Origin of the sequence: Gracilimonas mengyeensis, assembly GCF_900182705.1 — a bacterium.
In the GTDB taxonomy this organism is placed as follows: Bacteria; Bacteroidota; Rhodothermia; order Balneolales; family Balneolaceae; genus Gracilimonas; species Gracilimonas mengyeensis.
In genome coordinates this window covers 1-115,343 of the sequence record NZ_FXTP01000016.1, presented here as the reverse complement: position 1 = coordinate 115,343, position 115,343 = coordinate 1, and the positions used below count along the sequence as shown (strand labels likewise).

General features: G+C 45.1%; 91 protein-coding genes (1 of these 91 running past the window's edge). 39 read left to right on the top strand and 52 right to left on the bottom strand.

Translation table 11 applies throughout. The annotated features are described in order from the left end of the window. The 8 genes from FN815_RS16560 to FN815_RS16525 form a co-directional block, all read left to right on the top strand. Positions 1-536, top strand: partial view of a hypothetical protein gene (locus FN815_RS16560; RefSeq protein WP_142455808.1) — the final stretch only. 640 nt of this gene lie to the left of the window's left edge; the window shows 536 of its 1,176 coding nt (coding positions 641-1,176); its start codon lies beyond the left edge, outside the window; its stop codon occupies positions 534-536. Positions 537-548: 12 nt separating this feature from the next. Beyond that, complete coding sequence (locus tag FN815_RS16555) at positions 549-1,292, top strand: FecR family protein (RefSeq protein WP_142455806.1); 744 nt, start codon at positions 549-551, stop codon at positions 1,290-1,292. Positions 1,293-1,353: 61 nt separating this feature from the next. Further along, positions 1,354-4,095: a hypothetical protein gene (locus FN815_RS16550; protein ID WP_246075337.1), complete on the top strand. Its 2,742-nt coding sequence runs from the start codon at positions 1,354-1,356 to the stop codon at positions 4,093-4,095. A gap of 3 nt (positions 4,096-4,098) precedes the next feature. Next, positions 4,099-6,285 carry a CHASE2 domain-containing protein gene (locus FN815_RS16545; protein WP_142455804.1) on the top strand — a complete coding sequence of 729 codons (2,187 nt, stop codon included), beginning with the start codon at positions 4,099-4,101 and terminating at the stop codon, positions 6,283-6,285. Positions 6,286-6,929: 644 nt separating this feature from the next. Then, on the top strand, positions 6,930-7,916 hold the full coding sequence (locus tag FN815_RS16540) for an aldo/keto reductase (RefSeq protein WP_142455803.1): 987 nt from the start codon (positions 6,930-6,932) through the stop codon (positions 7,914-7,916). Positions 7,917-8,020: 104 nt separating this feature from the next. Beyond that, on the top strand, positions 8,021-9,247 hold the full coding sequence (locus tag FN815_RS16535) for an alkaline phosphatase family protein (RefSeq protein ID WP_142455801.1): 1,227 nt from the start codon (positions 8,021-8,023) through the stop codon (positions 9,245-9,247). 532 nt (positions 9,248-9,779) lie between these two features. Continuing rightward, on the top strand, positions 9,780-11,861 hold the full coding sequence (locus FN815_RS16530) for a S9 family peptidase (protein WP_142455799.1): 2,082 nt from the start codon (positions 9,780-9,782) through the stop codon (positions 11,859-11,861). 171 nt (positions 11,862-12,032) lie between these two features. After that, on the top strand, positions 12,033-12,488 hold the full coding sequence (locus FN815_RS16525; protein WP_142455798.1) for a TonB-dependent receptor plug domain-containing protein: 456 nt from the start codon (positions 12,033-12,035) through the stop codon (positions 12,486-12,488). A 203-nt stretch (positions 12,489-12,691) separates the two neighbouring features. On the opposite strand, the gene FN815_RS16520 is transcribed toward FN815_RS16525, so the two are convergent. Genes FN815_RS16520 through hutH form a run of 4 tightly spaced genes read right to left on the bottom strand, consistent with a single transcriptional unit; the run spans position 12,692 to position 15,608 of the window. After that, entirely contained in the window at positions 12,692-13,162 is a 471-nt protein-coding gene (locus FN815_RS16520; RefSeq protein ID WP_142455796.1) for a DUF456 domain-containing protein, read from the bottom strand. A 32-nt stretch (positions 13,163-13,194) separates the two neighbouring features. After that, positions 13,195-13,512 carry a hypothetical protein gene (locus FN815_RS16515; protein ID WP_142455794.1) on the bottom strand — a complete coding sequence of 106 codons (318 nt, stop codon included), beginning with the start codon at positions 13,510-13,512 and terminating at the stop codon, positions 13,195-13,197. A 16-nt stretch (positions 13,513-13,528) separates the two neighbouring features. Then, positions 13,529-14,116, bottom strand: a complete 588-nt coding sequence (locus tag FN815_RS16510) for an adenylate/guanylate cyclase domain-containing protein (RefSeq protein WP_142455792.1) — start codon at positions 14,114-14,116, stop codon at positions 13,529-13,531. 4 nt (positions 14,117-14,120) lie between these two features. Then, positions 14,121-15,608, bottom strand: coding sequence for a histidine ammonia-lyase (gene hutH / locus FN815_RS16505; RefSeq protein WP_142455791.1), 1,488 nt, complete (start codon positions 15,606-15,608; stop codon positions 14,121-14,123). Between the two features lie 196 nt (positions 15,609-15,804). Here hutH and FN815_RS16500 point away from each other — a divergent pair, with 196 nt between their 5' ends. The 4 genes from FN815_RS16500 (at position 15,805) to FN815_RS16485 (ending at position 21,759) form a co-directional block, all read left to right on the top strand. Further along, complete coding sequence (locus FN815_RS16500) at positions 15,805-16,263, top strand: thioredoxin family protein (protein WP_142455789.1); 459 nt, start codon at positions 15,805-15,807, stop codon at positions 16,261-16,263. A 19-nt stretch (positions 16,264-16,282) separates the two neighbouring features. Further along, positions 16,283-17,437, top strand: a complete 1,155-nt coding sequence (locus FN815_RS16495) for a PQQ-dependent sugar dehydrogenase (RefSeq protein ID WP_221930342.1) — start codon at positions 16,283-16,285, stop codon at positions 17,435-17,437. A gap of 311 nt (positions 17,438-17,748) precedes the next feature. Continuing rightward, positions 17,749-20,157, top strand: coding sequence for a DNA internalization-related competence protein ComEC/Rec2 (locus FN815_RS16490; protein ID WP_142455787.1), 2,409 nt, complete (start codon positions 17,749-17,751; stop codon positions 20,155-20,157). A 366-nt stretch (positions 20,158-20,523) separates the two neighbouring features. Further along, positions 20,524-21,759 (top strand): amidohydrolase family protein, encoded by a 1,236-nt coding sequence (locus tag FN815_RS16485; RefSeq protein ID WP_142455786.1) that lies wholly within the window; start codon positions 20,524-20,526, stop codon positions 21,757-21,759. A 450-nt stretch (positions 21,760-22,209) separates the two neighbouring features. On the opposite strand, the gene FN815_RS16480 is transcribed toward FN815_RS16485, so the two are convergent. Continuing rightward, positions 22,210-25,317 (bottom strand): DUF5060 domain-containing protein, encoded by a 3,108-nt coding sequence (locus tag FN815_RS16480; protein WP_142455785.1) that lies wholly within the window; start codon positions 25,315-25,317, stop codon positions 22,210-22,212. Positions 25,318-25,765: 448 nt separating this feature from the next. Here FN815_RS16480 and FN815_RS16475 point away from each other — a divergent pair, with 448 nt between their 5' ends. Further along, positions 25,766-28,624, top strand: coding sequence for an FAD-binding and (Fe-S)-binding domain-containing protein (locus FN815_RS16475; protein WP_246075336.1), 2,859 nt, complete (start codon positions 25,766-25,768; stop codon positions 28,622-28,624). Between the two features lie 494 nt (positions 28,625-29,118). Here the strand turns inward: FN815_RS16475 and ruvA are convergent, their stop codons facing one another. The 4 genes from ruvA to miaA form a co-directional block, all read right to left on the bottom strand. Next, a complete protein-coding gene (gene ruvA, locus FN815_RS16470; RefSeq protein ID WP_142455783.1) occupies positions 29,119-29,715 on the bottom strand; it encodes a Holliday junction branch migration protein RuvA in 597 nt (198 codons plus the stop codon). Positions 29,716-30,070: 355 nt separating this feature from the next. Then, complete coding sequence (ruvC, locus tag FN815_RS16465) at positions 30,071-30,649, bottom strand: crossover junction endodeoxyribonuclease RuvC (RefSeq protein ID WP_142455782.1); 579 nt, start codon at positions 30,647-30,649, stop codon at positions 30,071-30,073. A 7-nt stretch (positions 30,650-30,656) separates the two neighbouring features. Next, positions 30,657-31,493, bottom strand: a complete 837-nt coding sequence (locus tag FN815_RS16460; RefSeq protein ID WP_142455780.1) for an enoyl-ACP reductase FabI — start codon at positions 31,491-31,493, stop codon at positions 30,657-30,659. A gap of 158 nt (positions 31,494-31,651) precedes the next feature. Next, positions 31,652-32,554, bottom strand: a complete 903-nt coding sequence (miaA, locus tag FN815_RS16455; protein WP_142455778.1) for a tRNA (adenosine(37)-N6)-dimethylallyltransferase MiaA — start codon at positions 32,552-32,554, stop codon at positions 31,652-31,654. A gap of 469 nt (positions 32,555-33,023) precedes the next feature. On the opposite strand from miaA, the gene FN815_RS16450 reads away from it, so the two are divergent. Beyond that, positions 33,024-33,596: an AraC family transcriptional regulator gene (locus tag FN815_RS16450; RefSeq protein ID WP_221930341.1), complete on the top strand. Its 573-nt coding sequence runs from the start codon at positions 33,024-33,026 to the stop codon at positions 33,594-33,596. Between the two features lie 463 nt (positions 33,597-34,059). Here FN815_RS16450 and FN815_RS16445 read toward each other — a convergent pair whose 3' ends face one another. The 4 genes from FN815_RS16445 to FN815_RS16430 form a co-directional block, all read right to left on the bottom strand. Next, positions 34,060-34,461: a putative toxin-antitoxin system toxin component, PIN family gene (locus FN815_RS16445; protein WP_142455776.1), complete on the bottom strand. Its 402-nt coding sequence runs from the start codon at positions 34,459-34,461 to the stop codon at positions 34,060-34,062. Next, positions 34,458-34,676: a YlcI/YnfO family protein gene (locus FN815_RS16440; protein ID WP_142455774.1), complete on the bottom strand. Its 219-nt coding sequence runs from the start codon at positions 34,674-34,676 to the stop codon at positions 34,458-34,460. The genes FN815_RS16445 and FN815_RS16440 overlap by 4 nt, the downstream gene beginning before the upstream one ends. 75 nt (positions 34,677-34,751) lie before the next feature. Then, positions 34,752-35,654, bottom strand: a complete 903-nt coding sequence (locus tag FN815_RS16435) for a YihY/virulence factor BrkB family protein (protein ID WP_142455772.1) — start codon at positions 35,652-35,654, stop codon at positions 34,752-34,754. A gap of 150 nt (positions 35,655-35,804) precedes the next feature. Further along, on the bottom strand, positions 35,805-37,271 hold the full coding sequence (locus FN815_RS16430) for an ATP-binding protein (protein ID WP_142455770.1): 1,467 nt from the start codon (positions 37,269-37,271) through the stop codon (positions 35,805-35,807). 158 nt (positions 37,272-37,429) lie between these two features. On the opposite strand from FN815_RS16430, the gene FN815_RS16425 reads away from it, so the two are divergent. From FN815_RS16425 to FN815_RS16410, 4 genes are all read left to right on the top strand, one after another. Continuing rightward, positions 37,430-42,127 carry a T9SS type A sorting domain-containing protein gene (locus FN815_RS16425; protein WP_142455768.1) on the top strand — a complete coding sequence of 1,566 codons (4,698 nt, stop codon included), beginning with the start codon at positions 37,430-37,432 and terminating at the stop codon, positions 42,125-42,127. Positions 42,128-42,287: 160 nt separating this feature from the next. Further along, complete coding sequence (locus tag FN815_RS16420; RefSeq protein ID WP_142455766.1) at positions 42,288-43,838, top strand: hypothetical protein; 1,551 nt, start codon at positions 42,288-42,290, stop codon at positions 43,836-43,838. Next, positions 43,823-44,581: an ABC transporter ATP-binding protein gene (locus FN815_RS16415; RefSeq protein WP_142455764.1), complete on the top strand. Its 759-nt coding sequence runs from the start codon at positions 43,823-43,825 to the stop codon at positions 44,579-44,581. The genes FN815_RS16420 and FN815_RS16415 overlap by 16 nt, the downstream gene beginning before the upstream one ends. Before the next feature lie 227 nt (positions 44,582-44,808). Then, positions 44,809-45,684 (top strand): mechanosensitive ion channel family protein, encoded by an 876-nt coding sequence (locus FN815_RS16410; RefSeq protein ID WP_142455762.1) that lies wholly within the window; start codon positions 44,809-44,811, stop codon positions 45,682-45,684. 208 nt (positions 45,685-45,892) lie between these two features. On the opposite strand, the gene FN815_RS16405 is transcribed toward FN815_RS16410, so the two are convergent. Continuing rightward, positions 45,893-46,606 (bottom strand): cytidylate kinase-like family protein, encoded by a 714-nt coding sequence (locus FN815_RS16405; protein ID WP_142455760.1) that lies wholly within the window; start codon positions 46,604-46,606, stop codon positions 45,893-45,895. A gap of 142 nt (positions 46,607-46,748) precedes the next feature. Between FN815_RS16405 and FN815_RS16400 the strand changes: the two genes are divergently transcribed. Further along, complete coding sequence (locus FN815_RS16400; protein ID WP_142455758.1) at positions 46,749-47,177, top strand: hypothetical protein; 429 nt, start codon at positions 46,749-46,751, stop codon at positions 47,175-47,177. 98 nt (positions 47,178-47,275) lie between these two features. On the opposite strand, the gene era is transcribed toward FN815_RS16400, so the two are convergent. The 3 genes from era to FN815_RS16385 form a co-directional block, all read right to left on the bottom strand. After that, a complete protein-coding gene (era, locus tag FN815_RS16395) occupies positions 47,276-48,166 on the bottom strand; it encodes a GTPase Era (protein ID WP_142455757.1) in 891 nt (296 codons plus the stop codon). 196 nt (positions 48,167-48,362) lie between these two features. Beyond that, positions 48,363-49,235 (bottom strand): GntR family transcriptional regulator, encoded by an 873-nt coding sequence (locus FN815_RS16390; protein ID WP_281286810.1) that lies wholly within the window; start codon positions 49,233-49,235, stop codon positions 48,363-48,365. A gap of 105 nt (positions 49,236-49,340) precedes the next feature. Continuing rightward, positions 49,341-50,066 (bottom strand): pyridoxine 5'-phosphate synthase, encoded by a 726-nt coding sequence (locus FN815_RS16385; RefSeq protein WP_142455815.1) that lies wholly within the window; start codon positions 50,064-50,066, stop codon positions 49,341-49,343. A gap of 78 nt (positions 50,067-50,144) precedes the next feature. On the opposite strand from FN815_RS16385, the gene FN815_RS16380 reads away from it, so the two are divergent. After that, the gene (locus tag FN815_RS16380; protein WP_142455753.1) at positions 50,145-50,690 is read left to right on the top strand and encodes an NlpC/P60 family protein; all 546 of its coding nucleotides are present in this window, start codon (positions 50,145-50,147) and stop codon (positions 50,688-50,690) included. Here FN815_RS16380 and FN815_RS16375 read toward each other — a convergent pair. After that, positions 50,677-51,891, bottom strand: a complete 1,215-nt coding sequence (locus FN815_RS16375) for a putative sugar nucleotidyl transferase (RefSeq protein ID WP_142455751.1) — start codon at positions 51,889-51,891, stop codon at positions 50,677-50,679. The two genes, FN815_RS16380 and FN815_RS16375, sit on opposite strands and share 14 nt — an antisense overlap. A 93-nt stretch (positions 51,892-51,984) precedes the next feature. Between FN815_RS16375 and glmS the strand changes: the two genes are divergently transcribed. Continuing rightward, the gene (glmS, locus tag FN815_RS16370; protein WP_142455749.1) at positions 51,985-53,817 is read left to right on the top strand and encodes a glutamine--fructose-6-phosphate transaminase (isomerizing); all 1,833 of its coding nucleotides are present in this window, start codon (positions 51,985-51,987) and stop codon (positions 53,815-53,817) included. A gap of 406 nt (positions 53,818-54,223) precedes the next feature. Further along, positions 54,224-54,586: an Hpt domain-containing protein gene (locus tag FN815_RS16365; protein WP_142455747.1), complete on the top strand. Its 363-nt coding sequence runs from the start codon at positions 54,224-54,226 to the stop codon at positions 54,584-54,586. 1 nt (position 54,587) lies between these two features. On the opposite strand, the gene FN815_RS16360 is transcribed toward FN815_RS16365, so the two are convergent. Next, the gene (locus FN815_RS16360) at positions 54,588-55,022 is read right to left on the bottom strand and encodes a GNAT family N-acetyltransferase (RefSeq protein WP_142455745.1); all 435 of its coding nucleotides are present in this window, start codon (positions 55,020-55,022) and stop codon (positions 54,588-54,590) included. Between the two features lie 73 nt (positions 55,023-55,095). Between FN815_RS16360 and FN815_RS16355 the strand changes: the two genes are divergently transcribed. Continuing rightward, positions 55,096-55,425 (top strand): phage holin family protein, encoded by a 330-nt coding sequence (locus tag FN815_RS16355; protein ID WP_142455743.1) that lies wholly within the window; start codon positions 55,096-55,098, stop codon positions 55,423-55,425. A 75-nt stretch (positions 55,426-55,500) separates the two neighbouring features. Here FN815_RS16355 and FN815_RS16350 read toward each other — a convergent pair whose 3' ends face one another. Next, positions 55,501-56,511, bottom strand: coding sequence for an isocitrate/isopropylmalate dehydrogenase family protein (locus FN815_RS16350; protein WP_142455741.1), 1,011 nt, complete (start codon positions 56,509-56,511; stop codon positions 55,501-55,503). A gap of 181 nt (positions 56,512-56,692) precedes the next feature. On the opposite strand from FN815_RS16350, the gene FN815_RS16345 reads away from it, so the two are divergent. From FN815_RS16345 to FN815_RS19295, 3 genes are read left to right on the top strand one after another with little or no spacing between them, the layout of a single operon-like run. Next, complete coding sequence (locus FN815_RS16345) at positions 56,693-58,117, top strand: DASH family cryptochrome (protein WP_142455739.1); 1,425 nt, start codon at positions 56,693-56,695, stop codon at positions 58,115-58,117. Beyond that, positions 58,092-58,352, top strand: a complete 261-nt coding sequence (locus FN815_RS16340; RefSeq protein WP_185957340.1) for a DUF3253 domain-containing protein — start codon at positions 58,092-58,094, stop codon at positions 58,350-58,352. The genes FN815_RS16345 and FN815_RS16340 overlap by 26 nt, the downstream gene beginning before the upstream one ends. A gap of 40 nt (positions 58,353-58,392) precedes the next feature. Continuing rightward, on the top strand, positions 58,393-58,533 hold the full coding sequence (locus FN815_RS19295) for a DUF2256 domain-containing protein (RefSeq protein WP_142455735.1): 141 nt from the start codon (positions 58,393-58,395) through the stop codon (positions 58,531-58,533). Here the strand turns inward: FN815_RS19295 and FN815_RS16330 are convergent, their stop codons facing one another. The 3 genes from FN815_RS16330 to FN815_RS16320 form a co-directional block, all read right to left on the bottom strand. Further along, entirely contained in the window at positions 58,534-59,253 is a 720-nt protein-coding gene (locus FN815_RS16330; RefSeq protein ID WP_142455734.1) for an SDR family NAD(P)-dependent oxidoreductase, read from the bottom strand. It abuts the gene before it with no gap. A 43-nt stretch (positions 59,254-59,296) separates the two neighbouring features. Then, positions 59,297-59,857, bottom strand: coding sequence for a DUF6580 family putative transport protein (locus FN815_RS16325; protein ID WP_142455733.1), 561 nt, complete (start codon positions 59,855-59,857; stop codon positions 59,297-59,299). Positions 59,858-59,951: 94 nt separating this feature from the next. Then, on the bottom strand, positions 59,952-60,557 hold the full coding sequence (locus tag FN815_RS16320) for a YceI family protein (RefSeq protein WP_142455732.1): 606 nt from the start codon (positions 60,555-60,557) through the stop codon (positions 59,952-59,954). A 305-nt stretch (positions 60,558-60,862) separates the two neighbouring features. Here FN815_RS16320 and FN815_RS16315 point away from each other — a divergent pair, with 305 nt between their 5' ends. Continuing rightward, positions 60,863-61,375 carry a DUF4168 domain-containing protein gene (locus FN815_RS16315; protein WP_142455731.1) on the top strand — a complete coding sequence of 171 codons (513 nt, stop codon included), beginning with the start codon at positions 60,863-60,865 and terminating at the stop codon, positions 61,373-61,375. A 63-nt stretch (positions 61,376-61,438) separates the two neighbouring features. Here FN815_RS16315 and FN815_RS16310 read toward each other — a convergent pair whose 3' ends face one another. The 3 genes from FN815_RS16310 to FN815_RS16300 form a co-directional block, all read right to left on the bottom strand. Beyond that, positions 61,439-62,038, bottom strand: a complete 600-nt coding sequence (locus FN815_RS16310) for a DNA-3-methyladenine glycosylase (protein WP_142455730.1) — start codon at positions 62,036-62,038, stop codon at positions 61,439-61,441. Further along, positions 62,038-62,946 carry a YihY/virulence factor BrkB family protein gene (locus FN815_RS16305; protein ID WP_142455729.1) on the bottom strand — a complete coding sequence of 303 codons (909 nt, stop codon included), beginning with the start codon at positions 62,944-62,946 and terminating at the stop codon, positions 62,038-62,040. The genes FN815_RS16310 and FN815_RS16305 overlap by 1 nt, the downstream gene beginning before the upstream one ends. Before the next feature lie 78 nt (positions 62,947-63,024). Then, positions 63,025-68,745 carry a lamin tail domain-containing protein gene (locus FN815_RS16300; protein ID WP_142455728.1) on the bottom strand — a complete coding sequence of 1,907 codons (5,721 nt, stop codon included), beginning with the start codon at positions 68,743-68,745 and terminating at the stop codon, positions 63,025-63,027. Between the two features lie 327 nt (positions 68,746-69,072). Here FN815_RS16300 and FN815_RS16295 point away from each other — a divergent pair, with 327 nt between their 5' ends. Together FN815_RS16295 and FN815_RS16290 are read left to right on the top strand one after the other, a co-directional pair. Then, complete coding sequence (locus FN815_RS16295) at positions 69,073-69,405, top strand: hypothetical protein (RefSeq protein WP_246075334.1); 333 nt, start codon at positions 69,073-69,075, stop codon at positions 69,403-69,405. Between the two features lie 2 nt (positions 69,406-69,407). Continuing rightward, entirely contained in the window at positions 69,408-69,803 is a 396-nt protein-coding gene (locus tag FN815_RS16290; RefSeq protein ID WP_142455726.1) for a hypothetical protein, read from the top strand. A gap of 106 nt (positions 69,804-69,909) precedes the next feature. On the opposite strand, the gene asd is transcribed toward FN815_RS16290, so the two are convergent. Further along, complete coding sequence (asd, locus tag FN815_RS16285) at positions 69,910-70,959, bottom strand: aspartate-semialdehyde dehydrogenase (protein WP_142455725.1); 1,050 nt, start codon at positions 70,957-70,959, stop codon at positions 69,910-69,912. A gap of 489 nt (positions 70,960-71,448) precedes the next feature. Here asd and FN815_RS16280 point away from each other — a divergent pair, with 489 nt between their 5' ends. Beyond that, the gene (locus FN815_RS16280; protein WP_142455724.1) at positions 71,449-72,714 is read left to right on the top strand and encodes a spinster family MFS transporter; all 1,266 of its coding nucleotides are present in this window, start codon (positions 71,449-71,451) and stop codon (positions 72,712-72,714) included. Between the two features lie 337 nt (positions 72,715-73,051). Here FN815_RS16280 and FN815_RS16275 read toward each other — a convergent pair whose 3' ends face one another. From FN815_RS16275 to FN815_RS16265, 3 genes are all read right to left on the bottom strand, one after another. After that, positions 73,052-73,852, bottom strand: a complete 801-nt coding sequence (locus tag FN815_RS16275; RefSeq protein WP_142455723.1) for a slipin family protein — start codon at positions 73,850-73,852, stop codon at positions 73,052-73,054. Then, a complete protein-coding gene (locus FN815_RS16270; RefSeq protein ID WP_142455722.1) occupies positions 73,839-75,191 on the bottom strand; it encodes an NfeD family protein in 1,353 nt (450 codons plus the stop codon). Before FN815_RS16270 ends, FN815_RS16275 begins: the two co-directional genes overlap by 14 nt. Positions 75,192-75,298: 107 nt before the next feature. After that, positions 75,299-75,895 (bottom strand): class I SAM-dependent methyltransferase, encoded by a 597-nt coding sequence (locus FN815_RS16265; RefSeq protein ID WP_142455721.1) that lies wholly within the window; start codon positions 75,893-75,895, stop codon positions 75,299-75,301. Between the two features lie 200 nt (positions 75,896-76,095). Here FN815_RS16265 and FN815_RS16260 point away from each other — a divergent pair, with 200 nt between their 5' ends. After that, positions 76,096-77,124, top strand: a complete 1,029-nt coding sequence (locus FN815_RS16260; protein ID WP_142455720.1) for a Gfo/Idh/MocA family protein — start codon at positions 76,096-76,098, stop codon at positions 77,122-77,124. 511 nt (positions 77,125-77,635) lie between these two features. Then, on the top strand, positions 77,636-78,511 hold the full coding sequence (locus tag FN815_RS16255) for a sterol desaturase family protein (protein ID WP_142455719.1): 876 nt from the start codon (positions 77,636-77,638) through the stop codon (positions 78,509-78,511). Between the two features lie 308 nt (positions 78,512-78,819). Here the strand turns inward: FN815_RS16255 and FN815_RS16250 are convergent, their stop codons facing one another. The 7 genes from FN815_RS16250 to FN815_RS16225 all read right to left on the bottom strand — a co-directional run bounded on the left by FN815_RS16250 (position 78,820) and on the right by FN815_RS16225 (position 85,890). Further along, complete coding sequence (locus FN815_RS16250; RefSeq protein WP_142455718.1) at positions 78,820-79,248, bottom strand: PIN domain-containing protein; 429 nt, start codon at positions 79,246-79,248, stop codon at positions 78,820-78,822. Next, on the bottom strand, positions 79,238-79,456 hold the full coding sequence (locus FN815_RS16245) for a hypothetical protein (RefSeq protein WP_142455717.1): 219 nt from the start codon (positions 79,454-79,456) through the stop codon (positions 79,238-79,240). The genes FN815_RS16250 and FN815_RS16245 overlap by 11 nt, the downstream gene beginning before the upstream one ends. Positions 79,457-79,618: 162 nt before the next feature. Beyond that, positions 79,619-82,207 (bottom strand): DUF5916 domain-containing protein, encoded by a 2,589-nt coding sequence (locus tag FN815_RS16240; RefSeq protein ID WP_246075339.1) that lies wholly within the window; start codon positions 82,205-82,207, stop codon positions 79,619-79,621. Positions 82,208-82,336: 129 nt separating this feature from the next. After that, positions 82,337-82,663, bottom strand: a complete 327-nt coding sequence (locus tag FN815_RS16235) for an ArsR/SmtB family transcription factor (protein ID WP_142455715.1) — start codon at positions 82,661-82,663, stop codon at positions 82,337-82,339. 127 nt (positions 82,664-82,790) lie between these two features. Continuing rightward, positions 82,791-84,518: a sodium:solute symporter family protein gene (locus FN815_RS16230; protein ID WP_142455714.1), complete on the bottom strand. Its 1,728-nt coding sequence runs from the start codon at positions 84,516-84,518 to the stop codon at positions 82,791-82,793. A gap of 3 nt (positions 84,519-84,521) precedes the next feature. After that, on the bottom strand, positions 84,522-84,650 hold the full coding sequence (locus FN815_RS19260) for a hypothetical protein (RefSeq protein WP_281286809.1): 129 nt from the start codon (positions 84,648-84,650) through the stop codon (positions 84,522-84,524). A 571-nt stretch (positions 84,651-85,221) separates the two neighbouring features. Then, complete coding sequence (locus FN815_RS16225; protein WP_142455713.1) at positions 85,222-85,890, bottom strand: WbqC family protein; 669 nt, start codon at positions 85,888-85,890, stop codon at positions 85,222-85,224. Between the two features lie 172 nt (positions 85,891-86,062). Here FN815_RS16225 and gltX point away from each other — a divergent pair, with 172 nt between their 5' ends. The 3 genes from gltX to FN815_RS16210 all read left to right on the top strand — a co-directional run bounded on the left by gltX (position 86,063) and on the right by FN815_RS16210 (position 91,117). Next, positions 86,063-87,541 carry a glutamate--tRNA ligase gene (gltX, locus tag FN815_RS16220; protein ID WP_142455712.1) on the top strand — a complete coding sequence of 493 codons (1,479 nt, stop codon included), beginning with the start codon at positions 86,063-86,065 and terminating at the stop codon, positions 87,539-87,541. Positions 87,542-87,636: 95 nt separating this feature from the next. Next, complete coding sequence (locus FN815_RS16215; RefSeq protein WP_142455711.1) at positions 87,637-88,773, top strand: sensor histidine kinase; 1,137 nt, start codon at positions 87,637-87,639, stop codon at positions 88,771-88,773. Positions 88,774-89,269: 496 nt separating this feature from the next. After that, positions 89,270-91,117: a methyl-accepting chemotaxis protein gene (locus FN815_RS16210; protein WP_142455710.1), complete on the top strand. Its 1,848-nt coding sequence runs from the start codon at positions 89,270-89,272 to the stop codon at positions 91,115-91,117. Positions 91,118-91,161: 44 nt separating this feature from the next. On the opposite strand, the gene nhaC is transcribed toward FN815_RS16210, so the two are convergent. Further along, complete coding sequence (nhaC, locus tag FN815_RS16205) at positions 91,162-92,643, bottom strand: Na+/H+ antiporter NhaC (RefSeq protein WP_142455709.1); 1,482 nt, start codon at positions 92,641-92,643, stop codon at positions 91,162-91,164. A gap of 341 nt (positions 92,644-92,984) precedes the next feature. Between nhaC and FN815_RS16200 the strand changes: the two genes are divergently transcribed. Beyond that, on the top strand, positions 92,985-93,380 hold the full coding sequence (locus tag FN815_RS16200; protein ID WP_142455708.1) for a hypothetical protein: 396 nt from the start codon (positions 92,985-92,987) through the stop codon (positions 93,378-93,380). A gap of 6 nt (positions 93,381-93,386) precedes the next feature. On the opposite strand, the gene FN815_RS16195 is transcribed toward FN815_RS16200, so the two are convergent. Continuing rightward, positions 93,387-94,157, bottom strand: coding sequence for an NRDE family protein (locus tag FN815_RS16195; RefSeq protein WP_142455707.1), 771 nt, complete (start codon positions 94,155-94,157; stop codon positions 93,387-93,389). 282 nt (positions 94,158-94,439) lie between these two features. Here FN815_RS16195 and FN815_RS16190 point away from each other — a divergent pair, with 282 nt between their 5' ends. From FN815_RS16190 to FN815_RS16180, 3 genes are all read left to right on the top strand, one after another. Next, positions 94,440-95,105 (top strand): metal-dependent transcriptional regulator, encoded by a 666-nt coding sequence (locus tag FN815_RS16190; RefSeq protein WP_142455706.1) that lies wholly within the window; start codon positions 94,440-94,442, stop codon positions 95,103-95,105. A gap of 390 nt (positions 95,106-95,495) precedes the next feature. Then, entirely contained in the window at positions 95,496-97,733 is a 2,238-nt protein-coding gene (locus FN815_RS16185; protein WP_246075332.1) for a TonB-dependent receptor, read from the top strand. Between the two features lie 9 nt (positions 97,734-97,742). Next, positions 97,743-98,210 carry a thioredoxin family protein gene (locus FN815_RS16180; protein ID WP_142455705.1) on the top strand — a complete coding sequence of 156 codons (468 nt, stop codon included), beginning with the start codon at positions 97,743-97,745 and terminating at the stop codon, positions 98,208-98,210. 36 nt (positions 98,211-98,246) lie between these two features. Here FN815_RS16180 and FN815_RS16175 read toward each other — a convergent pair whose 3' ends face one another. From FN815_RS16175 to FN815_RS16115, 13 genes are all read right to left on the bottom strand, one after another. After that, the gene (locus FN815_RS16175) at positions 98,247-99,065 is read right to left on the bottom strand and encodes a peroxiredoxin family protein (RefSeq protein WP_142455704.1); all 819 of its coding nucleotides are present in this window, start codon (positions 99,063-99,065) and stop codon (positions 98,247-98,249) included. An 18-nt stretch (positions 99,066-99,083) separates the two neighbouring features. After that, positions 99,084-100,592: a DUF6029 family protein gene (locus tag FN815_RS16170; protein ID WP_142455703.1), complete on the bottom strand. Its 1,509-nt coding sequence runs from the start codon at positions 100,590-100,592 to the stop codon at positions 99,084-99,086. Further along, positions 100,589-101,068, bottom strand: coding sequence for a TlpA family protein disulfide reductase (locus FN815_RS16165; protein WP_142455702.1), 480 nt, complete (start codon positions 101,066-101,068; stop codon positions 100,589-100,591). The genes FN815_RS16170 and FN815_RS16165 overlap by 4 nt, the downstream gene beginning before the upstream one ends. A 605-nt stretch (positions 101,069-101,673) precedes the next feature. Further along, positions 101,674-104,826: a beta-galactosidase, LacZ type gene (gene lacZ / locus FN815_RS16160; protein WP_185957339.1), complete on the bottom strand. Its 3,153-nt coding sequence runs from the start codon at positions 104,824-104,826 to the stop codon at positions 101,674-101,676. A gap of 685 nt (positions 104,827-105,511) precedes the next feature. Further along, complete coding sequence (locus FN815_RS16155) at positions 105,512-105,778, bottom strand: Txe/YoeB family addiction module toxin (protein ID WP_142455700.1); 267 nt, start codon at positions 105,776-105,778, stop codon at positions 105,512-105,514. Then, positions 105,775-106,017: a type II toxin-antitoxin system Phd/YefM family antitoxin gene (locus tag FN815_RS16150; protein WP_142455699.1), complete on the bottom strand. Its 243-nt coding sequence runs from the start codon at positions 106,015-106,017 to the stop codon at positions 105,775-105,777. The genes FN815_RS16155 and FN815_RS16150 overlap by 4 nt, the downstream gene beginning before the upstream one ends. A gap of 257 nt (positions 106,018-106,274) precedes the next feature. Then, positions 106,275-106,676, bottom strand: a complete 402-nt coding sequence (locus tag FN815_RS16145) for a type II toxin-antitoxin system VapC family toxin (RefSeq protein ID WP_142455698.1) — start codon at positions 106,674-106,676, stop codon at positions 106,275-106,277. A gap of 8 nt (positions 106,677-106,684) precedes the next feature. After that, positions 106,685-106,924 carry a DUF2281 domain-containing protein gene (locus tag FN815_RS16140; RefSeq protein ID WP_142455697.1) on the bottom strand — a complete coding sequence of 80 codons (240 nt, stop codon included), beginning with the start codon at positions 106,922-106,924 and terminating at the stop codon, positions 106,685-106,687. A 467-nt stretch (positions 106,925-107,391) separates the two neighbouring features. Then, positions 107,392-107,604 (bottom strand): addiction module protein, encoded by a 213-nt coding sequence (locus tag FN815_RS16135; RefSeq protein WP_142455696.1) that lies wholly within the window; start codon positions 107,602-107,604, stop codon positions 107,392-107,394. A 246-nt stretch (positions 107,605-107,850) separates the two neighbouring features. After that, positions 107,851-108,762: a hypothetical protein gene (locus FN815_RS16130; protein WP_142455695.1), complete on the bottom strand. Its 912-nt coding sequence runs from the start codon at positions 108,760-108,762 to the stop codon at positions 107,851-107,853. A 190-nt stretch (positions 108,763-108,952) separates the two neighbouring features. Further along, the gene (locus FN815_RS16125; RefSeq protein WP_142455694.1) at positions 108,953-112,615 is read right to left on the bottom strand and encodes an ABC transporter permease/M1 family aminopeptidase; all 3,663 of its coding nucleotides are present in this window, start codon (positions 112,613-112,615) and stop codon (positions 108,953-108,955) included. Between the two features lie 18 nt (positions 112,616-112,633). After that, a complete protein-coding gene (locus FN815_RS16120; protein ID WP_142455693.1) occupies positions 112,634-113,524 on the bottom strand; it encodes an ABC transporter ATP-binding protein in 891 nt (296 codons plus the stop codon). Positions 113,525-114,080: 556 nt separating this feature from the next. Next, positions 114,081-114,704 (bottom strand): hypothetical protein, encoded by a 624-nt coding sequence (locus tag FN815_RS16115; protein WP_142455692.1) that lies wholly within the window; start codon positions 114,702-114,704, stop codon positions 114,081-114,083. Between the last annotated feature and the right edge of the window lie 639 nt (positions 114,705-115,343).

The following is a 115,343-nucleotide window of genomic DNA, read 5'->3' as shown; positions in this document are numbered from 1 at the left end:
ACCCGCAATTTAGCTGGGAGGGCGAAACGGACCGCCAATACCGGATCTTGGTAGTTGAAGGTAATCACAGAAGCAGCCCTGAATCTTTGATTGAAAGTGCCATTAGCTCGGCATCTACCAACGAAGGAGGCTCATTGCTCGAATTTGAACACCTGGATATGATGGTACAAGGGAATAACTTTCAGTACCCCGCCTCTGGTGCACAAGCTCTGCAGCCTGGTGAAACCTATTATTGGCGTGTGCTAACCACCGTGCAGCTTAGCGGCGCTACAGAAACGTTGAATTCTGAAATTTGGGAATTTGTATTGCAGCAAGCTGGTGAGCAGGCTCAGAAAATTCCTATCAATGAAGAAACGGAAGAAGCTGTGGCAGCCCTGTTGGGGGGAGCACAATTTCAGCAGATGCTTGAAGACGGGTATGAGCTACAGGAATTTGAGTACGACGGACAAACCTATTCAGGGCCTGCGGCCGTAGCTAAACTTCAGGAAATCCTGCAGAAAATTCGGGACGAAGAAATGATAATTGGTAACGACTAAGTGAATATCTCTATGAAACGGTTGTTTACATTACTGGTTCCCGTTGCGGTTGCTTTCATCCTGATAGGTATGGTGGCAGCTGATATTGCCTATTACAAAGCCGAACGGCCTATAGCTATCGTCAGGAGGTTCAAGCCTGAGGTGGTGGTGCAGAATATGGACGAAGGGAAAAAAATAAGCCTGGATCCCAAAGAAAATATTGGCGAAAAACTTTTCAGTGGTGACACGCTTTCCACATTTGATGACGCTTTTGCATTAGTGCTTTTTATGGACAAAAGTGTGGCTAAGGTAAAACCCAATTCTGTGCTGGTGATTAACGGGGAGGTTGGCAGCAGTTCCAAGTCTATGTCTACCCGGATTAATTTACAGAACGGGGAAATATTTTTGAATGTGGAACCCCAGGGCGGAAATGACTTTGAAGTAGCTACTTCACGTTCACTGGCTTCCGTTAAAGGTACTGATTTCGGTAACAGTCATGAAGGGTATGTTTGGGTTCAGAACGGACAGGTGGATGTTACCGCCATAAATTCCGGCCAGACGGTATCGTTATTTAATAAGATGTTTGCCCGGGTGGATGAAAACGGAAATGAAATTAATTCCGGCACATTAAGTGATGAAGAATTACAGCAGCTGGGGCAGGATTATAACGAGTTGGAGAATGACCTGATTAAGAAGGAATTGAAATTCCGGTTCAGGGATGAGAACGGACAGCTCAGAGAAATTACTATCGATGTATTTGAAGAAGGTCAAAATTAAAAAACGGGCTTCGCACATCGGTTACTTGTACAACACAACCTGAATAAAACGCAGCTACAGTATGGTTAGGTGGCTTTTTGCAGCAACTTTTTTACTGGTTGCATGGGGAACCTGTATACAGCAGGCACATGCACAATACATTGTCCGGCATCAATCGCCGGTGGCTCTGGATCGTGGAGAAACCAATCGTATTGAATTTGAAGTGACCGGTTTGAACCGTGCCGATTACAGTCAGGCCAGTTTTTTCTATCGTTACGATGGGGACTTCAGCTATCGTCAGCAGGAAATATTCTTTGAAAACGGGGCTTTTATGATTCCATTCAACGTAGAAGATGCGTCAGCTAATGGGATAGAATATTACCTGCAAGTAGAACTGGCTTCCGGGCAAACCCTAACCTATCCCGAGTCAAATCCCACAGAAAATCCGGTGCAGGTGGAGATTGTGGATGCAACCACCGAATTGCCTTCTCTGGAAGCAGTAGATTATTCGATTCTTTCTCCCGAACCGGGGGACGCACTTCGTGCAGAAGATGTAGTTTTGGCCATCGCACTTTTTTATGATGAAGCGGCTATTCCGGATGGAGAATTCAGGTTGTTCGTAGACGGCACCGATGTGACCTCTGCCGCAGATACCAGTGACTTTTACATCTCTTACATACCATCTAAAGCCTTAGGGCGGGGACAGCATCAGGTATCGCTTCAATATCACTCCACGGAACAAAATTATGTAGTTACTGACTGGATTTTCTTTGTGGTAGCCCCGGGGCAGGCTGCATTTCAGGGATTTGATACCGAAAGTTTGTTGCCAACTGGTCGGGTAGAGTTAACCTCCCGTAACCAGGTGATAGCTGGTGATGTAAATAATGCGTACACAGGCCGGGCACGAATATCGGGGCAATATGGGAAGTTGAATTATGCACTAAACGGCTACCTCACTTCCCAGGAGTCAGCGAGGCTCCAGCCACAAAACCGATACGGAATCAACCTTTCCTACAGCGATTGGTGGATGTTTGAGGCCGGCCACGTATATCCTACAATGAGCAAGTTCACTATTTCAGGCCGGCGCATTCATGGTTTGAACACGGAGTTCAACTTATTGGGTGATGCTTTGCACCTTCAGTTCCTGTATGGTGAGCTGGACCGGAAAGTAACCAACCTTTATGACCAGTTGCTTATTGAACAAGATTCCGCAGCTTCCGGGGCGATTGTTGATACCTCTTATACCTTAACTTACCAGCAACAGGGGCGGGGTACTTTTCAGCGAACGATTACCGGTGGAAGAATTGGTTTCGGAAATCCCGAGAAATTTCAATTTGGACTGCATGCCCTGAAGATTCAGGATGATACGACTTCTCTAACAAACATTCGGGACTATGCCAGCTTGATGGAATCCGGTACTGGTTTGGGGAGTCAGTTAAGCGCGTCTGACCGGCAAAAGCTGCAGGAGAATCCCAACTTGCTACAGGTTCAGGGAGGAGCCGTTCGTCCCAGAGATAACATTGTGGCAGGTACGGATCTCAAGTTCGGATTTCATCAAAACCGGATACGCGTGGAATCAGAAGCGGTAATCAGTGCGCTAAATGAAGATATTTACGGTGGTCCGCTTAATATAGAAAGGGCTGAAGATATGGGCTTTGATATCACCCAAAGCGAGGCCGATTTATTAGACCGTATTTCGTGGCTGATTATCATCAACGAAAATATAAATACGATTCCTCTGCGCATCAGGGAGGATGAAAACGGCGAAGAGGATACCGAAGTGTTTTTCCCCACCAGTATTCTTGCTGGAAGCAGTGAACTCTCCGCTCGTTATGCCAGCAATACCTTTCGCCTGCAGTATCGCTGGATTGGGCCAAATTTCAATTCGTTGGCAAACTCTACGGTACGTAAAGACGTAGCTGGATTCACCCTGAGTGACCGGATGAATTTGCTTTCAAATCGTCTGTACCTGACCCTGGGCTTTGAGACCCTTCAGGATAACGTAGTGGGGAACAGAGATGCCACTACCCGCACCAATACCTACCGTACCAATGTGAGCTGGTACCCGGTAAACCGTGATTTGCCCCGGGTTACTGCAGGGGTTCGATACCGGACGAGGGATAATGAGGTAGAGCGCCAGAATTTTGAAGTGTATAGCCCTGAAGTGGTTCAGGCAGCGGTACGCAATCAGCGAATCAATGCAGATGGCGATACGGTGACGACCGTTTTTCCAAGATTAAATCACACGCTCAATCTGAATACGTCTGTATCGCAGCAGTTTCGCTTGCTCGATATTCGCCACGATGCATCCATTAACATTTCTACCCTGAAAACCACCGATGAAGTGTTTGCTTTCGGGGATATCAATAATACGGCCGTTTCACTGAATATCACCTCAAGATTTCCCGGAAATTCCCTGCAATCGCAATTCGGCCTCAGTTATAATGATACCGAATCCGGGGGTGGGCAGAACAGTATTTCCATATTAGGGCTATATGCCGGCGGGGAATATGTGCTGATGCAGGGAAAATTAACGGTGGATGGCCGGCTGGCCTTTACTGCAAATGAAAGCACCATTACCGACTTGGACATTCGTGATAATCCTGCTAATGATGTTCGGGATGATAATCCTTCCAACGATTATTACGTGTTAGCTGATAACAGTCGCACCAATAACTTCAACACCTTTGTATTGCAAGCCGGTGCCGAGTACCGGTTTAATGATTACCATGGACTGAACTTTAGTGCTAACTTCACCAATGTAAATAACACCAATATTGCCAACGACAGAATTGTTCAGCTAAGATATATTTTCAGCTTTTAAGTGATGTCCATCCCCAAAAAAAAGAAAAAGACTTTTTTAGCACTTTCAGCCATTGCTTTGGGGGCTTTTGTGATTTCTATATTGTTTCTCTTCCTAAAACCCCTGCAGCCACTGGAATACCGGTACACAGATAAGTTATTTGAGTGGCGAGGCCCGTTGGATGTATCTGACTCCCCCATTGTGCTGGTAGCGATAAGTGATCAGGCCGATGAAGAAATTCCGGAAAAATATCCCTGGCCTACTTCTATATATGCACGCCTGGTTGAGAATCTGAATAAAGCCGGCGCCAAAGTCATTCTATTTGATGTTGTTTTTAATAACCCGGATAAGGATGAACTTCGAAACGACACCCTTTTTGCTCAAGCGCTTAATAAATATGGAAACGTCATATTAGGGGGCGACTTACGTTTAATGGAAAACCAGTTTTCACAAGGACTGACCCAAGTGTTTCCAACGGAAGTACTTCAAGATAATAATCCCAATCGGGTCGGATTTGTACATGTTAACCTTGCATCTGACGGGGCAGTTAGGAATTACCGTTTTGGTACCGAGTATCAGGAGGAGGATTATTATATGTTGGGTTTGGAGGGCATTCGTCTGTTTGACGAGATTCCCTATGAAGAAATCGCCCCCTTATCACAAGATTCCACACATGTATTCAAGCTGGGGGCGTACTCTATTCAGAAAGATGGTAATTATGAAAAAGAAGCATGGAAGAGCTCTTTCATAATAAATTACTATGGTCCGGATGGTACCTTTCCGGAAGTCTCGCTGGAGGAAGTAATTGATGATTCAAGCTACACCACCAATTTTGAGAGGGAATTGGAATATGGGATCAATACTTTTGACGATCCTGAGATTGGATTACTGCAGCGTGGCGTATTTAAAGATAAAATTGTGATTATTGGCGCCACGATGCCGCTCCTGAAAGACTTTTACGCCACACCATTTGCCAATGCAGGCAAAGAACCGCGCCCAGGGTATCAGGTGCATGCCAACGCCATCCAAACGGTTTTAGATAGTAATTACATCACCCGCTTTGGAGGGTATCCAACCATATTTATCATGTTTGTTATGTGTCTGAGCATTGCGTTGGTAAATGGTCGCTGGAGTGCAAACTGGGGTATTTTTTATTCCTTGATTGCTGCAGGTGTTTATTTCGGGATTACCGTCTGGGCGTTTGTAAATCAGCAGGTGCTAATGCAGATTGTGGGGCCGGTTGCTGCAATAATACTTACGCAGGTGGGCATGGTTAGCTATCAATACTACACCGAACTGAAGGAGAAGAAGCGTATTCGTGGTATGTTCTCTTCCTATGTATCTCCCGAGTTGGTTGACCAAATGATAGAATCGGGCAAGGAACCGAGTTTGGGCGGTGAAGAAACCTACATGACGGCTTTTTTTAGTGATATTGTTTCTTTTTCTACCTTCTCAGAACAGCTGGAAGCGAAAGAGTTGGTGAAACTGATTAATGAATACCTGAATAGCATGACTGGAATTGTCAACGACCGGGGCGGTACGCTGGATAAATATATTGGGGATGCCATTGTAGCCTTTTTTGGTGCCCCGGTGCCGGTAAAAGACCATGCCCTGCAAGCGTGTATGTCATCCCAACTAATGCAAAAAGAATTGGCGCGTTTACGACAAAAATGGGGAAAAGACGGATGGCCCGATATCGTGATCAACATGCAGCATCGTATGGGGATGAATACAGGAAATATGGTGACGGGAAATATGGGCTCGGAACGCCGCTTTAATTATACTATGATGGGGGATAACGTGAACCTTGCGGCCCGTTGCGAAAGTGGGGCCAAACAGTATGGCGTATTCACGATGGTAACGGAGGCCACCAAAAAAGAAGCTGAGAAGTTTGGGGATGAGTGTGTATTTCGGTTTTTGGATCAGATTGTGGTCAAAGGCCGAACACAGCCGGCCAGAGTGTATGAGATAGCCGGATTGAGAGAGGATGCTTATCAGGAGCTTTTTGATTGCATTGGGTTGTATGAGGAGGGGATGGAGCATTACCTGAATCAGGAGTGGGATAAAGCGATCGCCAAATTTGAAGCCTCTGCCAGGCTGGAAGAATACGAGCAAAATCCATCAGGTATTTTTATTAACCGGTGTAAGCAGATGAAACAAAACCCACCCGGTCCAGATTGGAACGGGGTGTATGTGATGCAATCGAAATAGTTGGTTACGTCGAGAGATTTCGTTCCAACGCAGAGCGTGTGGAACGAGGGGAAAGAGAATACCGGAGGGATGAAAGAAAATAGCAAGGATATAAGTCCGTGGTAAAAGTGATTGTTAACGAAACGAGTCTCATAGAGACGTCACGCAAAATAATCGGGTTCAAGTCTATCCATAGAAAAGAACGTGTGTCCCTTCGGAGGGACCGATTTTATAACAGCCATCGAGCTGTTATGAAATCAGGGAGGACAGTATTAGAGTTGACAAGGACAATTTTGCAGAGCTTTTACTGTTGAAGTGTAACTTCAAAAGATTTATGTGGAAATTTGGGATTAGGATGCCTCCGTGAATTCGTAGGGAAAAGATTAAACAAGTCCCGTCATTCAGAGGCTACCGCCGATGAACCTGTGCCACAAAATGATTTCCAATAAGCTAAAGGTAGCTTTTTAAGAGCCACAGGAAATAGTGGTTCAGGGAATTGGCTAGATAAGGTCCGCAAAATGCAAGATCATTCTCCTGAGTTATTCGGGACCAGATTGCCTCAAGTAGTAGTAGGCCGGGCAAAAATAACCATCAATCGAATGCAGAGCTCTTGCAGGATGTTTACCTTACGGAAAACAGAAAATATCTAATCATAAACAGCCATTATGAACTACCGGACATTAGGAAAAACAGGATTTGAAATTTCGGAAATATCCCTTGGAACCTGGCAGCTGGGAGGTAAATGGGGCACCGATTTTGATCACGACCTCGCCCAAAAAACTCTCGAAAAAGCCATTGATAACGGGGTAAATTTCATTGACACGGCCGATGTGTACAAAGCCACGGAAAGTGAAAAGGCCGTAGGTAAAGCCATCAAAAATGCAAGTAACCGTGTGTATGTGGCTACCAAATGCGGCCGGCAAATTGATCCTCATACCAGTGAAAATTACACCACCGAAGCCCTGCGCGGCTATGTAGAAGATTCCCTGAAACGCCTGGATGTGGAGGCAATCGACCTTATTCAACTCCACTGTCCGCCTACCGACGTATATTACCGCCCGGAGATTTTCGGAGAGTTTGAGAAGATGAAAGAAGAGGGCAAGATTCTGAATCTCGGTGTAAGTGTAGAGAAGGTGGAAGAAGGCCTAAAAGCACTGGAATATGACAATGTGACCACCATACAAGTGATCTACAATATGTTTCGTCAGCGCCCGCATGAGTTGCTGTTTCCGAAGGCCAAAGAAAAGAACGTTGGACTGATTGTGCGCGTGCCACTGGCCAGTGGATTGCTGACTGGTAAGTTTACCAAAGACACGGAATTTGGCGAAAGTGATCACCGCAACTTTAACCGTGAAGGCGATGCTTTTGATGTGGGGGAAACCTTCTCCGGTATTCCGTTTGAAGCAGGAGTGGAAGCAGTAGACAAATTGAAAAACGCACTGCCTGACGATACCAACCTGGTCCATCTTGCATTGCGATGGGTATTGATGCGTAATGAAGTGGGCTGCGTGATTCCTGGCGCGTCTAAAGTAGAACATGTAGAATCGAATCTGGAAGCAGCTGAGAAGCCAGATATCCCCTTTGATATCATGAAAGAAATCGACAAGATTTATGAATCCGATATTAAACCTTTGGTCCATCAACGCTGGTAATTTCAGTAAGAACCAGCTTTCTACGATTTTACGGTAATTTAACCGGAGGGCAGAAGGTGCTTTTGTATCTTTCTGTTCTCTTTTTTTAATCAATACTGGATACTATGCGCCTGAAACATCTATTGATGGTAGTGCTGGCTTTTGCCTTCATTACCGCATGCCAAACACCTTCAACTCAAACGGAGCCTAACAAATTGTTACTGGTTTCTTTTGATGGTTTCAGGGTAGATTATCTTTCCAAGACAGACACGCCAAACTTTGATAAGTTAGTTTCTTCAGGCGTTGTGAGTGAAGGAATGATCCCCATTTTCCCTTCCAAAACATTTCCGAACCACTATGCCATAGCAACCGGACTTTATCCCGAAAACAGTGGATTTGTAGGCAACAATATGTACGATGCTGAAATGGGCAAATCTTTCAGTATTGGCAACCGGGAGGCCGTAGAAAATGCAGACTGGTACGGGGGGGAGCCGATCTGGAATACGCTGGAAAAAGCCGGAGTGAAAACCGGAACGATGTTTTGGGTGGGATCGGAGGCGCCGATTCAGGATATGCGTCCGACGCACTGGAAGAAATACGATGGCGGGATGCCCGATTCGGCCCGCATCGACACCGTACTGAAATGGCTGGATCTGGGCAATGAGAAGGAGGTTGATTTCGCTACGCTCTACTTCAGTTTTGTGGATACCTACGGACACCGGTATGGGCCTAATTCGGAGGAAACCGTGGCTGCGATTCAACGTGCCGATGAGTTGATTGGATACCTGACCGAGCAGTTGAAGGAAAGAGGACTGGCGGATCAAACCAATTTAATGGTAGTTTCAGATCACGGAATGGCGGAAGTTTCGCGGGAGCGTTTGGTGCTGTTGGATGAGTTCATCAATCCGGATGAATTGCAGATGGTGGAGTACAGTCCGGCTCTGATGGCCAATGTGCGCAATGGAAATCTCGAAGAAGTCTATCAAGTGCTGAAAGAAAGTGCGGAGCATTTCCGGGTGTATAAAAAGGATGAGATTCCTGAACGATTTCATCTCAAAAATCATCATCGCGTGCCTGATTTATTGTTGATTGCCGATGTAGGCTATACCATAAGTACCCGGCAGTATGTGGAGGAGCGTCCCGGCTACCCCGCCGGCGGGGCTCACGGCTTTGATAACCAGGCTCCCGAAATGCATTCTTTGTTTGTTGCAGCTGGCCCGGATTTTAAGAAGGGTTACCAAATGGAAACTTTTGAAAATATTCATTTATATCCCCTGATGGTACATTTGTTAGACGTAGAACCTGCCCCTGTAGATGGCTCGCTGGATAGTGTTTCGGTGATGCTGAACTAGGATCATGGTAAATGCTGACCTATTTCGTTCCAACGCAGAGCGTGTGGAACGAGTGTGGCGAGTTTGGGATTCAGTTCAGATGGATCTTTGCATCAGCTTTAATCCAACCAAGTCATTTCCTCTCCCGGGAGAGGATTAAGGTGAGGGTGGATGCGGGCAAAGATTTGCTATTGTTTGAAATTAGGTTCTTGCTATGCAAAATGAGCGAGGCCTTGGTACCAATTTACCCACCCCTCAATCCCCGCCCAAGCGGGGAAGCTCTTTTGGATAGTTTGAAGTTGAGTTCGCCAAAAGTGCTAATTGGATGAATCATGGAGACTATTTCATCACTTGAGCCTTGCCACTAACACCTTGCACCTAACACCTAAAACCTCACCCTTCACACAGTATTAACAAGCCCGCCATAGATTCCCGAAACTGCAAAGTCTGTGCGGCAAGTTTTCAATCCCCAAAATAAAGCTGCCAGCTTTCAGTTCTGATATCCGATTGCCTATATTTGGGCACCATGAAAATTCACTAATCAGGAGGTATAATGAAGCGTTTATTTCGATTAAAAATCACAGCCTTTTTTGCCCTTTGGGTGTTCTTGTTGGCAGGCTTTGCCGGCAAGGCAGTAGCTCAACAAGGATTAACATCCGACCAGCTCGCAAAACTTAAAAGCGTAGGTTCGGTCTATCTTTCACCGGATGGCAAAACGGCAGCCTACACGGTAGCCGTACCCGCGGATCCATTTGAGAAAAATGTACCTGCCAGCTATCATCTATATTTGCTAGATATTGAAAGTGGTGAAAGCATGCCGTTTATCACGGGGCGTAGCGTAAGTGGCGTAGCTTTTCGTCCCAATCACAATTCCATTACATACATTGATAAACAAGACGGCGATGCGACACGCTCCGTGTATGAAATTTCACTGAATGGCGGAGAAGCTCAGAAATTATTCTCTTTTCAAACCAACATTTCCAGCTACACCTGGGCTCCGGATGGAAACCACCTGGCCTTCCGGGCGGCTCAACCCAAAGAAAAATCAGAGAATCCACTACCATATTCTCCAGAGATTTATGAAGAAAACCTGACCAATACCTGGGCGTACATCCAGAATTTAGGGATGGACGGACATGATCCGCACCGAATTGAAATAGAAGGAAACGTATCGGCCTTGTACTGGAGCCCTGATCAATCCAAAATTGCTGTGGCCGCAGCACCCACTCCGCTGGTAGATGATTATTATATGGCGCAGCAAGTTTATATTGTGGATCATCATTCCGGAGAAATTCTGGCAGAAGTAGATCATGAAGGAAAACTGGGCGAATTAAAGTGGAGCCCGGAAAGCGATAAGATTGCCATGATTGCCGGCGCGCATATCAATGATCCTATTGACGGCCGATTGAAAATGGTAGATCCTGAGACGGGAGAGGCCGAATGGTTAAAAAAAGATTTTAAAGGGAAATTTTTTGAGCAGGTGGAATGGGCCAATAACAACACCCTGCATTACCTGGCCAGTAAAGGCGTTTGGAGTGAATTTGGCAGCATCAAAAGTGATGGCAGCCAGATGAAATCCATTATTCCAACAGGCGGTCCCATCCTGAAAGCCTTTGCCCATGCCCCTAATGGCAACCACGTATTTGATGTATCCACCCCCAATCACCCCGATGAAGTGTACGTGATGAAGAAAGGGGAGAAATCTCCTGAACGTTTTACAAACACCAACCCATGGCTGGATGAGGTTGCACTGGGCGAACAGGAAGTGGTGACTTTTACCACCGAAGATGGCTTCGAAATTGATGGCATTCTGATATATCCAACAGATCACGAAGGCCAGACTTATCCCCATGTTAAAGATCTGAGAAAGCGATATCCGCTGATCAATGTAATTCATGGCGGCCCGGAAGCGCATTATAGCAACGCCTGGCTAACGGCCTATTCTATGCCCGGACAAGTAGCGGCTGCCCAGGGATACGCTGTTTTCTATCCCAACTACCGCGGAAGCACAGGCAAAGGCATTGAATTTGCCATGAGCAGTCAGGGTGATTTGGCCGGTGCCGAGTTTGACGACATTGTGGAAGGGGTGGATTACCTGATTGAACAAGGCATTGTTGATGGCGACAAAGTAGGTGTAACCGGTGGTTCTTATGGCGGTTATGCCACGGCCTGGATGAGCACCTATTACAGCGACCGTTTTGCAGCCGGGGTGATGTCGGTAGGTATCAGTAACAACCTCTCAAAATGGGGCACAAGCGACATTCCCGAGGAGTTATACCACGTACATGCCCGCGAGCGTATTTGGAATAATTATATGGACTTCCTGGAACGCAGTCCGATTTACCATGTAGACAAGGCGGAAACCCCAATCCTGATTATGCATGGAAAAGAAGATACGCGGGTTGATCCGGGACAATCGTATGAGTTATATCGCCACATCAAAACGCGGACCGACACTCCCGTTCGTTTGGTGCTGTACCCCGGCGAAGGCCATGGAAACCGAAATGCCACGGCCCGTTATGATTTCAACCTCCGCATGATGCGTTGGTTTAATCAATACTTAAAAGGCGACGATACTGATACTACTCGTCCTGATAATGAATTGGAAATTGAAGAAGTAGGATTAGATCAATAATATCTGATCATTCACGTTATTAAACCGGCTTGCGAAAGTGAGCCGGTTTTTTTTGTAAGTATAAAAATGAAGCGAAATTAATTAGAAAAAAGAAGAGAGGTTCGAATAAACTGCATCAATTCTGATCAACTTCTATTATATTTATATAAGGCTTCACAAAATCCAAGAGTTATGAAAACGATTAATACGAGTACACTATCAAGAGTTGGTATACTGGGGTCTGCTATTCTTTTTATGATTGCCATTGCGGCTTGCTCCTCAACAAATAAGACGAATACCGGAACACGTACCACTGACAAATCTTTCAATCCCTCGGCGGTAGAAAATGTAGACCGAAGTATTGATTTAACCACACATCTGAGACGTATAGCCGGTGTAAGGGTTAACGGCGACGGGCCCTATGCAACGGTAAGAATTCGTAACGCTGGCGTAAGTTCTTTTAATGCAGATACCACTCCGTTGTTTGTAGTAGATGGGCAGATCATGAACATCAGCTATAGCCAGCTTTACAATATGGTGAATGCACATCCGATTGCTAAAATTGAGGTGCTGAAGGGAGCTGAGGCGGGAATCTATGGTGCACGCGGCGCTAATGGGGCCATCGTGATTACCTCAAAGTTTGATTAGATATCGAGTAATCCAGCTATCGAGAAAAGAATAAATATTTAGAAATCAGAGACCTAAGAGTCATCCCTGCGCAGGCAGGGATCTAATTTATGTCAGTAAAAGTAAATGCTTGATACTGAAAGGCAAGTAAATTTCAAATCAAAGCTGCGAAATGAACGTCTGGATTATTTAAAAACGTCTTCTTACCTCAAATTTAGGTGAAATTAAATATTGGAGAAGTAATACCAGGCCATCATTCCTGCGGCCATCACTTTTAAACCGGTGGCAAATAAAAATCCTACAAACGCGCCAAAAGCTGATTTGAGGGCGCGGTCTGATTTATTGCCGGCTATCATCTCTCCGACAAAAGCACCTGCCAGCGGACCTACAATAAATCCGAGCGGGGGAAAGAACAGTCCGGCAATCAACCCAACAATACTGCCGGTAACGCCGTAGGGGGAACCCCCAAATTTTTTAGTACTCCATGCGGGTATAGCGTTATCAAGTACAAATGAAACTACTACCACTATAATTGCCCACACCAGCATAAATAACACACTAAAAGGCTGATGTACGATTTGAAGGATGATAAGCCCAAGATAGCTAAACGGCAGGCCGGGCATTACAGGTAAAAGGGCACCCGCAATGCCGATGAAAATGAGTAAGGCTCCAAGTATAATCCAGATAAGTTCCATAGGTGCCTACACGTGTTCAGCTATTCAAAGTTTCAGGAGTCGCCGTTTTTATCGCGATCCACAATTTCGTTGTCTTCGTTGATGAATCCTTCAAAGCGGGCAAGCTGGATAAGGGTTGTGGATAAAAGCTGATCGAGGTTCATGGCGGATGATTTTAGCCACCGGTGTGTTTCGCGGTCCTCGGGGTATTTTTCAATACATCCTTCCGTATAATCGGTAAATTCACGGACCTGTTCTAAAATATCCAGCAGTTTATTGGGGCACTGGCACTCAATCATATCCGCATGTTTTCGGAGCTCTTCGGCGGCTTCGTTACTAATTTGGACTCCATCTTTGACGGTAATTTGCATAACAATAGGCTGATAATTACAGATTAATAGGAAGAAGCCAGTAGGTGCTAATGGGATGGTCTTTTCCTTTTATTTCCCTTTCCGGCATCTTCTGAAATTTAAAATTCTCCTTTAATAATTGATAACTTGCTTCAGAAACCAGTACGTCAACCACAAAATGTTTGGTTAATTCTTCTATGCGGGCGGCCGTATTTACAGTATCGCCCAACACAGTAGTTTGCTCCAGCTGATTGGTTTCAATTTTGCAGTAGGCTGCTTCGCCGGTATGTAAACCCAAGCCCGCCGCCAGTACTGTTTCTACATTAAGATATCGTTTTGTATTTATTTCATTTAGTTTTTTGCGGATGGCGATGGCGGTTTTACAAGCTTTTTCGGGGTGATCCGGTAGCAGCTTATCAAATCCAAAATGGGCCATGAACCCATCTCCGGTAAAACGATCTACTACGCCCTGATGATTTTCCACAACTTCGCCAAGTACGGCAAGTACGTTGTTGGCAAACTCAACGGCTTCAAATGGATCTCGCTGATCAAAAAGGAAAGTGAAATTTCGGATATCACAAAAAAGGACCGTTCCTTCTTTTTTTACAGGGTTTTGTGCGTTCATAGGTTTACTTGAGTGAAAGTTCTTTAAGAAGGTCTGGATGGGTGAGCAAGCTTACAGCCAGGTTGATTTCATCTTTGAAAAAATGATCTTCCTGCGCATGGGGTATATGCTCTCGGATAAATTGATGGCTGCGCTCTACACCCTTGCCCGGTTTTAATGGTTTGCGGAAGTCGAGCGCCTGGGCCGCTGTAAACAGTTCAATGGCTAAAACCTGTTCTACATTTTCATATACATCCAATAATTTCAGTGCCCCGATACTACCCATACTTACATGATCTTCTTGTCCCATGCTGGTTGGGATAGAATCAACGGAAGAGGGATGGCAAAGCACCTTATTTTCAGAGACCAGGGAAGCGGCAGTGTACTGTGGAATCATAAAACCGGAATTGATACCCGTTTCTTCCATCAGTAGTTTGGGCAAACCGTCATGGCCTTCCAGCAATAAATACGTGCGCCGCTCCGAAATGGACGCAAGTTCAGCCACAGCAATGGCAGCGTAATCCATTGCCAAGGCCAGGGGCTGCCCGTGGAAGTTGCCGCCACTGATAATATCTCCATTTGGAAAAACCAATGGGTTATCGGTAACGGAGTTTATTTCAGTTTCCACCGTTTGCACACAATGGGCAATAGCGTCACGACTGGCTCCATGTACCTGAGGAATACATCGCAGCGAATATGGGTCCTGCACTTTGCCACAGTTACGATGCGATTCCAGAATTTCACTGTCTTTAAGCAATTCCCGAATGTTGGCTGCTACTACTTGTTGCCCTGCATGTGGACGTATTTTGTGAATACGTTCATCAAAGGGCTTAATACTGCCTTGCAAGGCTTCCAGGCTCATGGCTCCAATCAAATCAGCCACCTTTAACAGGTGCTGCGTTTTGTTTAGCACATAGGCACCATATCCGCTCATCAATTGCGTCCCGTTGATGAGGGAGAGTCCATCTTTTGCCTGTAATTCCAAAGGCTCGAGCTGATGCTTCTCCAGGACTTGTTTTGCGGGGATGGTGTCTGTTCCTTCTTTATTCCAGAAAGACCCAAAACCAAGTAACGGCAGCGACATGTGGGCCAGCGGTGCCAAATCTCCCGAGGCACCAACGCTTCCCTTTTCGGGTATTACGGGTATCAGGTCATACTCTGTAAAATAAATCAGGCGGTCGAAGGTTTCTTTGGAGATGCCAGAGTAGCCCAACCCAAGCGCGTGGATTTTTAGCTGTAACATCAGCCGGGAAATCTCTTTGGAAACCAGGTCTCCGGTACCTACCGAGTGGGAAAGAATCAGGTTGCGCTGCAGCTGTTTTAGTTGATGGCCTTCTATGCGTTTGGTTGCCAATGCCCCAAAGCCCGTATTGATGCCATAGAAAGCTTCCTGTTTTGCTAAGGCTTGTTCTACAATATCTCTGGACTGTAGTACTGGCGCAGGATCTTTCTTAAGATTTGAAATAGATTGCTTTAAATCGGAGTAAAGATGGCTGATTCTTACAGAATGCATGTATGGGTTGGTTTTTTAAAAGACGTAACCGGGAAGGTATTATTAGAATCAGACTATAAAAAGTCTGTACTCTTTAACAGGCATACTTCGGCTTCTTGACTGTTATCGGCAGAAATTTAACCTGTTTTAAATTTGTTTGAGAAAAGAAGTGCGCAAGTTTTAGTATTTTTTGAGTCAACAAAAACCAAAATCTGCTATGTCTAAGAAATCCATCATTATTGTAGTTATTGCCCTCTTTTTAGGGTTTTTTGTATATCGGTCTCTTACCAATGTACAACCAAAAACTAACGATAATTCGCCAGATTGGGTACCTCTTGAAGAAGCCCGAGAGCAGGCCGCTACCTCTGATAAATTAATTTTTGTGGATGTTTTTGAAATTGGCTGTAAATACTGTCGCGCAATGGATCGAGAGGTATTTCCTGACTCTACCGTACGTAAAGTATTAGATGCCAATTATATACCGGTCCGGTTGGATGGTAATTCTGAGGAAATGATCACTTTTAAGGGGGAAGAAATGAGTGCCCGTACTTTTGCACAAAGCAAAGGGGCTTATGTATTTCCTACCTCACTGATACTGGATGCAGAAGGAAACGTTGTGAGGAAAAAAACGGGTTATATGGGCGTGGACGACTTTAGAAACTTTCTATATCAATAAAATAAATAAGGGAACTACGATGACATTTAGTAAACGAACATTTAAAATGTGGCCGTTGGCTGCACTGGCTTTAATAGTAGCTGCTTGTAGCGGTGAAGGCAAAGAGGCCACAGCCCAACAGTCTGAACCCGATACCGATATTTCTGTGGAAGCGGAGCGGGTTGTATCAGGTATTACGATCGGTTGGGGAATGGCTTTTTTACCCAACGGTGATCTACTCGTAACCGAGAAAAGCGGGTCGATATATCATATCAGTGATGGAGAAATTGTGGCTGAAATCACCGAGGGAATTCCTTCAGATCTGGATGTAAATGGTCAGGGTGGTTTTCTCGATATCGAGCTGCATCCCAATTATGAGGAAAACGGCTGGATTTATTTCTCCTACTCCTCAAGTGCCGGTGAAGGTGATGGTAGTAATACCGCTATTATTCGTAGCAAGCTTGAAGGAAATAGCCTTGTTGATACCGAGCGTATTTATAAAGCTACCCCAAATTCTACACGGGGGCAGCATTATGGCAGTCGCATTGTGTTTGATGATGAGGGCTACCTGTATTTTTCAGTGGGAGACCGGGGCAACCGCGACGTAAATCCTCAGGATATTACCCGCGACGGTGGTAAAGTGTATCGACTAAACGACGACGGCAGTATCCCCGAAGACAATCCATTTGTTGGTGAAGAAGGAATCGATGCTGTCTATTCTTACGGGCATCGCAATCCTCAGGGGATGGCTGTACATCCTGAAACCGGGGTAGTATGGTCGCATGAGCACGGACCGCGTGGTGGCGATGAGGTGAATATCCATGAAGCCGGTGCAAACTATGGCTGGCCTGAAATCAGCTATGGCATTAACTACGATGGCACCGTGTTCACTGAAGACACTGCCAAAGCCGGCATGAAACAGCCCATTCATTATTGGGATCCTTCTATTGCACCCTCAGGAATGGCTTTTATCACCAGCGATAAATATCCAGGTTGGGAAGGTGATCTGCTGATTGGCTCGCTGAAATTCGCATATATCGCGCATTTGGAGATTGAAGGGGATGAAGTGGTAGGCGAAGAAAAACTGGTAGAAGGTGCCGGCCGCCTGCGTGCAATTGAACAAGGCCCCGACGGTTACATCTATTTTAGCGCCGAAGGCGATGGCATATACCGACTGGTACCCAGTACAGAATAATTTCGAATTACTGATTACAAATTGAAGATTTGGCCCCTGATTAGCGTCAGGGGCTTTTTTATTGCTGGCACAGTTAAAGAGTTCAAATTCCACAGATCTTTTAAGTCTTTAGCGAGTCAAGAAAGCATAAAGAAAAGATAATTGCTTGCGGAGCGGTGACTTAAAAGTTGAAGCTGAGTAAGTCACGGTTTCTTTCGTGATCTTTTGAAGTTGTACTTCAGAAGCAAAAGCCATGCAAGGCCTATCCTTGCCTCTACTAAAATTTCTAAAATAATTTTGTAAGGAATCCCTCTCTCACAGCTCTTACCTATATGGAGAGCCGGGGCACATATCAATTTCCATTCAGCCGATATCCTGCCGTCAGGATTGCCTTATTGCTCATTGCGGGGATATTGTGGCATAGCTATTTTCAAACTAAACTTTTTGAAACGGTAGCTATTTTCGTTGTCATTTTATCTCTACTGATTTTGGTAGAATGGTATGGTCATAAAAGAATTAGCCAGCAATGGACATTTGTTGCCAACCTTTTCTTTATGGTTCTCATTGTTTGTTTTGGGGTAATGCGAATTGCCATTCATGCCACCAAAGAAGTTCCGGCAATCGTCCGGCTTTTGCAGGTTTCGGATTGGGAGGAAGTGAGAATAAAAGGGAAGATCGTATCCATTTCCCAAACAACAGCAGGTAAAATACGATGGGACCTTCAAGTTGAAGAAACTACATTCGGGCAGGTTGTTTCTACCTATAGTTATAAAGCAAGAATATTGGCCGAAAATGCTGATCAGAAAGCAACTTTGGGAGATGAAGTCAATTTAATGGGGACCAACATCCCTGTTTCTGGTAAAAGAAATCCATTGAGCTTTGACTACCGTAAATATCTCGCTTCTCAGGGTATCCATACACAAATCCGGCTTGATCGTCTCCTGAATATCACCCCAAACACCAACGATAAGTGGACCTGGCTATGGTGGCGGGAGCAAGCCCTGGAACTGGTGGAACAAAACTTTAGCCTTAAAACCGCCGATATTGCCAAAGCCCTGCTTATCGGCTACAAACAAGATTTGGACAGTGATTCGAAAAAGGCTTTTGCCCGGGCGGGATTGTCGCATATCATGGCCGTTTCAGGGCTGCATGTAGGTTTTATAGTGGCGCCATTCTGGATCATTATTCCCTGGTTCTGGAGGAGAAAGTACGGGAAATATCTTGGGCTTGGATTCTTGATTTGTCTACTGTTTCTGTATGCAGGCATCACGGGTTTTTCTGCGTCGGTTATGCGTGCGTCGGTGATGGCTGGATTTCTGACTTATGGCAAGCTCTTTCATAAAGTCCACGATTCGATAAATCTGACGGCTGCAGCAGCCATCGTGTTACTTATTATCAACCCAGCGGATTTGTTCAATATTGGGTTTCAGCTTTCCTTTTCGGCCGTACTGATTATTCTGTTGGTGCTTCCGATGATTCAGAGCAAGCTACCGTATGCACTACGCATTCGCTGGTATGGTAAGCCCCTGATGGTAGCCATCGTTTCCCTTGTGGTGCAGTTTGGGCTGTATCCTTTACAGGTATATTATTTTGGAGAGATATCGCTGGTGAGCCCGCTGGCCAATGCTCTATTTATTCCGCTGCTTGGAGTGGTGGTGCCATTATCATTAGTAGCGGTTATTGCTGCTGCGTTCTTACCAGTGGTTGGTTATGTACTTAACCTTCCTTCCTTGTTTTTCTTATCCACTATGGTAGAATTTGTACAACAGGCAGCCACAAGGGAATGGGCCTGGACTACAGCATACCTGCACAGTTATTGGCTGTTTGGTTTATGGCTTTTTTTGATTTTATCCATTGCTTCTTCAAAAATTCCGGCGCTGCGCTGGAAGTTGATGAATGGCAGCCTGGGAATCGCCTGTACGATGTTGATTCTTAGCCTGCTTCAACAAAGCCAACCTGCTACACTCCGGGTTACTTACTTTGATGTGGGGCAGGGTGATGCAGCTTTGGTTGAAACACCATCAGGGAAAACAGTTTTGGTTGACGCGGGGGTATGGTCGCCCGGTTATAACAGCGGCTGGTCTGTAATTCTGCCGCATCTCACAGCTGCCGGGATTGAGCGCCTGGATGCAGTGATTCTCAGTCATCCGCACGCCGACCATATTGGCGGAATTCTGGAGCTGATCGGACAGGTTCCGATTGGAGTAATTTACCATTCGGGCTTCAGTTATGATTCCAATTTGTACACCTCATCCATAGAGAAAGCTGAAGAGCATGACATCCCTTTCAGGTCGGTTTCGGCAGGGGATACACTTGGAATTGACCCGGCGCTCCTTATGCTGGTTTTGGGCCCGGACGGTGCTATTCATAGTGATGATCCCAATGAGCATTCCGTGGTTTTAAACATTATTTACGGCGAGTCGGAATTTCTTTTCACCGGGGATGCAGGGGAAGCGCAGGAGCATCGGTTGCTAGGTGCTTACAAAAACCTATTGGATACCGATGTGTTAAAAGTAGGTCACCATGGAAGCCGCACCAGTTCTGGAACGGCGTTCCTTGAAAGTGTAACGCCTGAATTAAGTATTGTATCTCTGGCCGAACGGAACAAGTTTCGGCATCCGCACCCGGAGGCAGTGGATCGCCTTGGAAAAAGTGGTACAGAATTACTGTTCACCAGCCGGGATAAAGCCGTTATCCTGGAATCTGATGGAGAGGAGATTAGGCGTGTCTATTGGGAATAAGAGGTTTTGAACCATGATTAAAAGAATGAACCAGGTTGTACAGGATTTCCTTTCTGTAATCCTGTACATGAAAAGAATCCTGCCAAATCCCGGTTCAAATTATAATTGCATGCCACCCACACCCTGTGAATACCGCAAGCGTCTCGCTTGTGGGTGCCAAGTGGCTAATTGGTTGATTTCACTTGGGAGCCAAGCGGGACGCCTGAATCAGCTGTAAAAACAATCATCTCTTGTCCGGTGATTACTGTTTTTTTGATTTACAGGACTCGTAAAGAAATCCTGGTCCATCCCATCCACACCCTTACAAGTTTTAACTCTTTGGTTTTAGTATAATCATCAGCACAAACCCTAACATAATTTGATGCTATGAGAACTGCAGTACTACTTGTCATGCTGATGGCTTTGCTATGCCATACCATAAATGCCCAGCCCATCCCGCAAAAACAATACGCCTTTATAAACGGGCACGTTGTGGATCCTGTAAAGGAGGAAATCGTTGAAAATACCATGGTGCTGGTTGCCGATGGTGAAATTGAACGGATCCTTCAGGGAGAAAATGGCGCCCCCGACGGGTATGAAGTTATTGATCTGGATGGCAAATACATTATGCCGGGCTTCATGGATGCGCATACGCATCTAAGCTCCTTGTCTGCGGCCAACCGTGCGCTGCTGTCAGGTGTTACGACCACGCGCAGTTCCAGCGTATCCAATTTCCAGGATGTAGCCATAAAAAACCTGGCTGCTAAAGGATACATCGCAGGCCCGGATATGATTCCAGCCGGGGTGTTTATAACCCCCGAACTGGGAAGCTCCATTTTGGCGGATACGGCTCTTGCTTCACTTTTTGATGGCGTTACTACTGACGAAGCACTACGCAAGCTGGTGAATATCAACATAGACCGCGGGGCTGAATTCATAAAAACCCGGGGAACCGAACGGGCCGGATTGCCAAACACTGATCCCCGCAAGCAAGTGTACACCTACGAGCAGTTAAAGGTAGTGGTAGATGAAGCAGCCAAAAGAGGTGTTCCCATCCAAATTCATGCCCACGGAGACGAGGGATCGTATGCAGCCGTAAGAGCCGGGGCGGCCAGCATTGAGCACGGCAGTTACCTGAGTGAGCGCACCCTAAAACTGATGGCAGAAAAGGGAACCTACATGGTGCCGACCTTCAGCACGGTATATGATTTGACCCAGCCCGGTGGTGATTATGACAATCCTATTCTAAGAAACCGGGGAAGACACATGCTGCCCGAACTGGAAGCTACGGTGAAAAAAGCCCGTGAATTGGGCGTGCCGATAGCAACCGGTGCGGATACGGGCTATGGACCCAACAGCATGACGCGCGTAAGCCATGAAATCACTTTTTTTGTAGAGATGGGATTCAGTCCTTATGAAGCCATGCGAGCCGCTACTTCTGAACCGGCCAAATTATTTGGGATTGATGACAAAACCGGAAAGATGGCGGAAGGCTACGAAGCCGACTTGGTGGTGCTGAACAGCAATCCGGTAGAAAATATTATAGCGACTCAGGATGTAATCCTGGTGATGAGCAACGGTCGCATGGGCATGAACCGTCTGCCCTTTGGGATTGAGGAGTAGATATTTGTGAACCAGCTGGTGCAGGGCGAAGTAGAAATCAGCAATGGTCCAAGCGGGCGCTCGGACCAGTTACGGGAACTATGTGTATATTGATAGAGGATTGAAATGGGTTCAATTAATCGTCAGAATCAAAGATGTAGTGAGATCCCGCCCATCCTAATACATCCTAAAAATCATGGTTCAAAACGCTGATCTCTTAAAGGCAATATACTCTACTTCAGAAGATCTCTTAAGTCTTCAGCGAGGCAATATCTCGCAAAAGAAACTACTGTAGCCGAGCGGTGACTTAAGAGTAAAAGTCTCCAGACTTACGTAATCTATTTGCACGTGAGTCTAGAGGCTCACAATGCTTTTACGTTCCATAGATCACTTGACCCGTGCTTACTGTCAGATATACACCTCGTTCCACACGCTCTGCGTTGGAACGAAAGAATGTGATAACGATTAACTCTACTTCATCAAAATCATACGCTTGGTTTCAGCGAAGGCTCCGGCTTGAATGCGGTATAAATACACCCCGCTGGAAAGATTGGCGGCATCAAAGCTAATCTCATGGGTACCGGCCGATTGCTGTCCGTTCACCAGCGTGCTCACCTTGCGTCCCATAATATCAAACACTTCCAGTCTCACCTTACTGTTCTCTGCTAACTCGTAACTGATCACTGTCGAAGGGTTAAAAGGGTTGGGATAATTCTGCTTTAGCTGAAAGTTTCTGGGAATGTTTGGCTTCCCTTCCGTGTCATTGCTGGTGATGATACGGTCGTTAACGGTGGCAGAACTCAAGCCATTGGCAGAAGCAGTGATAGTGAAATCGGTAGCACTTGTATCACTAACACTGTAATCAAAAAATAGGTAGCCATTTTCTGTAGTGGCAGAGGTCGGTTCTATCTCTCCCTCACCTTCAAAACTAAGGGCGACTTCATGGCTTCCTTCATCTACGAATCGACCTTCACTATCAGTGACATATAAGGCAAAGTTATAGACCGTAAAGGCAGGTTCTGAAGGAAAAGCTACTACTTCATTCAGCATGATATTGAGAGAAGAGGCTTCGGTTCCGTTTTCCACAGAAGTAAGCCGGTAGGCAATATCGGGTTCTGGTGCATCAGTGTCTGGTGTTGTTAACCTCGTTTTGTTTTCAATAGAAACGATATTTTTTGTGGCAGTCGTCTCGCCGTCCCAGGTATTGTACCATACCAGCTGATAGCTGCCGGTTTCCAATCCGTAGACGGGGAAACTGCGGTCAGTAAAAGGGGCTTCATCAAAAGCTCGCATCCATCCAAAGGCGTCGGTGCCATTTTCGTTGGTCATGGTGTAGATATTGGCCCCTGCTTCCTCCAATTCCTCTGCTTCATAGTGGTTGTTGGCAAGGTCCAGTTTCTCTACAAAACCAGTCATGTTGGGATAAGTCTCCATGCGATCATCTGTAAAAAGAGAAGGAGTTGCATAATCCCACCAAAATGGGGTAGAGGCCATGCCTTGTGCCAAACCAGACCAATATGCATTGTGGAATTCCACGGTATATTCATAACTGTTGCTTTCAGAAAACATGGAGGTGTATCCGGCCTCGCCCAGCATAGCCGGGCGTTCACCGGACTGTTTCAGTTCTTGATGAACATTGGTCACATTGTACAAACCGTCAAGGATTGGGTCGCTATAAGGCCGTGGATAGCCCTGTGTTTCATAGTAATGGTCATTGGCTATATCTGCCCGGATATCAAACTGAGACCAGTTCTCCGCGCCGTCAAAAGAAGCCGTGGTAGGGCGTTGATAGGGATCGTGTTCCTTAAAATAATTGTGCACCTTATTCACCCACTGCCGGGCACCTTCGGGATTGTTTATATAGCCTGTAGTTCCGTGCATCTCGTTGATGATCTCCCAGATACCCAGCGCGCGGTGATGCCCCAGCCGAGCGATTAAATAACGATACTGTTTTTCCTGATATTCCCAGGCCAGGCTGTCGGTGAAAAATTCGGTGGTAGTTACAATTTCCTGATAAGGATTATAATCGTCCCAGTGCAGAGGATCCCAACCCGGGGCCCCGTCGCGCAAAAAGGGATGCGCCCAAACGGCATACATCATTTTCATATCACGGGCCTCCAGCCAGCCAAGTATTTGCTCAATTCGCCCCAGCTTTTGCTGATCATAACGGCCCAGTCCGGACTGCATAGACTCTACCAACCGATTGCCCCCTCCATTTCCGTTATTGTCGTAGGTGCTGTTCCAATAACCAATCATATTTAAGTCAAATTCCTCTAAGCGATTCAGCCCGGTTTCAGTGACCGCCCAAGGGTAATACACCGCATAACCGAAATAGAAATTATCGTCGTGGTCGGCCAGGTAGTTGGGATTGGTTTCGGAAACTTTTAACGGACCGATATGCTCTGAGGCCGTAGCTTCGAAAGTAGCCTTTGGGGTAGAAGCTGTACCACCGGCATCGGCTACAGATACCTGGTATTCCCAGGTACCAACTTTATCCGGAGAAAAATACAGTCGCCACTGGTCGGCGTTTTGGTAGTTATCATAAAAACCGTTGATGTACAACGTATCGCCGGAAGGCGTCTTAAACCAGGCATGCACGTCAATATCTTCCGGGTCGTAAGGATTGTAGATGCTCACATTTTGTAGATTCAGTTCCAGGGCAAAGGTTTCATATTTACCCGGCTCGGTGGTGTTCACGTCGGTTATGGATATTTGCGGGGTGATAGCCGGGTCGTAGGTTTCGGCACGCACGGCCTTGGTGGCATTATAGACGGTACCCAGCGTATCAATGGCTATGATTTTGTAGAAATAAGAGTTGAAAGGTTCGAGACCTTCATCCAGAAAACTGGGTTCAGAGGTTTCACCAATAAGTCGAGATGAAGTGGTGGGAAAATCCTCATTATCTCCGCGATAGACCGCATAATTGGCCATGGCATCTGGTTCATAAGAAGACCACGAAAGCTGCACATTGCGCCCGTTTTGCACTTCTGCCATTAGGTTCTTTACGTTCACTGGGTAGTTGCCCAGCTTGAAGTTATCCAATTCCAGACTGCCTGCAATTTCTTCTTCGGAACCATAATCCAAAAAGAAATCAACTCTTTTGGTGGTATTCTGCTCAAAGAACTCTGCATCCAAGTCAAAAGAATATCCGTGCCAGGTACCATCTCCGGGAATTTCTTCTTCAAATTCCTGGTAGCGATAAGGACGCTCCACATAAGCTACGCGCAAGGTAAGGGTAGTAGCTATATCCGACTTTAGCGAGAATCGAAGCGAAAGGCTTTCCGAGACATCCACATCCTCGGGAGGAGTGAAGACAAGGGCATCGCTGCCGCTGCTTTCGGATGTGCGGTTGTAATTGATTTGCAGCACGCCACCGGTTTCATTCAGGGTATAGGTGTCAGAGGGACTGTACCAGAGCGTGCGCTCCCGGTCGTTCCACAAGGTGTCGGTGCTACCATCTTCAAAATCATCCAAAAACAAGCTGATTTGCGCCATTGACAGCGAGGGCGACAGCAGGAAAGCCAGGATGGTACATACAAAACAAAACCGCATAGAATATCTCCACTTATAAAATTTCATCAAGCCTTAAAGTAGGCACCAAAATGATGAATAGGTAGGTTAAAAGGTTGCAGGCCGAAAGCCAATTTAGGAAAAAACAGGCAAGCGGAAAAATTTATTCAATTGTTTTGATTAAAGAGAGGTTTTGTTAATAGTTAATTGCCCAAATGGTTATTGGGGTACCCGTGGGCTTCCAAGATCTTTTGAAGTTATACTTCAAAAGAATGAGCCAATAAAGGCTGTGCCTTTACTTATGCTTGTAGCGAGCAAAAAAAGCTTATTCGACCTCTGATTATCAGCTTAGCTATCTGAGAAATCCTCAAATCCGCCTAATCCGTGATTCCCTTGTTTGAACCACAGATTAATTGGATTGTAGGATTAACACGGATTTGCTAAGCCTCCTAAAACTTCCCATTGATATTATCCGCAAATACCCTCAAACTTCTGCCAACCAAAAGCAGGAGTTTCTTTGATTCAGCGCGATTCGCTAACCCGACATTTGTATGCCACCGATGCCTCCATGTACCAGGAGGTGCCGGAGGGCGTGGCTTTTCCCAAAACGTCCGAGGATATCCAGCAGCTGGTTCGGCAGGCGAATACGCACCGGTTTAGCATTACGGCGCGCAGTGCGGGCACAAGCCTTGCCGGACAAACCACCGGTGGCGGGGTGATTATGGATGTTTCCCGCTACATGACCCAAATCCTGGAGATGAACGAGAAGGAGCAATTCGCTTTGGTTGAGCCCGGCGTAATCCGGGATATCCTGAACCGGGAGGCCGGAAAACACCAACTGCTTTTTGGCCCCGATACCGCCACCACCAACCGCTGTATGATGGGCGGGATGATCGGCAATAATTCAGCGGGTTCATTTTCCATCAAATATCAAACCACACGCGAACATGTGCGGGAGATGGAGGTGGTGCTCAGTGATGGTTCCCGGGCGACCTTCAAACCGCTCACCCCAAGAGAACTGGAAGCGAAAAAGAAGCTGGATAACCTGGAGGGACACATTTACCGCTCCATGTTGAAGCTGCTGGAACGCCACCGGGAGTTGATTGAAACCAGTTATCCCCATAAAGAAATCATTCGCAGAAATACGGGGTATGCGCTGGATAAGTTGCTGGAGATGCAGCCCTTCAGGGCAGATGGTCGCCCATTTAATCTCTGCGAGCTGCTGTGTGGAAGCGAAGGCACGCTGGCCATGACCGTTTCCGCCAAACTGAATTTAGTCCCCAAAGATCCACATCAGCTGCTCATCATCCCACAATTCAAGACACTGGAAGAAGCCATGCGGGCGGCAGTAGAAATTGTGAAATATGACCCGGCAGCTGTTGAACTGGTGGATCATATCATTTTAGATGCCACCAAAGGAAATATAGAACAGCGCAAAAACCGGTTTTTCCTGGATGGGGAGCCGCGATACATTCTCATCACCCAGTTTGAGGGGCAAGATGTGGCAAAGCTTCACCAAAGAGCCGAAGAACTCAGGCAACGGCTTTCAGGGCTTAATTTGGGCTACGCGTATCCGGTGGTGGACGAGTCGGATAAGATGAAGCGGGTATGGGATTTACGAAAAGCGGGTTTGGGTTTGCTGATGGGCTTGGGGGAAGACACCCGCTCGCCTTCCTTCTGCGAGGATACGGCCGTGCGCGTACAGGACCTGCCGGAGTACGTGCAGGAATTTCAGCAGATTTTGGAGAAGCATGATACCGGCTGTGTGTTTTATGCACATGCCTCGGTGGGGGAGCTGCATCTGCGTCCTGTCCTGGATATCACCACCCCCGCCGGTCTGGAAAAGATGAAAACCATAGCCGGCGAAATTGCCGATTTGGTGAAGAAGTACCGCGGTTCGCTCTCGGGGGAACATGGTGATGGGCGAGCGAGAGCTCCATACATTCCGAAGGTGTTAGGCGAAGAAATGATGCCGGTACTGAAGCAAGTGAAAGAAATCTGGGATCCGGAATATATTTTCAATCCCGGCAAGATTGTGAACCCAAAGCCCATGGAGGCTGATCTCCGGTTCTCCCCGGAATACAAAAAGCCGGCGCCAGAGACGGTGTTTAGCTGGGAGAAGGAAGGTAGTTTTGGAGAGGCTACGGAGTTGTGTAACGGGGCGGGCGTATGCCGAAAGTTGGCGAAAAGCGGGGGTACCATGTGTCCCTCGTACATGGCCACCAAAGAAGAAAAAGATACCACGCGCGGACGGGCTAATGTATTCCGGCAGGTGTTTGAGGGGGATCATCCCGACGGTTTTGCCTCTGAAGAGCTCCGCGAAGCCCTGGATTTATGCCTGAGCTGCAAGGCCTGCAAAAGCGAATGTCCCGCCAACGTGGATATGGCTAAAATGAAGGCCGAGTTTATGCACGGCTGGCACGAGCAAAATGGTTCATCCCTGAAAGAACGCTTTTTTGCCGAAGCCGGGAAGTTGTATCCGCTGGCATCCATCACTCCAAAACTTGCAAATGCGATTACAGCTTCGGCCCCTGTAAAATGGGGATTGGAACAGGTATTCGGCATCGACCAGAGGCGAGATTTGCCGGCTTTTGCCCCACGTAGTTTTGGGAGCTTGTTTAAAGCACATCAACGAAAGGGGACGGTTCAGTCCCCTGAGAAGGTGGTGTTGTTCGTCGATTTGTTTAGTTGGTACAACGAACCGGATGTTGCCATGGCAGCAGTACATACACTGGAGACAATGGGCTATGAGGTCATCATCTCAAAACACAAAGAAACAGGTCGACCACAGTTGTCAAAAGGTTTTTTGAAAGATGCGCAGCAGATTGTCCGCGAGGTGCTGGATGATTTTAGAGATTATGTGGAAGCAGGAATTCCGGTCGTGGGCCTGGAACCCTCTGAAATTCTAACGCTGCGGGATGAATTCCTGGAATTGTGCCGGAAAGATCAAAAAGAGTTGGCTAGAAAGCTGGCCCTGCAGTCATTTATGTTTGAGGAGTTTGTAGCTGATCATGCTGACAAACTCCCCGGTTCAAACCAAAAACAAAAAGTGCTGCTGCATGGGCACTGCCATGCCAAGGCGCTGGTGGGAAATCAGCCTACGGTGGAAGCGTTGGAGGCGGCCGGCTATGAAGTCGAAGAATTGCAAACCGGTTGCTGCGGAATGGCCGGTAGTTTTGGTTATGAAAAAGAGCACTACGAGGTCTCGCAGGATATTGGAGAACTGGTGCTGTTTCCGGCGCTGCGGGAGAAGAAAGAGGAATTGGTTTGTGCTCCGGGCTTTTCGTGCCGACATCAAATTAAGGATGAGGTGAGCCGCAAGGCGTGGCACCCGGCAGAGTTGATTGCGCAGAGGATTAGGGGATTAGTTGATTAGGGAATATGGAGGTAAGGGGGGGTAGCCTTGTTTTATTTGGGAAACTTTAAATTCAAATTGATGATGGAATATCTCAGAGCATCAAGTTCATCACACCGATCACAGTTAAAATGGGAAGCAGAAAATTGGTTAGGCATGCTAATCTTCTACACCAACACCTCTCCCGGCTAAAGCCGTACTCTCCTCAAGGAGAGACTTTTTCGTGGTGCCTAAACCAGTTGAAAATAAATTAGGGTTTTATGTCGAATTCTATCGCGGATAAGTCCTCCCTTGAGGGAGGTGCTTGGTTTTAACTTGTTAAAACCAGCGGAGGGTGTAAGATGGTCGAATCATAAATAATATTCTGAAGAAGACTAATGTGCCCTCAATAGATGCTTAAAATCGAGTCAGTAGGAAATACTCCAACAGTTAAATATCCCACAAAGAAAACTTCAAAATTCCTTATTCACTATTCAATGTTCCCCGAATTTTCGGGGCAAGTAGATATTCTTCAGCTACTTATTTAAACTCGCCAAAGCTTTCTTGATCACTTTGGAAGAGTCGTCGCCATCAACTTCTTTGAGCGCCTGCATTACAGCTTGTTCGGCTTCTCGTTTTTTGAAGCCCAGGGATTCGAGGGCAGAGATGGCTTCTCCGGTTACACCGGCTTCCTGAGATCCTGTTGCCTGTACCCCGGCTGATTTGGCATATTCGGCCATCTTGTCTTTGAGTTCTACAATGATGCGCTGGGCCGTTTTCTTGCCGATGCCGTTTACACGGGAAAGCGTTTTGTCGTCGCTGTTGGTGATGGCTCCAATGAGTTGATCTGCCGGTAGCCCCGAGAGGATGGTAAGTCCAAGTTTAGGCCCCACACCTTTTACCGTAATGAGTTTTTCAAACAGGGCTTTTTCATCCGTGGAAAAGAAACCAAACAACCGCTGATCGCTATCGGTGATGTGATGGTAGGTGAGCAGTTTTACCTCCGAGCCGGCACTTTTGAGCTGTTCCTGGGTGATGGAGGAAATTTCCACCCGGTAGCCCACGCCCTGTACATCCAAGATGACGACGCCTTCGCGTTTCTCTTCAATAAAACCTTTTAAAAATGCGATCATAGATGATCTGTTTTTAGTTTTGTTCTTGTAAAGGCGCATTGCAATGCGCCCTTACTTACTAAGTAAGTCAGTTACCACTCGTTCCGTAGCTCCGCTGCGGAATGCCAACCGGAGGCTCTGCCTCCAACTTCTACTGAAAATTGCCTAACCTCCGAATAAATATAGTCAATAAAGCAACCATGAGGGCGGAGGTTATTTCTAGTTCTATCATCTTCCCCGGGTTTAACCCGGGGCTATTCATGTTAACATCCCTTCGGGATTTATCTTGCCAATAGTTAAACTTTTTTGAGGATATAATAACCTTGATTACAATCCGCACACCGCACACCGCACACCGCACACCGCACACCGCACACTACATCCCTTTAACGCGATCAGGATTATCCGCCACAAAACTGGCCCAGTCGCCCTTTTTGTTATTCTGATGCGTTTTCTTCTTGGAGGATCCGGGAATGCCTTTCCCTTTCATTAGGTGACACCAGGCTACAGCGAGGGCATCAGTGGCATCGTTGGATAATTTCTCATCCGGCAGCTTCACCATTTTGTTCAGCATAAACGCCACCTGCTCTTTGCTGGCGTTACCGTTGCCGGTAATGGATTTTTTCACCACTTTGGGGAAATATTCCACGGCATTCAGTCCGTTATTGGTGATGGCCAGCATAGCTGCCGCTTGTGCCCTTCCCAGTTTCAGCATGGCCATTGGGTCCACGCCATAGACCGGCGTTTCCACGGCACAAGCCGTGGGTTTATTGGATTTGATGATGGCCGAAACCTTATCAAAAATAACCTGCAGGCGTTCGGCGTGATCATCGATATCGGCCATACGAATGACGTCGCAGCGCAGGGCAATGAGCTGCCCGTTTTGCTCCGTCAACAGGGCGTAGCCAGTGTTTCGGGAGCCGGGGTCGATGCCAAGGATGACGTCATTAGCCATAACTACTTTATTCTTCGTCTTTGTCGGCGTACAGTTTTTCGAGATCTGCAATCATTTCTTCAGAGATCCCTGCCGTTACAAAACCACCGTCGTGATAGAGATTCTGCATGGTCACTTTGCGGGTGAGATCCGAGAAGAGGGTTACTACATAATCGGCACATTCATCGGCAGATGGGTTGCCCATGGGGGCAATCTTATCAGCAAAAGTATACATGCCGTCAAAACCTTTGATGCCGGTCCCCGCCGAAGTTTTGGTGGGAGCTTGCGAAACGGTGTTCACGCGAATGCCACGGTCAGCCAATCGACTGCCGTAATTACGGGCAATACTTTCCAGCAGGGCTTTGGCATCGTTCATGTCCGAATACTTGGAAAAAATGCGTTGTGCCCCGATGTACGAGAGCGCCACCACGCTGCCGCCATCATTTAAAATCTCTGATTTTTCGGCGTGATGTAGCACGCGGTGCAACGAGATGGCTGAGATATCCAGCGTTTGTTGCAGCCAGTTGTAATTAAGGTCGTTGTATTCTTGTTTCTTGCGCACGTTGGGCGACATCCCCACGGCGTGCAGAATAAAATCTACGCTGCCCAGATGGTCTTTGGTTTTGGCCATCAGGTCTTCAATTTCATCATCCTTGGTTACATCACAGGGAATGATGGGGGCGCCTGTTTCTTCCCCGAGGGCATCCAGGGCTCCCAGTCGCAGGGCAATAGGGGCGTTTGTAAGTACAAAGTCGGCGCCTTCCCGCTTACACGCCAGGGCAATGCGCCAGGCGATGCTACGATCATCCAGCGCGCCAAAAATTATTCCTTTTTTTCCTTTTAATAGTCCGTAACCGTCACTCATGGTTTAATTTTTTAGGTTGATTGTATTGCGGTGGAAATTCACCATAATTCCAATAAAATGATAGTTGTGAGTTGATAAAAAGGGTAAGGTGGTTTTGGGATGATGGTTTTCTTGCAAAAAGACCTCCAAGGTTTTTAAAACCTTGGAGGTCTGTCCATCTAAAGCTTCTCAAGAATCTTTCCCTTCATCTCCCCGGCCGACATCTCTTCTGCCGGCAGCCATTCTATAAACTCCCATCGCCGAAACCAGGTAAGCTGTCGTTTGGCGTAGCGACGGGTATGCGTTTTGATTTTCTCCACAGCTTTCTCCAGCGTCCATTCCCCATCAAGGTATTTCATGATTTCCTTGTAGCCTACGGTGTTCAGGGCTTGCAAGTCTTTGGGGTGATCTTGAAGAATCTCTTTCACCTCATCCACCAGTCCGGCTTCCATCATACGATTTACCCGTTGGTTAATGCGCTCGTACAGCTTCTGCCGCTCCCATTTCAACCCAAAAACCAGGGTGTCTTCATCTGGTTCAATGGCTTCCTGTTGATGAAAGCTGCTAAAAGGCTGTCCGGTTTGCATCCATACATCCAGTGCCCGGAGGATGCGTTGCCGGTTCATGCCATCCATCCCTTCCGCATATTCGGGGTCCACTTCTTCCAGTTTTTTATATAAGGCTTCCAGGCCTTTTTCTTCAATTTGAGCCTCCAGTTTGGAAAGGTTTTCTTCATCAGCATCCGGCATCTCATTGAAAGGCTGAATCAGGCTTTTGAGGTGAAGCGTGCTTCCGCCGGCATAGATTACATGAGCGCTATCTTTGAGAATCTCTTCTTCCCATTGTGCGGCCCGACGCTGGAAATTCATGGCTGAATCATCTTCATCCAATTCCAGGATGGAAATATTGTAATGGGGAACCCGGTCGAGTTCCTCTTGAGTGGGTTTTGCAGTACCAATGTTGATGTGCTTATAGCATTGCCGGGAATCAGCCGAAATGATGGAGGTGTTTAGTTCTTCCGCAAGCTGTAGAGCCAGCTCGGTTTTCCCAGCTGCGGTAGGACCTAAAAGTATGATACGCAAAACGGGATGATTTTTTTGAGTGATGATTTTTTGCAAAGGTAATCATTTGTTGCTTGCGGAACAGGGGGCTAAACCTCCAGGTTTTCTTGATACGCATGTTGGTAGTGAAGCAGGAGCTTCACATGTAGGTTCCCAAGCCAGAGCTTGGGAACCAGTTTGTGGAGAGAGTGTTGGTTGTTGAAATTGCCTTTGGCGCCAACACCTCTCCCGGCTAAAGCCGTACTCTCCTCAAGGAGAGACTTTTTCGAGGTACTAAAAGCAGTTAGAAGTGAATTAGGGAATCAAGTGGAATTCCACTTCGGATAAGTCCTTCCTTGAGGAAGGTGTCTTGGTTTTAACTCGTTAAAACCGGCGGAGGGTGTAAGTGTTAGCAGCCAAGTAAATCATAATCCGATACATTATTTCAGAAATCAGGCAACGCATCATTCCAAAGAATGAACGTTCTTGGATTTCTGTTTACATTATAGCTATGGAAAAAATGACGCTACATATAGAAAATATGGTTTGTGACCGTTGCGAGATGGTCATAGAAACGGCATTGAAAGGGTTGGGGCTTCAGGTGGAGCATGTGCAGCTGGGCAAGGCGGAAGTAGTGCGTGAGGGGGGCAAACCCAGCATGAAAGACATCGAAAAAGAGTTGGAGCGGTTTAATTTTGGGTTGATTAAAGACGATGATGCCATCCTGGCTGAGCAGGTAAAAACCAATCTTATTGAGCTGTTAAATTCCGGCCGGATGGAGCATGAGGATATTTCTGTATCGGACTATCTGGCCAGGAAACTGGCGAAGAGTTATGCTACCATTTCCCGGGTATTTTCAAAGCGGGAAGAAATCACCATTGAGAAATATTTCATCCGACTGAAAATTGAGAAAGCCAAGGAATTGGTAGAATACAACAAGCTCAGCTTCAGTGAAATAGCCTACCGTTTGGGCTATAAAAACCTGCAACACCTTTCCCGGCAGTTCAAGGAAATCACGGGAATGAGCATGAGTGAATATCAAAAGCTTCAAAATCCGGAGCGCAAGCCGCTGGACAAGATTTAGCGATAGAGATTACAGATTGAAAATTAAAGATTAGGAGATTGTTGGTGACTTATCCCGCAGAGATTTTTAGGAAAGAGAGCAAATCAAGACTTTTTTGACCTGCTCCACGCGAGTCTGAAGACTCGCAATGCTTTTACGTTCCAGTCTCCGCTTCGCTAAAGACTGGAAAGATCTATGTTGGATTTTTTCTACCGATAGAGTGTCTTTAAAGCAACGAAAAACGATCATCAGTCATCCGCGTTCCGTAGGAACGTTTGGTGGGTAAAATAAAGCGGCCGGGCAAAGAAGTTTTCGCCCAGATGGTTTTTATGGAATGAGGGTAAACGAAAATTGGCCAATCTATGGCTTCACAAGCTGTGCACATGTTTTAGGTGGGCAAGAAATAGGGGTGGACCGTTTGGCTTGTATCAGCATTCTGAGCCGTGAAAATTTCTTTATTAATACAGAAAGGGACTTATTCAACTCATTTTTGCAATAATTCCCAAAATCCTCTTGGTGCGATAATCTTTAGCTGAGAAATTTTGTCTGAGATATCCAAAAGATCTTTATCCCCGGTAACTAAAATATCTGCATTCGCTCTAATTGCAGACTCCAACACCCAACGGTCATCATCATCTCTCACTTTTATATCAGAAGGTTTATCTGGAATGGGCTCTACATGATGCTTCCGAAGAAATAGTATAAGCCGGGAAACTTTATCGTCAGGGACTTTGAGCTTATCAATTAATACTTTTTCCAGTTCTTTTAATGCAAATTCTCCGGTTATTAGTTGATGATCCGCAAGTATTACTTCGAGTAAATCTGCACAAATCCCTCTTGCCGTAAAAGCACTAACTAAAACATTAGTGTCAGCAAAAATTTTCATGATACTTCACGAAAAACATCTTCGTCCGTGAGCCATCCATGGACCTCTCCAAAGGGTAAAAGTTCCTTCCTAAGTTGCTGAAAGGATTCAATATTAAGCTGACGTTTTAAGGCCTCCCTTACGAGTTCACTCTTCGATTTACCTGATCTTTTAGAGGATTCTTCCAGTTGCTGCTGAAGCTCTTTATCAATTCGAATGGTAAGCGTGGTATCCATGGCGATTTTTCTTTAATTGTATTGCAATGTAACACAATCAAAATTAATAGTGAAGGTTTGTATGCATTCGCTCCTTCAATCAATTTTCTTAATCTCATACCTGACAGCAAATTTGGTCGTTTCCAGCTCTTCTGCCGCGTGTTCAGCATAGGTTTTCACAAAACAGGCGCCGTAATAGAGAATGAAAGAGGAGTAGAAAATAAAAAGTAACAAAAGCACTAGAGAACCTGAAGCACCGTAGATGTTATCAATATTTCCAGAAATCAATACATGTTCCAGTATAAACTGACCAATTGAAAACAGAACAGCCGTAAGAAAGGAACCGGGCCAGACGGTCTTCCAGTTTAAAATAACATCCGGCAAAAACTTGTACATGGAAGCAAACCATAACGTGAAGATTCCAAGCGACAAAGCAAAATTCAACAAGTCCATCAGCCACTGATCGATGGCGGGTATAATGTATAAAACGTTCTCACCCAAAGAGCTTATCACAATATCCAGAGAAAGCATTACCAGAAAAAGAAGGCCTGTAACGAGGATTACCAGCAGGGAAATACCGCGGTTCTTTAAGATGAACATGTAGCTGACGCCTTCTTTTGATTTTACCCTCCAAATTTGGTTAAAGGACCTTTGAACAACCATAAAGAGCGTAGTTGCTACAAAGCTCAGAAAAAGAATGATACCAAGGGTAATCCAGACTCCTTGTTGTATTTCCTGCACATTCCCAAGAATGGTGGATAAGTAATTGGTTGTTTCCTCTCCTAAATTGGATTCTAATGCGCTTAGTACTTCTTCGGTTAATAATTGTTTGTCAAATACAATACTAAAAGCATGTAAGAGCAGAACAATGATCGGAATTAAGGAGAAGGTGGCAAAAAAAGAGGTGGAAGAACTTAGCCTGAGTGGATCATTCTGAATAAAGTACTCGAAACTTTCCTTTAGCAGTTCCCAGAACATCAAAAGTTTCTTCGTATTCATAGTTTTTTTGCCGAGATCAGTGGGTTTACCAATCTAATAACGTAAGTCTGTTCAATACGTTCCTGAATTCAGTACAAGGTAACACAAATACAGCCAATAGTTGATATTTAGAACGGTTTGAAGGAAATAACCCATCCGGTTTATGTACACTCAGCAATCTTCACGCACCGGCAAGGTAATGGTGAATACCGCACCGCCCTCAGCACGATTTTTGGCTTCTATATCGCCGCCGGCCTGCTGAATGATCTCGCTGGAAATGGCAAGCCCTAATCCAAGCCCAAATTCAGCTCCCTGGTTTTTGGTGGTAAAGTTGGGTTGAAATATCTTAGGCATTATCTCTTCGGGAATACCTGGGCCATCATCCGCAATCTCAACGATAATATTATTCTTTTCATGCCAGGTAGAGATACTGATGGAACCGGAATGTTGTAGCACATCGCAGGCATTTACCAAGATGTTGGTCCAAACCTGGTTCAAATCACCTACCGAAATACAGGTTTTGGGGATGTCGTCGAGGTGTAAATTCAGTTCCACAAACTTCAACCGGTTGCTAAGCACCAGCAAAGTATCTTTGATGCCTTCCCGGATATCCACCATCTCTTCTTTGTTCTGATCCTGCCGGCTGTAGCTTTTCAGGCTCTTCACCAGCTTGGCAATACGCTCGCTGGCCACCCGGATGTTGTGTATCATCTTCCCGGCCTCAAAATGCTGAACTTTAAGATGGATGTTTCCTCCCTGGAACAGGTATTGCAAGGCCTCATCCGGCATGTAAGCCATTTTTCGCAGCAGGCTCCGGTCGTCAAAATCCGGGTGTTCTGCTTTGATTTTTTCCATGCGTTGGCGCAGCGTATGGCTGTCAATAGGTTCGCTTTCCAGGCCAAACTCAAAGAGTTTGAAGGCAGCATCCGTGCTTTCGAGGTTTGCATAAATTTCGGAAAGGGTTTCGGCGGAACGCATCAGTGAAGAAGCGGGATTATTAACCTCGTGGGCAAAACCAGCCACCAATTCTCCCAGGGTCGCCATCTTTTCCTGGTGCACCAGCATCTGGTGGGTTTCTTCCAGCTGTTTATAAGCTTTCTTGAGTTCGTTACGGTCCTGAGTTATCTGCTTGTTCAGCTGATAAGCCTTGGTTTGCAGCCGGATATTGCTCTTATACCGCTGTATCATGTTGTTCAACATCAGCTGCTGCAGCGGATGTTTGAGCCGTGGATGATCACTTAGATACATCTCAAATTGGGAGGGGCGCATTTTCAAGGCCATCCCGGCTTTGGTGATGCGCGCCGAAGTGAGGGTAGGGGCCCCGGTGGTAAAGGCAATCAACCCAACAAAATTACCCGGTTCGAGATGAATGAGGGTGATGTCAGACTTATCAGGTTGCGTACGGGTTAGTTTCACTTCGCCTTCCATCAGCAGGTACACGTATTCCAGCGGTTCGCCTTGCAGAAACAGGATTTCATCTTCTTCCAGGGGCAAAGCCAACTCTTTGAGCTCATCCAGTTCACCCATCAGTTTCTTGATGAAGTTAAGAATAGTGGAGCTGTCGTTGAGCCAGTTGATACCGTGATGATCGGTCATATCAGGAATGAATGCGTTGTGAATTGCGGGCTCTGATTGCAAGAATCATAGGTAATAAATGTATAAAAAAATGTTGAACGGGTTATGAATTAAACCCACGAGAAAGCCTCTTAGGCTAAAATTAGAATGTGAACGAATAGTGATTTGGATTACGCATACAAAGATAAAGGTCGACAGAATAATAAATAGACAAGTACAAAATGAAGAATAGCAGAGTTACCAAAATCATCGTATCAGTATGTTTTCTAATCACCCTAACATTAACACACTACGCACAGGCACAGTTGCCCGAAGTAGATGCAACCGAAACCGGTACTGACAAGCAAGTCTTACAGTTTGATCCTGCACAAGTAAATACAGCTATACCGCAAACAGAAGGTTTTGAAGACGCAGAACCTATGCCATTACCCGTATTTAAGGAGCCAGGTTCCCGCTCTTCAGATGCAGGTAAAATCATGAGATATGATCTGGGTACCGGAGAAGTGAGGCAGGTACAGGAATTACCGAGAACGGGTTTGCAGGAAAGCCAGTTTTCGCCGGACTATTCCGCTCAACCCGAACCGGAAGGAGTGCAGTCGCAAACTTTGCAAAACCAAAGGCAGAAGTTTAGCTCACTCAGCCAGGTTACTACGCCTACCGATTTTCCCTACCGGCGAACAGTAAAAATAAAGATGAATTATTCGAATGGGAAAACGTATGTGTGTTCCGGTGCCCTGATTGGCTACGAGTGGGTGCTCACAGCCGGCCACTGCATCCATTCTCAGGATGATGGGGGATGGTCGACCGGGGTGCAGGTTATTCCTGCCTACGAAAATGGCGATGAACCATTTGGAAGAGCCAGCGCCCGTTCATTGTACTCACTTACAGGCTGGACTCAGGATGAAAACTTTGATCACGATATAGCCTGGATTCACTTAGACCGTCCTGTTGGTTTTTTAACCGGATGGTTTGGCCACGGATATGACAATGATAACGGGTATTTCAAGAATAACACCTTTTACAATGACAGCTACCCTGCAGAATCTCCATACAATGGACAACTGATGTATCGCTGGCAGGGATCTTTTGACTTTAAAGCATTTAAGTCGGAACGATATACCATGTGTCAGGACCGCGTCGGCTTTGGCGGGCAGAGCGGTAGTGGTGTGTACGGCTTTAAAAGTGGTGACCGGATTGCATACGCCGTCACTTCTCACACCAAGATTGATTCAGACTCAAACCGTATCGCCCCAACTTGTTACACAAGGGTGACGGAATTTAAGTACAATCATGGATCTGACCTGAAATCTGATCACCGTGAAACTCAACTGGACCTGGTAGTGCTGAATGTCACGGCCGGTCCTGATCAGCCTTTAGAGGGTGAACGATTATCAGAATTAAGATTCAAGGTATATAACCGCTCTTCTGCTACCGGAAATGGCTCCTGGAGTTTTGATATCTACCTTTCGGATGATGAAAACATTACGACGAATGATACCCATTTGGGCTCTCAAAGCTTCAGTTATGATTTCTCGGCAGGGGGAGGAGTCAATGTAAATGCCTCACCTCCGAGTTTGCCAGATGGGCATATTGGCGACAAGTATATCGGAATCATCTTGTCCAATTCCGATGCTGAAAACAGCAATAACGATTCGGATGGCTGGGATTCCTATAAGCTGGATATACAGGGTACATCTTTGCTAACCTTTGCGTCCGAAAACCCATCTTCGGTAGATCTGAGTATTTATCATGATGACATATACGGAGATGGCAGCGGGTCAACCGAAATGGAAAGACGTTATCAACCCAATAAGCAATTTAACGTGTATGCCCCGGAGACCGCCGGAACCAACAGCTTCAGTCACTGGGAAATAGATGGCAGGCATGAGACCAATTCAAGGGTTTTGCAGCTTACTGTCCTTAACCGTGATGCTGAGTTAAAGGCTTTTTATACCACACCCGATATTCCCGTATACCCGAGGGTGGTTGATGCAAGAACGCTCGAAGGAGAAATAGAAACGAACTCTATCACGGTTACTAACAAAGGCAGCAGTACGCTGAACTGGGAAGTATCTTCGAATGAGACCTGGATCAGTACCAACCTGACTTCGGGTACACTATCTCCCGGGCAAAGCCGCACCATCAGTGTAAATACCGGATCTTCTTCTTTGGATGTGGGCAGTTATTCCGGAGAACTGACCTTTTCATCACCGGACTTTGGTGTAAACGACATGGATGTACCTGTAAATCTGGATGTGGTGTATACCACCATTCCTCCCACGCCCATAGAAATATTCAGGGCACTGGAAGTCATTCCGGATGACCTCTATGGATTTTCTATAGGTGGCGGCCCAAACGGTGGCTTAATTGTCGGAGGTATTCCCGGCCGGCAGGAGAAGCGCGGCGTTGGTTATGTGCGTGAATTTATGGATGGAGAATGGAGCCTTGGTACACAAATCAGTGCGGAAGAGCCTATCGCAGGTTCAAGATTTGGTCATGCCATGGATGCCGGGATGATAGGAGCATCAGGGTTTGTAGTAGCTGGTGCCCCCGGAACAGGACCTGGAACCTTTAAAATGAAATCAGAGCACTGGCCTGGAGCGGCGTACCTCTTTCAAAAAGTAGAAAATGAATGGCAAATGATCGAAAACATCCGTGCCGATGTAGAATATGGAGCTCGCTTTGGTGAAAGTGTGCAGCTTGTGGATGCCCGCTTCGAGGACAAGGAGTTGCCTATGGTTATTGCAGGCGCACCAGGAAAAGATCAGGATGATATGACCGATGCGGGTGCCGTTTTTGTAAACGATTACTCCACCGAATGGGAATACCGAATGAACACCCCCATTTTTCCTGAGAATCCTATTCAGGGCGAGCAATTTGGTATTAGTGTGGATATGCTGAATTCGGAAGAATATGGTATTCGACTTTTAGCTATTGGGGCCAATGCTGCCTTGACGGAAGAAAGTGGCGGCAGTGTGTACTTGTATGAATATGCCGGTGAAGGCTCATGGGAACTGCGCAACAAAATACAGTATCCCGAGCTTAGCGCGAGTGCAGACTTTGGTACTTCTGTAGATATCGAACTTCATCCGGAAGGCGTACCCGTATTGGCAATAGGTGCACCCGGTGCTATTCTGGATGGCAAAAGCGCCACCGGGGCCATTTTTACTTACATCTTAAAAGAAGAAGAGTGGATAGCCCAAGAACCTCTGATCTCCAGAGAGATGATAGAAGGAGCTCAGTTTGGACAGGATGTAAGTCTTTTACTTCCCGGCGAAAAAAGTTACCTGGTAGCCGGAGCACCCGGCAATATTGAACGGGAGTCTGAATACCCTGGCAGTGTAATGATTGCTGAAATGGAAGGACTTGAAGGAAACTGGGAGCCAATGAAAACGCTCAATCCACAAGATGGAGAACAGTCCGGTTTGTTTGGCCAAAGTGTGTTCTCTTACACACAGGATGGGGAAAATCATTTTATGGTTGGTGCTCCCGCCGCCGATACGGAAGAGGGAGACAATGTTGGTGAAGTGGCCTCTTACACCGTTAAATCCGAAAGCGATCTTCCTCAAATTGCAGTCTCTCCGGATAGTATTTCGGTTGAGCTATTTAAAGGAGAATCAGCCCAAGAGCCCATCCTGATCAGTCAGGAGGGCGGAAGCATACTTGAGTGGAGTATTGATCCCGGAAATGAACTTTCCTGGATGTATCCTGAAAAGTACTCAGGAAGTCTTAAGAGTGGAGGAGAAGCCAACCCAAATCTCAACTTCTTTACCGAAGGAGTGGATCCGGGAACCTATGAAGCCACGCTAAAGGTACGTTCCAACGATACGGACGGCGATGTGTTCGACATTCATACCACCTTAACGGTTATGGAACAGGATTCTACCGATCTGTCGGCAGGGGAATTTTACCTAAGCGGCCCTGATACTTTACAAGCAGGTGCGTTGGTAAATGATAATATTCATCTTTCAGCTCATAATAATGGTGCTGAAGCAGTCAGAAATGGTTTTCGTGCCGGCTTTTATTTGTCGGATGATGAAACGCTCTCAGAAGATGACAGCTTATTTAGTTCGGTGCGAATCGATACCTTGGGTAAAGATGAATATGTACTCATAAACTCTTCGTCCGGAACACGACTGCCTCTTGATATAGATGCCGGAAGCTATTACTTGCTGGCTAAGCTGGATGTCACGGATCAGGTATTCGAAAGCAATGAGGAGAATAATGTGCGGGTACGGGCGATAACCATCATACCGCCAAAATATCCTGAACTACAACTGGCATCTACAGAAGTGCGGTATCAGCTCCAGGAAGACTCTACCTCATCTCATTCCATTACCTTGGTTAATGGTGGAGATAGTGAGTTGGAATTTTCGGCTCCGGAGTTTTTGGATGAGGGCGCACTAAAACAAATTTCTACAGCAGATAGCAATGGTGTATCAGGACTCATTGAGTCTGTGGAACCATCTTCGGGAGTGATAGCAGCCGGCGACTCGGCAAGTGTTCAGCTCTTTTTAAGCGCTACACAGACAGGGGCCGGTAATTATGCAGATACGCTACATATTATCACCAACGATCCCGGCCAGCCAACGGTAGATGTAGCTTTTAATTTAGAGATACTCACAGATACCGAAAAAACGGGTCAGCTGATACCTGAAGAGTTCAGTCTTGGAAATAATTATCCCAACCCTTTTAACCCAACGACCAACATTTCCTTTTCGTTGCCAAAATCAGCAGCGGTAAGTCTGGAGGTGTATACCATATTGGGACAGAAAGTGTATACCCTGGTAAATCAAACAATGAAAGCGGGGCAGCATACGGTTTCGTTTGATGCCGGAGCACTCTCAAGCGGGATGTATATTTACCGGATCAAAGCGGGAGAGTTTAAGCAAACCCGTAAGATGATGCTGGTGAAATAGTTAGCTAATCGTGAAGGTAAGTCACGAAGAAAAGTAACAGAGGAAAAGGCAGTTTAACCGCTGCCTTTTTTTAATTTTATAGAAAATTATATTCTCATAGAGAAATAAAAATGTTTGAGTTATCATAAACAGGCATTTATACATTCATCAACGTACCGCATTGTTTTACCGGCTGCTCACATTAAACTGGCGAATATTTATCTCCAACCTGAACCGGTTTCAGTTGTTGTTAACGATAGGTTACATCCTGTTTTTGGGAATAATGTTGGTGAATTTGCTCGGGACCGCCATCGTGGTTGTTTTGTTGGATAGCGATCCCTGGATGGAGATGCAGCTACCCTGGCTCACTCCCAACATCTATTCGTTTATACTGCTGATATTTGCCAATGCCTTCTGGGTGATGCACTTCTCATTCACCAATATGCGGCTGATGAATATCGAAGAAAACCGCAAATTGCTCGGTTTTGGCTTCCCCTTGCACCGGCTCACCCGTTACCTGATGCTCATCGGTTTTTGCCACCCGGTCAATATTATTTACAACTTTAGCTGGCTCGTTTTTCTCCTGATACAAGTAGAATACATCTACCAGGTACCGGTAGCGATGGTGGCAGTGATGTTGAATTACACTCTTATCTATTCCATCAAACATCGTTTTATACAAGTGGTAGAGAAACGATTTATGATTGTTGTGGTGGGTTTCTTTTTTCTTGTATTCGGGTTGTTTCAGTTGGTTTCTCTGGCGACCTCTAACGCAACACAGATTTTTGCAGAATTTTTGCCCCGGGTAGAAACCATCAATGCGGTGTTGTCTTGGTTGCCTGGAGGCATGCTCATTCAAACCGTAACGGAAAGCTACGGCTGGTTATATGCTGGGGTATTTTTTGTATTCGGGGTGATGCTGACAGGATTATTGGTTGTTGATCATTTCAATAACACGAAGAAGGGTTTGCTAAACCCAGGCCTGAAAAAAGCCGAAGAGGAAAGCAGTACCTTATGGCCGGTGCTTAAAAGAGTGATGGGGAGAAATGCGGGTAAATATTATTTCTATGTGATGAAGCATCCCTACAATCGCCTGCAAGTGCTTACCCTTACTATCATACCGATTGTTTATGTGCCATTGCTACTGAATGTAGATTATGAGGTTGCTCAAACTATTCTCATTCCCACTATTTTAGCGGGCATCCCGGTGGCGCTTTTGGCCATGGGTATGGCCAATATGTATGGTTATGAGAATAGGGAGTTACTGCTACATCTTCAACTTCCGGTATCTCTTGAAAAACAATTGAAGGAGCGTTTTCTGGGAGTTATCATATTACCGCTGTTGGTGTTTTATGTAATCACAGCCGTGGAGATATGGCTGATACCTGAAATTGGTTCACCCCTTCACATTTTTATTGCTAATACCTTTTTCTTTTTGATGTTTATGCTACTGTTTGTGTGGAGTTCCTATTTTCAATATCAAAGAGCCACCTATTCCTCTTTTAGCTACAAGCATCCCATCATTCCGCAAAAAGTAACTTTTGCCATTTCATTCCTGATTTTTTCAATGGGTTACCTGGTGTTTGTGCCTCTCAATGATTTAGAATGGTATCGGCTTACTATTATGAGTACGGTAATTGTAGTGATGGCCGTATACCTTTGGCAGCACATGTATGTGTTGGTGAGTTTATTTAAGAACCGTGTGCAAATGAGATTATGGAACGAGTTGTAGAAATAAAGAACCTGGTGAAATGCTACGAGGATGAGCCGGTATTAAAACATCTGGATCTGGAAATCCCCAAGGGAACCATCTTTGGGTTGATAGGACCAAATGGAGCCGGGAAAAGTACACTTATCGGCGTGCTTACCGGGTTGCTGGATTTTGAAGAAGGCGACATTTCCATGCATGGAATGGAACTAAATGCTGATAATGAGCTGGAAATAAAGAAGATCACCGCTTCGGTATTACAGCCTCCTCTGTTGTTTGAGCAATTTAGCAGCCTGGAATTTATTGAGTATATCTGCGAAATCTATGAAGTAGAGCAGAAAGGCTTGGTGGAAAAAGCCTACTCGCTGATGGACTATTTCGACATCAAGGATTTTGCTAAAATTAAAGTGAATAAACTCTCATCAGGCAGCCGTAAGAAATTGGCCTTCGTGACGGCTGTATTGGTAGAGCCCAAACTGTTGCTGCTGGATGAACCATTTGAGTCGGTGGATGTCATTTCTATCAACCGCATGAAGAACATCATACGGCGCCTTAAAGAAAAGGGCGTCACCATTATTATCACCAGCCATATCCTGGAAGTAGTGGAAAACCTCTGTGATGACATCGCCATTTTACACGACGGACAGATTAAAGCTTACCTTGATTCCGTAAGCCGAAAGGAGCTGCAGGAAGATGCGAGTTTGCATGAGATATTTGAGCAATACGTACAGGTAGAACGCAAGGAGGATCAAGTAGATTGGCTCTAAACCTAAACCTAAATCTGATGGCGTGCCTATGGCAGAATGTAGGTTCTTAGCTTCTCAGGAATGGTGTTAAGCTCGTTATTTGCAGAATTTCTACATATTCCTATCTCTAACTTAAGCATGTTTGTCTTTATCTGGATATTTCATCAGCCTAAAGAAAAGTGGCAGTTTTATTTGGAAGAAATAGGGACTACATTTTTTAATCAAATCATAAATACAGTAAGAACGATATGCAGGAAAGCTTCGAGCTTCAATTACAACAAATAGCGGATGCCGCTCCGAAAATATTAGGGGCAATGCTGGCATTGTTAGTTTTGGTTATTGCAGGTAAGATAGTCAGCAATACATTGAGCAAATTATTAACTGGCAGGCAGGCTAAAACAGTAAAACAAACAAGATTGCTTAAGAGACTAGTAGGCTGGGGATTTAACCTGCTGGGCATAATATTGGCACTGAACATATTGGGATTAACACAGGCAGCTACCGGCTTTTTGGCTGCCGGTGGCGTGATGGCGGTTGTACTTGGTTTTGCATTTCGTGAGATAGGAGAAAATTTGCTGGCTGGTTTGTTCTTGTCTTTTAGTCGTTCGTTTGATGTTGGAGATGTCATTGAAAGCAACGGTATACGCGGGGTGGTTGAAAGGATTGAAGTCAGGGAAGTACACATCAGAACTGGGGATGGGTGTGATATTTTTATCCCCAGTGCTATTATCTATAAAAATCCGCTGCATAACTTCACGCGCGACGGCCTTAGGCGGGGCGATTTTACCATAGGTATTGATTATGGCGATGACCCCCAAAAAGCAAGAGAGCTGCTTCTGGAGGTGGCAAAAACTTCCGATTTTATTTTAAGTACACCGGCACCTGCCGTACAAATTTCCGGTTTCACTCCTACCTATGTAGAACTGCAGGTGTTTTTCTGGATCAATACCTTTAATGAAAATCCAGGACTTGTATCTGTGAAATCTCTGGTTATGAATGCTTGTCACAAAAAACTGGCAGAAGAAGGTTTTACCTTCAGTTCAAATGTGACCACCGCCGTAGATATGCTTCCTGTAGACGTTAATGTTAGAAGCAAAAATTCAAGCCAGGGAGATTCTGTCTGACTTTGGTTAATGCCAATGAGAGATTTTTCTGCTGAGGTTTGTCATTCCAGCCAGAGTGGATAAATCTCTGACACCGAATTGCACTTTCAGAATTTAGCCGCAACAATCCTCCTTTTTATGATGTTGCTTATTAGGCAAGCTTTACATCCGTCAAAAGTGTGTCAGTGACACAGCGAATATGAGTAACTCTGGGTTAGAGAATAAATTTTCATGCTACTATGGCTTGAGTATCCTGCTGGATCATGACGCCCGTTTTAAGCTCATAGGCTCTGGTAGCAAGTTTAGCCATTTCTTCAATAGTGTAAGTTTCTGAGTTAAGGGTCAGGTCGTAATCAAAAGCATCGGCTGCATTGCGGTTGAAGTTATGCTTCACGAAGTTGCTTCGCTCCATATCTTTTGTAAGCACAATCTCGGTAGCCTCATCAATTGAAAGATGTTCTTTTTTGGCGTAACGATAGATGCGTGTTTTAAGCGGGCACACCACCCGAATATGAAAAGACTTCTGATCTCTGCATATGTAATTGGCGCCCCGGCCTACAATCACATTATTGCCAATGCGTTCTAAAGTGCGTACTGCTCGTACCAGGTAAATCAGGTAGTTAAGGTTGGTTTCTCGCTGGTGCATAAACCCGAAGATGGTATCCTCAAGCATGCCCCGGCGGGCTTCATCCAATCCTTTAATATAATCGGCACTGGTGCCCAGTTGCTCACTGATGATAACCAGCAGGTCACGGTCCCAGACTTTAAAGCCAAGCTCTTCGCCCAGCTTTGTGGCAAGCGCTGCTCCATGAGCTCCGAATTCGCGGGAAATAGTAATGATGGGTAGTTTTCGGCTTGTGTATTTATTGTTTTTTTCCGCGGTGTTTTTCTTCATCCAGAATAGAATCTGGTCCTCAATCATTTGCGTGATCTTTTTACTCATGATATCCCCCTTCAGCAAGATTATTTAATCACCTATGTAATACCACCGTAGCGAAAATTTGTGAAGAGTTGATGAAACATCTCCCGGGACATGTGCGTAGCAAAGCACGTCTCATAAATTTTAAGAAACAGGAACCAGAGAGATGAAATCACGATTATCAGTTACCCTAACAGCCATCGCACTTTTTATAACCGCAGCCGCTTGCACCCAAACAGAAAGCTATACTTCCAAAATACATGTAACCAAATTGGTACCGGCCGATGTGTTTGAAGTACTACCGGAATCAGCAGCCCAAACCGAATTTAAGGTCTTCAAAGATTCCGGCGACATCAAAGGAGAATACTTTGAGTTGGCTATGATTGAAATTGAAGAGACTGCTTCAGGTGACATCCCGGCTAAAATCATGGATTCACTAAAAACAGAAGTCGCCGCTTTAGGAGGTAACGGAATCCTAATCCTAAATAATGAAGCTTCAGACGCCAAAGATCTTCATAACAAAAAAATGAAAGTGATTGCCATTTATAACCTTGAGCAGCTTAATGATAATGCTCCTACACTGGTATCACTATAAATCCAGGCAACATTTTATCTCTCAAAGTAGGTTGAACGATGTTATCCTATACACCTGCTTCAAAAACTTAGAGGTCGGAGTAAGGGTGCGGGGTTACATTATTTCCCGTAACCCAGGTTCCGTACCCAACCTTCTTTTTCTCTCCATTTCTCCCGCACTTTAACATGGAGTTCCAGATACACCTGCTTACCTATAAATTCTTCGATAGACTCCCGGGCCTGTATCCCCAGTTCTTTAATGGCGGAGCCTTTTTTGCCAATCAATATGCCTTTTTGGGATTTTTGATTTACGATGATATCGGCATGAATTCGATCGATGTCAATATCAGCATCATAAGAAACTACCTCTACCGTGCAGGAGTAAGGAATCTCTTGGTGAAACTGCAGGAATATTTGCTCCCGAATCAATTCAGATACAAAAAATCGTACGGGATGCTCACTCAAATCTTCCTTGGGGTAATAAGGTGGACCGGGCAACAGGCTGCTACGCACATTTTCCATTAGCTCTCGAACGCCGGTCCCCATAGTAGCAGATACATAATGTACCGACCGAATTTTCATTTTGTCCTGGATGGCTTGAGCTGATTTTTCAGCCTCTTCCTGATTGGCGGCATCCATTTTGTTAACCACCAGGAACACCGGTTTGTTAATGGATTTGATAAGCTCAATTACATCATCCGTGGGGTATTTGTCGGTAGGATCATGAATGAACAGGATGATGTCGGCATCGGAACGGGCACGCTCAACCGTTTTCATCATAGCTTTTTGCAGCTCATACTTTGGGCTGATCACCCCGGGGGTATCCAAAAACACAATTTGTGTATCCTCATCAGAAAAAATACCTACAATTTGATGGCGGGTGGTTTGTGCCTTATGGGTGGTGATGGAAATCTTACTACCCAGTATGTTATTCATCAGCGTGGATTTACCCGCGTTGGGTTTCCCAATGATGGCTACATAGCCGGATTTATGCGTTCGTTCTTCTGCCATTTTGCTGCTTAAGTGAAAATTACATGGTTTAAGGTAGGGGCTTGGTTATTCAGAAACCAATGGGATGAATAGAAAGCGGAAAGGAGGGGCTAAAGTGTTTCACAAGGCTCAGCCTTGTTCTACTTTTACTTTTGAAGTACAACTTCAAAAGATCTGATACTTAGAATTCAACACTTAACACTAATAACTCAAATCTCTACTGATCCCAAAGTTCGGAACGGATCATTTCGGAACTTTTTTCTGACAGCAGATATTGCAGGCGCAACCGGCTGCGTTCGGGTACCTTTTGTTCAACCAAGCGGGCGCTTTCCGAGGTATATAAAATCAGGTTTGATTCACGCACAAAAAGCGGGAGGGATTTGCCATACGTGGTGCCGGCTACAAAAGAGCCTTCAAAATGAATCGACCTTTTTAGCTCATCGATTATTTTGGGAATAGTGTCTTCGCTGCCTGCTACCAAGCCTATGGTGTCAATGGCCGCACGATCTACAATTGAAAGCAGGATATCGGGATCGTAATCATACACAATAGGGAGTATCAGCAGGCTGTCGCGCAGACTGCGAAAGTGGCTCATCAGGTGAATGGGCACAAATAAGGCATCGTATTTAGCCGCACTTTCGTATTCGGTAACGTCAATGACATCACTTTTTACGCCCACCTGATTTTTAATGGCATCGGCCAGCATCTTCCCTAATTCATGGTTCTCACCTACGCTGGCTGAAGTCTGAATACGATCGGGCCATTCCATGAAACCCAATTGCTCCTGGAACAACAGCTCAATTTCGGATTCATCCAATCCATACCCAATGAGCTCTTCTACCAGGGCCTGCACCTTTTCTCCACCCACTTCCAGCCGGGCTGATTTATCCAGCAAAGGAGTCTGGTTCTTCACCGTAAAGCCCCGGCCTTGTTCACCTAAAATCAATCCCTCTTCTTCCAAAATATGATAGGCCTTACGCACTGTATGGAAGCTGGCCTCCAACTGTTGGCCCAGTTCCCGGGTAGAAGGTAGCATCTCGCCCACCTGGAACTGTTTGGTGGCAATCATCAGGCGGATACGGTCGGCAATATGTTTAGCAGAAGTTTTCAGTGTAAGAAAGCTATTTTAGATTGAATCTGTTGGAAGTGAGGCTTTTATGGTATGAAAATGACAGGGCAATTGATAACGCCGGGTTTAGCCATAGAAATCTTCAATGATTTCCAGGTAGGATTTTACCGTTCGTTCAAGTCCCCAATAAATAGATTTGCTGATGAGAGCGTGTCCGATACTTACTTCATTCAGTACGGTAATGGTTTCCAACAAATCTGGAAGTTTGTCCAGGTTCAAGCCGTGCCCGGCATTTACTTTTATGCCCAGATCATTGGCCATATTGGCGGCTTTGCGAAGACGGGTAAGTTCATGCTGTTGCTTGCCGGGCTCAGCATTCGCAAAAGTACCGGTGTGCAGTTCTATGGCATCGGTACCCAATTTATGAGCCAGCTCTATGTCTTCGGGGTTAGGGTCCAGAAACAGGCTGATCTCAATATCGGTCTCACGCAATTTGGGAAATACGCGTTTCTCATAATCATCATACACAGTGGCCATTTTTAAACCACCTTCTGTAGTTAATTCTTCGCGGCCTTCAGGGACCAGGGTGCATAAGTGTGGATTCACTTCGGTACAAATTTCAAGCATCTCGTCAGACGCAGACATCTCAAAATCCAGTTTACCCCGCACGTGTTCTTTCAGTCGGGACACATCTTGATCCCGTATATGCCTGCGGTCTCCACGAAGATGAAATACGATGCCGGCAGCCCCTGCTTCTTCACATACGCGGGCTGCTTCTACGGGATCCGGGTAGCCTTCTCCACGGGCATTCCGTAAGGTTGCGATATGATCAATATTCACGAGTAATTTCATAGGATATTTTTCTTTAGCGGATTGAACTTCAAAAGTAAGCATATCCACGTATATTTACAGGTCACTAAATCAGACGGAATGAGAAAAAGAGTAATCATATTTGCAGGTATCATCCTGGGCGGGATTTTTCTGTCAGCTTGTGGCACCGTAAAGCGGGGTACCGTGGAGGAATCTGCAGCTGAAACCGAAGAAACAGCACCTGCCAAGCCCTCAAGAGCTGCGGCCGTTTCGGAAACAACGGAACAATCTCAGGTTAGAGATTTCCTCGAGCTTGCCTACAAAGATTGGAAAGGAGTTCCTTACCTGTTGGGAGGTTCCGGCTATCAGGGCATTGATTGTTCAGCCTTTATGCAGGTAATATTTGAAGATTATCTGCTGAAAAAAATTCCCCGCACAACAAAAGAACAACTCGACGTGGGAACGCCTGTATCAAAATCACAACTTAAAGCGGGGGATATGGTATTCTTTAAAACAGGCCGGCGTACTTTTCATGTTGGGGTGATGATGGATGAGCAGTTGTTTTTACACGCTTCCACAACCTCCGGAGTAACTACCTCGGATCTCTCTCATAAATTTTGGGAGGAAACTTATCTGACCGCCCGGCGTGTTCTCAGCGATTCTTAAACAGGTATTCCATCATAGCTGCGTAAGCATCGGTTACCTCTTTATCCCGGCGCTTCATCATGGCACGCATGGCTTCCAGTGCTTTGTCAAACTTATAAACACTATAATCAGTTTCACCTACCCAAGAGAAGGAAGGGATATATTTGGGAGGAAAATTTGCCATGAAGATATTGGAGCTTACGCCACAAATAGTGCCGGTATTTAACATCGTGTTAATGGCAGTTTTGGAGTGATCGCCCATTACGGTACCCAGGAACTGAGCTTCGGTTTCAATCTCTTCTTTGCTTGCCCAGTCGGCCATTCGTACCGGACTATAGTTGTTTTTTAAATTTGAGGTGTTGGTATCGGCCCCGATATTCACCCACTGTCCAAAAATAGAGTTACCTGTAAAACCATCGTGCCCTTTATTGGAATAAGAATGGAAAATGCAGTTGGCTACTTCACCTCCCACTTTACAGACAGGGCCGATTGTAGTTCCGTCATAAATGCGGGCTTTCATTTTTACCGTAGCTCCCGTACCAATTACTGCAGGGCCGCGAACAATGCAGCCCGCTTCTAATGTGGCTTTTTTTTGTATGATGATTGGGCCATCCTTGGCTATTAATACGCAGCCCGGCTCAATATCTGCGTCTTCATCTATATAAATATTTTCGGGATGACTGGTTATGACATCTGGCAATGAAATATTTGTTTCGGATAGCGGTTGTAACTGAGTCAGTGCCAGATCTTTCTCGGTCTCATATGCGTTCAGAGGCAGCAGATCCCAGAGATGTTCCAGGTGGATGGCTTCTTTTAATTTTATGGGAGTAAAATAAGAATCGTTAAAGGACTTCTTCTTATGCATGATGGCAGATGTTTTCTTGTCTGCCAGTGCTGCAATGGTTTCGTTGTTAAAGGTGAGTTTTTCGCCCTCTTTTAACTTGAGGATAGCTCCTTGAAGTTGTTGAGACGGTAAAAACCGGGAGTTCACCCATAAGCAGGCCTCGTCAGAGGCAGAAGTGCCAATATCGAAAACACCATCTAAGTGATCAGGAAGGAGCCGGCTATAGCGATTTACTTGCAAAGTGCGCATCCATTTTTCGCGGATTGTAAAGATACCAAGCCTTAAGTCGTCCATTGGCCGGGTAAGGGTCAATGGACGGAACTTTTGAGATTTTTGGTCGGTAAAGAAACAGACGGTTTTTGCAGTTTGATGAGCCATAACTCGATAAAATCGTAATCGTTATTCGTTTGCCAAGGCATTATATTTAAGCATTATCTGAATCAAAAAAAATAATATTAGAGCGAATCAACCATGTGTGGAATTGTAGGTTATATAGGTGATCAGCAGGCCAGTAAAATTATTATTGAAGGCTTAAAACGACTTGAGTACAGGGGCTATGATTCGGCTGGAATTGCTGTTTTGAACGGCAAACTTGAAGTGAAGAAGGGCAAAGGAAAAGTTTCGAACCTTGAGAAAATGGTGACCTCCGCTCAGAACGGACAAATCGGTATAGGCCATACACGTTGGGCAACGCATGGTGAACCTAATGATATAAATTCGCATCCGCATACCAGCCAGAATGGGAAAATGGCTTTGGTGCACAATGGCATTATTGAGAATTATGGAACCCTGAAAAAGAAGCTTACAGACCAGGGGTACGAGTTTTACTCCCAAACCGATACCGAGGTGGTAGCAAAGCTAATTGAGAGCTTTTTAGTGAAGGATAATAGGTCCCTTAAAAAGGCAGTGCAGCATGCACTACACCAGGTAGAAGGAACCTATGGAATAGCGATCGTCCATTCGGATTATCCGGATCAAATAGTGGTGGCTCGAAAAGGCTCTCCATTATTAATTGGTGTTGGTGAAGGCGAAATGCTTATAGCTTCGGATGCCTCCGCAGTTGCCGCTTACACCGACAAGGTGGTTTACTTGGATGACGGAGAGCTAGCCGTCATCACTAAAGAGGGGTATACCGTTGAATCCGCCAATCAGATAGAGCTTACAAAAGAAGTGCACGAACTGGCCTTGAGTCTTGAGGAGATCGAGAAAGGTGGGTACGATCATTTTATGCTGAAAGAGATTTTTGAACAGCCTAAAGCGATATCTGATTGTCTGAGGGGACGCATCAATTCTGAGGATGGTACCATAACGCTCGGTGGCATTGAAGATGTAATGGATAAACTGGTAAATGCCAAACGGGTGGTGATAGCAGCCTGTGGAACCAGCTGGCACTCAGGCTTAGTGGGGGAGTATTTATTTGAATACCTGGCTAAAGTACCGGTTGAAGTAGAGTACGCCTCCGAATTTCGATATAAAGAGCCCTTGATTGGAGAGGGAGACGTCATGATTGCCATTTCCCAAAGTGGGGAAACGGCGGATACCCTGGCAGCCTTGCGGGAAGCCAAAGCCCGTGGCGCATTGGTACTGGGTGTAGTGAATGTGGTGGGATCAACCATAGCCCGGGAAACCGATGCGGGGGTTTATATTCACGCAGGGCCTGAGATCGGAGTCGCATCCACCAAAGCCTTTACGGCTCAGGTAACCGTGCTTACCATGATGGCAATAAAGCTTGGGCTCGAGAAAGGCACCATCACCAAAACTCGAGCCACAGAATTAATTACGGAACTGTCCAGAATCCCTGCTAAAATTGAAGAAGTATTAGAGGATACCACAGAAATTCAAAGGATCTCAAACCTGTTTTCCTATGCTCCCAATTTCTTGTACCTGGGACGCTCCTACAGCTTCCCTGTTGCATTGGAGGGAGCCCTAAAGCTCAAAGAGATTTCGTATATCCATGCTGAAGGATATCCGGCTGCTGAAATGAAGCACGGTCCCATTGCACTTATTGATGAGATGATGCCTGTGGTGGTAATTGCGGCAACCCATCATACCAATGACAAAATGATCAGCAATATCGAAGAGGTTAGGGCACGGAAAGGACGCATCATTGCCATTTCTACTTCTGAAAATACCGAAGTGGCAGATTTGGCGGAATTCACAACCATCATACCTGAGACGATGGATGTGTTTTCACCGCTTGTTTCAGTGATCCCATTACAGCTGCTTTCCTATTACATTGCTGTAAACCGTGGATGCAATGTTGATCAGCCAAGAAACCTTGCAAAAAGTGTTACGGTGGAATAACCTTTTTATGTGGATAAATTGTGCAAAAGTGCAATGAATTGTAAAAAAGGGGCTGTATCTGCGGGTTTTAGGGTTTTTAGATTAAAAAATTTTAATAAATAGTTGTGGATAACTTGCTTCTTTCCAAAATATTTCGTTCTATCCAATTGCAGAACGGTTAGCAAATAAACATACATAGCAATGAAAAATTGGAAGGCATTGATCTTTAAAATCGTAGTATTGGTATTGGTAGGTATTGTAATTTTTACAGGCTGATATTCGACGCTACAATTTGGATTTTATAAACCTCGTGGTGAGGTGTACATTTCGTATATATTTTTGGGGAATTTTAATTCGCATTTCTTCTCTTTGGGTTCAATTTTATAATCATTATTGAATTGAGAGGTATCACTATCACATAAAAAATATGAGAAGAAGACAGACAGACTTTACGTATCTCACAGAGATTACAGACGGGGATTTTGGAGTAATCAGGGAAATGATCGATTTATTTATTGAGGAAACTCCCAGGCAGCTTCGTGATATCCGGCAAGCCTTTGAGGCTGATAAATTTCCTGAACTTAGAGCAGCAGCTCATAAAATAAAGCCGACTTTGTCTTATGTAGGATTGGAAGAATTAAAGGCCAAAGCCCAGCAAATAGAAGATCATGCAAAGAACGAAGAACATTTAGATGAAATTCCTGCTCTCATCAAAGCAATAGAGAAGGGGTATGAGGATGCATTGATTGAACTGGATGAGGTAAAGCGGGAGATATCCAGAAAAAGTTAATTTAATCCGGATAAGTCATTTGTATATGGTCTATACCATCCACAATATAAACGTCACCTTTTGGGGTAAAACCTAAAGTACCGTAATAATCTACTAAGGCAGCCTGAGCTTCAATCCGAATAGGTTCCTTTCCACAGAGCTCAATACCTTTGTTTATCAGTTTTGGTCCCAGACCGGTTCTCCGATATTCCGGATCTACTACAATTCTGCCGATACTGGCTTCTTGTTCATATTTGATTCCCTTTTTAAAAATCCGCAAATAAGCTGCTAACTTTTGGTCGTCATAAAAGAACAGGTGAGTTGCTTGGGCATCGTACCCATCAATATCAGGGTAGAAGCACTCTTGCTCAATGATGAATACCTTCTGCCGGAGGGCAAAGGCATCTTCGAGCTGTTGAGATGTTAAATCATTGAAGGATGAGTATATTATTTCCATGATTTCGGGTAGTGTTAAACATTTTTGAAATACTATCGTACAGTGCTTCGACCATTAACTAAATAATGAATCTATGATTTGGGCTTGGATATTAAATAGCGTTTCAGTTTATGTGACGGCTAAATTACTGAATGGCGTGGAAGTAAAAAACTTTTGGAGTGCGGTTTTAGTAGCTGCTGTGTTGGCTCTGGTAAATGTATTCATAAAACCGGTACTGGTAATCCTGAGCTTACCAATTACCATTCTCACCTTTGGATTGTTTGTATGGGTGATAAATGCCTTGCTTATCATGCTTGTGGATGCCATAATTGATTCCTTTAAAGTTAAAAGCTTTGGATGGGCGCTGGCTTTTGGCTTGGTGATGTCAATCATAAGCTGGATTCTTACTTCATTGTTCGGCTGATAGCAAAAATCCTATTCAATAAAAAAGGCTGCTCTAAGGCAGCCTTTATAATATTATTGATAAGCTTATGAGCTATCAGATATTATCACAAATAGCTTGTGTAAAGGTTGATGTGGTACCTTTACCACCAATATCTGGCGTGCAGTATACTTTCTTCTCTACCAGTGTCTTATAAATAGCTTTTCGAATGTTTTCAGCTACCTGGTGCTGATCAATATGCTCCAGCATCATCAAAGAAGAAAACAGCAAGGCCAGGGGATTCGCAATATTTTTGCCTACAATATCGGGAGCGGAACCGTGAACGGCTTCAAACATTGCGGCGTCATCACCGATATTTGCAGCACCGGTTACACCAAGTCCGCCTACGAGGCCAGAAGCCAGGTCAGAGAGGATATCACCGAAAAGGTTAGTGGTTACCACTACATCAAATTGCTGTGGACGCATCACCATCTGCATGGCCATGTTGTCTACAATCAGGTCTTCAAACTGGATATCCGGATAATCTTCGGCAACCCGCTTTCCAACTTCAAGAAACAAGCCGGTGGTTAATTTCAGAATATTGGCCTTGTGTATGAGACTAACTTTCTTACGCTCATTTCTAACCGCGTACTCAAATGCAGCGCGGATAATTTGCTCGCTGGCCTTTTCAGTTACTACCGCAATGGCTTCAGAGTGGCGTTCTTTATCTGCTTCTTCAACCCATTGTTCTTTGCCAATATAAAGTCCCTGTGTATTTTCGCGGAAAAGAACCATGTCCACGTCTCTGAAAGGGGTGTCAATACTTGGGAGCGTGCGGGCTGGACGAATGTTGCTATACAGGTTAAACTTTTGGCGAAGCGCTACATTTACCGATCTGAAACCGGAACCAACAGGTGTGGTAAGCGGGCCTTTTAGAGCAATTCTATGTTCATCTATGGCCTCTACAGTATCATCCGGGAGGGGATTATCTGTTTCCTCATAGGCTTTCAAGCCAGCTGACTTTTCAACCCAATTTACTTCTGCACCGGCTTTTTCAAGTATGGTTGTTACAGAATTCGTGATTTCAGATCCAATCCCATCACCGGGAATTAACACAACGTTTTTCATGCAAAGATTTGTTTAGCGCTTTAGGTTTATTAGTGCTAAATATATTGATTTTGTAATCCAAATGTGATGCCTGCCAAAAGCGGTTTTATTCAGCTTGAGGAATGAATACTGAAGTTTTCAAATTTCTGATTCCGGGAATGAATCCTCTTTGAAATAACTTCCATCTGCAAAGGAGTTATATATGACACGAGCGATAATTTGGTTTCGAAATAATTTACGGATTCATGATAATGAGTCCTTAATCAAGGCATGCCAGGCAGATGAGATGATCCCGCTATACTGCGTAGACCCAAGGCATTTTGGTAACACCTCATTTGGTTTCCCAAAAACAGGTTCCCTTCGGGCTCAGTTTTTGATTGAGTCTCTTGAGGATCTTAAATCAAGTTTGCAAGATATTGGGTGCGACTTGGTAGTACGCAGGGATAAGCCCGAAGAAGTTATCCCGGACTTGGTTGAGAAGTATGATGTTGATGTAGTATTCATTCCTAAAGAGATCACCCGTGAAGAAATTGATATTGAGGAAAAGCTAAAAAGCCGGCTTGGTGACAAGTTGAGTTTTACCTGGGAGAGTACATTATTTCATATCAATGATATTCCATATTCAAAAAACGAGATACCGGATGTTTTTACTAACTATCGCAAAAAGACAGAAAAAGAAGCTAAAGTCCGGAAAGAATATGAGCAACCAACTAAAGCTAAATTGGTGGATGGCATAGAGGTTGGTGATATTCCCAGCCTGAAAGAACTGGGGTTGTCTGAAAAAGAACAGGATGACCGGGCTGTGCTTGATTTTAAAGGCGGGGAGAAAGCCGCGCTGGAACGGTTACAAGAATATTTTTGGGAAGGAGATCATCTCAAGAATTACAAGTTTACTCGGAATGGTTTATTAGGTGCGGATTATTCCTCAAAATTTTCTCCATGGCTGGCTAATGGCAGCCTTTCGCCACGCAGAATCTACTGGGAGGTTAATAAGTACGAGGAACAGCGCAAAAAGAATGTATCTACATACTGGATGATCTTTGAATTAATATGGCGAGACTATTTCCGATTCTCAGCCTGGAAGCATGGAGATAAGATATTTTGGCCTTCCGGAATCCAGGCTAAGCAAAGAGATTGGTCTCATGATAAAGATCGATTTAAAAAATGGGCTGAAGGTAATACAGGAATTCCTTTTATTGATGCTAACATGAGAGAGCTCAATGCCACCGGGTATATGAGCAACAGGGGGCGGCAGAATGTTGCGAGTTTCCTGGCTCAAAACTTAAATATTGACTGGCGGATGGGAGCTGAATACTTCGAATCTCTGCTGTTGGATTATGATCCCTGTAGCAATTATGGAAATTGGGCTTACAATGCGACGGTTGGACATGATCCCCGTAATCGGTATTTCAACATCGTCAATCAGGCTCAGAAATATGATTCGGACGGAGACTATGTGCGTACCTGGGTCTCGGAGTTGGAAGGTGTGCCGGATGAATTCATTCACGAACCCCATAAAATGACCCCCGAACAACAGACGTTATTTGACGTAAAGATTGGAGATGAATACCCAAAACCTATGATAAACCTGGATGAAAGTTATGAAGAAATCAAAACAAGAGATTAAAAATCGCATCCTGACCTTCACAAAAAAAAGAGGTCCGGAAAAATCAGTATGTCCTTCAGAAGTCACTAAAGACTTATTTTCTGATGTATGGAAAGATCATGTGGACGACGTACGAACAGCGGCAGGGGAGTTGCAAAGTGAAAGGCTCATCAGTATCACTCAAAAAGGAAAAGAAATCAAACTGGATAAAGCAAAGGGGCCCATCCGGCTTTCCATTGTGGATGAAAGGAAGTAGAAAATTTTTTGATTAAGAGAGGTTTCAGCGTAATAAACTCATGGCCAAGACCGTCAAAAAATCAGATCTTCTGGAGAAGATTTGTCCGGTGTGTAAACGTCCATTTAAATGGCGAAAAAAATGGGAAAAAGAATGGAAAAATCTGAAATACTGCAGTGAGCGTTGCCGACGGAATAAATAGTCAAATACGGTTCCAAATCCATTCAGGAACAAGTTTGGCCACCCAGGCCAATATTCGCCAGCGTTTTGTTACGTAAAAGATGTTTTTTCCCTTCTCTATCCCCTTGATCATCTGTTCGGCTGCTTTTTCCGTTGATGCCACCCAAAACATGCCTCTGGCCCGCTCAGTCATTTCTGTCCAAATATAGCCTGCCCTGATCTCAGTTACCGTAATGTCAGCAGGTACCCGCTTTGCCTTTTGGCGATAGCTGGTCATATAGTTGGCGATAAAATGCTTAGAGGCCGTGTAAGCAGCTGCGCGGTGGTGAGCTAATAAAGCGGCCATGGATGACATTCCAACGATCTGTCCATGCCCCTGCTTTTTAAAATAATCGAAGGCAAAATGGCAACCGTGGGCAAAAGCCAGTGCGTTGAGTTCAATGAGCTTGGACTCAGACTCCCAGGGTGGCAACATCTGAATGCGCCCCATACCTGCATTCAGTATCATCACATCCAGGCCACCCATTTCGTCAATCAACTGTTGGTACACTTGTTCAGCCTTCTCGTGGTCTGTAACGTCCAGGGTATGAATGAATGCCTGATCCCCAATCTGATCTTTTAATTCCTCCAGACGCTCCGTACGGCGACCTACCATCGCTACTTTATGCCCCTGTTGGGCATATTGCAGAGCCAGTTCTCTTCCGATACCTGAGGTTGCTCCGGTAATAAGTATCTTTTTCATGACAGAGGGTGGAATTCTGATTCAGAAGACCAACAGCCCGGTACTATCGGGTGGAAACCGTTTGCAGGGCCGGGGTTTTACTACGGGCATATTCGAAAGCTCCAAACATCACGCCAGAGTATACCAGATCACCTAAAACGGTATAATGGAAAAAGGGAATACCTGCGGCGTAACTCATAAAGAGTCCTTCAAGTCCTTGCGGGTAGATAGGGTTTCCTAACCAGGCTCCAAAGTTGGTAACCAGGAAAAAGATGATGGAAGCACTGAGGCTACCAGCAATCACAGTTTTGGTATTTACTTTTTTGAGAATGAAAATGCCTGCCAATACAATTAAGGCGATAGAGCCATACATCCACCAAAAACCGGGAGTGAATAGAACAAATCCTCCATAGAAATTAGCATATAGGAGGTTGTTAACCAGCAAGTCACTCACAAACATAGCGGCAAGTGGCAGCAAAAAGGAGAATTTTTTATCAGTAAAATAAGCTGCTCCGAAAATAGACATTGCTCCAATGGGAGCAAAGTTATAAGGATGGGGTACGATCCGTGAGAGTGCTGCTATTACTATGAATCCGGATAGAACTAAGAATCGTTTATTTTTCATGGTCTTTGGTAGGTGCTTTGTATGAGTTGTTAAAATAAAAAAAGCATCGTCTCAATGAAACGATGCTTTTTTAAAAATTAGGTGAATTTTGGAATTATTTTTCCGCGTTCAGCTCCAGATTCAGATCAACGGTTACTTCATCACCAATAACGGTGTCAGAAGCCCAGTCGCCGGTACCTACCTCATAATCTCCACGATTTACCATGGTGGAAGCAGTGATACCCGCTACCAAAGTGTTTTCTTTCATTGGGTTATCGGTGATACCCAGGAGTGTAAATGGGAGCTCAATTTCTTGTTCTGTTTCTTTAATTGTGAGTGTGCCTTTGGCTACAAATTCATTCTCACCAGTTTTCTCAATGGTGTTGCTGGTGAAAGTAATGTGTGGCCATTTCTCAGCGTTGAAAAAATCTGCAGAGCGCAAGTGGTTGTCACGTCGCTCATTTCTTGTATTGATGCTGCTCACATCAATTTCAACATTAATAGAGCTTTCCTCGAGGTTCTCAGGATCAAAGTTGATTGTGCTATTGTAGCTTTCAAATGTTCCGTTTACCGGGGTGAAAAAGTGGGTCACTTCAAAATTGATAGCACTATGTGCCTTGTCAATGTCCCAGGAGGTTGCAGCAAATTTGGCAACAGCCATAGTTGAAATGGCAAAAATACCAATAGCTAAAATAGATGTAATTCGATTTAATACTTTCATGTTCTTGATGTACTTCTGTTTAATTTTTGATTTATTTAATTGACGAAAGTTATCGGGACAACAATCGGCAAGAATAAAAAATTCATTTAATATTAAAGCTTTTTTGATTTCTTTTATTTAACAGAAGCGACAATGGGCAGTACAAGAGAAATCCGGAGGGATGAAAAGGGCCTTTTTATTGTAACAAGCTGTTAAAGATGAAAAAAAATAGAACATTCCGGCCGAATTTAAGTTTGCATTAGTACAGAAAAGGATGTTAGTTACATCGGTATAAATCTTACACTTAAATATTTTGACTATAAATCATGAAAAATTTACTGCGATATACATTCGTAATTGCGTTGGGAGTCGTTTTTGGTACAGCCTCAGTCTTTGCCCAGCAACAACAAATGCCACAACAACCTCAACCTTTGAGTCCAGAAGAGGTTTCTGATGAAGATCTGCAGATGGTATCAGATATTTCTACAGCTGCACAGAGCATTCAGCAGGAAGCTGATGAAAAAGTGAGAGCTATTGTGGAAGAACAAGGGATGGAATTTTCTCGCTTTCAGCAAATTGCCATGGCACAGCGAAATCCACAAATGGCTGGACAAGTAAACATTACTGAAGAAGAGCAAAAGAAATTGGAAACAGTACAACCGGAACTGATGAAGGTTGGACAAGAAGCTCAGCAACAATACATGCAAACTATCCAGGAAGAAGGAATGACTGTACAGCGTTTTCAACGCGTAGCACAATCTATTCAAGCACATCCTGAAGTAGCTGAACGCTTCGAAGAAATTAACGGCGAAGGCGAAGAAGGCGGTTCTGAGAATTAACTATCCATCCCTTTGATGTTGAATTTACGACCCGGTATTTATTACCGGGTTTTTTTATGCCCGTTATTTACTAATCCAATCCGAGTTTTTCAGGGTAAAACGCCAGGGTAGTTTAGCATGTTCGCCGGCGTAATCTACTCCAATTCGTGTACTTGCCTCTATAGCTTGACTGTCTTGCTCAAGCCCACGGTCTTCAATCCAAATAGTATCTCCGCCTAAATCGGTTTTATCATAGTCAGTGGTGATGCCAAGTGCCTGAGACAATTTGCCCGGGCCATTTGTAATCACCGGAGCTGCTTTTTCCTTGTTTCGGCGTTCAAGCATCTTATCTATCCCTTCAACAGGTTGTAAAGACCGAACTAAAATGGCATCGGCCAGGCCTTCCTGATTAGTGACTATGTTGAAAAGATGATGAATACCATAACAAAGATATACGTAGGCGTGTCCGGGAGCTCCGTACATCGTCTCGGTGCGCTTTGTGCGTACTTCGGGATAGGCATGACATGCGCGATCAGTGCGCCCGTTATAGGCTTCTGTTTCAGTTATGATCCCCGAGGTTACAACGCCATCAAAATTTGTACATAGTACTTTGCCGATTAACTCACGGCTGATCTGTACCACATCGTCACGTTCATAAAAAGAGCGGGGCAATTTTTTTGGCATCAGGATATGGCAGTGTAGGGATTTTCTTCAAATGAAGGCTCTTTCTTGAGGAAAACATCTTTGTAGGCCCGGGCCATAATTGCGCTTATCACAAATAGCAGGGCCGTGTAAAAGGTCCAAATACCCAAAAGGATGAGAATAGTGTATCCCTGATAAAAGTACCGGTAGGTGGCAAAAGCGTATTCCAGATACATGCTTATACCAAATTTAGCTATCTCGAATAATACGGTATAGGTGAGTGCGGCCATGAGGGCAACTTTGGGCTTAATCCGGCGCTCACTTACAAAGCGGAATACCACATAAAGCACAAAAAAGGCTACAATAATAGGAAGGAGAAGATTCAGGAAATCGTAAATCCAGGGGAGTTCAATTACAATTTCGGTAAAAGGAATAGCTATTTGACTCAGGTTAAAGAGAGAAACAGTGGAAATAGCCAAGCTAAAAAAGATGAAGACGGTACCTATCAACGTAAAACCGAAAAAGTTATAAATCACATCGATGACGGGATGCTTACGTTCCTTGATATCAAAAACATCAAAAAGCACGTGCTTAAGGCTATGGAGCAATCCCTGAGTGAAAAAGATGAGTACAATAATACCAATAATCCCAAAAAGCTGGCGTGCGCCTACCAGGGGACGTAAAAAGGTTTCTATGGTGATAGCTCCCCTGAAAATATCGTTGGTCTGTGTTTCGTAGGTGAAGCTTGGGAAAAACTCACGCCCGTAACGTACAATTTCGTTGAAGGCTTCGTCTATAGAGAGTACGTACCCAATGATGGAAATTAATATCAGGATAAAGGGAATAGCACAGATAAATAAATTGAAGGTGATGGCAGAGGCATTAAAAAAAATGTCCTTCTTTCCAGCCAGCTTCAATACTCGCTTCCAGAATTCTTTGTGTTTTTGCACAATCAGGTTCGATTAATTATTGGCTAAACTTCGCAGGAACTGCAGATAATTCCAAACCAAGGTTAAGATAACATCTTTTCAGAATTTACGTGCCAATACGATCGTTTTTTTAAAAGTTACATTTTTACCTTCTGCACTGTTGTAAGCTTCAAATAAAATAATATAAATACCTACCCTGTTTTTCTTGCGATCATCAGTGAGCCCATCCCAGATCAGTGAGCCTTCAAAGCCCGCTTGTTGTCCATCAGCTAAGGTACAGACCAATCGCCCATACCGGTCAAAAATACGTACCCTCAAAAGATAATCCGGCTTTTCCAGGCTATAATTCATAAACAGGTGATCTTCAAAACCGTCCTCATCCGGAGAAAAGGGATTGGGGGTAAATGAAAGTCCTTGTGTTTCGGGAGTTGCCCCAGCTTGCTGAAAAATTGAATTCTGTGCACCAGGAGTGCCTCCTCTTACACTGGTACTTGAGCTCCAGTTTGACGAACTGTTGTCCGGGCTATCCGGATCTATGCGTTCCAGGGAGACTCCCTTTGTATCATACAAGTTGGGATTGTGCCAGCTTTCATCATAGAAAACGGAATCGATAATGGTTCCTGAACTATCTGCGATGTAAATGGCGTCATCGGTACTGGAAAGGCTGAGGCTTGAACGGTTAATCAGCATGAAGAAATGTTCATCCTCTCCTGAAAGCTCGAAGTACCGGGCCAGTTTACTGTCTAAGAATTGCCGGTTTTCCTCTTCAGCATACATTACAACATACCCCTTAGCCGGGATCCACCGATACTGAGTATTTTCTGGGAAGATAGAGCGTACCTCATCATTCTCATCGGGTTCATCATGCAAAAAAACACCTTCCAGGGAAATCGCATAATCTCTTGGGTTGTACAACTCAATGTATTCGGCTTGATCGGGAAGGTTGTCATCGGTATTGGCTATTGGGTCGAATAGAATCTCGTTGATGATGAGGTGGCCGGGTTCAACCTGTTGTGCAACTTCCATGGCAAGTTGGTTCACCTGATTACCGGCAAAATCAGAGATGTTGGTTATTGCCAACTGTAAGGCCTCCTGATCGGGAATGTCTACCCCTGAAATAACCGCAATGTTGGCATTATTTTGTTGATAGGATTCAAGCGAAGCAGTTTGGCCATTTAGAGTAAATACGGCATGATCAAGCTGAACAAACTCCGAAAATACCACAAAGATTTTCTGGTTAGGTTGAGAACGGGCGAATAAAACTTCAGGGGGACTTTCATCAAGCTGAAAAGCAGTATTTTGAATTCCTGCACTATGTCCGTTAGCAGAGTTGCTTAGCATCCAGTTGGCGGCGTCGTTAGAGGGGGAATCCGGGTGTTTTCGTTCCAGGGAAATACCCTGTTCTGCCGGGCCCCAAACATCATCAAGGTAGAATAAACTATCTATACGTACCCCTTCGGTTGTTTTCAAAGTGATGGCATCTCCGTCGTCATTCAAAGATGGAAAACCCGGAAGATGAATTCTGTTTTCGCCAGATTGAGCAAAGTTTTCATGATCCGTGAAAACCAGATACTCGTTGCTTCTTAGCTGAGTTCCAGAAGGGATCGTCGTGGAGGCGGTAGCATCCGAGATAGTCCAGCCACTGAGGTTAATGTTTTTACCGGAACGGTTATAAAGTTCCACAAACTCTTCAGAATCGGCCCGCTTTCTGCGGTAAAGGATTTCATTAATAATCAGGTCATATTCAACAGCTGGCGAGAACTGGGTAAATGTGAATGTTTCTACAGTCTCTTCCAGGGTATTACCAAAAATGTCCTGTTGGTTAGAAATAGTGAGTTGATAGCTTTGGCCGTCTTCAAAGGAGCCTTTAAAATTGATCACGAGCGTGTCTACTTTGTATTCGATGGCCTCCATTTCAAGCATTGGATCAAAAGTATAATTAGGGAAAAGAAAAGCCTGAACAGAATCAATTCGCTCGCTAAAGATCAGCTGAATCGAATTGCTGGAAAGGATTTGGCTGGATAATACAGTAGGTGGCTTGGTATCAGGTTCGATAGCATTAGCAGATCCAGGGGTGGCAAGAGACGCCGCCGGAGAATTGCCCCAATTCGCTTTGTAATTGGGACTATGAGCGATACTTCGACGTTCAAGGGAAACACTATTTCCACCCCAATCCGAGTAGTACGTCAGTGAATCTAAAAGCAATCCCTGCTGACCTCGGAGTACGATGGCATCAGTTGTGTTATTTAGGGAGGCAAAGCGACTTCCCAAAGCAAGTAACGACATATCTGGAAATTGTTCTAGTAAGCTACTGTCAGTTGCGAGAACTACGTAGCTTTTTGGAGCTAAGCCAAAATCAGTTTCGCTGATAATCCTGCGGGTTGATGATTGATCGTTATAGGTTAATCCCCGAAGATTGAGTGTGCTATCGGAGGCATTGTACAGTTCAATGAATTCCGTAGACCCATCCGGAGGATCATACATAAACTCAGTAATGAAAAGCATTCCGGCAGTAGGAGCGGTATAGTCAATAATCAACAGTGAATCGGTAATCATTGAGGCTACATTTCCAAAAATGTCCGTTTGATTGGTAATTTGAAGCTGGTACCAGGTGCCTTCTGGTCGACGGGGAAGCTCCGATCTAAAATTGATAAATACAGTGTCCGGAGGAAGCCACTCAATAGAGGTTATTCCGGGAATTTCGCTCGGAGGGATATCCGCAGTGAGTTGATAATTGTCAAAAGTCTCTGCTTCTCCGGGGAGCAAACGTTCATCAAATATGAGTCTAATTTGATCAGCATCAGTTGTGGAAATAGAAAGCAATTGTGGGGCTTTGGTATCCGGGGCGATCTGATTCTCTGTTCCGGGTGTGGCAAATTTAGTGGCAGGACTATCTCCCCAATTTTCACTGAAATTGGGATTATGTGCAGCACTTCTGCGCTCCAAAGACACTTCGTCTCCTCCCCATGCTGATAAATATGTTAGAGAATCAACAATCACTCCCATGCTGTTACGGATGGCAATGGCATCGGTACTGTTATTTAGGGAGGGGAAACGGTTGCCCATTACAATGGCCGGTAAGCCCGGGAATTGCTCTAGTAAAGCACTATCAGGCAGCAACAAGGCAAAGGATTGGGTGCGCAGAATGAAGCTGCTGTCGCTAATAACTTGGCGATTCCCCGTGTTATCATTCAAGGTCCAGTCTTGGAGATCAAAATTGAAACCGGACGTATTTCGGAGCTCAATGAATTCTGTGTAGGCTTCGGGAGGATCATTCATAAATTCATTAATCACAACTTCTGCAGAATCTGCTTCGGCGATATCTATGGCCAAAAAGCTTTTCATTAAGGCAGAAGCCCGGTTACCAAATACGTCAGCTTGGTTTTCAATACGCAGTTCATATTCAGTACCAACAGAAGCCTTTGGGAAGGGGTTTGAGTAAGAAAGCAGAACCGTATCGGGTGGGAAAAAAGTTATTCGATCAAGTGGGGGAGGAGTAAAATTACTGGCTGTGGTAAGTGAATAATTGGTTTTGTCCAAAGCTTCCGTTTCCTGAATACGTTCACTGAGTATCACCTCCAGGGATTGCTGATCAAGAACGTTGAGTGCTGTAATAGAGGGCGGAAACGGGTCAAGTTCAATTTCATTAGCTATTCCGGGTGTTGCACTTTCTGGTGCGGGAGAGTTGCCCCAGTTTTCTGCATAATTGCCCGATATGCTTGGTTCTCTTCGTTCCAAAGATGCTTCCCGGCCGCCCCAGCTTGAGAAATAGGTGATGGAGTCAATGACTGCGCTCTTAGCATTTCGTATTACAATGGCATCGGTGCTGTTGTTAAGGGCGGGAAAACGGCTACCCATATCAACGAGCGGTAGACTAGGATAGAGTTCGGTAAGAGTGCTGTCGGGTGCCAGGAGAATAAAACTATTTTTGGGGATGATTCGGCGGGAATCCGTAATGGTTCGGCGGTTCCCGGTATTGTCATTTAAGGTCCACCCCTGCAGATTGAAAGAGCTATCCGAATGGTTATACAACTCAATAAATTCGGAAAAGCCAGGCGGAGGATCGTATGCAAATTCATTAATTGCTACTTGTCCGGTTTCGGCTTCGAAAACATCAAAGTAGTTGAATGAAATTACTTCTTGTGTGGCATTGCCAAAAATATCGGTCAGGTTAGCGGCCTGCAGTTGCCAGCTACCAGAATATTCTTGTAACGGCTGGCTCAGGCTAATTTGAAGAGTATCGGGTGATAAAAACTGAACTGACGAAATGGAGGGCAATGGAGGCGGGTTTACGCCAGGCTCGGGTTGTTGACTAAGTTGGTAGTTATCCTCATTCTTAGCACTCATTACATCAACCCGCTCTGAGAGCTTAAGTAACAAGCGTTGGTTATCGGGAATGAGTAACTCAATGATTTCCGGAGGAGTTTCATCGGGAAAAACCTGATTCTCGAATCCCGGAGTACCAAAATTGACCGCAGGAGATTCACCCCAATTCTCTTTAAAAGTAGCTGAAACACTGGCACTGCGTCGCTCCAGCGCTACATTCGATCCACCCCAATCTGGTGTATAAGCCAGAGAATCTGCTATAACGCCTTCACTGTCATATAATCGTATTTGATCGGAGGTATTATTGAGAGCCGGAAGCGAGAGATCGATATAGGTAACTTCTCCAAAAAAGGAGCTTAATGCAGAGGTATCGGAACTGAGCACTACAAATCCATCGGGCAGTATTGGTTGATCTGTGGTAGAAATACTGGTTAAGGAATTGTTATCTCCGATAAGCCAGTCTTTTAGATTGATGTAGCGGGAAGATATATTTTTCAATTCGATATACTCGGCAGCACCATCCGGCGGATCTTTCATAAATTCATTGATAATGATATCGTCTGGTTGGGGTTCATTAAAAACTACGAAACTTACAGTGGTGTCAGCTAATGTCGTTTGGTTGGCGGCGTCTTCAATCCCGCTTATTTCAAGTTGATAGCTTCCTCCTTCAAAAGTGGATGGAAAGGAAAGTCGGGCTACGGATGCGGACGCTTCGGAAACCGAGCTGGGAGATGAGTTGCCGGGATTAACTGTGAAATTAGCGGAAGATGCCGTGCTGTGATTGATTGCACGCGAGAAAGTCACGTCAAGAGTGGACGGGTCAAAAAGGGCAACAGAAGAAATTGTGAGTGGTGGGATTTCAATCTTAAAATCAAAAGCAAAAAGATTGGCGCGGGTGGAGGTGTAGCTCGTGGTAAATCCAAGATGGGAAGCAGAGTTGTAGGTGTTGTCGGTACCGGAACCATTGGGTGTTAAGATGCCGGCATATCCTTCACCAACTTCCAAAGACCAGTCGCCTGAAGAATTGCGGGTTACCTTTACGAGAAAGTCGCCACCGGCGCTGATGTTGGTGATGCCAGTTATAATTTCTTCTGATTCAGCCCCTCCATCTACACGGAATAGACGAAATACATCATCACTGCCATTCTCTCCGCCCGTCAGTTTATAACCATTTAATGCACCAGAAAGATCGGGGCGATCACTCATTAGATAGATTTCCGTTTTATTGCTGGCGGAAGGCGCAAAGTCCATCCGGATGAAAAAATCCCAATAGCCTGTAACCTGGTCAGATGCGATACTTAAGGACGAACTTCCAGAACCGTCTGCATCCTGCTGGAGCAGCACGTTTCCATTTTCTTCGGTGAAGGTGAAATCGCCGGTATCCCCGAGCCAATCCGAAATATCTTTATCAGAAAACCCATCTTCAAAATTGGCACTTTGGGCGATTGCCATCCCCGGAATGGCAAATAGTATCAGTACCCAAAAAGCTCTCATACTTCAGAATAGTTTTATGGAGCCATTAAATCAACTGCTTTTTGCAGTCTGGCAGGAAGGAAAAAATCACAGATAAAAAAAGAGGGCAAAAGGATATTCCACCTTTTACCCCTGGAAGGACATTAAGAATGCGAATACTCGCACTCTCAAGGCAATGATTAGTTATCTATCTTTAGTTAGCTGTTTAGTTAGAGCGATGAGATGGGAAGTCCTTACAGATTTTTTGTACTTTTTTATAAGTTTTTCAATCACTCACTAACTTCTTAAAAATCAGGGACCAATATGAGGAGTCTTCCTTTTAGCATACAAAATTTGAACGGCGGATTTATGAAATTGGAAGGAATCCTGCGCGTGGAAGGAGAAGAACTGGTGTTCGAATACAAAAAAAAGGACGCCGTAGTGGAGGCGTATCAATCCGATTTGAGAACGGAAAGAGTACCTTTAAAAGAGCTGGATATGCTGGAATTTAAGAAAGGCTGGTTCAGCGGAAAGCTGATACTGCATGGTAAAAGTGCCAGGTCTTTTGGGGATTTACCCGGCGAGGATTTGACGGAACGCGTATTGAAAGTGAAGTGCAAACACCGGAACATCGCAGCGGATATCTCGTCGAACCTGAATCTGCAATTATCAGAACAAAAACTTAAAGAGCTGGATGACTAATTATGAGTATTCCCTATCACTATTCCATGTATGAAAGTTCTGATTTGGAGATGAAAGTCAAAGAGGTGAAGGGCGTCATTAGTGTGCAGGATGCCGAGCTGCTTTTTGAGTATAAAGTGTATGATATGTACGGTAACGGCATCAGTAATCTTTCAAAATTTGCTATCCAGTTAGATAACATCAAAAGAATACAATTCAAGAAAGGCTTCTTGTTTACCGGAGGAAAGCTCATTCTGGTGGCTAACCAGTGGGCTTTTTTCGAGCCTTTGCCGGGAAGTGACCAAGGAAAAATCACCCTAAAAATAAAAAGGCGCGACCGTAACGAGGCTATTCGTTTTTCGACCAGGATCAATCTCTACATGTCGCAACAGCGCCTGGATGATATGGAGGATGAGTAGAAAGAATTCAGAAATCAGGACTCAGAATTCTGAATAAAAAAAGGACGCAATAACTGCGCCCTTTTGAATTTTGAGACAAAGAAAGATTTTACCAGTAACCAGTTAGTTAACCTAAAAATCCTTTCTTCACCAGTAGTTCGGCGTTCAGGATAGCTCCGCCGGCGGCACCACGGATGGTGTTGTGCGCCATGGCAATGAAGCTAACGTCAAACACTTCGGCTTTTCTCATACGGCCAAGATGCAGTTGCATTCCGTTTTCCCAGTCGGCATGTAAGCGTGGCTGAGGATATTTTTCTTCCTCATGCAGCTTGTACAGGCTTTTTGGTGCAAATGGCAGTTCCAGATCAGCAATCGGGTTTTTCCAATTCTGATAGGCCGCTTTAAGCTCTTCCACATCAGCGGGAGGATTTTCCAGCTTGGCTGTAACCGAAATCATGTGTCCGTTGATGGAAGGCACACGTGTGGCTGTTGCCTGCACGGGAAATTCCGGTAATTCTAAATCGGTGCCATTCAGCGCACTCAGCAATTTGCGGGTCTCGGGGCCTACTTTAGGTTCTTCACCAGAAATATAAGGGACCACATTCCCGAGGATATCCAAACTGGCAACGCCGGGATAACCCGCACCAGAAACAGCCTGCATGGTGGTAAGAATCAATGCTTCGATTCCAAAGGCATCATACAGTGGTTTCAGGGAAAGCGACAAGGGAACTGCTACGCAGTTTGGATTGGTTACAATCCAGCCGCTGCCGTCTTTGCTGAAGCTTTGTGTTTTGATGAGTTCAATATGGTCCGGGTTGATTTCAGGAACCAATAGGGGAACCGTAGGGTCCTGACGGTAATTTTTGGCATTGGAAATTACCGGAAATCCGGCTTCGGCAAAAGCTTTTTCAATTTCACCGGCTACGGAAGAATCGAGCCCGGAGAATACAAAATCTACGCCTTCAAACTCAGCAGGATCGCAATTTTTAACCGTCTTTTCCTTGATGTAATCCGGCAACACTACGTCTTCAATCCAGTTGGCAGCCTGTTTATATTTTTTCCCTGCAGACCGTTCTGAAGCGCCCAGCGCTTCAATTTCAAACCAGGGATGTCCCTGAAGTAAGCGAATAAATTTTTGTCCAACGGCGCCTGTTGCGCCAAGAATTCCAACTTTCATGATTTATGAGTGAGTGTTTACTTAAAATTTAGTGAGCCTAAAAAATAAACATTTCGGCACGTTCATGTAGAATTTTTCTCAAGGAAATTTTTGATTGGTGAATAAGCTAAAAAATGATCCAATAAGATCTTTTGAAGTTGTACTTCAAAAGTAAAAGTCCGGCAAGGCTGTGCCTTGCATTCATATCAACTATGCCACGTTCCATCTTTACATCCGACTGAAGGCTAAGCCTTTAATTACTTGCGCTTTTCAAGTACAACTTGAAAAGATCTTGTATTTGCTGTTAAAATCATAAAGCCTTTCGCTCTAAACCCATCCTGACTTTATCCCGATTTCGGGGCTTCCCTAACGCCTCCGGTGGTTCGGAGCGCCAAGGAAGGAGACGTTTGTAAAACATTAAATTACTTTATCAGAAAATTACCATATCACCTAATCACCATATCAAAAAAGATTCTTCAATCCCAGCCATCAGTATTCTATCTTTGAGCCATGAAATTTTTCTACGGCAAATTTGAAAACAAATTCCCGCAGTGGTACGCCTGGCTGGTGCTGGCGCTTCTATTTTTCATTTATATCACCAGCTTTGTAGATCGCCAGATCGTAGCGGTTTTGGGGACGGCCATCCGGGATGACCTGGGTTTCACCAATACCCAAATCGGAGTATTATACGGACCTGCGTTCTCCCTCATCTACGCCATCTGCGGCATTTTTATGGGATGGTTCGCCGATCGCTTTTCCCGCAAGCGCATTATTCTTTCCGGATTGCTCATCTGGAGCCTGATGACAGTAGCCAGCGGTTTCGCCAGTTCTTTTGCCTTTTTGGTGACTGCGCGATTGTTTGTAGGAGTGAGCCAGTCTGCTTTAAGTCCCGCCGTGTATTCATTGCTGGCCGATTATTTTCACCCCGAAAAAAGGGCACGGGTGTTTTCGGTCTATGCTTCGGGGATTTTTATTGGGGTGGGATGTTCTTTTTTGATTGGCGGCTCCGTGGCCGAAGCCTACGACTGGCGCCAGGCTATGAAAACCGTAGGCTGGCCCGGTATTTTCTTGGCTATCATTGGGTTTTTATTGATCCGTGAACCTTCCCGAAAAAAGAAAGGGGAGGGAGTGCAGGCATTACGCTTTTTTGAAGTGCTGAAATTCATCCTGCGAAAACAAGCTGTTCAGTATCACTTGGCGGGATTTTCTTTGCTGGCCTTAAGTGGGTATACCATTCTGGCTTTTATCGGCACGGTGCTGAACGACACCTTTCAAACTCCCTCGCTCATTGCGCAATACGGCTGGTTTATGTTTTTAACCGGGTTGAGTGTCAATGCATCCGGCTGGCTGGCAGATAAACTGGCTACAAAATGGGGCCCAGAAAAACGATTTGTGATGGGTATGGTTGCCGCACTGGGCGGACTGCCCTTCTATTTTTTCGGGTTGATGGCTGAGTCGGCCCTGGTGGCATTTTTATTAGTGGGAACGGCCAATGTGATTTCTTCCTCCTATAACGGCGTGGCTGCGGCGCTCATCCAATATTTTGTGAAACCTGACATGCGCGGAATGGCCGGTGCCGTGTATCTATTTGTGATTAGCATTGTGGGTTTTGGAATTGGTCCACCCGCCACCGGCTGGATGATTGATCATGTTTTTACGGGCACATATGGTCCTTCCAAAGCACTGTTGCTTGTGTTTACGGTTTGCGGAGTGCTGGCTACGATTTGTTTTTGGAAGGCCATGCAGTATTACCAGCAAGATGCTATTGAGGAGTGATGTGCCTCGACTTGCTGAGCCGTATGTAATAAGAAGAGCAAAGAGTTTGAATTACGCTGTGTTACCCTAATACCACATACTCTGCTTTGATGCTGAAGCATCAAAGCGGTCTCCCTTCAAAGGGAGAATTCTTTTAAAAGAGAGCTAAAACATAAGCAAGTTTAGGTGTTAGAATTACATCCTAAATAACTAAGGAGAAGTCCCTCTTTGAAGAGGGACCGGAAATGAGCTTGCTCATTTGCAGGGGGATGTGAGATGTTCGAATAGGCATCTAAATAAAAACCCCGATGAGCAATCACCGGGGCTTCATATCGTCTTTCTACGTCGTTAAGCTTGCTTATTCTTTCTTGTCGGAACTGCTATCGCCCCCATTCATTTTCCGGAACGCTTCCAGGAAATCCATAGGCAGCGGGAGGAAGGCAAAGGTCGCGTTTTCCTCGCTGATTTCATTCATGGTTTGCAGAAAGCGCAGCTGTAAGGCAGCCGGTGCTGTTTCAATCATCTTGGCAGCATCCACTAACCGTTCGGCAGCCTGGAATTCACCTTCGGCATTAATCACTTTAGCACGACGATCACGCTCGGTTTCAGCCTGACGGGCCATAGCACGTTTCATATTTTCGGGAAGTACTACGTCACGAACCTCCACCGAAACTACCTTAATACCCCAGGGATCGGTTTGGGTATCAATGTTTTGCTGAATCTGTTTGTTAATTTTCTCACGGTTCGCCAGTAGTTCGTCCAGCTCCACCTGTCCAATAATGCTACGCAGTGTGGTTTGAGCCAGCATAGAGGTTGCGTGGATGTAGCGTTCTACCTGAATCACAGCGGCCTCGGCATCTACCACACGGAAAAAGGTGATGGCATCCACGTTTACGGTCACGTTGTCTTTGGTGATTACTTCCTGACGGTCTACGTTGATGGTAAGCACACGTAAGTCAACGCGTTCCACTTTATCAATAAACGGAATCAGTACTATCAGCCCGGGGCCTTTCACACTTTGAAATTTACCCAGCCTAAAGACTACGGCCCGTTCATATTCACGCAGAATTTTAAAAATTTGCGGGGCTAATAACACAAGAAATACTACCAGTGTTATAATCCAGGTAATGTAGCCTGAAAAGATTTCAGTTGACTCCATGGTCAATCTCCTTATTTGGTTTGTGAGGTTTAACAGTTACGGTGAGTCCTTCAAAACGGACAATCTCGCACCATTGGTTAGATTTAATTTTTTCGTCGCTTTCGGTAACGGCATTCCAGTATTCGCCGGAAATCATGATGCGCCCACCGTTTTGATCAATGGTATCCACCACTTTGGCTTTTTTGCCGATGAGCGATTCAAGACCGGTTCGGTGTTCAGTAAATTGTATTTTGATGCCCGAGGTGGCGATCCATCCAAAAAAGATAACGGTGAGAATAGTGGCTGGTACCAGCCAATACCATGAGAGCTGCATTTCGGCCGGGAACTCCTGGAACAGCATCAGAGCTCCCAGGAAAAAGGAGACGGCTCCACCGGTTATCAAGATCCCAAAAGTGGGCGTAAAAGCTTCAATCACAAACAGTACAATAGCCAGGCCAATGAGCACAAAGCCTGCTACGTTGATGGGCATGGAAGCTGAACCGTACAACAATAAAATCAGTGCTATAACACCGGCCACACCGGGTACGATAGCGCCGGGATTGGTCACCTCGCCCACGATGCCATAAATGGCCACCATGGTTAGAATCAGCATAATTTCCGGGCGCATGATGAAGCTGAAAAACTTCTCTGCAAAGCTTTCTTCCAGTCGCTCAATACTGGCTTGAGCCGTCTGAAGCGGCTCGCCTTCTACTTCCATCCCATCCATTTGAACTAACAGTTCGTCCAAATCCCGGGAAATAAAATCAATCACATTGAGCTCCAGCGCTTCTGTTTCGGTGATGGCTTCTCCGTCGCGTACGGCCGAGCGTGCCCATTCGGCATTCCGATCTCGTTCCTTGGCGATATTTTCGATGAAGCTTTCGGAGTAGTTAAAAATCTTTTTCTGCATCACCGTATCCTGCTGTCCGCCGCCCATCGACACCGGTGAAGCTGCTCCAATGGTGGTAGTAGGTGCCATTGCTGCAATATGTCCGGCCAGAGTGATGAAAGTACCGGCGCTTCCGGCATTTCCACCGGAGGGGGTTACATATACGGCTATGGGCATTTCAGAAGCAAGCATCAGTTGCACAATGTCCTGGGTGGAAGTGAGTAAACCTCCGGGCGTATCCATTTCAATAATCAGTGCCTCGGCATTTCGCTCAATAGAGGTTTCCAATCCCCGCCGGATATAATTAGTAGTTGTTGGACCAATAGCACCTTCTACCGAAATTACCGTCACTGAATTCCCAGATGCTGTGTCAGTAGAATCAACCTGTAAAGCACTTCCAAAGCTGGAGGTAGAAACCAACAGGGCCCCGATTAAAAATAGCGATAGCGATATGTTTTGTATCCATTTCATCGTCATACTATCAAAATTAATCCCAGATAGAAAAGGTTCCCCTTCATAGTAAACAATCGGAGGGAATTTTAAAAAGAAATGGAGCCTTATTCGTACATCCCTTAGCCTTATAAAACAGTAGCCAGTGCCCGAATCACCATGGCTTTACCGTTATGGAATTTTCCTTCGCTGAGGTCAATTTCGGTTTCTTCTAATTGGTGGATTTTGGTTCCACTCAACAAGTTGCGAAGTCGTTCTTCGGTATAAAGCACACGCTTATCTTTGGGGCCGCCGGAATCCCGCCCCAGTTGATTCACTGAGTACACTTCAACGATGATATGTCCGCCTGTTTTGAGGCTTCGAATAACGTTTTGATACACATCACTGATGATAGAGCGGGGCAGATGTACATAGATGAAAGCGGCAGCATCAAAACGGTTCACCCCAAAATCATGCTCAGCCAAATTCCCCAGTTCGTAGTTGATATCGGTGTTAAACTCTTTGGCCAGTTGCAGGGCTTTTTGTCGGGCGGAGGTGCTGTAATCAACAGCCGTAACCTCCCAGCCATTTTTAGCTGCGTATACGGCATTACGTCCTTCGCCATCTGCCGGAAGCAGGAGCTTGCCCGGTGAAAGTTTGTCAATCTCCTGACGGAAGAAATCGTTGGGAGCTTTGCCATATACAAAGTCCTTGTCGGCAAAGCGATCATTCCAAAAATCTTGCATAACGGAGCTCATTGGTTGTAAGTGCAGATTAAATGGCCGTTTTGAGGACCAATATATCTAATTAACGATTGATAGTGAACTTGTTATGATAGTGCGAAGCTATCTAAGAATGGATCATCACATGAGCTGTTCTGGTTCGCTTCCGTTTAGTGATTTACGTACCTTCAGAACCAGAAATTTTCAGTCTAAAAAAGCTTTTTATGCAGTCCAAGAAATTCTCCGTTATCGGCTTTGGAAGAATAGGCCGCCGTCACTCCAAGATCATTCATGAATACGCCCATTCGGAGTTGGTTTCCATCACCGATATTGATCCGGAGAGTTTGGAAAAGGCAGACGAGCTGGGGATAGAAGCAACTTCATACAACGACATTGAAGAGTTTTTGGAGAAGGATAACAACCAAAGTGATGTGGTTTGCATCTGTACACCCAATGGCTGGCACACCGAATATGCTATCAAAGTGTTAAATGCCGGCTACCATGTGGTGATTGAAAAACCCATGGGCATTACCAAAGAAGCCTGTTTGGATGTAATAAGCGCACAGGAATCATCCGGGAAAAGAGTATTTGTGGTAAAACAAAACCGATACAGTCCGCCATCGGTCTGGATGAAACAGGTGATTGATGAAGGTCTGATCGGTGACGTATTAATGGTACAAGTAAACTGTTACTGGAACCGCGATGATCGATATTACGGCGGAACTACCTGGCGAGGCACCAAAGATATGGACGGCGGAGCCTTATATACTCAATTCAGTCATTTTATTGACATTATGTTTTGGGTGTTTGGGGATGTGAAGCAACCCAAATCTATCGTGAAAAACTTCACCCATCCAGACCTCAAAGATTTCGACGATTCCGGTTTTGCGCAGTTCGAATTTGTTAAAGGCGGCATTGGAAGTATCAATTACTCTACTTCTTGCTGGGATACCAATATGGAAAGCAGTATCACCGTGGTGGGCACCAAAGGGAGCTTCAAAGTAGGCGGGCAATACATGAATGAAATTGAGTACTGCCACATCGAAGACTACGAGATGCCCGAGCTGGAGCCGACGAATCCGCCCAACGACTATGGCCCCTTTAAAGGCAGTGCAGCCAATCATCATTATGTGATCGAAAACGTGGTGGAAACTTTAAACGGGTTGAGTGAAGCGACTGCAAATGCATACGAAGGAATGAAAGTAGTGAGTATCATTGAGCGGATTTATGAGGCGGCTTCCAGTGAAAAGTGATATGGTGATGTATACTTTATTCCTTTATTAATCCTCGTTCCTACGCTCTGCGTTGGAACGAAATGTTGCTTTATTGAGCACCATATAGCCATAGTTTGATTGATTTGTCCAAAAATGGTAATGTATTCATCTAAATGCGTTTCTGTATTTTTTCAAGATTAAAAAGTAGAGTTATTTATAAAATAACCATCGAGTCCTCTTTCCCTAGATGCATGAGGTATTAATTAGCAAAGTGGTAGCTACATATTGATTTGTTGGAGTTGTTCATTACTTTTGGTTTAAGTGCATTAGGGAAAGAGACAGAGATAGGGTCGTGTTGCGAAGGGAAGCAAGCAGTTACAAACTTCATAAACTTTTAAAACAAAACCCATCCTCGTTCCTTCCCTAACGCCCAGGGGCGCCAAGGAAGGAGACGCTTTTATAGTTATGAGGTATACAATAACCCATCATCTGAAAAAAATAATGGGGAAAAGTAGTGTGCAATTGATGAGGAATAAAAGAATATAAAGCTATGGAATCACTAATCGACTTTTTTGAAGACGTACCCACTACCTTCAGGGCCGGTATTTTAATCGGTGGTATCTTTTTATTTTGGGTGATTGAGGGCGTTTTTCCACTCTTTGAATTTGGATACAAAAAAGTACGTCACGCTGCTATCAACCTTGTGCTAAACGGCTTTTTTGTAGTGATTGGGCTGGCTTTTGCCGGCTTGCTGGTTTGGTCGTCCGATTATGTAACCACCAATGAATTTGGAGTGTTGCAGTGGGTGGAAATGCCATTCTGGCTACAGGCTATTGTTGGGGTGATGCTACTCGACTTTTTCGGTGCCTACCTGATCCACTGGATTGAACACAAGGTAGTGTGGATGTGGAAGTTTCACCTGGTGCACCACAGCGATACTACCGTGGATGTGACAACCGGCCTGCGGCATCATCCCGGTGAAGCCGTTTTCCGTATGATATTTACTATTATTGGGGTTATTGCGGTTGGAGCGCCTATTTGGATTGTGTTTCTATACCAAAGCATCTCAGCACTTTTTGCCCATCTGACGCACGCAAATATTAATATGCCCCGAAAAATGGACCGGGCGTTATCGTGGATCTTCATCACCCCGCTAATGCACAAAGTACACCACCACTACACCCAGCCGCTAACGGATACCAATTACGGGAACATTTTTGCTGTGTGGGATCGCCTGTTTGGCACCTTTGCCCAGGTTGAGGATACCTCGCAGCTGAAATACGGGATCGATACCCACATGGATCCCAAGGAAAATGATGATTTGGGCAATTTGTTGAAGATTCCGTTCCAGGCTTATCGTCCGCCGGTAGGAGCCAAGTTTGGGGATGATGAGGAGATTGAGGTTTCCAGGAGGGAGAATGGTTAATGGGTATTTGTTAATTGTGGCCTTGCCTGCATGCACTTTATGTTTTTTTTAAAACGATCAACCATCCCATAAAAATCCGTCCTTGCGAGGAGCTCATAATGAATAAAATAGGTTTAAGATGCGCAACGACGCGGCAATCTCCATAATACCGTTTGGGATATATATCAACGAAACTTTGGGAAAGGAGTTGCTATGATTCAACAGATCGCCACGTCAGCAACTATAAAGCCAGAGTGTGTGCAATTTGTCTCCTCGCGATGACCGCTCTGATTTTGTGATAAATTTCAATCAAACTCAGGTAATAACCATTAACCAACCACGAATGGATCAACGATTTGTACGGAATAAACTTTCTGCTCGTGTTGCAAATCTTCGGAGTAGAGGGTAGTGCAGCCTGCCTCTAATGCGGCAGCAATGATGAGGGAGTCGTAGAAGGAATACTTGAATTGTTCTTTAATACCAATGGCTGAATAAATGAGGTCTTTACTGGCATACACTTCCCACATATGGGATAGAACATTCTCGATATACTGCTCGAGCTCCCGAAGAGTCATTGGGTTTTTGAATTTTCTGTAAGAAACGTTGATGAACTCCTGTACAATCTGGTAGCTAATGATGCCAGATCCGTTCTCTAAATGAGTTTTTATTAGTTCTGAAGCTTTTTCTTGTTTTGCCACATCTGTGCGGTCAAAAGCGTAAGCAAAGATGTTGGTATCTAAGAAAACTTTATCGCTCATTCATCTCATCCCTTGTGAACTTTCCACCGGAATCAATATGATTAAGTTCTTGCATCAGTTTGTCATAGTTGTTTCCCAAGTCTCCCTGCTTCGCATAATTGGCAAGCCACTCCCTGAACCGTTTATTAAGCGTAGTTTTTTCTTTGGCAGCTTTGAGCCGGGCCTTTTCGATTAGTTTTTCGTCGGCGCTGAAGGTGATGTTTTTCATAATTCCACGAATTTTGTGTACACGAAAATAGTGTAATGATTTAACTGCTGTTACACAATCTTTATTATTCGTGATAGTGAAAGAAGTGCAGGGAAATTGTAAATGATGAATTTTGAATTTGTTTGCAGGATTTAGAATTCATAATCCAAAATTCCCAATTTCCTATCCCCCAAATAAATACGACAGCTTCACCAAAAACACGTTATGCGGATGGGCTGAGAACAAATCATTCACATCAGAGCCATAAGAGAAATTTCCGGTTTCAGCTTCTTCGGTGCGACCTTGCGTCCAAACCAAGTATAAAAGAGAGCCGGGTCGGTATTCCCATCTCAGCACCAGGTTAGAACGGAATTGACGAAAGTTGAAGTCGTAGCCATTTTCGAAATCCTCGTCAGAGAAAGAGACATCTTCACTAAACCGGTCATAATAATCATCAGCATGGGGATTGGTGACGTACTTGGGATCATAGTAGTCTACGGCACTGACAAATGGTGCTCCATAATACTGAATGGTTAGATTGGGTGAAAGGGTCAGGTCCATGCGCATGGTGAGGTCTACCGTTACCTGGTCTATAGAACCGAAAATATATCGGTCTTCGGTTTGGTAGGTTTCCGTAGTTATATATTGTAGGCTATTGAAGCGGTTCGTGAGATTAGGCTGCAGAGACAACCGGAGCCCATCCGTAGGTTGGTAGCGGGCGTAAATACCATAATATTGCCGGTCTGAAGCATCACTAAAACCCCAGCGTTGATTATGATAAAGGCCAAAAGTGAGTTTCTTTCGGTCATCCGTTTCTACATTTACCCAGTAATTCCAGCCGCCGGGCAAACGGAATGATGGGCCACCCCGCAATAAGGTGTTAGAAACCTCATCGCCATCTACATTAACCCCGCCGTTCAGATACCAGTGATTGGTAAACTGGGTGCTGAAATTCACGTTTGTTCCTTTAAAATTGTTTGTTCCCCCAAAGTCCCAGCCGGTCCACTGGTTGAAATTAAGGTTCATGTACCTGAAAATGCTAAAGGGATTGGAAAACCGGTAGCTGGCCCAAAATACCTGGAAGATGGAGTCGCCCTGTCGAAGGTACCCAACGTCATTAAGCTCCAGTCCGGGCGATCGCCAGGTAACCCAATTCACAAACCGGAAACCGCTGCTGCCTTGCCTGCCAAATTCGAAAATTCCGCCATGACCGGTCAGGCTGGTTCGGGTGGTGTCGTAGGTCGTGTAATCGTTATCCGGCCGCTGAAAATATCTGCGGGAAGATTCCTGTTGTTCCTGAATCGCTTCGGATGTGCCATTAATCTGGCTCATTACCAGGTTGGTGCTCAGGTAGTATTTTTTATCATTCCAAAACTGCTGGAATTCAACCCCGCCACTGTAGGCGCTTTCATTCAAATTGTTAAGGTTCGGATTGTCGGTAAAGCGATGCGTAGACGTAAACATCCCGCCCAAAATGGTATTATTGTCATTCAGTTCCTTTTGAACACTGCCCAAAAAATAGTTGGTGGTGGGTTCAACCAGTTCTTTGCTGTGGGAGCCGTCACGGAATACGTCGGCTTTTTCGGGTGCGGTCACACTTTCCATCACCCCAACAGAAAGACCGTTGCGGGTTTTACCTGTAAGCTTAACCGCACCGATGATGTTAGTACTCTCTGGTACACGTGCATATTCATTTTCATCGCTGTCTACATCGGGGTAATTATGGGGAGAGCGGCCGATACGGCGTGAATAAAAGAGGTTATCAGAAGAGTAATTGTTGCCTCCGCCTGAAATCTGGAAGCTGGTGATGTTTCGTCCCTCAATAAAGAAAGGCCGCTTTTCCTGGAAAAAGGTTTCAAAAGCAGTGAGATTCACTTCGGATGGATCCGCCTCAACCTGACCGAAATCGGGGTTGATGGTGAAATCGAGGATAAAATCATTGGAAATACCCACCTTACCATCCAGACCAAAGCTCAGGTTTTCATCGGTTCCATCAAAAAAGGGGTTGTCCGCATCTGCTTCATACCGTTCCATTTTGGCTACCGTGTAAGGGGCTATCTCAACTTGTTTTTTTGGGGTGATGCCATTGATGCCACGCAACTCCCCAAAGTGGCGCACCCAACCAGACTCTTCCTGTGGCGCATAACTCCAAACGGATCGTTCTTCATTGCGGTACAGCCGCCGCGTTAACTGGATGCCCCATACTTGTTGTGCATTGGCATTAAACCGTAATTGGGTAAGTGGAATGCGCATTTCCGCAATCCAGCCCTCATTGTCAATGCTGGTGCTTAAATCCCAAAGCGGATCCCAGGTGGTATCCCAGTTGTCACCATCATTGGTGATGGCTTCGTCACCCTTCACCCCGGAAACCGAAGCGGTAAAAGAGTAAGCCGTTCGCTTATCAAAGTAGCTGTCGATATTGATTTCCACCCAATCGCCTTCAAAACCATCACGGCGCGAAAGTCGCTGTACAATTTTGTCGGGCTCCTCATCGTAGGCGCGAATAGCTACGTACAGGTTTTCATCATCATACAGAATTTTAAAAGCCGTTTTCTGAGAAGGCTTGGCTCCGTCATCCGGGCTACGCTGGGTGAAATCGCCCGACCACTCCACATCCTGCCATGCGGGTTCGTCAATCGTGCCGTCTATTTTAGGAGTATTGCCGTTTACTTTGAGGGTGGTGTAGGTTTTTACTTCTTGAGAAGATTGGGCAAAAGAAATTTGAGAAACAAGAAGGCCACATAACAGAAAGGTCAGGTATTTTAGATTCATCACAACTAAGCTTGGTGAGGGTTTGCCAAGGAAATGGAAATGTTAATTTCATAGCTGTGACACGATGGAGTTGAAGAATGGTTACAGACTAAAATTTAAATAAGACCAGAGATTAGAATTCAGTACCGGCTATTTCGTATCAGATTTAAACTTTTGAATGGCATCCTCAAATTTGTTGGATTTGGTTTTCCATGTGTTTTGAAAGGGCTCGAGGAAGTTGGCTACTTCTTTCAGTTTTTTGGGATTTAAATGATAATAGATTTTTCTTCCCCTCTGGTCTTTTTCGAGTAGCTCACATTCCGTTAGTATTTGAACATGTTTTGAGATGGTAGGCCGTGAGCTCTCGAAATTAGATGCAATAGAACCCGCGGTAAGAGGCTTTTCAGCCAATAAACGGATTATTTTTCGCCGTGTGGGGTCAGCAATCGCCTGAAATACATCTCGCCGTAAGTCCATGGTAGCCTGTTTATAAATTCTGTAGCTATTCAGCTACATATAATTGTGTAGTCATTTATCTACGCAATTTTTAATCGAAATGAAAGTGTGGCTTTGGTGGGATTCCAACTAATTAGAATAGAAAATTCTATTCTTTGTTATGGATAAAACTGATGATTACACCGACACACACTACAACAGTGGTTCCAACCGGATTTAACCATAAGAATTCGATGGCCTTAGTATAGCTTTCGGGGACGGTACTCCATGGCAGGAAAAAAGAATAATCGCCAGAGGTGGCGTTGTAGAAAAGTCGGTCGAAGATGAATACGGATAGCATTCCGGATAATAAGCCGACTAAAGCTCCGGTTCCGGTTGCGCGTTTTACCCAGAGCAGCAGGATAAAAACGCCTAATATTGAGCCGTAAAAATAACTCCCGATTTGATTTACCAGTTCGATGATAGAGCGGGTTTCACCCATCAGCAATGCGGAGCCGGTGGCCAGTGCTCCCCAGAAAAAAGTAACACCACGAGAAGATTTCACATAATACGCCTCGTCATGCACATCACCAATCAGCCGCTGGTACCAGTCTACAATAGAGACAGTGGTTAGTGCATTGAGTTCGCTGTCGATGGAGCTGAGGGCGGCAGCAAAAATCCCAGCTACGATCAGGCCAATAACACCTACCGGAACGTAATTGAGGATGAAATAAGGAAAGATGTAGTTGGTGTCGTTGACGTCGGCCTGACGAATTTCTGCCTGCAAGGCCAGTTCGGCATCACGTGCCTCATTCATTTCCGCATCGGTTTCTACAAAAAGCTGTTGGGTAGATTCGTTTCGGCTTTGAACGGCTTCAAGGGCGGCTTCCTTGCGGGCCTGGTGGGCCGTCTCATATTGTTGCAGGATTTGCTGCTCCGATTGCACTTGTTGTTCGGTTTGAGCTACGGGTTCGGAAGCCCGGAAGGAAGCCGGGGCGCTGTTAAAGATGAAAAAGACGTACAACATCACCCCAAGCAGCAAAATGAAGAACTGCATAGGCACCTTGGCGTAGGCCGTAAGCAACAGAGATTTTCGGGCGTTTTTAACAGAATCTGTGGTGAGGTAGCGTTGAACCTGGGTTTGGTCGGTGCCAAAGTAAGATACCATCAGGAAGAAGGCGGCGATCACTCCGCTCCACACATTGTATTTTTCGGTGAGATCAAAATTCAGGTCGAGCGCGGTGAGTTTGTCCAGGCTTCCGGCCAGGTAGAGGGCCCCATCAAATCCCACCTCTTCGGGCAGGTACATCCAGATCAACCCAAAGCAAAATACGAGACCAAACATCATCACAATCATCTGCTTCACATCGGTATTGATGACGCCGGCGATACCGCCCACCGTGGTGTACAAGGTAGCAATGATGCCGATGATCAGAATGGTGATGTTCAGGGGAAGTCCGAGCAGCAGTGAGAGTACGTAAGAAGGAGCAGCAATGACCACGCCCAAAGCCAGGCCCCGCGAAATCAAGAACAGGCCGGAGGTGGTGAGGCGGGTTTTGAGCCCAAAGCGTTCTTCAAGTACCTCGTAAGCCGTAAAATTCTGCATCTTATTGAAAAAGGGAACGAGGAACATGCAGATGAAAATCATTGCGAAGGGGATGGCCAGGTAGGTCTGCACGAAACGCATATCCTCAACGTATGCGATGCCGGTAGTGCCTATAAACGTAATAGCAGAGGCTTGGGTGGCCATCACGGAAAGTCCCGCCGCCCACCAGGGCATGGAGCGATTGGCAAGCAGGTAGCCTTCAATGGTATCTGAGTCTTTACCCCGGCGCGTACCATCCCATATGGTGTAGGCCAAAAAAGCGATCAAAACCAACCAGTCAATCCAGCTCATAGATCAGGGCAGATTGAAGGTTGAGGTGAACAGCCAGAAGAGCAAAATAAACAGTACGCCAAGTACCGCGGAAATGGTGTATTCCTTAATCCACTTGGGTTCTATATCCTGTTCGGTCGTTTTTTCTTGCATGCCCGATGATAGGAAATGTGCGGTGAACATCCAATTCGGTGAATATCGAACATTGAACATTCAACATTGAATTTTGAAGTAACTGGAGTCTAAGTTTTGCCTGATTTATAACTAAGGAGCTTCTCCTCCTGGGAGGAGATTGAGAGGTGGGTTTTGTGGCCAGAGATCAAGCTGTTTTTTTAAGCAATTTCATATTTCCAGTTTGAACCATGATTAAAAGATAGTTGGATTAGCCTGATTTTTGTAGGTGTATACAACGATCTTGCCCTTTCCTCCGAAACCCTTCCTTGTTCCTTCCCTAACGGACAAGTCCGCCAAGGAAGGAGACGCCTATAAGATATTTTGGGTGATTGATTATCAATGAACCATTGGGAGCAGTAATGTAGCCTATATATATTAATGGTCAATTATTTTCACCAAAGCGTCTTCTTTCCCTTTGCGCATAGATATTGAAATGGCTGGTAGTACTTTTGCAGATAATACCATTGAAGTAGCGAGAATAGATTATGAAAGTGCGTTAGGGAAAGAGACAGAGATAGGGTCTTATGCGCAATGGCAACCAATTTTTAAATCACTCCCGCACCAACTTCTCAAATACCCGAAAGCTTTCTTTGCCTTCGTTAAAGAGTAAATCAAACAAGCTCAGTTCTGGTATAAAGTCATTGCCAAGCTGGGAATATTCCGGGTGCTTTGGTTGCGCCTCAATTGCTTCATCACTGCGCCACTGGTAATGGCGGGAGTCGTGTTCCTGGTATAATACATCAGCTCCAACTTGCTGAGTGAATACATCGGGATTGGGATCGAAATCCGGTAGCTGGCTGGCGAGTTTGTAGTCTACACCGAATTCGAGGTATTTCATGAGTCTTCCGAAAAACCAGGTGTTTAGTTCTGACAGAAGCTTAAATTCCGAAAACTTGCTGATATCGGCTTCCAGCTCATCCGCAAAAAAATCATACCACGTGGCTTCGGAGTAGCTGTGGTGCAGTGCATTCCAAAAGGGCTCAATCCATTCCTCGTTTTGCTCAATGCGCACTTCCCGGATGGGTTTCTTACGGTCTTCGGTTTTTACGGGGATATTGATCCACTGCTGTCCGTTATCCCCCTTTATGGCGGCACGGTGGGTGCGTCCCTTTCGGTGCCATTGCTCCAGATCATTCCATACTACAAGGTCGGCTTTCAGCATGGCGGCCAAGTCGTAAAGGTTGGGAGCAAATTGGGGTTGAAGGAGGGCTACTTTCATACTTGATAGTATATTTTAAAAAACTATAACACCGTAACACTTTAACACTAAATGGTGTTACGGTGTTATCGTGTTACAGTAATGCATTCTGAATCAACGGTAAATAACGTGATTTAAATTCCTTATCTTTGGAAGCTGAAAATAGAAGAAATCATCAAAACAAAATAAATATATGTCAGTTCGCGTACGATTTGCGCCTTCACCCACCGGATTTTTACACATTGGCGGACTCCGGACCGCATTGTATAATTACTTATTTGCCCGTCATCACGATGGAACCTTTGTGCTCCGTATTGAGGACACCGATCAGTCCCGATATGTAGAGGGAGCCGAGCAGGATATCATCGATTCACTGGAATGGACTGGAATGGAAATTGATGAAGGTCCCGGCAAAGGCGGTGATTTTGGCCCGTACCGACAGAGCGAACGCAAAGACATCTATCATAAATATGCCGAGCAACTGATTGAACAGGGGCAGGCGTATTACGCATTTGATACCGTGGATGAAATTGACGAGATGCGGGAGCGGCTTAAGAAATCAGGAAATCCATCTCCGAAGTACGATGCCATTACGCGTCAGTCTATGAAAAACAGCCTCACCCTTCCACAAGATGAAGTGGAAAAAAGGCTTGAAGACGGCGACGAATATGTGGTTCGCCTGAAAGTGCCTCGAAAAGAAACCATCCGTTTTGAGGATGAAATTCGCGGGCACGTATCCTTTGATACCGAGGGACTGGATGACCAAGTGCTACTCAAATCCGACGGTATGCCTACCTATCACCTGGCCAATGTAGTGGACGATCACACCATGGAGATTACGCATGTGATTCGCGGGGAAGAATGGCTGAGCAGTACGCCCAAGCACATTCTGCTGTATGATGCGTTTGGTTGGGAAGCTCCAAAAATGGCACATCTGCCGTTGATTATGAGTCCAAGCGGCGGAAAGCTGTCCAAACGTAAGGCCGAGAGCGAAGGCATACCGGTGAATACCAAGGATTACATCAAAGGCAATTACGAGCCTGATGCACTGGTGAATTTCCTGGCCTATTTGGGATGGAGCCCCGGCGACGATTCTGAAATTCATGATCTGAAGGAGCTTTGCGAACTGTTTACGCTGGATCGGGTATCCAAAGGCGGAGCGGTTTTCAATTACAAAAAGCTGATGTGGTACAACGAGAATTACATTCGTGAGCATTCGGTTGAAGAATTGAAGCCCCGTGTGGAAGCTCTGCTAAGGGAAGAAGGATATGAAATCCCCTCTGATGAATTCCTGACCAAGGTGATTGAACTGTTGCAGGAGCGCGTATCCAAAATCGATGAATTCGTGAGTATGGGCGCATTCTTCTTTGAAGCTCCCGAAGAGTACGACGAAAAAGCCCTGAAAAAGTGGAAAGATGACAGCCCGGTTATCCTGAAAGCCTATCGTGATAAAATCGAGGAGTTACCGGAAGAAGAGTTTGAGGCTGTAACGCTGAAAGACAAAATCAAAGAAACCATTGAAGAACATGATGTCGGATTTGGTAAGCTGATGATGCCACTCCGCGTTGCCGTTAGTGGTCAGGGATTTGGTCCGGACCTGACACCTGCTTTGGAACTTATCGGCAAAGAAGAAGTCCTGCGCCGAATTGATATCGCTTTGGAGCGCTTATAACTTACCGTATCAGGTAGCAAGCGGCTGATTTCTTGAGTTGTATTTTATAGCTAAAGAGTTACCTTTTTGAATACTCATTAATCAGGTCGTTTGCTATGTCTGATTCTCACAAACACAATAGACAATTACTGCTCCATGCGATTGAAGGGGTGAGCCGTACGTTGGAGTTAAAGTCCTTACTGGCAAAAAGCATGGAAGCGGCTCAGGAATTGATGCGGGCCAATGCCAGTTCCCTGATGCTCATAGATCGTATGACCGGTGAGTTGAATGTGAGTATTCCGGTGGGTCCGGTGGGTTCCAAAATAAAGGGGATGACTATCCCCAAAGGCAAGGGTATCAGCAGCTGGGTGTTAGAAAACAGGGAGCCTTACTTTTCCAATAACCCGGCAAAGAGTGAGAAATTTTGGAAAGACCTGTCGGATGACTTTGAGACGAAGAATATCTTATGTGTACCTCTACTGAACTCTCACAAAGAGGCCATGGGGGTATTGCAGGTACTGAACAGAGAGAACGGGGAAGATTTTACAGAAGCCGACATCAACCTGCTACAACTTTTTGCTTTCCATGTAGCAAGTGCCATAGAAAAAGTGCGGGAGGTTGATGAGCTAAACCGGAAGATGGAGGCCAGGGAAGAAGGCTTAAAAAAAGTGCACGAGCAATTGAGGGAAGAACTGCAAGGTATTGCGTCGTTATTGCAAATTGAGGCAGAAACCATGTCTCATGCAAATGCTGAAAAAGCTCTGAGGTCGGCTGCTGCACGGGTATTTACCATTTCGAACGCTCACCTATTGTTGCGAGATGATGAGCACCTGTCAAATATTGAATTAGGGGCGTTCATTAATGAGCTTTTTGCCTATACCTCAACGGTTTTCGAAGAAGATGCCAAACAAATAAAGGTGCGTCTTGAGGCAGAGAAAATCACACTGCCGGTACAATCTTCGTTGCCACTGGGATTGTTGGTAAATGAGGTGCTGATTCTGTTATTTCGATTTGCGTTTGAAAATCAGAAACAAGGATTTATAACGATAAAGGCAGCGCAGATGGGAGATGAATACATAACTATTGATATTTCTGATAATGGAGAGGGTATAGATATTGAAAAGGCAGAACACCAAACCGATGTAGCTATGGGCAAAGTATTATATACGTTGGCCCGACGCTTGAATGCGGATCTGTCTGTTCGTGAAAATGAAGACCGGGGAACAACGGTTACCGTGCGGTGTCCTGTTTAGTTTATTCCATTTCTGTGGAATGAATCTAAAGGATTGCGGTAGCTTAAAGAGCTTTTCTAATTTCGACTTAAAACCTGACTCATAAATGAGTCAGGTTTTTGTGTGTAGCAAAATTTTGTCTTTTGATCTTTGGAGGGGGGGCGAATGTCTTGAAGAATATTAGATAGACAAAACAAGGCGTTGCGCACAAGAATCTATCAAATGAATAGTATAAATTTTTAAAAATATTTTACAGGGAAGGTACTATTCGTAGATTTTTTGGGAGTATTCCGGAAGAAATTCATTTAGAAAGCAGTGATTGTCATTTAGAATTTAATGCCTTATAAAAATATGAATTTTTCATGAACGCAAGACTTTATTTTTTCTGATTGATCCGCTTTAGTGTATAAAGATATTTGGCTTAGGGTTCGATAAAATGAGCAAGAAAAACAGCCGGGAGGTTGAAATAGAGAAGTAATCAGTTCCGGTTTCCCAAATAAACAGAGAGGAAATAATCATGAAGATGAGTTTAAGCCAAAAGTTTTTAATCCCAACCATCATTATGTCGGTTTTAGGTATAGGCAGTATTGTCGGTGTGTCTATATACAAGTCTAGCACTTCAATGGAAGATCAAATACGAACCAGTTTAGATGTGCTGGTTGAACAAGCTGAACACAAGATGACGGCCTGGTTTGAGAGTGTGGACCAAACCGTTGAGGTATGGACAAATATTGCTGTGTTAAATGATATTGGTACGATTAAGCAATCTCCTTACGAAGCCAATCAACTATTAGATACCTATGCCGAACAGTCAGATTATCTGGAAGCATTACTCATTACGGACGATACAGGTCAGGTTATTGCCGGTAGTAATTATGCTGAAAGCAGGGATTTGCATTTAGGGGACAGGGAGTATTTTTCAGAGGCACGATCTAAGAGTACTTCTATTTCTGAATTGATAGAAAGTAGGCTAAGCGGAAACCCGATTTTTACTATTGCCAAATGGATGGATACGGGTAATGGGGAGGGTGCTTTAGTGGCGGTCATTGATATGAACTCCTACACCAATGAGTATATCACTAATATCAAAATTGGGGAGTATGGATACATCTATATGATTGACGACGAGGGGCTTATCATAGCTCACCCCGATAAAAGCTTGCCGTTGACCTTAAACATTGCAGAGGAGTATGACTTCGGAAAACCCATGATTGCCCAACAAAAAGGGATGATTGATTATAAGTTCGATGGCGATGATAAAGTGGCCTCATTTAGTACGATTCCACAAACAGGTTGGGTGATAGCGGCTACTGCCAGTTTGGATGATTTGTTGGCTCCCGTGGCATCCCTGAGCCGATGGATACTGACACTTGGTTTCATAACATTTGTAGTGCTTGTTGGCAGTGTGGTATGGATCAGTAAAAAAGTGACGCGACCTATTGAAGGATTGATTGACGACCTGAAAAGAGGTTCTGAAGAAATTTCATCGGCATCAGGACAGGTGGCTTCGGCCAGCCAGGAACTGGCGGGAGGGGCGACAGAACAAGCTTCGTCGATGGAGGAAGCCAGCGCGAGCCTGGAAGAGATTACATCCATGAATAAAGAAAATGGCACCCGGGTTAAGCAGGTTAACAACTTAATGAAAGCCGAGCTGGAGCCAAGTTTTGGGGAGATGATGAAACAAATCAACCAAACCAAAGATATCCTGAACCAGGCGGTAGAAGCCAGTAAGGACACGGCTAAAATCATCAAAGATATCGATGATATTGCTTTCCAAACCAATCTGCTGGCACTAAATGCGGCCGTAGAAGCGGCGCGTGCGGGCGAGGCTGGAAAAGGTTTTGCCGTGGTGGCAGAGGAAGTAAGGAATCTGGCACAGCGGGCAGCAGAAGCAGCCAAGCAAACGGCAACATTGATCGATAATTCCAATCAAAAAATAGATCACTCCTACCAATACAGCGAGGAACTGATGAATGTGGTAAATGGGAATATTGAGATTGTAGATAAGATGGGGAGCCTGGTGGATGAAGTAGAGCATGCCACTCGAGAACAGATGCTGGCCGTAGAGCAAGTAAACACTTCAGTGGTGCATATCGATCAGACCACACAAATGATCGCTTCTAATGCAGAGGAGTCTGCGGCTTCTTCAGAGGAACTGGATGCCCAGGCTGCAAATATGTTGACTGGAGTTAGAAGCCTGGAAGAAGTTATCTATGGAGAGCAAAACAAAATTAATAGTACACCTGGAACTGTAAATAAGTCATCACAGCCAAAGCCACTTGTTAAAAATGGGTTCACTAAAGGCAAAAACAAACAAAGTTCACGCAATGTAAAAACGGAAAGCAGGGAACTGGAACTTGCCTGAATTTAAATCGCAGTAGTAGCTCTGAAGGTGAATGCTGTTACCAATTAGGGATTATCCAAGTCATCTTCGGTAATAGCATTGCCTTCTGCTTCAGCCAGGCTCCGGATCTTGATGCCGGCATAAGCAAAAAAGATAGTCATGAAAGGACTAATCAGGTTGAAGAAGGCGAATGGGAAGTACGCAAAAGTGGATACGCCCAGAACATTGGAATGATAAGCTCCGCAGGTGTTCCAGGGAATGAGTACTGAAGTAACTGTACCTGAGTCTTCAAGGGTTCGGCTTAGGTTTTCAGGAGCCAAATCCTTGCTTTCAAAGGTATCGGTGTACATGCGTCCGGGTACCACAATAGCCAGGTATTGATCGGAGGCGGTGACGTTGAAGAATACACAGGTTCCTACGGTAGAAGCAATGAGTGAGCCGGTAGAATTAACTACGGAAATAACCGCTTCGGCAATGCGCTTGAGCATGCCGCTGGCTTCCATCACTCCGCCAAATATCATGGCCGACATAATAAGCCAAACGGTACCCAACATGCCATACATCCCTCCGGAGGTTAGCAAGTCGTCTACAATTTCATTGCCGGTAACAATGCTGATGTCTCCATACATGGCCATCATCAAACCAACATAACTGGATTCCCAGGAAGCTTCTTCGTAACCGGAAACAGCATGCACGGCTTCGGGTTGAAAAATGAGTGCAAATATGGCCCCTAAAAGGGCTCCGGCTAAAATAGAAGGAATGGCCGGTATCTTTTTTACAATTAATATTACCACAAGCACTGGCACGATAAACAACCAGCCGTTGATATTAAAAGCGCCGTCAATAGCACTTAGGATTTGCTCATTACTCATGGGCTGTGCATCTCCGCCGTACATGAAGCCGAGAATCAAAAACAAAATCAAAGAAATGGTAATAGATGGAACCGTTGTGTAGGCCATGTAGCGGATGTGGGTAAAAAGATCGGTGCCTGCCATAGCCGGAGCGAGGTTGGTGGTATCAGAAAGGGGAGACATCTTATCCCCGAAATAAGCACCTGAAATAATAGCACCCGCAACCATACCTGGATTCAACCCAAGTGCGGTTCCTATACCCACTAACGCAATACCAACTGTGGCGGCTGTAGTCCAGGACGAACCGGTGGCAATGGAAACAATAGCACAAACCACACAGGCCGCAAACAGAAATATGGTGGGGTTAAGAATCATCAACCCGTAATAAATCATTGCCGGAACAATACCGCTGAGTAGCCAGGTGCCAGCCAGCGAACCAATCAATAATAAAATGATAATGGATGACATCGCAGAACTAATACTTTTTACGATGCCATTTCTGATTTCTTTCCACTTGAATCCCAATCGCAGGGCTACCAGGCTGGCTACGCCGGCGGAAAGCATCAGGATAATTTGGTTGGAGCCGGAGAGGGAATCATCCCCGAAGATTCTCACATTTATGAACAGCGCAATAATTAGAAAAATGATGGGAATAAAAGCCTGTACTAAACTTGGCTTGGTATATTTATAAGTCATAAACGGAGGTTTGGGTTTTATTCGAGGCGCTAAGATAGTAAATAATTAACGGGAGGCATATTTAATGAAATATTGGATAAAAATTAAGCGGGACTAAAAAATTTTACGCTTTGTTGAATATCAGCGCAAAAATGGCCTGGTACCAAACTTTTGGAGAATGTAGAATGGGAGACAATCAGAAGCCAGGGTTATAGTACTGTTTCTTTACCAAAGGTTACTTCGAACAATAGGCGTTTTCTGTAATGATCAATTTAATGAAAGGTCAATGAGGTTTTGTGTGCGTTGCAGAATAGCTCTGTTAATAATACATTGCATTACGAGAGAAGATTAATTGCTTGGTCATGAGAATTATAGCCTTATCATTAATTGTATTGCTAAACGGGTGCAGTTTGTTTGGTAACGAAGAAAATGCATCCGATGGAATTTCCGGGGAGTGGGAATGGTATTTAACCTCTGGAGGATGGGGCACACATATTGAGGCCGATACGGCCGGATACGACATAACCCTTAAAATATACAACCAAAAATGGGCGGACTGGTTTAGAAATGGAACACTCGTACAGAAGTATGCCATTAGGGAAGACACAAGAGGAAGATTAGTTATGTATCACCTGAATGGGGATACGACGAAGGTAGACTGTGGTTTTAGAATAGATCATCACCCGGAAATAAATGAATTACACCTGCCATCGGCACGTTGTACCGATGTGCCTGTCTACTACTTTAAAAGAAAGTGATTTTTTTTAACCATTGAAACTGAAATGCTGTTCTTCTTTTACAGAGGTACTTCCGGGTTCAAACGTTCTCTCCGTAAAATCAATATTTCCATCACGGTCAATTAAGAAGACGGTGGAGCAACGGGTGCCATAATCTTCCGACTTGATGAAAATGGAAGACACCAGTCGCTCCATTTTTTGAGACAAGCCGGTTTCGGGAAGTTCAGAATCCGGAGCTTTCATCTCGTCTGTCAACAGGCTGAAAAGAGCTTCCTTGTCCATCTCTTCATGTTGCAAAACTTTAGTTAGGCCTGCTTTTGCGCGCTCTGTTTTGGGCCAGGAGGTATCCAGCAATGCATTACTCAATCCATGGACACCGGGTGCCACCTCCGTGATTTTGTTATCCTGATTGGAAAAGTGAAAAATGCCGGATTCATCGGAAAGCAACAGGTTGAAGCCGTTATACTGATGGGCGGTTTGCTTGAGTTCATCAAGATAATCAACTGCGGATCGGGAGTTTTTCAGGAACTCAAGGGGTAAATCGCCGCGGGTAGGCGCATCCTCTTTGATGTCACTTAGGTCTCTATAATTTGTGAGAGTAGCCCAGCGGCCGTCTTTGTGTACTCCCAGCCAGGTTCCGCCGCCTTGTATGTCCTTGCCTGCTAAAATATTAGGATGGCCTTCTTCGGTCCAGAATTGGGCTTTACGGGTAGGGCGTTCGTAAAATTCATCACGGTTACCGGCAAAGACCAGTTGGTATTTAGGATGAGCGTTGTTGGCAAAAGTGATTAAACACATTGGCTGCTGGTTATCGTAGAATGTTATTAAGATGAATATATTCCTGAGCTCCTCGGTTAGCACTTAAAACCTAAGCAGGTTCAGTTACGTTTCCTATAGAAAAACCATTTCATAACAACGGTGATTTACTGCTTGATAAAATGGCCTCCAAAATGCTGCAGCAGGATTCACTTAGCCTTATATCATTTATGATCTATTTAAAGATTTTGTTACAACTAAATCATAGCTTAATTATCTTGTCGGCCTTGATATGATGTTAGAACTTCACCAAATTTTTTGTTTATGGGACTCAGCCAGTCTGTCGAAGATTATTTAAAAGCTATTTATGTCCTTCAGTCTGAGGGAAAATCAGCCACTACTACCAGAATTGCAAAAGCATTGAGCGTATCATCTGCTTCAGTGACCAATATGCTGAAAAGACTGGCAAAGATGAACCTGCTTGAATATAAATCTTACCAGGGGGCTACCCTCACCAATGCAGGCAAGAAAATTGCCCTGGAGATTCTGCGGCATCACCGGTTGTTGGAGCTTTACCTGAAAGAAGTGATGGGATATTCATGGGATGAAGTACACGAGGAGGCTGAAAATCTGGAACATCATATCTCCGAGCAGTTTGAAGAGCGCATCGCAGAACTGCTCAATCACCCAACGCACGATCCTCACGGAGACCCCATCCCAACCAAAGACGGAGTAATGCCAAAAATGGCAAGTTTGTCAATTTCCGAAGCAGATGAAGACACCCCATACATCATTGGCCGCGTAAAAGATCAAGACCCAGAGCTGCTTCGATATCTGGAAAAAATAGGCGTTTTACCCGGTGTAAAAATTAAGATTCTGGAAAAGACGCCATTTAACGGCCCGGTAAAGGTTAAGCTTGAAGAAGAAGAACAGGTTATAGGGCATGCCGTGGCCAGCGAGGTATACCTGGTAGATGCTCCGCAAGTTTAAAATACCACACATCGGATACTAGCTCCTCGTTTTTATAAGATGCGAATTAGCAGTTTGCTATAAAGCCCGTCATTGCGAAGGCTGTCCTGGCCGCAGGGAGCACAGCCTGTGGCAATCTCCCGGGTAATGTCTCTATGGGTTGTCTGGGAGATCGCTTAGTTCCGATTTTTCGGGACGATAGTCCGCCTTTTTTTACGTCATTCTCATCATGAACTCACGTTAATTACACACCTAAAAGCTTAGTTATCAAATATATAAAGTTATTGATGGCTCATCTAATCCTTATAATATTTAGTTTTAACTAAAAATTATTTTAGCCGGTTGATATAGGTTTTCGAATTATATAATTTAGTCTTAGCTAAATAAATAATTTGCTGAAAAAAATATTATATGAATATCAAAACAGTTTTGAGCGTTTTTATTGTGATGGGTTACCTGTCCGTCTCTGCAATAGCCCAAGAGAAAACAGGTACTGTAATTGGAACCGTTAGCTCCCAAGGGGAAGTCATAGTTGGCGCAAATGTGGGTATTCTTTCATTACAAAAAGGAAGTGCAACGGATACTGAGGGCAAGTTCATTATAAAGCAAGTACCGACGGGAAATTATTCATTACAGGCTTCGGCGCTAGGGTTTGAGAAGGTAACAATAGCAGTTAAGGTGAAAGCCGGACAAACCACAGAGATAAATATTGAGTTCATGAAATCTATGCTGGAACTTGAACAGATGGTGGTAACCGGGACCATGCGGAAAACCCATGTAAAAGACTCACCGGTAAAGGTAGAGGTTGTGAAGGCCGGACAGCTACAGCAGGGAAAAACCAGTGCCAACATCATGGATTTAATCGGCGGAGTGAATGGTTTATCTACCCAATTGAACTGTGGTGTGTGCGGCACCAATGCTATACGCATAAATGGGGTGGAAGGTCCCAATACGGCGGTGTTGATTGACGGCATGCCCATCATGGGCGCATTGGCTTCGGTGTATGGTTTGAATGGAATAAGTCCCTCTGTCATTGATCAGGTAGAAGTGATTAAAGGTCCGCAGTCTACTCTTTACGGAACACAGGCGCTGGGCGGGGTGGTGAATATCATCACCAAAAACCCGGCTTTGACTCCGGCTTTTTCTGCTGATGTGTATGCCAAGAGTACGGAAGAGGGAAACGTAAATATTGCTTTTTCACCAAAATTTGGACGATTTGAAGGATTTATAAGTGGAAACCTCGTCCGGCTCGAAAATTATTTTGATAAAAACGGAGATAGTTTCAATGACTTGGTGAAGCAGTCTCGTATTTCTTTGTTTGGGAAAGGAAGCTTGCTTGGCAAAAACATGGAACAGCGGTTAAATGTAGCGGCAAAATATTATTCGGAAGACCGAACCGGAGGCGTAGAAGCTTTTAAAGATGATATGCGAGGCTCCGATCAGGTGTATGGCGAATCTATTTATACCAACCGCTTTGAGCTTATGACCGAGTACCGCCCGGCGGGACTGAATGAGCAATTGCGCTTCAATGGGGCCGTCACCTACCACAAACAGGACAGCTACTATGGAACCGATTGGTACGATGCACAGCAGGGAATTGTGTTTGGTCAGGCTACCTGGGATCAGCCCGTTGGCAATGATTTCCAGCTATTGGCCGGTTCCACTATCAGATATGAAACCTACAATGATAACACGCCCGCAACTTCAGACGGTGCGGACCAGCGGTGGATTCCCGGAATGTTTACGCAGGCTGAACTTAGAGCTGGAGATTTTAGCTTTTTGGGAGGCCTTAGGGTAGATCATCACTCCGAACATGGTTTTGTTACTTCCCCGAGGTTATCAACCAAATTCAGTCCATCAGAATTAACCACATTTCGTGCTAGTGCCGGAACGGGATTTCGGGTGGTGAATGTGTTTACGGAAGATCATGCCGCACTTACTGGCTCGCGGGAGGTCGTTTTTAATGAAGATCTGGAACCAGAAGAATCCAGAAGTATCACCGCCAGTCTGGAACAGATAATTCCCTTTGGAACCAATCCAATGACCGTCAGCCTGGATGGGTTCTATACTCATTTCACCAATAAAATTATCCCCGATTACGAACAGGATCCTAACCTGATTGTATACGAAAACCTGGATGGCTTTTCCGTAACACGTGGCTTTTCGGTGGGATTAGAGCAGAACTTCACGGCCTTGCCATTTAGGTACAATGCCAGTGTGACCATCATGGATGTGTACACGCAAGAAGCAGGGAGGAGGCAAGCCTTGACCTATGCCCCGGAATATACCGGTGTATTTGGTGCGAGCTATGATATCCGTTCGTTAGATATTTCGCTCGGCTACAGTGGCAATTTGGTGGGCTCCAAGCGCATGCCCGATGGATATGTGGAGCATTTTGGTCGTGACCAGTGGTCGCCGGCTTACACTACCCACGACCTTAAAATCACCAAAGAGTTTACCAATGTGAACAGTGCAAATGGTGTTGGTTTTGAAGCGTACCTGTCGGCTGAAAATATTTTCAATTACACACAGGGAAGTCCGCTGGTGGATGCCGGTAATCCCTTTGGCCCGGATTTTGACACGATTTACACCTGGGGTCCTATTTTAGGGCGTACCCTCTCTATTGGTGCCCGATTAAATCTTAGGTAGAGGATATCCATGTATCACAAAAAATTATCCTTTAAGTGGTTGGCTCCCTGCATTGTAATTCTGGTTGGGTTGATTGCTGTAGATTCGGTCTTAGCCCAGGAAAAAGAACTGAACTGGGCATCTTTTGAAGAAGCCATGGAACTTGCGAAAAAGGAAGACAAGCCAATTCTGGTGGATGTTTGGGCTCCCTGGTGTGGTTGGTGCAAGAAAATGCAAAAAGAGGTGTACCCGGAGTTATCAAATACCTTAAACAAGAAATTTATTCTCACCCATTTAAACCGGGATGACAACGAAACCAAAAAGCATTTCCAGCATTATTCGTTAACCCCGCTGCGTTTGGCACAAAAGCTACAGGTGCAATCCGTGCCTGCTATTGTGATGCTTTCAGAGGAGGGCGAATATCTTTTTCATATAACCGGGTTTGTACAGCCTGAAGAACTTGAGCCGTTGTTAGAAGCTGTTGCCGCTAAGTATTGACCTTGGCTTGGGAAGAAATTTTATTCGACATTCACATCATTTAATTAGCGTCATCTTCTTGGTAAGTACCTGGTTTTCGGCTTTGAGTTGATACATGTACAGACCGGATGGCAGGGCCTGGCCGGAGGAGCTTAGCGCATTCCAGGTAACGGTTTTCTCTCCGGCAGATTGACGTTCGTTTACCAGGGTGGCTACTTCAGCACCCAGCACATTATACACCTTAAGTGTTACCTGTGAGGGCTTGTTGAGGGTATAACGTATGGTCGTACTGGGATTGAAGGGGTTGGGATAGTTTTGCTGAAGGGTGATTTTGTTGGGCAGGTTTTCGGGCTGTTCCGTAGAGGTGGTGATACCGGAAAGGGCTTCTTCAATGGTTTGCTGAATTTCAGAAATGTTGTTGTCGGCCGAGGAGTTGTCCGCACTCTTGAAAATGAGGGTGCCATCTGCATTAACCACAAGGGAGTTGTCATATTCGGTTTTGCCGTAATAATCTACGGAAGTCTGTTTGGCCATTAGCAATAACGGGAAAGTCAGGTTAAAATCACTCTTAAAGGTTTCAACAGCCGATACCGGGTCATTCCATACTTCTATACCCAGCGCTACAAAATTGGGATTGGAAGCAAACATAGCGTGTATGTCATCGCGTATAGTAGGCGCGGCTCCTCGGCAAAGCGGACAGGTAGCCCCAAAGAAAAACAGATACACCACTTTGCCCTCATAATCGGAGAGGGATATTTCGCCATGATCCAGGGAGTTGTAGGTGAAATCCGGCGCTTTTTCTCCAACTTCTACTTGCGCCATCAGGGCGGTTTGTGTTATCAGGAACAGGGATAAAATGGTGAATGCTTTTTTCATAGGGCATCCTCTTATTGGTTAAAAACGGGTAGTGAATCTCATTTCAACGCCTTCAAAGTCTAAAATTTCATAACAAATGCCGGAGGTACACGCAGTCCCCCCGCGTCGCTTCCCTCCAAAAAGATCTAACGTATGGGAGCGGTTAATCTTGTAGCGGAGATTGCCACCCAGCCAAAACCGGGTGTCGCCTTCAATTTCCAGGGTGTTGGGGTTGTCTGTAAGATTCAAGTCATTACTGGCTTCAAACACGGCACTGATGGTTAGATCAGGCGGGAAGCCTACCGAAGCAGAACCATAGTAGTTTCTGATTTTATCGGGATTGAAGCTTCGGTCAAACTGCTGAAATTGTAGATCTACTGTGAGATTCCACTCGTAGTTGAAGCTCTTGTCTACAATCAACCCGCCGGAAACCCTGTGTTCTTCTCCCTGCAATTCATCGGTGGCATAATCCAGAAATGATTTAAAGGAAAGGAAGTCATTTAACAGGTAGGTGCCTTCCAAAAAATACTCTCTGAATTGGTAGGCTTGCGAAATATCATTGACGGCACGGGTGTAATTGGCGGTTAAAGAATGTCCGCCCTCAAAGGTGTAAAAAACTTCAAACTGGAATCCTGATTCGTCCCGCGTTTGCAGCACATGCGTACTTCGGTTGAGTACCGGGTATGTGTGTTCTTTGATTAGAGAAGGAGGATCGTTATAGCCGGCACCCAGACGAAAGTTGTGGTAGTTTTTGTATTCAACACTAACGCCAAACGACTCATAGAAATAGTTGAGTCCGCTATAGAGGGCATAAGAATCTTCTTCCCTGAATTGAAACAACGCGAAATCAGTGTCAAAAGCATATTCGCCGTATAGCTGAAGGTTGAATGGCGTGTTGTAGTTGTACATGAGGGAAGCGAATTCCCGGTAGATGCTTTCTCCATCTGAATGGCTTCTCATGAAGGTTCCGCCAAAACTAAGATCATCGGTGAGATTAAAATTAGATTCTACCGCCTCAATCAAGTCGGGGCGGCGCGCACTATCCGGTTTAAAGTTTGGAGGCAGCGGGTTATACAACGGCCGGGCCCGTAGCGCAGTAACTTCTGCCCAGTCATTACTGTAGCCAATAGCCACGCCTTCCTGATCTCTGTTAAAAGCATAGCGGGTGCGGTAAAAATCATCCTCGTACACTGAGCCGGGAATTTCATAACTGCGCAGCAACAGGCCTCGGCCCAGCGTTTCGTAGAAATTTCCGATGCGGATGTTAAAGCTTTCATCCTGGTACTGCAGGCGTTTTTGGGTCATCGAAAAGTAATTGCGATCGTTATAGGGCGTCATGAAGGATTCAAACCGGCCGTACACGCTTATATTTTCCTGATCATAAAAAAGGTTTAGCCGATCGTAAGAGGTAGTGAGATCGGTGTTTCCTTCAAAAGGCAGGTTTCCGTATTGAAACTCAAACAGGTTGGTGCCATACAGCTGCGCCCAGGCGGAAGAGGAATTCCAGGCGATTAGCCCAAATACTATGGCAATGACGGCCCACTTCATTCTTTTAAAAGTTTGGAGATTTCAGCCTCAATCATTCTCTCATCCCCGGGCGTGTAGCCTTCATGGAAGTACACCACTTCGTCGTCACTGTTTACAATCAAAAGGGTAGGCACGGCATACACACGCAGGCGAGACATCACGTTGTTATCGGTATCCAAAAGAATGGGGTAATCTACCCCCATGGATTTAGCGAAGGGTTTTACCTTGGAGAGATTTCTTGGTCCATCTACGCTAATGCCAATAAACTGTACACCCTGTGCAGCCAGACGATCATTCATTTCCACTAATTTGGGGATAGATTTGATGCAGGGTTTACACCAGGTCGCCCAGAAGTCAATCACCGTAAGCTTTTCGCCCTTTAATTCTTCATAGGAAACGGTCTGGTTATCCAGGTTTTTGAGCTTGAAGTTATACACTTCAGGACCCGTAATTGCGGCTGATGAGAGAAATATCAGGAAGGCAAGGAAGAATTTCATAGCTATACCGTTAGGATGTTATACCATCAATATAACGGAAATTCGGGCTTAGGCAACATTTAGGGAGTATCTGGTGCAGGATTGTAGAGGGTAGGAAATTCGAAGGCCATTTTTAACACTTTACCTGGCTCCGGAATGAGGTTGAAACAGGAATTAATAATCGCCACTCGCAAATCGGTCTATCGATTAATCGTCTATCTGTTGGTTACCGCTTATCAGCTCGGAAGAAAGAGTTCTTCACCGCAAACGGAAGATTTTTGAATTAGAAGGAGATTGTCACCAAAGCGTCCCCTTGCCCTGCGGCGCGGCCAAAGAAAAAATGCGTTATAAGTGAGCCGGAGGGAAAGGAGCAGAGATAGGGTCCGTTGTAAAGTCGCTTAAGTTTATTCTGTTTGAACCATGATTAACGGGATTTTAGGATTAGCAGGATTATTTAGTTCGCCGCTCGCAGATCGCTAACCGGTCAATCAACAATCTGCAGAATATTATCTCTCTGCCTCAAAAGACTCTTCACTTACAACTCATAGAAACCTTGAATCAGCTGAATGCTGATTCCAATAGAATTTCGATAGACCGATTTTCGATTAACGATTTGCGAATAACCGCTACTCAACCGGCTCTAGAATAAACCCATAATTATAAGGCTGGTTGCCGTCGATGGTATACTGCGGCAGGGTGCGCTTGCCCCAGCTGTTGACCCCACCCACGCCGTGGACTTTCAGGTCAAGGTTCACGTTGATAAAGTCGCTGTCGGGCAGTTCGTGGTTATGTTCAGCTCGCTCCAGATCCTGTTCCATATAGGGCCAGGCACGGAATGAGAGGGCCTGCAAACCCTTAACTTTCAGCCCCTTCCCGCTGCTGTTCTTGAAGACGATCCAACGAGTATCGGTACGGTTTGCATTATCCTGAGGAGCGATATACGGAACCACAAACTCATCCAGGGCCAGCTGGTAGATGCCGAGATGTGACGCATGCTTTCGATCCTGGTAATTTTCGATTGGGCCACGCCCGTACCACTCAATCGTATCATAATCTTTTGACAGTGCCAATCGCATACCGAACTTTGGTATCAGCGGAGTTTCCCCTTCGCCCGGCTGGTAATCGGCCTGAACCTGCAGCGCACCCTCATTGCTAAGTACGTATCGGAGCTGATAGTCCGCATTCCCTACCGGTAAGGTAAAATCAAATACGAGTTCCAAGCGGCTATCCGATTCATTGACGGAGACGTCTTTAAGCGTTCGGTTCTGAGCCGCATATTTCCACGCACCCAGCCGCTGGATATACTGACTCCCTTTCTGGTTGTCATTGGGCAGCTTCCAAAAGTAGGGCTCGAGGGCATGCTCCAGGTACTCCTCGCCTTTGACGCGATAGCTTGTTAGCGATCCGTTGGTGCGGTCGAAGGTAAGCTCAACATCAGGTAGCGTCAGTGAAATCCGGGAGTCGGTTTCCTCCATCTCAATTTCGTTTTCTCCGGTAGCACCAAGCTCCGGATAATCATATTCACGAACCACAAACTGATCCTCAGCTACCGCAAAACCCGACTCTGCCCATTGTTTGTCCTCTTTCAGATGCACCGACAGCTCCAGGGTTATTTCGCCTTCCCGGTCTTGCCAGTTTGCAGGATATGGGACATCGATTACAGCACGCTCATGGGGTTCCAATCTCAGGTCATCGATCACGCCACCTGCAAAGCTTTGCCCGTTTTGGCTTAGTTGCCACCGGAACTCAAATTGGTCCAGATTCGTGAAATCGTAGCGGTTGATCAGCTCAACACGGCCCTGCTGGAGATCCTCACCCTCGAACCAGACATCCTGGTAAGCGTACTTCAATTCGTAGTAATGCGGATGCGGTACCCTGTCGGCACCGACCAAACCGTTAAGACTGAAATTTCCATCGTTGGGTACGTCACCGAAATCACCGCCGTAGGCCCAGGTTTCGTTGTCATTCAGGGTCAGGCGCGTGGGGTCTCCTGCATAATGAAGAGGGCGCCCTGTTTTCTTTTTTGCCAGCGCCTGGTCTACCAAGTCCCAGACGGCCGCACCCATGACGTTCGGCTTATCGTAAATAACCTCCATATACTCCTTCATATTACCGCCGGAGTTCCCCATCATATGCGCATATTCACGCACCAAAATACTCTCGTTGGGGTTGTTTTCGGCTGCTTCCTTCAGCGTTTCGGGATAGGGATAATCGACATCCAGCATATCGGAAACATCCGATTGCTCGTGGTAGTAGATTATTCGAGTGTCATCGATCGCCTCCATCGCCTCACGCATGGCCCTCAGGTTGGGGCCCGCGCCGCCTTCGTTACCCATCGACCACATAATGATACTGCTGTAGTTCTTGTCGCGCTCTACCATCGACACGCCGCGGTCAACATGCGCCTTTTTCCACATGGGAGGCACGCCCATCATCTCGTTGCCATGACCGAAGTGGTGCGATTCCTGGTTGGCTTCATCCATCACGTACAGGCCATACTGATCGGCGAGCCGGTAAAACTCGGTTCGGTTGGGATAGTGAGCGGTACGCACCAGGTTGATGTTGGCCTGTTTCATCAGCTTGATATCCTTGATCATCGTGGCCCGGTCCACATAACGCCCCATGTGTGGATGATGCTCATGCCGGTTCATGCCTTTTACCTTCACTTCCTGTCCATTTACAAACAGGCGCTGATTTTTCTTTTCCACCTCACGGAATCCAAACTGCCAGGGTATGGCTTCAATCAGGTTGTCTTTCCCATCGAGTACACGGATGACTGCCTGGTACAGTGTCGGTGTTTCATCGGTCCAAAGTTCGGGACTTTCGACCTGCAAACTCCGGGTGACAGTCGTTATCTCTCCCGCAGCCAGCCGGCCTACTTCTGCGCGCAATCCCGATTCACTATTCTGCAGCAAGTTGCCTTCGGGATCATATACCAGGGTTTCGATCTTGTAATTCCGGGCATTTCCGCTGCCGGTGTTTCGCAGGGTATAATCGATCTCGAGGGTGGCATCCTCGTAGTTTTCATCCAGATCTGTTTTTAGGAAGGAGTCATGCAGGTGGGTCTGGTTGCGTGCAATGAGGTCAACATCCCGGAAGATACCGCTCAGCCGCCACATATCCTGATCCTCGAGGTAGCTGCCGTCCGACCATCGGTAGACTTCCACGGCCAGCGTGTTTTCTCCTTCCTGTAGATACTCGGTGATGTCAAACTCAGCCGGGGTAAAGCTGCCCTGACTGTAGCCCACTTTTTCCCCGTTCACCCACACATACATCGCTGACTTCACGCCGCCGAAATGTAGGTAAACCTGTTTACCGTCCCAGTGGTTGGGGATGGAAAACGTGCGGCGGTAGCTGCCCACGGGATTACGCAGCTCAAAGCTGGTATACTGGACGTGCGGTTCGGAGGTCACCTTAGGCGTATCCACCGCAAAAGGGTAGGTGATATTGGTATAAATCGCTTTGCCGAAGCCCTGGGTTTGCCAGTTGCCGGGCACCTGGATATGATTCCAGCTGCTCACATCAAAGGAAGGTGTATAAAAATCGATCGGACGCTCCTCCGGGGTTGGCGACCAGTTAAACCGCCACTTCCCGTTCAGGGAGCGCACCAGGCTTGAAGCACCTTCCTTTTGTGCCTGCTCAAAAGAAGCGTAGGGCGTCAGTTCAGTACGAGGAGGCTCCGTGTTGATGTTGATCACCGACGGATTCTCCCAGTCGGGACCTTCGGTGTTTTGTTGGGCATGCAATGCATGTTCCCCCATTCCGGACAGGATCATCATTAGTGAGAGGACAAGGAAAACAGGTAGAGATCTGAAAGCTGCGTTCAATGGATTCATAAATCACAAATTATAACTTAGGCTGAAAATAATGTTTGTGTGAGGTGGGATATCTTAAATGACTCCGTTTCGTTTGAAAAGGTAATCTATGTTAACGTGAGTTCGACATAAGAATTACGCAAAAAAAGGCTGGTCATCGCGAGGAGCCCATTTATGTGCATAAGATTATTATGCGTACCGACGAAGCGATCTCCCACCAACGCTCAGAGGCATTATCCGGGAGATTGCCACGGTATTTGCTCCCATACGGTCGCTGAATACCTCGCAATGACGGGTTTTATATCGAACTCACGTTATGTTACATACTAATCTCATCTTATAAGAGATACCTAAACACAAAATATACTATCATTGAAATGAATACGGAAGGAGAAACAGGAGGCTTGTCAGTGCCTTGAAAGTAGTTTTTTCGGGGCGTTATTTCCGTGGTTAGACATTCAGGGTCAATGTAAGGAGGGAAAGTTGGAGACCACGCCTTTCAGGAACCAACAGTATGTCAGCCTCCCTGTTAAATGCCGTGTAAGTTGCCGATAGATCAACGATCATCTACTCGGACCGGGTGGTCCACTAAGGCATTCCCAACCGGGTGGTTGGGAACGAGGTTAAAACGGTTTGATTAAGCTACCGATTAATCGTAATGAGTCCACATTCTGATTACTTTGACAACTTTCTCTTTTTCATAGACTTGATACACTAAGCGATGCTGGATATTGATTCTCCGCGAGTAAGCTCCTTCCAACTTACCGACCAATTTTTCATAAGGAGGATATTCTTCAAAAGGATTTTCTTTAATAATCTCCAACAAGTCTTCGATCTTGGGTTTTAAACCGGAGGAAGCGGCTTTCCTGGCATCCTTTTTTGCTTGTTTAGTATAAACGAGTTTGTACCTGCTCACCAGTCGAGATCGTCTTCGGTTTCTTCAAGAGGTGTATTCATTCCTTCAACAATAGATTCTTGCATTCCGGGAATGGAACTAAGGTAGAGCGTTTCTTGAATAGACCGCCAATCATCTTCACTGATCAAAACAGCATTCGATCGTTTTCCGGTAATTTGGATTGGTTCGTGCGTATCAGACGCTTCGTCCAATAATTTATATATATCTTTGCGAGCTTGAGTAGCTGTTAATGTTTTCATGGTGAAAAATTGGTTGGTTAATCACTCATTAAAAACGTACGCCATTCCGTACATATTATCAAGTTTTTGGAATAGGTAGCATAATGGGCTTGGCACAAGTGATGAGGCTAAAAGTTCAGACCAAGCAAATAGTTTGAGGCAGAGCCTCCGGTTGGCATTATGGAGCAAAGCGCCGTAACGAGGATAAGCACCGGAGAAGGTCACAGAGCCGTCCAATCCATTAGAGGTAGATTGGTTTCTTAATTGTTTTAAAGAGATTATACTCCGATTAACGAATATTCGAGAAGATCTATATTTGGTAAGAACTTATAATGCTTTTGGTTTTTACTGATTATTTTTGCTTCCAAGTCTAAAGAAGTGGCGGCGATCAGCATATCATTTATCTCCACCCCATGACTGGATCTAAACATTTTCATCAGCTCAAATGCTGTTTGGGAGATCGGTTTAGTAACAAATTCTACGTGAATATCTGAAAGTAATTCATCCACTTTCTTTAAGTCTTTCTTGCTTCTGCATCCGGAATACAGTTCCATGGCGGTAATAACGCTTATGCTGAGTAAGAATTTATCTTCAAGATTGGCCATTGTTTGAATAGCAGCAGGCTTGTCCAAGCTAAAGTCGATGAGAATGTCTGTGTCAATAAGTATGAGTGTAGCCATAGAACAGGTCAGTCAGAAAAACGGCTTTTCCTAAGTTCCCGAACCCATTTTGTGCTATCCTGCATGTCTTCCCGATCTTTCCACATTCCCCGAAATGAACTTTCCAGAATGGATTTTTTTTCAGATAAATCAGTTTCTTCTGATTGTTGAAGATACTTTTTAGTTAGAAATTCGACAAAATCCGCCGCTTCTTGTTGTGCTTCAGAGGGAAGTTTCTTGATTTTTTTTATGAGTTCTTTTTCAGACATGCTTGAATGTACTTAATCTGGGACACTTTTAAAACGAAAGGAGAAGGGGAGGAGTATAATGGCTAAAAGTTCAGATCAGGCAAATAGTTTGAGGAAGAGCCCCCGGTTGGCATTACGTAGTAGGGCACCGTAACGACTGCAAGACATTCGCAGCCCGGAAATTTACACACGCGATTTCCAAGATTCAGGGTTTCGATGCTGATGTAAAATTGCAAACACCGAAATAGCATCTTTTTGATCTACAAAATAAATCGAAAAAGGAAATCTGTCGACTAAAGCCCTTCGCACTATATCTTTATAAACAACTTGGTGGTGGTGAGGAGTACGAAAAACGGAATTTAACTTTACATCTACACATCGGGCAAATTCTTTCCCCAATCCAGGATTCTGATCTTCGTACCAATCATGAGCATCCTTGAAGTCTCTCTCTCTGCCCGTGGGGTAAGAATGAGTGTTTTATCCACGATCTACAGGTATTCTGTTCGGATTTGATCCCATGGTTTTCCATTTGCTGTATCTTCATCAAGGGTTTTCAATCGTTCTTCCAGAATACTTTTGTGATGTTCCGGAACCGCAACATCCTCAGGGTCAGAAGCTATTGAATCCCACAGGGCTTCTACCAACTTTATTTTCTCATTCTTATTGAGGCGCGATATTTCTTTAATCAGCGTGTCTTCCATGATTATTGCATTTAATTAGGCTCAACAATTTGAACAAAAAGAATCTCTAAAGCAATCTTTGAACGCTGATCTCGATTACTCATCCTCGCGCGAAGCTGGCCTCCGGTTGGCATTACGGAGCGGAGCGCCGTAACGAGTAGAAAAGTTAATTTATTAAATAATGAACGGAGAGTTAAAAAGCCAGAAAGAAGCAAGTCCTGGCGAGGCGTGTCCGCTTAATGCGCGGGTTAGATGTAAAATCTTTGATTAATTAGTGGCAGACTTTTTGTACCCTTCTTTTAAGAGTTCAAAATATGGTACACGTAATAATGTACCTAACATTTCATGAGTGATTTCTGAAACCATTTTGCTAAAAAGCTTTGAGTTTTCAATAGCAAAAGGCTGTGAAACATCATATTCCATTAACTGGCGAAATATTTTTTCTGATTTGGATCGACTGGCCTCAATAAGTCTATCCATGTTATTTAGTAAAACATTCTCCCATTCATGTAAACCTCTGGTGTTCCTTGCATTTTCCAATCTATTCATCAAGAAAAAATAGGAGTGATTAAATAAAAAATAGTAGTTTTCTTCTGCTTTTTTTGAAAGAAGATGCTTCCAAATATCGTAAGAAATTTCTTTTTGTAATTTTATTGAAAATAATGTTTCGGGAAAGCCACCTGATATTTCTTTAAAATCATTTACATAATCATCAAAAAAGCCCATCATTTCCTCTTTTGACAAAGTTCCTAAATTTTCAGAGGAATAATCATAAGTTTGCTCTCTTAAGAAATTGAGTGGTTTGGATTTCTCTAATTTCAAGAACAATCGGGTAACTTTTTTGGGGTCATTTCCCTGATATTCATTTTCCTCAATAGTTTCTCTTAAAACGGAAAGAAAAAACTTGAGCTTTTGATCTCTAGAATTAGAATTTTGGGTCTTAATTTTTTCTTCCGTAAGCTTTTTAACTCTCAGTTCACACCTTTCTTCATCAATTTCTTCTGAATCTTCTTTATAATGTGACAAATAATGAGTTGTCTTTTCTTCTAACTCTCTCGTCACCTTAAATACTGGCTCTTTACAAATTGGACAGACAACCTGAAAATATTCGCAATCTTTGTATTCTATTCCTTCAGCGTTAAGTGTTTCTCTTAAAAGAATGCTATACCCAATTTCCATATTTGTTTCTAGATGAATTTAGTTTTACAGCTAACATAATATTATTCAAACGATGGTATTATTAAGGCGAACGAGCCAAAAACACCTTTCCTCGCACCTTCTTATTCGCATAATGTGATTTTTTTGAGATTTTACCCCAACCATCGTTCGCCTAAGCGGTTCGTATTATATCCCACCGAATCAGATTCACCTACTCATCTCCCCGCGAAGGCGGTCTCCGGTTATCATTAGAAATCGTATCAATCAGTTTGTTATATGGATCGATGCCAATGGACGTCGGTTTCTTATCTACCGTGATGGTAATTTCGTTCAGGATGTCCGTGAATTTTCGTTTTTCGAGATAGAGCACGGTTTCGTTGCCCAGGGAATCGGTGCCGAATACGCCTACCTCAATCCAGTCGCGAAGCGGGAGGGATTGCACCGGCCGGCGGCGGCCTTCAATTTCTACGGAAAGACTGTCACCCGCCTCATTCTTGTAAATACGTTCCCCCGTTTCTCCCGTTCGGTATTTCGCAGCCTGCAATGTCATGTTGACTTCATAAGTGCTGTCGTTTACTTCCGTATAGGATGCATCTTCCACGCGATTGTCGTACAGCGTGATGGTCTCAAACATATCGGTGATAAGGTATTGCAACGAATCCGGCGTGGCAGCTTTCAGGTATTCCAGCAACTCCAGGGAGGTGGTGTACGGCGGCTCCTGAAACCCGACATCGTCAATGTAATCGCTGAGGGCGGCATTGAGTTTGTCGTCTCCGATATAATCACCCAGCGCATAAAACACCAGCGAGCCTTTGTTGTAATGAATGTATTGCTGATTTTCGTTGTAGATCAGCGGCAGTTCACGCTGCGATTCCATGGTGCGGCCAGTCAGGTAGCTATCCAGTGCATCCTTCAGGAAATACCGCATTTGGTGCACGCCATATTCCTTTTCCAACACTTTCAGCGCGCTGTATTCCGAGAGACTTTCAGACAACATGGTGGCACCCTGCACATTCGCGCCAATCACCTGGTGCGCCCACCACTGATGCGCCACCTCATGAGCGGTTATGCTAAACGGATAATTCACCGCATCTTCGGCGGTCGTATCCACATCGGCGATGAAACCCACGGCTTCAGAATAAGGAACCGTGTTGGCAAACGACTGCGCAAAACTTCCTCCGGTTCGTGGAAACTCGATGATGCGCAGCTGCCGGAACTGGTACGGACTGAAGTTTTCGGTGTAATAATCCAGCGACTTCTTCACGCCTTCCATCATGTAATCCAGGTTGTAGGTGTGGTCGGGATGATAGAAGATCTGGATATTTACATCATTCCAGGTGTCCTGCATTATCTCATACTCCGCAGAAATAAAGGAATAGAAATTCACGATGGTGCTGTCCATTTTGTAATGGAAATAGCGCCGTCCGTCCTCTTCCCATTCATCCTGAAGATAGCCGGGAGCAATGGCCGTTTGTTCCGGGGAAGTGGAAATCGTGGCCTCAAAATCGATCCAGTCGGCATCGCTGGAGATGTAATTATCCATGCGGGCGGCGCTGTCGGTAATGGCGGGCATGCGCGGTTTCTCGGGCAATCCGTAGCGATCCCGGGCTTCACGGCCACTCAATTCCGCAGATTCCTGATAGCCAATTCTCGGGAAAATAGAGTTGTTGATGAAGGTCCCGTTATATCGCACGGGCGACTCATTTTCCAGGATCTCGTTTTCTTCATTTGAAAGTGCGAAGGTAAACAACACCGAGTCACCGGGCATAAGCGGTTCGGCCAGTTGGTAGATGTCGTAATTCATGGAATCATCTTCCAGCACTAGCTCGAAATCCCGATCAAAATCAAACACACTGATATAATTGTTATGGTCGATATGGATGGAGTCGATCGGGAAGGAGGTTTTATTTTCCAGGATGTACGTTCCGGCCACTTCAAAATTCCGGGTTTCCGGATACAGGTCCAGGTCGATAGTGCTGGATACAATGCGGGGTTGTGGAATATCCCGGAAGTGGCCGTAGTTCTTCTCAAAATCAGCCGTTCGTTTTTCCCATTCCTGGGATGAAATATATTCGTGTTTGATGTTATTCACGTAATAAATCCAGGTACCCATGCCCAAAAATCCAATCAGTGAGATCGTGAAAATAAGCTTCAGTTTCGGGGTGAAGGCTTCTTTGGCATTCTGAATGCGCTCTTTGAAATTTCCCGGTAATCCTCTTCGGAACAGCACAATCGCAAGCACATAAAGTGCAATAGAGAGCAGCAGCCAATAGCCTTTATACACAAAGTACGGAGCCAGTGACCGTCCGTATCCGTTCATATCAGAATAGCCTGTGCCCGGTGCTTGGTTGAATTTGAAGACCGTTTGCTCAATCCCAATTTCACCCAAAAAGGTAATGCCGATGGAAATCACCAGCAACAGAATAAACCCGATGTAGTAATTCTTGAACAGGCTGTGCATGAAAATAGAGAAGAGTCCCCAGATGACCACGTGGATCAGTGAAATGGCATAGAGATCAAAGAGGTATTGCCCGATCTCGAAATTGTAATATCCATTGAAGATCTGCACTCCGAGTCCGGCAATCATTATGATAGAAAGCAGGGCCATCTGCATGAGCACGAGCGCCAGGAATTTGGAAAACAAGATGGTCCAATTGGCGGTGGGAGTTACGTGAATCAGCTGATCCATGTTCTCGCCGCGACTACGATGAATGAGCATTCCGGCGTATAAAAAAGTCAAAATGTTAATGAACAGACTAAAGAAGGTACCGGGCAATTCAAGCATTTGCCAGGTGACGGGGAGGGTATCAGTGCCATAAATTTCACCTCCAATTAAGATTACAGTCAGCGAGATTAGCAAGCCGATCAGTGCAATAATGATGAATGCCCAGCCACTTACGATGTATTTGAAATCAACCTTGGCGAGTTGCCACGATAACTTCAGGTTCTCAACAAAGGAGAAATTCATGTCTATTTTAGGCATGTTCACCGTGAGGATGCTGCCGAAGTTCTTCTTCGTAACGGCCTCTCCCTTTTTCTTTTTGAAGAAGTTGAAGCTGAACGCTTGTTGTGTGAAACTGAATCCCCAGTAGACCAGGCCAAAGATAACGAGTCCGAGTCCGCCCCAAATGAGGCGGTTGTAGAGGATCACTTCACCCCAGGGGAGCGGATTTTCATTCTGTTCAAAAACGGTCCAGTATTCGGTATAGTAGGCATTTGCCTCACCTCCGTACGGATCGAGCAGGGCCGCCAGGTATTTATTATCCAGATCAGATGTTAGGTTTTGCGCAAAAATCTGGATCAGGAAGAAAGTCAGGATTATAATAAAGGCCACGTTGACATTCCGGGTAAAGGCAACGATCGCAAATACCATCGCCCCGAAAAAGATCATGTTGGGAATCAGGTAATACAAAAACGGCTGTACATAATTCATCAGGTTAAAAGGGCCGAGGAGATCAGGATTGGTGCCCGGGGTAATGGTTCCGAGAATAATGCCTAAAGCCGCAGCCATCATCACCAGGGTAGAAACCGTAAGTCCGGCCATAAACTTACCCAATAAATATTCCCACTTGGTGAAGGGATAGGAATACAACACCGAGTGCATGTGGTGTTTGTAATCGCGGTAGATGGTTCCGCCAATCAGGGCCGGCAGGAAGAAATAGAGAATAATGCCCATCTCGTTCAGTAAGCCGTTGATGGCAATCGGAGAATTAACAATGGTGAGCGTATTAATGCTAACTGTGAGGCTTTCAAAAATGCCCGCCGCGCTGATCATCACAAAATAGGAGAGGGCAAACATGAATCCGGCATATACATAAAAGGAAGTTTGGCGTAGCCAGTACCGAATCTCAAAAGAAAAAATGGAATAAAACATAGTGAACGAAATGATGGATTAAGCAGCTACAACTTCTTTCTCTTCGCGAAGGGTCACGAAATATACATCCGCCAGATCGGGTGCCTTGGCTTCGAAGGTTTCATCCGGCTGCTCGGTTCCGTGCACACGAATATTCAGTGTGTTATCCTGGTTGAAGTTGGAAGAGATGAGGTTAAATTGTTTCTCGTAAGCTTCCAGTTCATCCCGCTGGATGACCTTCGTCCAGATTTGTCCGTCCAGTGCTTCTACCGCTTCTTTTGGGGTGTGATGACTCAGAATCCGCCCGCCATTCATGATGGCCATATCGGTACAGAGTTCTTTCACATCATCCACAATATGAGTAGAAAAAATGACGATGTGATTGGTCCCAATTTCCCGCAATACATTCAGAAAGCGATGGCGCTCGGAGGGATCGAGTCCGGCCGTGGGTTCATCTACGATGATGAGTTTTGGGTCGTTCAGCAACAACTGGGCGATTCCAAAACGCTGCTTCATTCCTCCCGAATATCCGGCTACGCTTTTGTTTTTTACTTCGAGTAAGTTGGTGACTTCGAGGGCGGTGTTCACCATTTCCGTACGCTGAGCACTGTTGGCAATTCCTTTCAACCGGGCAAAATAATGCAGCAGGTCTTCGGCCGACATTTTGGGATACACCCCAAATTCCTGCGGCAAATACCCCAGCACTTTTCGAAGACTTTGTTTGTCTTCAAGAATGTTGATGTCATCCAGAAAGGCAGAACCCGTATCGGGAGCCTGAAGAGTGGCAATGGTACGCATCAGTGTAGATTTCCCGGCGCCGTTGGGGCCCAAAAGCCCAAACATGCCCGATTCAATTTCGATGGTAACATCGTCAAGGGCTTTTACCCCGTTCTTATACGTTTTAGAAATATTGGAAAGCGTAAGTTTCATAACCCGGTTTATTAATTGTTAAATCCCGAGCATGAGTATAAGTAAATCACAGTTTTAATCGAAAATAAAAACTTAAATGAAAGGGAAGGGTGTGCGGAATTTCAGTATTTCTAAAAAATCTATTATTCATATATAGAGTTATTCTGAGCCATTAGTTTGCCCAAAAGCGGGCAACACCATGAAGAAGCTGACAGCTCTGTGATGGGCAGACCGGGCGTCGGGTGAATTTTTGAATACCACTTTTATCAAGTAAAAAACACCGTCTTTGCGAGGAGATTATGATGCATAAGGTAAGTTTGGGTTGCGTAACGACGCGGCAATCTCTTTAAAACCGCTTGGGATATGTAACAACGGGGCGTTGGAGAAGGAGTTGCTAAGATTAAAAAGATTGCCACGGGCTGTGCTATCGCTGCAGCCCTCGCAATGACCAAACGTTGGGTAGATTTTTGAAAAAACCCACTTTTGTCTTTAAATCTTCATCCTGGATGAGTAAGCCTTCCGCACAATCAAAATAAGAAAGCCCGGATGCTCAATACAACCGGGCTTTCGTTAGCTTTTAAGGTTTGGTTCGTTTCACCACCATCTTATCGTTGGCTGCAGTAATTCTATCGGCTTGTAATCCGCTATTAAGCACAAGGGTGTAGAATTTTTGGGCCTGATCCCATGGGAATTCTCCAAATTTGATATCGGTCAATTCCCCGTTGGCCTGGATGTCTAACCAAATGGCAAGGGTTATACCGGTGGTATCAGCAATGGTAAATTCATTATACACCTCATCATTAAGGAAACCATAAGTATGTATAGTGAACCGGTTTCCATTGGCTGCGAATTCATATTTACGCAGTGATTTGAGTGTTTTGAATTTATCCAGCCGTATAGCTTCTCGAATGCCATATTGGTAGATTTCATTGATTTCTGCAATGGATGCTTCTCCGTTTATTACATAATCCATGAGGCCATCCATGTCGTTATCCCGGGCCCGGAATACCAGGTTGTCACCTTCATAATAGGCCAGCATATTAACCCCGTCTCCTTCGGGCATTACAATACTAGTGATGGTGTAATCACCATTTTGATAGGTAAACGGGAAGACGGTTTTGACGGCCGTATTTTTAGTAGATGAGCAGGCTGCAAACAACAACAGCGAGATGGTGAGTAGCAGTTGTGTTGTGTATCGCATAAGACACCTCCGTCAATTTGTTAGTGTCTATACGAATAGTAGTTAAAACAGCATCCCTTTCAAAATAAAATCGTGTTTAGAGCCAATAGCGTCCGAAAGGTTAAAATTATGTACATCTTAGTTTTCCATCGCTCCATACCCTCTGTCTCTTTGGAGAGACCGGTTTGTAAGCAGCCCCCGTAGAGAGGGTAGTGCCAGTGGTTATATCTTTTTTTAAGGCACGCTTCGAGGCCTTGGCTTCCCTCTACCTCGCTTTATGAGCAAGCTCATTCCGCACATCCTCTCCTCCGAATGCTCGGAGCAGGCTGAAGAGGGACAATTTTCTGGCCTGTATTCATCTCACTAATCCGGTTATATAAAAATAACTTTCATGATATATGATGGGGGTATTGCCAAAAAAGCATTTTGCAAGATTCAATCGTCAGGTGAGCTGGAGTCGTCGGACGAACTAAGGGGCTTAAAAGAGAGGATCAAACTCGTCCGACCACTGATATAGAAGCAACCGTTTGGATCATTGGTATAGCTCTATTAAGCAAGCCGTACTGCTAAGCAAGAAGTGGTCTCATATGTTAGAGGGAGTAACATTTACCAACAGGCAAAAGGTTGTATAAGTAGCTTTTGATCTTTACTCTCTGCCTG

Bases quoted from the DNA above. Each gene is read 5' to 3' on its own strand.
- FN815_RS16315 (WP_142455731.1), top strand. From the start codon at position 60,863: ATGAAAAATTTACTGCGATATACATTCGTAATTGCGTTGGGAGTCGTT.
- FN815_RS16200 (WP_142455708.1), top strand. From the start codon at position 92,985: ATGAGAATTATAGCCTTATCATTAATTGTATTGCTAAACGGGTGCAGT.
- FN815_RS16340 (WP_185957340.1), top strand. From the start codon at position 58,092: ATGAAGAAATCAAAACAAGAGATTAAAAATCGCATCCTGACCTTCACA.
- FN815_RS16195 (WP_142455707.1), bottom strand. From the start codon at position 94,157: ATGTGTTTAATCACTTTTGCCAACAACGCTCATCCTAAATACCAACTG.
- FN815_RS16240 (WP_246075339.1), bottom strand. From the start codon at position 82,207: ATGAATCTAAAATACCTGACCTTTCTGTTATGTGGCCTTCTTGTTTCT.
- FN815_RS19260 (WP_281286809.1), bottom strand. From the start codon at position 84,650: ATGCAAGAAAAAACGACCGAACAGGATATAGAACCCAAGTGGATTAAG.
- FN815_RS16355 (WP_142455743.1), top strand. From the start codon at position 55,096: ATGATTTGGGCTTGGATATTAAATAGCGTTTCAGTTTATGTGACGGCT.
- FN815_RS16490 (WP_142455787.1), top strand. From the start codon at position 17,749: ATGGAGAGCCGGGGCACATATCAATTTCCATTCAGCCGATATCCTGCC.
- FN815_RS16270 (WP_142455722.1), bottom strand. From the start codon at position 75,191: ATGAAATGGATACAAAACATATCGCTATCGCTATTTTTAATCGGGGCC.
- FN815_RS16345 (WP_142455739.1), top strand. From the start codon at position 56,693: ATGACACGAGCGATAATTTGGTTTCGAAATAATTTACGGATTCATGAT.
- FN815_RS16520 (WP_142455796.1), bottom strand. From the start codon at position 13,162: ATGGAACTTATCTGGATTATACTTGGAGCCTTACTCATTTTCATCGGC.
- FN815_RS16275 (WP_142455723.1), bottom strand. From the start codon at position 73,852: ATGGAGTCAACTGAAATCTTTTCAGGCTACATTACCTGGATTATAACA.
- FN815_RS16145 (WP_142455698.1), bottom strand. From the start codon at position 106,676: ATGGCTACACTCATACTTATTGACACAGACATTCTCATCGACTTTAGC.
- FN815_RS16310 (WP_142455730.1), bottom strand. From the start codon at position 62,038: ATGCCAAAAAAATTGCCCCGCTCTTTTTATGAACGTGACGATGTGGTA.
- FN815_RS16170 (WP_142455703.1), bottom strand. From the start codon at position 100,592: ATGAAGTGGGCCGTCATTGCCATAGTATTTGGGCTAATCGCCTGGAAT.
- ruvC (WP_142455782.1), bottom strand. From the start codon at position 30,649: ATGGCTAATGACGTCATCCTTGGCATCGACCCCGGCTCCCGAAACACT.
- FN815_RS16125 (WP_142455694.1), bottom strand. From the start codon at position 112,615: ATGTTTTATTCCATTTTTTCTTTTGAGATTCGGTACTGGCTACGCCAA.
- FN815_RS16540 (WP_142455803.1), top strand. From the start codon at position 6,930: ATGAACTACCGGACATTAGGAAAAACAGGATTTGAAATTTCGGAAATA.
- FN815_RS16210 (WP_142455710.1), top strand. From the start codon at position 89,270: ATGAAGATGAGTTTAAGCCAAAAGTTTTTAATCCCAACCATCATTATG.
- FN815_RS16485 (WP_142455786.1), top strand. From the start codon at position 20,524: ATGAGAACTGCAGTACTACTTGTCATGCTGATGGCTTTGCTATGCCAT.
- FN815_RS16185 (WP_246075332.1), top strand. From the start codon at position 95,496: ATGAATATCAAAACAGTTTTGAGCGTTTTTATTGTGATGGGTTACCTG.
- FN815_RS16525 (WP_142455798.1), top strand. From the start codon at position 12,033: ATGAAAACGATTAATACGAGTACACTATCAAGAGTTGGTATACTGGGG.
- FN815_RS16380 (WP_142455753.1), top strand. From the start codon at position 50,145: ATGAGAAAAAGAGTAATCATATTTGCAGGTATCATCCTGGGCGGGATT.
- asd (WP_142455725.1), bottom strand. From the start codon at position 70,959: ATGAAAGTTGGAATTCTTGGCGCAACAGGCGCCGTTGGACAAAAATTT.
- FN815_RS16435 (WP_142455772.1), bottom strand. From the start codon at position 35,654: ATGAATACGAAGAAACTTTTGATGTTCTGGGAACTGCTAAAGGAAAGT.
- FN815_RS16225 (WP_142455713.1), bottom strand. From the start codon at position 85,890: ATGAAAGTAGCCCTCCTTCAACCCCAATTTGCTCCCAACCTTTACGAC.
- FN815_RS16500 (WP_142455789.1), top strand. From the start codon at position 15,805: ATGTCTAAGAAATCCATCATTATTGTAGTTATTGCCCTCTTTTTAGGG.
- FN815_RS16175 (WP_142455704.1), bottom strand. From the start codon at position 99,065: ATGAAAAAAGCATTCACCATTTTATCCCTGTTCCTGATAACACAAACC.
- FN815_RS16550 (WP_246075337.1), top strand. From the start codon at position 1,354: ATGGTTAGGTGGCTTTTTGCAGCAACTTTTTTACTGGTTGCATGGGGA.
- FN815_RS16130 (WP_142455695.1), bottom strand. From the start codon at position 108,762: ATGGAAATTGGGTATAGCATTCTTTTAAGAGAAACACTTAACGCTGAA.
- FN815_RS16295 (WP_246075334.1), top strand. From the start codon at position 69,073: ATGAAATTGGAAGGAATCCTGCGCGTGGAAGGAGAAGAACTGGTGTTC.
- FN815_RS16150 (WP_142455699.1), bottom strand. From the start codon at position 106,017: ATGAAAACATTAACAGCTACTCAAGCTCGCAAAGATATATATAAATTA.
- FN815_RS16135 (WP_142455696.1), bottom strand. From the start codon at position 107,604: ATGGAAGACACGCTGATTAAAGAAATATCGCGCCTCAATAAGAATGAG.
- FN815_RS16180 (WP_142455705.1), top strand. From the start codon at position 97,743: ATGTATCACAAAAAATTATCCTTTAAGTGGTTGGCTCCCTGCATTGTA.
- FN815_RS16415 (WP_142455764.1), top strand. From the start codon at position 43,823: ATGGAACGAGTTGTAGAAATAAAGAACCTGGTGAAATGCTACGAGGAT.
- FN815_RS16410 (WP_142455762.1), top strand. From the start codon at position 44,809: ATGCAGGAAAGCTTCGAGCTTCAATTACAACAAATAGCGGATGCCGCT.
- FN815_RS16450 (WP_221930341.1), top strand. From the start codon at position 33,024: ATGGAAAAAATGACGCTACATATAGAAAATATGGTTTGTGACCGTTGC.
- gltX (WP_142455712.1), top strand. From the start codon at position 86,063: ATGTCAGTTCGCGTACGATTTGCGCCTTCACCCACCGGATTTTTACAC.
- era (WP_142455757.1), bottom strand. From the start codon at position 48,166: ATGGCAGAAGAACGAACGCATAAATCCGGCTATGTAGCCATCATTGGG.
- FN815_RS16320 (WP_142455732.1), bottom strand. From the start codon at position 60,557: ATGAAAGTATTAAATCGAATTACATCTATTTTAGCTATTGGTATTTTT.
- FN815_RS16535 (WP_142455801.1), top strand. From the start codon at position 8,021: ATGCGCCTGAAACATCTATTGATGGTAGTGCTGGCTTTTGCCTTCATT.
- nhaC (WP_142455709.1), bottom strand. From the start codon at position 92,643: ATGACTTATAAATATACCAAGCCAAGTTTAGTACAGGCTTTTATTCCC.
- FN815_RS16515 (WP_142455794.1), bottom strand. From the start codon at position 13,512: ATGCAAATTACCGTCAAAGATGGAGTCCAAATTAGTAACGAAGCCGCC.
- FN815_RS16165 (WP_142455702.1), bottom strand. From the start codon at position 101,068: ATGAAATTCTTCCTTGCCTTCCTGATATTTCTCTCATCAGCCGCAATT.
- FN815_RS16405 (WP_142455760.1), bottom strand. From the start codon at position 46,606: ATGAGTAAAAAGATCACGCAAATGATTGAGGACCAGATTCTATTCTGG.
- FN815_RS16265 (WP_142455721.1), bottom strand. From the start codon at position 75,895: ATGCAAGATTTTTGGAATGATCGCTTTGCCGACAAGGACTTTGTATAT.
- FN815_RS16215 (WP_142455711.1), top strand. From the start codon at position 87,637: ATGTCTGATTCTCACAAACACAATAGACAATTACTGCTCCATGCGATT.
- FN815_RS16235 (WP_142455715.1), bottom strand. From the start codon at position 82,663: ATGGACTTACGGCGAGATGTATTTCAGGCGATTGCTGACCCCACACGG.
- FN815_RS16115 (WP_142455692.1), bottom strand. From the start codon at position 114,704: ATGCGATACACAACACAACTGCTACTCACCATCTCGCTGTTGTTGTTT.
- FN815_RS16460 (WP_142455780.1), bottom strand. From the start codon at position 31,493: ATGAGTGACGGTTACGGACTATTAAAAGGAAAAAAAGGAATAATTTTT.
- FN815_RS16260 (WP_142455720.1), top strand. From the start codon at position 76,096: ATGCAGTCCAAGAAATTCTCCGTTATCGGCTTTGGAAGAATAGGCCGC.
- FN815_RS16280 (WP_142455724.1), top strand. From the start codon at position 71,449: ATGAAATTTTTCTACGGCAAATTTGAAAACAAATTCCCGCAGTGGTAC.
- FN815_RS19295 (WP_142455735.1), top strand. From the start codon at position 58,393: ATGGCCAAGACCGTCAAAAAATCAGATCTTCTGGAGAAGATTTGTCCG.
- FN815_RS16510 (WP_142455792.1), bottom strand. From the start codon at position 14,116: ATGAACGCACAAAACCCTGTAAAAAAAGAAGGAACGGTCCTTTTTTGT.
- FN815_RS16425 (WP_142455768.1), top strand. From the start codon at position 37,430: ATGAAGAATAGCAGAGTTACCAAAATCATCGTATCAGTATGTTTTCTA.
- FN815_RS16255 (WP_142455719.1), top strand. From the start codon at position 77,636: ATGGAATCACTAATCGACTTTTTTGAAGACGTACCCACTACCTTCAGG.
- FN815_RS16480 (WP_142455785.1), bottom strand. From the start codon at position 25,317: ATGAAATTTTATAAGTGGAGATATTCTATGCGGTTTTGTTTTGTATGT.
- FN815_RS16555 (WP_142455806.1), top strand. From the start codon at position 549: ATGAAACGGTTGTTTACATTACTGGTTCCCGTTGCGGTTGCTTTCATC.
- FN815_RS16350 (WP_142455741.1), bottom strand. From the start codon at position 56,511: ATGAAAAACGTTGTGTTAATTCCCGGTGATGGGATTGGATCTGAAATC.
- FN815_RS16365 (WP_142455747.1), top strand. From the start codon at position 54,224: ATGAGAAGAAGACAGACAGACTTTACGTATCTCACAGAGATTACAGAC.
- FN815_RS16230 (WP_142455714.1), bottom strand. From the start codon at position 84,518: ATGAGCTGGATTGACTGGTTGGTTTTGATCGCTTTTTTGGCCTACACC.
- FN815_RS16360 (WP_142455745.1), bottom strand. From the start codon at position 55,022: ATGGAAATAATATACTCATCCTTCAATGATTTAACATCTCAACAGCTC.
- FN815_RS16140 (WP_142455697.1), bottom strand. From the start codon at position 106,924: ATGTCTGAAAAAGAACTCATAAAAAAAATCAAGAAACTTCCCTCTGAA.
- FN815_RS16375 (WP_142455751.1), bottom strand. From the start codon at position 51,891: ATGGCTCATCAAACTGCAAAAACCGTCTGTTTCTTTACCGACCAAAAA.
- FN815_RS16190 (WP_142455706.1), top strand. From the start codon at position 94,440: ATGGGACTCAGCCAGTCTGTCGAAGATTATTTAAAAGCTATTTATGTC.
- FN815_RS16245 (WP_142455717.1), bottom strand. From the start codon at position 79,456: ATGAAAAACATCACCTTCAGCGCCGACGAAAAACTAATCGAAAAGGCC.
- FN815_RS16445 (WP_142455776.1), bottom strand. From the start codon at position 34,461: ATGAAAATTTTTGCTGACACTAATGTTTTAGTTAGTGCTTTTACGGCA.
- FN815_RS16300 (WP_142455728.1), bottom strand. From the start codon at position 68,745: ATGAGAGCTTTTTGGGTACTGATACTATTTGCCATTCCGGGGATGGCA.
- FN815_RS16530 (WP_142455799.1), top strand. From the start codon at position 9,780: ATGAAGCGTTTATTTCGATTAAAAATCACAGCCTTTTTTGCCCTTTGG.
- FN815_RS16385 (WP_142455815.1), bottom strand. From the start codon at position 50,066: ATGAAATTACTCGTGAATATTGATCATATCGCAACCTTACGGAATGCC.
- hutH (WP_142455791.1), bottom strand. From the start codon at position 15,608: ATGCATTCTGTAAGAATCAGCCATCTTTACTCCGATTTAAAGCAATCT.
- FN815_RS16545 (WP_142455804.1), top strand. From the start codon at position 4,099: ATGTCCATCCCCAAAAAAAAGAAAAAGACTTTTTTAGCACTTTCAGCC.
- ruvA (WP_142455783.1), bottom strand. From the start codon at position 29,715: ATGATCGCATTTTTAAAAGGTTTTATTGAAGAGAAACGCGAAGGCGTC.
- glmS (WP_142455749.1), top strand. From the start codon at position 51,985: ATGTGTGGAATTGTAGGTTATATAGGTGATCAGCAGGCCAGTAAAATT.
- FN815_RS16325 (WP_142455733.1), bottom strand. From the start codon at position 59,857: ATGAAAAATAAACGATTCTTAGTTCTATCCGGATTCATAGTAATAGCA.
- FN815_RS16400 (WP_142455758.1), top strand. From the start codon at position 46,749: ATGAAATCACGATTATCAGTTACCCTAACAGCCATCGCACTTTTTATA.
- FN815_RS16290 (WP_142455726.1), top strand. From the start codon at position 69,408: ATGAGTATTCCCTATCACTATTCCATGTATGAAAGTTCTGATTTGGAG.
- lacZ (WP_185957339.1), bottom strand. From the start codon at position 104,826: ATGATGATCCTGTCCGGAATGGGGGAACATGCATTGCATGCCCAACAA.
- FN815_RS16330 (WP_142455734.1), bottom strand. From the start codon at position 59,253: ATGAAAAAGATACTTATTACCGGAGCAACCTCAGGTATCGGAAGAGAA.
- FN815_RS16440 (WP_142455774.1), bottom strand. From the start codon at position 34,676: ATGGATACCACGCTTACCATTCGAATTGATAAAGAGCTTCAGCAGCAA.
- FN815_RS16250 (WP_142455718.1), bottom strand. From the start codon at position 79,248: ATGAGCGATAAAGTTTTCTTAGATACCAACATCTTTGCTTACGCTTTT.
- FN815_RS16120 (WP_142455693.1), bottom strand. From the start codon at position 113,524: ATGAAACTTACGCTTTCCAATATTTCTAAAACGTATAAGAACGGGGTA.
- FN815_RS16495 (WP_221930342.1), top strand. From the start codon at position 16,283: ATGACATTTAGTAAACGAACATTTAAAATGTGGCCGTTGGCTGCACTG.